Source organism: Novosphingobium sp. GW835-FHT14H07 (assembly GCF_058793515.1).
In genome coordinates this window covers 1-113,907 of the sequence record NZ_JBXAFX010000006.1, presented here as the reverse complement: position 1 = coordinate 113,907, position 113,907 = coordinate 1, and the positions used below count along the sequence as shown (strand labels likewise).

At 62.9% G+C, this 113,907-nt stretch carries 101 protein-coding genes (1 of these 101 only partly in view); 69 read left to right on the top strand and 32 right to left on the bottom strand.

Going from position 1 to position 113,907, the window contains the following annotated elements:
• The 8 genes in view from AC1Q5P_RS07870 to AC1Q5P_RS07835 are tightly spaced (at most 46 nt apart) and all read left to right on the top strand, a layout consistent with a single transcriptional unit that may run on beyond the window.
• Positions 1 to 225, top strand: the final stretch of a protein-coding gene (locus AC1Q5P_RS07870) for a hypothetical protein (RefSeq protein WP_492518647.1). It extends 297 nt beyond the left edge of the window; the window shows 225 of its 522 coding nt (coding positions 298-522); the start codon falls outside the window, past its left edge; the stop codon is at positions 223 to 225.
• Positions 226 to 264: 39 nt separating this feature from the next.
• A complete protein-coding gene (locus AC1Q5P_RS07865; protein WP_492518646.1) occupies positions 265 to 855 on the top strand; it encodes a hypothetical protein in 591 nt (196 codons plus the stop codon).
• A 6-nt stretch (positions 856 to 861) separates the two neighbouring features.
• Positions 862 to 1,416 (top strand): hypothetical protein, encoded by a 555-nt coding sequence (locus tag AC1Q5P_RS07860; RefSeq protein ID WP_492518645.1) that lies wholly within the window; start codon positions 862 to 864, stop codon positions 1,414 to 1,416.
• Positions 1,417 to 1,419: 3 nt separating this feature from the next.
• Positions 1,420 to 2,013 (top strand): hypothetical protein, encoded by a 594-nt coding sequence (locus AC1Q5P_RS07855; RefSeq protein WP_492518644.1) that lies wholly within the window; start codon positions 1,420 to 1,422, stop codon positions 2,011 to 2,013.
• Positions 2,013 to 2,570 (top strand): hypothetical protein, encoded by a 558-nt coding sequence (locus tag AC1Q5P_RS07850; RefSeq protein WP_492518643.1) that lies wholly within the window; start codon positions 2,013 to 2,015, stop codon positions 2,568 to 2,570. Before AC1Q5P_RS07855 ends, AC1Q5P_RS07850 begins: the two co-directional genes overlap by 1 nt.
• A gap of 31 nt (positions 2,571 to 2,601) precedes the next feature.
• On the top strand, positions 2,602 to 3,351 hold the full coding sequence (locus AC1Q5P_RS07845; RefSeq protein WP_231735619.1) for a fimbrial biogenesis chaperone: 750 nt from the start codon (positions 2,602 to 2,604) through the stop codon (positions 3,349 to 3,351).
• A 46-nt stretch (positions 3,352 to 3,397) separates the two neighbouring features.
• On the top strand, positions 3,398 to 5,908 hold the full coding sequence (locus AC1Q5P_RS07840) for a fimbria/pilus outer membrane usher protein (protein WP_492518642.1): 2,511 nt from the start codon (positions 3,398 to 3,400) through the stop codon (positions 5,906 to 5,908).
• Between the two features lie 41 nt (positions 5,909 to 5,949).
• Entirely contained in the window at positions 5,950 to 6,960 is a 1,011-nt protein-coding gene (locus AC1Q5P_RS07835; protein ID WP_492518641.1) for a hypothetical protein, read from the top strand.
• Between the two features lie 3 nt (positions 6,961 to 6,963).
• Here the strand turns inward: AC1Q5P_RS07835 and AC1Q5P_RS07830 are convergent, their stop codons facing one another.
• Positions 6,964 to 7,377, bottom strand: a complete 414-nt coding sequence (locus AC1Q5P_RS07830) for a hypothetical protein (protein WP_156135756.1) — start codon at positions 7,375 to 7,377, stop codon at positions 6,964 to 6,966.
• A gap of 271 nt (positions 7,378 to 7,648) precedes the next feature.
• On the opposite strand from AC1Q5P_RS07830, the gene ku reads away from it, so the two are divergent.
• Entirely contained in the window at positions 7,649 to 8,503 is an 855-nt protein-coding gene (gene ku / locus AC1Q5P_RS07825; protein WP_492518640.1) for a non-homologous end joining protein Ku, read from the top strand.
• 3 nt (positions 8,504 to 8,506) lie between these two features.
• Entirely contained in the window at positions 8,507 to 11,032 is a 2,526-nt protein-coding gene (gene ligD, locus AC1Q5P_RS07820; RefSeq protein WP_492518639.1) for a DNA ligase D, read from the top strand.
• Between the two features lie 27 nt (positions 11,033 to 11,059).
• Here the strand turns inward: ligD and fumC are convergent, their stop codons facing one another.
• From fumC to AC1Q5P_RS07805, 3 genes are read right to left on the bottom strand one after another with little or no spacing between them, the layout of a single operon-like run.
• The gene (gene fumC / locus AC1Q5P_RS07815; protein ID WP_492518638.1) at positions 11,060 to 12,442 is read right to left on the bottom strand and encodes a class II fumarate hydratase; all 1,383 of its coding nucleotides are present in this window, start codon (positions 12,440 to 12,442) and stop codon (positions 11,060 to 11,062) included.
• A gap of 6 nt (positions 12,443 to 12,448) precedes the next feature.
• The gene (locus AC1Q5P_RS07810; RefSeq protein WP_039333896.1) at positions 12,449 to 12,859 is read right to left on the bottom strand and encodes a low affinity iron permease family protein; all 411 of its coding nucleotides are present in this window, start codon (positions 12,857 to 12,859) and stop codon (positions 12,449 to 12,451) included.
• 3 nt (positions 12,860 to 12,862) lie between these two features.
• Positions 12,863 to 13,051, bottom strand: coding sequence for a DUF3008 family protein (locus AC1Q5P_RS07805; RefSeq protein ID WP_193826764.1), 189 nt, complete (start codon positions 13,049 to 13,051; stop codon positions 12,863 to 12,865).
• A 140-nt stretch (positions 13,052 to 13,191) separates the two neighbouring features.
• Between AC1Q5P_RS07805 and AC1Q5P_RS07800 the strand changes: the two genes are divergently transcribed.
• Entirely contained in the window at positions 13,192 to 14,736 is a 1,545-nt protein-coding gene (locus AC1Q5P_RS07800; protein WP_492518637.1) for a sulfotransferase family protein, read from the top strand.
• Between the two features lie 125 nt (positions 14,737 to 14,861).
• Here AC1Q5P_RS07800 and AC1Q5P_RS07795 read toward each other — a convergent pair whose 3' ends face one another.
• The gene (locus AC1Q5P_RS07795) at positions 14,862 to 17,318 is read right to left on the bottom strand and encodes a TonB-dependent receptor (RefSeq protein WP_492518636.1); all 2,457 of its coding nucleotides are present in this window, start codon (positions 17,316 to 17,318) and stop codon (positions 14,862 to 14,864) included.
• 266 nt (positions 17,319 to 17,584) lie between these two features.
• Between AC1Q5P_RS07795 and AC1Q5P_RS07790 the strand changes: the two genes are divergently transcribed.
• The 3 genes from AC1Q5P_RS07790 to AC1Q5P_RS07780 all read left to right on the top strand — a co-directional run bounded on the left by AC1Q5P_RS07790 (position 17,585) and on the right by AC1Q5P_RS07780 (position 24,122).
• A complete protein-coding gene (locus AC1Q5P_RS07790; protein ID WP_492518635.1) occupies positions 17,585 to 20,992 on the top strand; it encodes a hybrid sensor histidine kinase/response regulator in 3,408 nt (1,135 codons plus the stop codon).
• Positions 20,982 to 21,911 (top strand): response regulator transcription factor, encoded by a 930-nt coding sequence (locus AC1Q5P_RS07785; RefSeq protein WP_193826760.1) that lies wholly within the window; start codon positions 20,982 to 20,984, stop codon positions 21,909 to 21,911. Before AC1Q5P_RS07790 ends, AC1Q5P_RS07785 begins: the two co-directional genes overlap by 11 nt.
• A gap of 81 nt (positions 21,912 to 21,992) precedes the next feature.
• The gene (locus AC1Q5P_RS07780; protein WP_492518634.1) at positions 21,993 to 24,122 is read left to right on the top strand and encodes a penicillin acylase family protein; all 2,130 of its coding nucleotides are present in this window, start codon (positions 21,993 to 21,995) and stop codon (positions 24,120 to 24,122) included.
• Here the strand turns inward: AC1Q5P_RS07780 and AC1Q5P_RS07775 are convergent.
• Genes AC1Q5P_RS07775 through AC1Q5P_RS07760 form a run of 4 tightly spaced genes read right to left on the bottom strand, consistent with a single transcriptional unit; the run spans position 24,110 to position 28,287 of the window.
• Positions 24,110 to 24,670 (bottom strand): nucleotidyltransferase family protein, encoded by a 561-nt coding sequence (locus tag AC1Q5P_RS07775; protein ID WP_492518633.1) that lies wholly within the window; start codon positions 24,668 to 24,670, stop codon positions 24,110 to 24,112. The genes AC1Q5P_RS07780 and AC1Q5P_RS07775 overlap by 13 nt on opposite strands.
• The gene (locus AC1Q5P_RS07770; protein ID WP_492518632.1) at positions 24,667 to 25,605 is read right to left on the bottom strand and encodes an XdhC family protein; all 939 of its coding nucleotides are present in this window, start codon (positions 25,603 to 25,605) and stop codon (positions 24,667 to 24,669) included. Before AC1Q5P_RS07770 ends, AC1Q5P_RS07775 begins: the two co-directional genes overlap by 4 nt.
• Before the next feature lie 46 nt (positions 25,606 to 25,651).
• Complete coding sequence (locus AC1Q5P_RS07765) at positions 25,652 to 27,814, bottom strand: xanthine dehydrogenase family protein molybdopterin-binding subunit (RefSeq protein ID WP_492518631.1); 2,163 nt, start codon at positions 27,812 to 27,814, stop codon at positions 25,652 to 25,654.
• Complete coding sequence (locus AC1Q5P_RS07760) at positions 27,811 to 28,287, bottom strand: (2Fe-2S)-binding protein (RefSeq protein ID WP_492518630.1); 477 nt, start codon at positions 28,285 to 28,287, stop codon at positions 27,811 to 27,813. Before AC1Q5P_RS07760 ends, AC1Q5P_RS07765 begins: the two co-directional genes overlap by 4 nt.
• 188 nt (positions 28,288 to 28,475) lie before the next feature.
• On the opposite strand from AC1Q5P_RS07760, the gene AC1Q5P_RS07755 reads away from it, so the two are divergent.
• The 6 genes from AC1Q5P_RS07755 (at position 28,476) to AC1Q5P_RS07730 (ending at position 32,689) form a co-directional block, all read left to right on the top strand.
• Complete coding sequence (locus tag AC1Q5P_RS07755) at positions 28,476 to 29,156, top strand: TetR/AcrR family transcriptional regulator (protein WP_062346222.1); 681 nt, start codon at positions 28,476 to 28,478, stop codon at positions 29,154 to 29,156.
• A gap of 88 nt (positions 29,157 to 29,244) precedes the next feature.
• The gene (locus AC1Q5P_RS07750) at positions 29,245 to 30,420 is read left to right on the top strand and encodes an amine dehydrogenase large subunit (RefSeq protein WP_492518629.1); all 1,176 of its coding nucleotides are present in this window, start codon (positions 29,245 to 29,247) and stop codon (positions 30,418 to 30,420) included.
• The gene (locus tag AC1Q5P_RS07745) at positions 30,417 to 30,977 is read left to right on the top strand and encodes a MauE/DoxX family redox-associated membrane protein (RefSeq protein WP_492518628.1); all 561 of its coding nucleotides are present in this window, start codon (positions 30,417 to 30,419) and stop codon (positions 30,975 to 30,977) included. The genes AC1Q5P_RS07750 and AC1Q5P_RS07745 overlap by 4 nt, the downstream gene beginning before the upstream one ends.
• On the top strand, positions 30,977 to 31,579 hold the full coding sequence (locus AC1Q5P_RS07740) for a thioredoxin domain-containing protein (RefSeq protein WP_492518627.1): 603 nt from the start codon (positions 30,977 to 30,979) through the stop codon (positions 31,577 to 31,579). The genes AC1Q5P_RS07745 and AC1Q5P_RS07740 overlap by 1 nt, the downstream gene beginning before the upstream one ends.
• A 38-nt stretch (positions 31,580 to 31,617) precedes the next feature.
• Entirely contained in the window at positions 31,618 to 32,160 is a 543-nt protein-coding gene (locus tag AC1Q5P_RS07735; protein ID WP_062346216.1) for a methylamine dehydrogenase light chain, read from the top strand.
• Positions 32,161 to 32,170: 10 nt separating this feature from the next.
• On the top strand, positions 32,171 to 32,689 hold the full coding sequence (locus AC1Q5P_RS07730; RefSeq protein ID WP_427463330.1) for a cytochrome C: 519 nt from the start codon (positions 32,171 to 32,173) through the stop codon (positions 32,687 to 32,689).
• Here the strand turns inward: AC1Q5P_RS07730 and AC1Q5P_RS07725 are convergent, their stop codons facing one another.
• Positions 32,690 to 33,304, bottom strand: a complete 615-nt coding sequence (locus AC1Q5P_RS07725; protein WP_427463329.1) for a TetR/AcrR family transcriptional regulator — start codon at positions 33,302 to 33,304, stop codon at positions 32,690 to 32,692.
• Positions 33,305 to 33,486: 182 nt separating this feature from the next.
• Here AC1Q5P_RS07725 and AC1Q5P_RS07720 point away from each other — a divergent pair, with 182 nt between their 5' ends.
• The 6 genes from AC1Q5P_RS07720 to AC1Q5P_RS07695 all read left to right on the top strand — a co-directional run bounded on the left by AC1Q5P_RS07720 (position 33,487) and on the right by AC1Q5P_RS07695 (position 40,200).
• Positions 33,487 to 34,248 carry an SDR family NAD(P)-dependent oxidoreductase gene (locus AC1Q5P_RS07720; RefSeq protein WP_492518626.1) on the top strand — a complete coding sequence of 254 codons (762 nt, stop codon included), beginning with the start codon at positions 33,487 to 33,489 and terminating at the stop codon, positions 34,246 to 34,248.
• Positions 34,249 to 34,288: 40 nt separating this feature from the next.
• Positions 34,289 to 35,482 carry an acyl-CoA dehydrogenase family protein gene (locus AC1Q5P_RS07715; protein ID WP_062346212.1) on the top strand — a complete coding sequence of 398 codons (1,194 nt, stop codon included), beginning with the start codon at positions 34,289 to 34,291 and terminating at the stop codon, positions 35,480 to 35,482.
• Positions 35,482 to 36,549, top strand: a complete 1,068-nt coding sequence (locus AC1Q5P_RS07710; protein WP_492518625.1) for a phosphotransferase — start codon at positions 35,482 to 35,484, stop codon at positions 36,547 to 36,549. The genes AC1Q5P_RS07715 and AC1Q5P_RS07710 overlap by 1 nt, the downstream gene beginning before the upstream one ends.
• A 430-nt stretch (positions 36,550 to 36,979) precedes the next feature.
• Entirely contained in the window at positions 36,980 to 37,180 is a 201-nt protein-coding gene (locus tag AC1Q5P_RS07705; RefSeq protein WP_039333932.1) for a hypothetical protein, read from the top strand.
• Between the two features lie 321 nt (positions 37,181 to 37,501).
• A complete protein-coding gene (locus AC1Q5P_RS07700) occupies positions 37,502 to 37,687 on the top strand; it encodes a YezD family protein (RefSeq protein ID WP_039334070.1) in 186 nt (61 codons plus the stop codon).
• Between the two features lie 95 nt (positions 37,688 to 37,782).
• Positions 37,783 to 40,200, top strand: coding sequence for a TonB-dependent receptor (locus AC1Q5P_RS07695; protein WP_492518624.1), 2,418 nt, complete (start codon positions 37,783 to 37,785; stop codon positions 40,198 to 40,200).
• A 72-nt stretch (positions 40,201 to 40,272) separates the two neighbouring features.
• Here AC1Q5P_RS07695 and AC1Q5P_RS07690 read toward each other — a convergent pair whose 3' ends face one another.
• Positions 40,273 to 41,106 (bottom strand): TIGR00266 family protein, encoded by an 834-nt coding sequence (locus AC1Q5P_RS07690; protein ID WP_062341708.1) that lies wholly within the window; start codon positions 41,104 to 41,106, stop codon positions 40,273 to 40,275.
• Positions 41,107 to 41,226: 120 nt separating this feature from the next.
• On the opposite strand from AC1Q5P_RS07690, the gene AC1Q5P_RS07685 reads away from it, so the two are divergent.
• Complete coding sequence (locus tag AC1Q5P_RS07685) at positions 41,227 to 42,495, top strand: YceI family protein (RefSeq protein ID WP_492518623.1); 1,269 nt, start codon at positions 41,227 to 41,229, stop codon at positions 42,493 to 42,495.
• Here AC1Q5P_RS07685 and AC1Q5P_RS07680 read toward each other — a convergent pair.
• The 5 genes from AC1Q5P_RS07680 to AC1Q5P_RS07660 form a co-directional block, all read right to left on the bottom strand.
• On the bottom strand, positions 42,476 to 43,186 hold the full coding sequence (locus AC1Q5P_RS07680; RefSeq protein ID WP_492518622.1) for a TetR/AcrR family transcriptional regulator: 711 nt from the start codon (positions 43,184 to 43,186) through the stop codon (positions 42,476 to 42,478). The genes AC1Q5P_RS07685 and AC1Q5P_RS07680 overlap by 20 nt on opposite strands.
• A complete protein-coding gene (locus AC1Q5P_RS07675) occupies positions 43,134 to 43,325 on the bottom strand; it encodes a hypothetical protein (RefSeq protein WP_156451853.1) in 192 nt (63 codons plus the stop codon). Before AC1Q5P_RS07675 ends, AC1Q5P_RS07680 begins: the two co-directional genes overlap by 53 nt.
• Positions 43,326 to 43,409: 84 nt before the next feature.
• Positions 43,410 to 44,867 (bottom strand): efflux transporter outer membrane subunit, encoded by a 1,458-nt coding sequence (locus AC1Q5P_RS07670; RefSeq protein WP_492518621.1) that lies wholly within the window; start codon positions 44,865 to 44,867, stop codon positions 43,410 to 43,412.
• A complete protein-coding gene (locus AC1Q5P_RS07665) occupies positions 44,867 to 46,423 on the bottom strand; it encodes a DHA2 family efflux MFS transporter permease subunit (protein ID WP_492518686.1) in 1,557 nt (518 codons plus the stop codon). Before AC1Q5P_RS07665 ends, AC1Q5P_RS07670 begins: the two co-directional genes overlap by 1 nt.
• A 29-nt stretch (positions 46,424 to 46,452) precedes the next feature.
• The gene (locus tag AC1Q5P_RS07660; RefSeq protein ID WP_492477861.1) at positions 46,453 to 47,595 is read right to left on the bottom strand and encodes an HlyD family secretion protein; all 1,143 of its coding nucleotides are present in this window, start codon (positions 47,593 to 47,595) and stop codon (positions 46,453 to 46,455) included.
• Positions 47,596 to 47,616: 21 nt separating this feature from the next.
• Here AC1Q5P_RS07660 and AC1Q5P_RS07655 point away from each other — a divergent pair, with 21 nt between their 5' ends.
• From AC1Q5P_RS07655 to AC1Q5P_RS07635, 5 genes are all read left to right on the top strand, one after another.
• Positions 47,617 to 47,823, top strand: a complete 207-nt coding sequence (locus AC1Q5P_RS07655; RefSeq protein ID WP_156451852.1) for a hypothetical protein — start codon at positions 47,617 to 47,619, stop codon at positions 47,821 to 47,823.
• 114 nt (positions 47,824 to 47,937) lie between these two features.
• On the top strand, positions 47,938 to 48,501 hold the full coding sequence (gene ahpC, locus AC1Q5P_RS07650) for an alkyl hydroperoxide reductase subunit C (RefSeq protein ID WP_039333951.1): 564 nt from the start codon (positions 47,938 to 47,940) through the stop codon (positions 48,499 to 48,501).
• A 174-nt stretch (positions 48,502 to 48,675) separates the two neighbouring features.
• Positions 48,676 to 50,235 carry an alkyl hydroperoxide reductase subunit F gene (gene ahpF, locus AC1Q5P_RS07645; RefSeq protein ID WP_492518620.1) on the top strand — a complete coding sequence of 520 codons (1,560 nt, stop codon included), beginning with the start codon at positions 48,676 to 48,678 and terminating at the stop codon, positions 50,233 to 50,235.
• Positions 50,236 to 50,405: 170 nt separating this feature from the next.
• Positions 50,406 to 52,337 (top strand): glycoside hydrolase family 3 protein, encoded by a 1,932-nt coding sequence (locus tag AC1Q5P_RS07640; RefSeq protein ID WP_492518619.1) that lies wholly within the window; start codon positions 50,406 to 50,408, stop codon positions 52,335 to 52,337.
• Positions 52,338 to 52,411: 74 nt separating this feature from the next.
• Positions 52,412 to 53,878 (top strand): helicase HerA domain-containing protein, encoded by a 1,467-nt coding sequence (locus tag AC1Q5P_RS07635; RefSeq protein WP_492518618.1) that lies wholly within the window; start codon positions 52,412 to 52,414, stop codon positions 53,876 to 53,878.
• 17 nt (positions 53,879 to 53,895) lie between these two features.
• Here the strand turns inward: AC1Q5P_RS07635 and AC1Q5P_RS07630 are convergent, their stop codons facing one another.
• Positions 53,896 to 54,405 carry a DUF3237 domain-containing protein gene (locus AC1Q5P_RS07630; protein WP_156135757.1) on the bottom strand — a complete coding sequence of 170 codons (510 nt, stop codon included), beginning with the start codon at positions 54,403 to 54,405 and terminating at the stop codon, positions 53,896 to 53,898.
• Positions 54,406 to 54,652: 247 nt separating this feature from the next.
• Between AC1Q5P_RS07630 and AC1Q5P_RS07625 the strand changes: the two genes are divergently transcribed.
• The 5 genes from AC1Q5P_RS07625 to AC1Q5P_RS07605 all read left to right on the top strand — a co-directional run bounded on the left by AC1Q5P_RS07625 (position 54,653) and on the right by AC1Q5P_RS07605 (position 62,598).
• Positions 54,653 to 55,132, top strand: a complete 480-nt coding sequence (locus AC1Q5P_RS07625) for a MarR family winged helix-turn-helix transcriptional regulator (protein ID WP_492518617.1) — start codon at positions 54,653 to 54,655, stop codon at positions 55,130 to 55,132.
• A 63-nt stretch (positions 55,133 to 55,195) separates the two neighbouring features.
• Entirely contained in the window at positions 55,196 to 55,573 is a 378-nt protein-coding gene (locus AC1Q5P_RS07620; protein WP_039334083.1) for a c-type cytochrome, read from the top strand.
• 154 nt (positions 55,574 to 55,727) lie between these two features.
• A complete protein-coding gene (locus AC1Q5P_RS07615; RefSeq protein ID WP_492518616.1) occupies positions 55,728 to 57,836 on the top strand; it encodes a bifunctional rhamnulose-1-phosphate aldolase/short-chain dehydrogenase in 2,109 nt (702 codons plus the stop codon).
• A gap of 22 nt (positions 57,837 to 57,858) precedes the next feature.
• Positions 57,859 to 59,151, top strand: coding sequence for an L-rhamnose catabolism isomerase (gene rhaI, locus AC1Q5P_RS07610; protein ID WP_492518615.1), 1,293 nt, complete (start codon positions 57,859 to 57,861; stop codon positions 59,149 to 59,151).
• A 39-nt stretch (positions 59,152 to 59,190) separates the two neighbouring features.
• Positions 59,191 to 62,598 carry a glycosyl hydrolase gene (locus AC1Q5P_RS07605; protein ID WP_492518614.1) on the top strand — a complete coding sequence of 1,136 codons (3,408 nt, stop codon included), beginning with the start codon at positions 59,191 to 59,193 and terminating at the stop codon, positions 62,596 to 62,598.
• On the opposite strand, the gene AC1Q5P_RS07600 is transcribed toward AC1Q5P_RS07605, so the two are convergent.
• The gene (locus AC1Q5P_RS07600; protein WP_193826739.1) at positions 62,558 to 63,604 is read right to left on the bottom strand and encodes a LacI family DNA-binding transcriptional regulator; all 1,047 of its coding nucleotides are present in this window, start codon (positions 63,602 to 63,604) and stop codon (positions 62,558 to 62,560) included. The two genes, AC1Q5P_RS07605 and AC1Q5P_RS07600, sit on opposite strands and share 41 nt — an antisense overlap.
• A 202-nt stretch (positions 63,605 to 63,806) precedes the next feature.
• Between AC1Q5P_RS07600 and AC1Q5P_RS07595 the strand changes: the two genes are divergently transcribed.
• The 4 genes from AC1Q5P_RS07595 (at position 63,807) to AC1Q5P_RS07580 (ending at position 69,001) form a co-directional block, all read left to right on the top strand.
• Complete coding sequence (locus AC1Q5P_RS07595; RefSeq protein WP_492518613.1) at positions 63,807 to 66,020, top strand: beta-glucosidase family protein; 2,214 nt, start codon at positions 63,807 to 63,809, stop codon at positions 66,018 to 66,020.
• A gap of 2 nt (positions 66,021 to 66,022) precedes the next feature.
• Positions 66,023 to 67,561 carry a carboxylesterase/lipase family protein gene (locus AC1Q5P_RS07590; protein ID WP_492518612.1) on the top strand — a complete coding sequence of 513 codons (1,539 nt, stop codon included), beginning with the start codon at positions 66,023 to 66,025 and terminating at the stop codon, positions 67,559 to 67,561.
• 147 nt (positions 67,562 to 67,708) lie between these two features.
• Positions 67,709 to 68,143, top strand: a complete 435-nt coding sequence (locus AC1Q5P_RS07585) for an RrF2 family transcriptional regulator (RefSeq protein WP_039333968.1) — start codon at positions 67,709 to 67,711, stop codon at positions 68,141 to 68,143.
• 51 nt (positions 68,144 to 68,194) lie between these two features.
• Positions 68,195 to 69,001, top strand: coding sequence for an outer membrane protein assembly factor BamD (locus tag AC1Q5P_RS07580; RefSeq protein WP_039333970.1), 807 nt, complete (start codon positions 68,195 to 68,197; stop codon positions 68,999 to 69,001).
• Between the two features lie 7 nt (positions 69,002 to 69,008).
• Here the strand turns inward: AC1Q5P_RS07580 and AC1Q5P_RS07575 are convergent, their stop codons facing one another.
• The 3 genes from AC1Q5P_RS07575 to AC1Q5P_RS07565 form a co-directional block, all read right to left on the bottom strand.
• Entirely contained in the window at positions 69,009 to 69,863 is an 855-nt protein-coding gene (locus AC1Q5P_RS07575) for a DUF481 domain-containing protein (RefSeq protein WP_492518611.1), read from the bottom strand.
• A gap of 162 nt (positions 69,864 to 70,025) precedes the next feature.
• Positions 70,026 to 71,090 (bottom strand): glycosyltransferase family 4 protein, encoded by a 1,065-nt coding sequence (locus tag AC1Q5P_RS07570; RefSeq protein ID WP_492518610.1) that lies wholly within the window; start codon positions 71,088 to 71,090, stop codon positions 70,026 to 70,028.
• Positions 71,087 to 71,998: a UDP-2,3-diacylglucosamine diphosphatase gene (locus tag AC1Q5P_RS07565; protein ID WP_492518609.1), complete on the bottom strand. Its 912-nt coding sequence runs from the start codon at positions 71,996 to 71,998 to the stop codon at positions 71,087 to 71,089. Before AC1Q5P_RS07565 ends, AC1Q5P_RS07570 begins: the two co-directional genes overlap by 4 nt.
• Positions 71,999 to 72,144: 146 nt before the next feature.
• On the opposite strand from AC1Q5P_RS07565, the gene recN reads away from it, so the two are divergent.
• Genes recN through AC1Q5P_RS07545 form a run of 4 tightly spaced genes read left to right on the top strand, consistent with a single transcriptional unit; the run spans position 72,145 to position 77,067 of the window.
• A complete protein-coding gene (gene recN, locus AC1Q5P_RS07560; protein ID WP_193826735.1) occupies positions 72,145 to 73,809 on the top strand; it encodes a DNA repair protein RecN in 1,665 nt (554 codons plus the stop codon).
• Positions 73,806 to 74,498 (top strand): GNAT family N-acetyltransferase, encoded by a 693-nt coding sequence (locus tag AC1Q5P_RS07555; RefSeq protein ID WP_492477877.1) that lies wholly within the window; start codon positions 73,806 to 73,808, stop codon positions 74,496 to 74,498. The genes recN and AC1Q5P_RS07555 overlap by 4 nt, the downstream gene beginning before the upstream one ends.
• Positions 74,498 to 76,564, top strand: coding sequence for an NAD-dependent DNA ligase LigA (ligA, locus tag AC1Q5P_RS07550; protein ID WP_492518608.1), 2,067 nt, complete (start codon positions 74,498 to 74,500; stop codon positions 76,562 to 76,564). Before AC1Q5P_RS07555 ends, ligA begins: the two co-directional genes overlap by 1 nt.
• Positions 76,564 to 77,067 (top strand): CinA family protein, encoded by a 504-nt coding sequence (locus AC1Q5P_RS07545; RefSeq protein ID WP_062341796.1) that lies wholly within the window; start codon positions 76,564 to 76,566, stop codon positions 77,065 to 77,067. The genes ligA and AC1Q5P_RS07545 overlap by 1 nt, the downstream gene beginning before the upstream one ends.
• Here the strand turns inward: AC1Q5P_RS07545 and AC1Q5P_RS07540 are convergent.
• The 3 genes from AC1Q5P_RS07540 to bla all read right to left on the bottom strand — a co-directional run bounded on the left by AC1Q5P_RS07540 (position 77,052) and on the right by bla (position 79,728).
• Positions 77,052 to 77,849, bottom strand: coding sequence for an enoyl-CoA hydratase/isomerase family protein (locus AC1Q5P_RS07540; RefSeq protein WP_492477880.1), 798 nt, complete (start codon positions 77,847 to 77,849; stop codon positions 77,052 to 77,054). The two genes, AC1Q5P_RS07545 and AC1Q5P_RS07540, sit on opposite strands and share 16 nt — an antisense overlap.
• A 65-nt stretch (positions 77,850 to 77,914) precedes the next feature.
• Entirely contained in the window at positions 77,915 to 78,871 is a 957-nt protein-coding gene (locus AC1Q5P_RS07535) for a 50S ribosomal protein L11 methyltransferase (RefSeq protein WP_492477881.1), read from the bottom strand.
• Positions 78,868 to 79,728, bottom strand: a complete 861-nt coding sequence (gene bla, locus AC1Q5P_RS07530; protein ID WP_492518607.1) for a subclass B3 metallo-beta-lactamase — start codon at positions 79,726 to 79,728, stop codon at positions 78,868 to 78,870. The genes AC1Q5P_RS07535 and bla overlap by 4 nt, the downstream gene beginning before the upstream one ends.
• A 160-nt stretch (positions 79,729 to 79,888) precedes the next feature.
• Between bla and sdhC the strand changes: the two genes are divergently transcribed.
• From sdhC to AC1Q5P_RS07510, 4 genes are all read left to right on the top strand, one after another.
• Positions 79,889 to 80,314 (top strand): succinate dehydrogenase, cytochrome b556 subunit, encoded by a 426-nt coding sequence (gene sdhC, locus AC1Q5P_RS07525; RefSeq protein ID WP_039334091.1) that lies wholly within the window; start codon positions 79,889 to 79,891, stop codon positions 80,312 to 80,314.
• Between the two features lie 39 nt (positions 80,315 to 80,353).
• The gene (gene sdhD / locus AC1Q5P_RS07520) at positions 80,354 to 80,737 is read left to right on the top strand and encodes a succinate dehydrogenase, hydrophobic membrane anchor protein (protein WP_039333991.1); all 384 of its coding nucleotides are present in this window, start codon (positions 80,354 to 80,356) and stop codon (positions 80,735 to 80,737) included.
• 3 nt (positions 80,738 to 80,740) lie between these two features.
• Positions 80,741 to 82,555, top strand: a complete 1,815-nt coding sequence (gene sdhA, locus AC1Q5P_RS07515) for a succinate dehydrogenase flavoprotein subunit (protein ID WP_039333993.1) — start codon at positions 80,741 to 80,743, stop codon at positions 82,553 to 82,555.
• Positions 82,556 to 82,693: 138 nt separating this feature from the next.
• Positions 82,694 to 83,416 carry a hypothetical protein gene (locus AC1Q5P_RS07510; protein ID WP_492518606.1) on the top strand — a complete coding sequence of 241 codons (723 nt, stop codon included), beginning with the start codon at positions 82,694 to 82,696 and terminating at the stop codon, positions 83,414 to 83,416.
• Between the two features lie 24 nt (positions 83,417 to 83,440).
• Here the strand turns inward: AC1Q5P_RS07510 and AC1Q5P_RS07505 are convergent, their stop codons facing one another.
• Together AC1Q5P_RS07505 and ypfJ are read right to left on the bottom strand one after the other, a co-directional pair.
• Complete coding sequence (locus AC1Q5P_RS07505) at positions 83,441 to 84,115, bottom strand: hypothetical protein (protein ID WP_492518605.1); 675 nt, start codon at positions 84,113 to 84,115, stop codon at positions 83,441 to 83,443.
• A 74-nt stretch (positions 84,116 to 84,189) separates the two neighbouring features.
• Positions 84,190 to 85,047 carry a KPN_02809 family neutral zinc metallopeptidase gene (ypfJ, locus tag AC1Q5P_RS07500; protein ID WP_039333996.1) on the bottom strand — a complete coding sequence of 286 codons (858 nt, stop codon included), beginning with the start codon at positions 85,045 to 85,047 and terminating at the stop codon, positions 84,190 to 84,192.
• Positions 85,048 to 85,142: 95 nt separating this feature from the next.
• Between ypfJ and AC1Q5P_RS07495 the strand changes: the two genes are divergently transcribed.
• From AC1Q5P_RS07495 to AC1Q5P_RS07475, 5 genes are all read left to right on the top strand, one after another.
• A complete protein-coding gene (locus AC1Q5P_RS07495; protein WP_039333997.1) occupies positions 85,143 to 85,928 on the top strand; it encodes a 3-hydroxybutyrate dehydrogenase in 786 nt (261 codons plus the stop codon).
• A 119-nt stretch (positions 85,929 to 86,047) separates the two neighbouring features.
• Positions 86,048 to 87,580, top strand: coding sequence for a M28 family metallopeptidase (locus AC1Q5P_RS07490; RefSeq protein ID WP_492518604.1), 1,533 nt, complete (start codon positions 86,048 to 86,050; stop codon positions 87,578 to 87,580).
• Positions 87,581 to 87,671: 91 nt separating this feature from the next.
• A complete protein-coding gene (gene guaB / locus AC1Q5P_RS07485; protein ID WP_039334097.1) occupies positions 87,672 to 89,129 on the top strand; it encodes an IMP dehydrogenase in 1,458 nt (485 codons plus the stop codon).
• 10 nt (positions 89,130 to 89,139) lie between these two features.
• Positions 89,140 to 90,327, top strand: coding sequence for an RsmB/NOP family class I SAM-dependent RNA methyltransferase (locus tag AC1Q5P_RS07480; RefSeq protein WP_492518603.1), 1,188 nt, complete (start codon positions 89,140 to 89,142; stop codon positions 90,325 to 90,327).
• Positions 90,328 to 90,393: 66 nt separating this feature from the next.
• Entirely contained in the window at positions 90,394 to 90,900 is a 507-nt protein-coding gene (locus AC1Q5P_RS07475) for a tetratricopeptide repeat protein (RefSeq protein ID WP_230487634.1), read from the top strand.
• 12 nt (positions 90,901 to 90,912) lie between these two features.
• On the opposite strand, the gene AC1Q5P_RS07470 is transcribed toward AC1Q5P_RS07475, so the two are convergent.
• Positions 90,913 to 91,398: an RNA pyrophosphohydrolase gene (locus AC1Q5P_RS07470; RefSeq protein ID WP_492518602.1), complete on the bottom strand. Its 486-nt coding sequence runs from the start codon at positions 91,396 to 91,398 to the stop codon at positions 90,913 to 90,915.
• On the bottom strand, positions 91,395 to 92,348 hold the full coding sequence (locus tag AC1Q5P_RS07465) for an alpha/beta hydrolase (RefSeq protein ID WP_193826724.1): 954 nt from the start codon (positions 92,346 to 92,348) through the stop codon (positions 91,395 to 91,397). Before AC1Q5P_RS07465 ends, AC1Q5P_RS07470 begins: the two co-directional genes overlap by 4 nt.
• 203 nt (positions 92,349 to 92,551) lie before the next feature.
• On the opposite strand from AC1Q5P_RS07465, the gene AC1Q5P_RS07460 reads away from it, so the two are divergent.
• The 3 genes from AC1Q5P_RS07460 (at position 92,552) to AC1Q5P_RS07450 (ending at position 96,573) form a co-directional block, all read left to right on the top strand.
• On the top strand, positions 92,552 to 94,501 hold the full coding sequence (locus tag AC1Q5P_RS07460; protein ID WP_492477889.1) for a 2-oxoacid:acceptor oxidoreductase subunit alpha: 1,950 nt from the start codon (positions 92,552 to 92,554) through the stop codon (positions 94,499 to 94,501).
• Positions 94,498 to 95,550: a 2-oxoacid:ferredoxin oxidoreductase subunit beta gene (locus AC1Q5P_RS07455; protein ID WP_039334018.1), complete on the top strand. Its 1,053-nt coding sequence runs from the start codon at positions 94,498 to 94,500 to the stop codon at positions 95,548 to 95,550. The genes AC1Q5P_RS07460 and AC1Q5P_RS07455 overlap by 4 nt, the downstream gene beginning before the upstream one ends.
• Before the next feature lie 84 nt (positions 95,551 to 95,634).
• Positions 95,635 to 96,573 carry a metal-dependent hydrolase gene (locus AC1Q5P_RS07450; RefSeq protein ID WP_492518601.1) on the top strand — a complete coding sequence of 313 codons (939 nt, stop codon included), beginning with the start codon at positions 95,635 to 95,637 and terminating at the stop codon, positions 96,571 to 96,573.
• Here the strand turns inward: AC1Q5P_RS07450 and AC1Q5P_RS07445 are convergent.
• Complete coding sequence (locus AC1Q5P_RS07445; RefSeq protein ID WP_052242296.1) at positions 96,570 to 97,310, bottom strand: phosphatase PAP2 family protein; 741 nt, start codon at positions 97,308 to 97,310, stop codon at positions 96,570 to 96,572. The two genes, AC1Q5P_RS07450 and AC1Q5P_RS07445, sit on opposite strands and share 4 nt — an antisense overlap.
• Positions 97,311 to 97,363: 53 nt before the next feature.
• On the opposite strand from AC1Q5P_RS07445, the gene AC1Q5P_RS07440 reads away from it, so the two are divergent.
• Positions 97,364 to 98,785 carry a cryptochrome/photolyase family protein gene (locus AC1Q5P_RS07440; protein WP_492518600.1) on the top strand — a complete coding sequence of 474 codons (1,422 nt, stop codon included), beginning with the start codon at positions 97,364 to 97,366 and terminating at the stop codon, positions 98,783 to 98,785.
• Positions 98,786 to 98,822: 37 nt separating this feature from the next.
• Positions 98,823 to 100,091 carry a class I SAM-dependent methyltransferase gene (locus AC1Q5P_RS07435; RefSeq protein ID WP_492518599.1) on the top strand — a complete coding sequence of 423 codons (1,269 nt, stop codon included), beginning with the start codon at positions 98,823 to 98,825 and terminating at the stop codon, positions 100,089 to 100,091.
• 3 nt (positions 100,092 to 100,094) lie between these two features.
• Here the strand turns inward: AC1Q5P_RS07435 and AC1Q5P_RS07430 are convergent, their stop codons facing one another.
• The 3 genes from AC1Q5P_RS07430 to purF all read right to left on the bottom strand — a co-directional run bounded on the left by AC1Q5P_RS07430 (position 100,095) and on the right by purF (position 102,754).
• The gene (locus AC1Q5P_RS07430) at positions 100,095 to 100,448 is read right to left on the bottom strand and encodes a PilZ domain-containing protein (RefSeq protein WP_039334022.1); all 354 of its coding nucleotides are present in this window, start codon (positions 100,446 to 100,448) and stop codon (positions 100,095 to 100,097) included.
• A 91-nt stretch (positions 100,449 to 100,539) separates the two neighbouring features.
• Positions 100,540 to 101,247: an SDR family NAD(P)-dependent oxidoreductase gene (locus AC1Q5P_RS07425; protein ID WP_492518598.1), complete on the bottom strand. Its 708-nt coding sequence runs from the start codon at positions 101,245 to 101,247 to the stop codon at positions 100,540 to 100,542.
• Between the two features lies 1 nt (position 101,248).
• Entirely contained in the window at positions 101,249 to 102,754 is a 1,506-nt protein-coding gene (gene purF, locus AC1Q5P_RS07420; protein ID WP_492518597.1) for an amidophosphoribosyltransferase, read from the bottom strand.
• Between the two features lie 348 nt (positions 102,755 to 103,102).
• Here purF and AC1Q5P_RS07415 point away from each other — a divergent pair, with 348 nt between their 5' ends.
• From AC1Q5P_RS07415 to AC1Q5P_RS07370, 10 genes are all read left to right on the top strand, one after another.
• On the top strand, positions 103,103 to 104,038 hold the full coding sequence (locus tag AC1Q5P_RS07415; protein WP_492477895.1) for an MASE1 domain-containing protein: 936 nt from the start codon (positions 103,103 to 103,105) through the stop codon (positions 104,036 to 104,038).
• Positions 104,039 to 104,138: 100 nt separating this feature from the next.
• Positions 104,139 to 105,380, top strand: coding sequence for a lipoprotein-releasing ABC transporter permease subunit (locus AC1Q5P_RS07410; RefSeq protein ID WP_039334026.1), 1,242 nt, complete (start codon positions 104,139 to 104,141; stop codon positions 105,378 to 105,380).
• Positions 105,373 to 106,062: an ABC transporter ATP-binding protein gene (locus AC1Q5P_RS07405; protein WP_039334028.1), complete on the top strand. Its 690-nt coding sequence runs from the start codon at positions 105,373 to 105,375 to the stop codon at positions 106,060 to 106,062. Before AC1Q5P_RS07410 ends, AC1Q5P_RS07405 begins: the two co-directional genes overlap by 8 nt.
• A gap of 52 nt (positions 106,063 to 106,114) precedes the next feature.
• Positions 106,115 to 106,378: a hypothetical protein gene (locus tag AC1Q5P_RS07400; RefSeq protein ID WP_052242298.1), complete on the top strand. Its 264-nt coding sequence runs from the start codon at positions 106,115 to 106,117 to the stop codon at positions 106,376 to 106,378.
• A 64-nt stretch (positions 106,379 to 106,442) separates the two neighbouring features.
• A complete protein-coding gene (locus tag AC1Q5P_RS07395; protein ID WP_492518596.1) occupies positions 106,443 to 106,676 on the top strand; it encodes a hypothetical protein in 234 nt (77 codons plus the stop codon).
• Positions 106,673 to 107,161, top strand: a complete 489-nt coding sequence (locus AC1Q5P_RS07390) for a glutathione peroxidase (RefSeq protein ID WP_492518595.1) — start codon at positions 106,673 to 106,675, stop codon at positions 107,159 to 107,161. The genes AC1Q5P_RS07395 and AC1Q5P_RS07390 overlap by 4 nt, the downstream gene beginning before the upstream one ends.
• 17 nt (positions 107,162 to 107,178) lie before the next feature.
• Complete coding sequence (locus AC1Q5P_RS07385) at positions 107,179 to 107,787, top strand: hypothetical protein (protein ID WP_492518594.1); 609 nt, start codon at positions 107,179 to 107,181, stop codon at positions 107,785 to 107,787.
• A gap of 143 nt (positions 107,788 to 107,930) precedes the next feature.
• Entirely contained in the window at positions 107,931 to 111,521 is a 3,591-nt protein-coding gene (gene dnaE, locus AC1Q5P_RS07380; RefSeq protein WP_492518593.1) for a DNA polymerase III subunit alpha, read from the top strand.
• 19 nt (positions 111,522 to 111,540) lie between these two features.
• Complete coding sequence (locus AC1Q5P_RS07375; protein WP_039334036.1) at positions 111,541 to 113,160, top strand: long-chain fatty acid--CoA ligase; 1,620 nt, start codon at positions 111,541 to 111,543, stop codon at positions 113,158 to 113,160.
• Positions 113,157 to 113,576, top strand: coding sequence for a DUF1330 domain-containing protein (locus AC1Q5P_RS07370; RefSeq protein WP_492518592.1), 420 nt, complete (start codon positions 113,157 to 113,159; stop codon positions 113,574 to 113,576). The genes AC1Q5P_RS07375 and AC1Q5P_RS07370 overlap by 4 nt, the downstream gene beginning before the upstream one ends.
• Positions 113,577 to 113,907 lie beyond the last annotated feature (331 nt).

Sequence of the window (113,907 nt, the reverse complement as noted above, 5' to 3'; positions counted from 1 at the left end):
GAGGCGGCGTTCACCGACACCGTCAACTACACTGCATCGGTCTCTGCGAACGGCAAGAGCTTCTCGGACATCAGCACCGATGCTGTCGCCAGCACTGCCGCCAACGTCGACATGTTTTCCGGCAACATCGCCGTCACTTTGGGCTCGTCCACGGCCGCAAGCAAGAAGCTCGTCGCTGGTGCCTACACGGGCAAGGTCGAGGTCTTCCTCTCACCCACCGTCTGATCTGCATTGCGCGTGAAAAGTTCATCCAGGAGCACGACGATGAAATCCGCACTGTTCAAGTCCAGCCTGCTTTTGCTGCCTCTATATGGGATGGCTGCGCCTGCGTCTGCGCAGGAAACGGCTTCCGACACAGCGTCGGGTCAGGTCGCTGTGACGGGATCCGTCGCACGGTTGTGCATTCTGGGTGAACCTTCGCGCGCGGTAGTCGATCTCGGCCAGATGGTGCAGACTTCTGGTACATCCGTCGGACGGATTGCCGCGCTCGCCACGCAATCGGTCTCGCTACCCGGAAGCTTCTGCAACTTTGCCGGCTCGGTGCTCGGTGTAAGCGCGACCGCATTGCTTGGCGATTCAACAATTGCGCCGCCGGCCGGATTTTCCCGTGCCGTGAACTACACGGCCACCGCAACCGGATGGGGCAATAGCGGTACTGCTGCGACAACCAATGCTGCGGCCGACGGGGCCTCTCCCGATTCTGCCGCGACGGGAAGCACGCAGCCCAGCCCGAAACTTGGTGACATCGAAGTCGCGCTGTCTTCGTTCTCGGCGCCTCAGAACGCTCTGCTCGTTGCGGGAAACTACAGCGGCCTGGTCACTGTAACCCTCGGTCCCGTACCGGTAACGGAGTAAGCGGCCATGAACAGGCTTAAGCTTTTCACTGCCATATCTGCCGTTGTCGTTTCGGCTCCGGTCCAAGCCCAGAGTGCCAGTGACTCGGCAGACTTCGCGGTGGTCGGGAATGTTCCGGCAATCTGTGTCGGTGGCTCGGTGACGGAAGCCGGTGGCATTTTCGACCTGGGCATTCTCGTCGATACGACCACAGGTCTCCTCCGCTCCGATCTCAGTGCACCTTCCCAGGTGCTGGCGGGGAGCTTCTGTTCGTCACGCAGTTCGATCGCGGTTACTGCCACGCCCGTAGTTGCGCAGACATTCACGGCCACTGCGCCGACGGGATTCTCACGCAGCGTTGATTTTACGGCGACGGCGGCAGGCTGGACGACAGTTCCAGCCAGCTTCAGCACCGCTTCGGCAAGCAACCCTGCAGCGATCCAGCAACGGACGACGGCCTTCAGCGGACCGATCACCGTGGGAATAGCTGACTTCGCGACCACCGGTGGAAGCGGCCTGCGCCTCGTTGCCGACACCTCCTATCGCGGCACGGTTACCGTGACGCTGACGCCGGAAAGCTGAAGCATGGCGCGCTGTTCCATCATGTTCGCCATCGCGGTCTTGCCGTTGGGCACGATTCCGGCCGCCGCGCAGGAGACGGCGAGCGCTCGGGGGCTCCCGGTCACCGGTTCTGCGCCGCAGGTTTGCACGCTTGCTGGCGGCGAACTGCAGGCAGGTCAACTCGTCAACTTCAATGGCATTTCGGGTGACACTCTGCAGGTAACACAACTGCTGGATCAGCAGACGCTCGCTGCCCGCCCGGCGAGCGCCACCGTGTCATTCTCGGCCGTCTGCAACTATCCGCATCAGATCCGCATCCAGTCCGAAAATAATGGTTTGTGGCCCACCGATGGACGGCAAGCCACCGATGCACCGGGATTTGCGACGGCCTTGCCTTATGATGCCAACCTCACCTGGGGCAATTCTTCCGGTCAAATCCAGATGGATGCCCGCATTCGCAGCAATCGCGAGGAGCGTATCGACGTTGACCAGGCGACAGCGGGAATTGTCACTCTACGCCTTGCGATTCTCGCCGGGGCATCCAATGGCGGGGTGAATGCGCCCGTACTTGCCGGAGTTTATGGCGATACGCTGCGCATTACGCTGGAGCCGAAATAATGCGCTTCATGCTCATAACCGCGGCCCTCGCGCTTGGCGTCTCAGCCAATGCCCAAGAGGCGGATCGCGCAGATCGAGTGCTGGAACTCAGTGCGACTGCAGGTTCGGCCTGTGTAATCAGCACCCCCAGAGCAAAAGCCGTAACTAACGCCAACTTCCAGGCGACGGGTGACGGCAATGCCACGGTTGGGTTGACGCGCCTGGTTGATCCCAACACCGCCCTGCCGAGGGGAGCCAGTTTCGAGCTCGAAATTCCAGCCACGTGCAATGCCTCGCACCGGGTAACCGCCGCGTCGGGCAGGGGCGGGTTGGGCAGGATCGGAGCCGCCGGCACGCAGGCGCAGGGCTTCGCGGATCTGTTGCCCTACACGCTGCGCCTCGACTGGGCCGGGGCCAGTCAGGAGCGAAGCAGCAACGCAGGCATGCTGACCCTGGCGGTGGCGAAAGGTGCGACGGGCAATCTCGCTCTTCTGGTCAACACGCCCGATGGCGGCACGCCGCTGATTGCCGGCGACTATGACGACACGATCGTCATTCAGCTGCAGCCAACCGACTGAATTTTTTGCCTGCGGGCAGGGGGAACTTCACGTGAAATCCATTGTCTCGTTCATGTCTGCTGCTGCCGTTTCGCTGCTGCTGCCGGCTGCCTCGACCATGGCGATGACGGTGCAGCCAGTCGTGATCGATCTCAAAACCTCTGGACGTGACATGTCGCAGGTCATCACGGTCGAGAATACGTTCGCCAGCCCGTTGCCGGTCGAGCTGACTGTTCAGGAACTCCGCCTGACCGAGACCGGCGTTTCGCCGACCGGCAAGGACCCCGGAGACCTTCTCGTATTCCCCCCGCAAGCTCTTATCGAGCCGGGCCAGACGCAAACCTTCCGCGTCCAATACGTTGGCGATCCTGCTCTGGCTGGCAGCAGGCACTACTACGTCACGGTCGCACAGCTGCCGGTAAAGTTGCCTGAAGGCCAATCTGCGATCCAGATTCTCTACAATTTCCAGGTCCTCGCCAGCGTTGCGCCTGCCGGTGTTAAGCCGAAGCTGGAAGTCACAAGCGCCGAAGTTGGCAAGGATGGCGCTGGCAAGCCGGTGGCGGTCGTGACCGTTGGAAATGCTTCAGCCGTCCACGGTTACTTGAGCGGTAGCAAATTGCGCATTGTTGAAAAGGATGCCGCAGGAAAAGAGCAATTCAGGCGCACGCTTTCCGGTCCTGAAATCCAGCAGACAATCGGCTTCGGCCTCGTGGGCGGCAACCAGACCCGCAAGGTGACCATTCCTGTCGAATTGCCGCTCGCCGTTGGCACGGTTGAAGCGACGATCACACCGGAGGGCTAAGCTCATGCAGGGGCGGTCGCGGCAGATCTTCGCAATAGGAGCCAGCTTGCTTTTTGCGGGCAGGGCTCCTGCCGTCTGGGCGGACACGCTCGAACCAGGTCACGACGGCGCCGGGATGCGCGTTCCTCTGGCTCCAGCGACAAAGCTGACGGCGGCCAATCTGGCAGATCAACTGCCCGCTCCGGCATTTCGCTCGCAGAAACTCAATCCGACGGGACGCGCTGTGGTTCTGACGGTCCCTGCAAAGGACGGTGGGAGCTATCTCGGCGACGTTCCGGTGCAGATCGATGTCGACGACCGCCTGACATTTCCGGCCGCTCGCGTCGTACAGCTTCTTTCCGAGTTGCTCGCGCCAGACGTGCTGGAAAGTCTGCGGACGAGCTTTGGTGGCAAGACGCAAGTCAGTGCAGAAGATCTGGCGCCTGTTGGCATTGGCGTGGATTACGATCCACGCACGCTCGAACTGCGGTTCAGCATTCCCACTGAGAGGCGCGCGTCGCGGGCCGTTTCGGTCTCGGCGCTTGATCGATCGCGTGTTGGCGAACTTCTGAAGCCGGCAAACTTCAGTGCCTATGTCAATCTCCGGAGTTCGCTGGACCTGGTGGAGGATGGGTTTGACCAGGGACTGCGCCAACCGGTCATGCTTGTCGATGGCGCGCTACGCCTCGGCCCGATTGTGGCGGAAAGCGATGCGATCTGGCAGCCGGGAGCATTGGGTGGCGATTTCCAAAGGCTCGGCAGTCGTTTCGTGTTTGATGACACCCGGCACCTGGTGCGCATTTCTGCGGGCGACCTTGAAGCGCAGGCACGTGGTTTCCAGTCTGCACCGGACATCGCCGGGATCTCGTTCTTTCGGTCCTACAGCGTCCTCAATCCTCAACAAGTCGTGCGTCCGCGTGGTGACCGCGCTTTTCGCCTCGACCGCGCGTCTACGGTTGAGGTCATCGTCAATGGCCAGCAGGTCCGCCGGCTGCAACTGGCGCCAGGCAACTACAATCTGCGAGACTTCCCATTCACGCAGGGCGGCAATGATATTCGGCTGAATATTCTCGACGACACGGGGCGTACGGAAGTCGTCCAGTTCAACCTTTTTGTCGATCAGACCCAGCTGGCCAAGGGCCTGAGCGAGTTTGGCCTCTACGCTGGCGTGAAGGCTCCACTCGGATCGCGCGGGCCCAGATACAGCGATGATTGGATCGCCTCGGGCTACTACCGCCGAGGGCTGACCGATGCATTGACTGTTGGTGTCAACTTTCAGGCTGACGCTGATAGCCGGATGGGCGGGGTCGAGGCCGTGGTCGGCACGCCGTTCGGCACGCTTGGCACGAATGTATCTTTCAGCAAGGTTGACGGCGTCGGGTCGGGACATGCCTTCAACGCCACGTTCCAGCGCCTTATCCAGCGACCGAGCGGCCTTGGCGATACCTTCAACCTCTTTGTCGAAAGGCGGAGCCGCCGCTTCGCTCCAGTCTCGTTCTTCCTGCCTGACAATCCCTACAAGTACGAGCTGGGTGGCGGTTACACCCATGCCTTCACCACAAGCTTCTTCGGAGGCGCCGATGTTCGCTTCTCCAAAGGCCGCACTGGCAGGCCCAACGTTCAGAACTACCGCCTGAGTGCGGGTTGGCGGTTTTCAGACCGCGCAACGCTGAACGCAGAGGCGCGCTACCAGGAAGACACGCTCGGTCGGGAGTTCAGCGGATTTGTCTCGCTCATTGTCCGTCTGGGACGCTATTCCACTGTCCGCTCCGACTTTGACACCCGCGACAACCGCTTCCGCGCATCTTATCAGACTCTAAGCGGTAGCGGCGTTGGCAGCTACAACGTGACCGCCGATGTCGAACGCTCGGACAATGGGGCAGGCGTCTCGGTCAACGCCAATTATTTCGCCAATCGCGCAGAGCTTGGCTTTAGCCACTTCGGCACCTACACGCGCGGTTTCGGCGACAGTCAGAACCAGCGCAGCACTTTCCGCCTGGGCACCTCGCTGGCTCTTGCCGATGGTGCAGTTTCGCTTGGCCGCCCCATCTTTGACAGCTTTGCGATCGTGCGGCCGCACCGAAGCCTTGGCAAGGCTGACATCGTGGTAGACGCGTCAACCTTCGGCAACGCTGCAAATAGCGGTAGCTTGCGCTCGGCCACGATGCCAAGCCTGCCTTCCTATTCCGAGCGCACGGTGCCGCTTGATGTACGGAATGCGCCTCCTGGCACAGACATTGGCCAAGGTTCCTTCCGCGTATTCCCGTCCTACCGCAGCGGATACGTCGTCACCGTCGGCTCTGACTACAATGTCACAGCCCTCGGCATCATGCTCGATCTTGATGGCCAGCCGGTGTCACTGGTCAGCGGCACGGCCACGGAAGTGGCTCACCCCGAGCGGCCAGCGCAGACCGTGTTTACCAATCGCCAGGGCCGCTTCGGCGCGACCGGACTGGCGCCCGGAAAATGGCGTGTCGAAATGCTCGATGCTGCGCGCTCCACATTCGAAATCGAAATCCCCCAGAAGGCTACGGGAGTTGTCCAACTCGGGGAGATAAAGGCGGTAGAGAAGAAATGAACAGTTGGACGGTGATGTCACGCCTGCGCACTTTTCTGGCGATGGCTGCAGTTGTCTTGATAATCACTGCTGCCCAGAGTGCCCAGGCTCAGTCCAACTGCGGTGTTACCGGCAGCGGCGGAAGCACGTCCATCCAGTACGATCCGTTTGCGTCGTCCGGCCTGCAGTCGGTCGATATTCCGCTGACGCTTACGCGCGTTACGGCAGGCGGCGGGAAGAAGACGCAGGAAGCCTATTTCGTGTTGACGAAGCCGGCGGGAAGCCCTGCCTATGAAGTGCAGGCGACCGTGCCGGGTGGCGGTACCTACTTTGACGTGCTGTACGATTCCAACGCGGTGCCAAGCAATCTCCCGACCATTTCCAATATTCAGACCGGCCAGATTGCCGTGCAGTTCGGTGGGGCTGCGCAGCCGGATACGCTACAGATCAACCTGCGGGTAACCGTACCTGCCAACGTCGATCTGGCGGCTGGCGGCCTCATCCAGTTCGGAATTCGCTACGTCTGCAAGGGCACGGGCGGTTTGAACGATGTCCTGACGCCGATCGACAGTGCGGCCGCCATCTCGATCAACGTGAATGTGTTGAGCGCACTTCGCGCTAGCTTCGTTGGGACCGCTCTAGATTTCGGCGAGCTTGCCCAAGTTTCGAATGTTCAGGCGCCCACTGTAAAGACTTCTGCGTCAAACCACGTTCGCGTGCAAAGCTCGGGGCCCTACACCGTCACGCTCGGCGTCATGCCGGGCGATGCCCAGCCGTTTGTCCTGACCCCAAGTGGCGCCTCGACGACGGACAGCGGCCAGCAGATCCGCTATTCCGTCCGCTTCCTCGGGCAAAGCCGTTCTCCCACGAGTACGTCGCCCATCAGCCAGACATGCGCCCGCGCCGGGATTGGCGATGCGGTCGAAGACCGTCTGCCAGTGCAAGGAACCCTGATCGATGGCGGAGCGACCAAGGCGATCTCCCCGAACTATTCGGAGAACCTGGTCGTCACGATCACTCCGCTCGTTGCTGGATCAGTTGCACCAACGGACTGCGGCAGCATCCCGCTCTGAAAGTCAGCGTGGCTCGATGCGGAAGCGGATCGAGCCAGCAGCCTTGCCGTCAGCTTCAATCGCTATCGAGCGCGTCGTTGCGGCGGCGTGGCTCACGTCACTGATGACGACTTCGCCTGAACCGTCGAGGGCAATTGTGCGGCCATCAACGATCAGTCGGCCCGCAGCAAGCTGCTTGGAATAGGTCGCTACCACCCGGTAACCTGCACCGTTGTTGCAGAACTCGCGCAGTTCGCTCTTGTTGCCATTGGCGCTGAGCATTGCGCTGGCGCTGTTGTCCACCGCAACGCGGCAAACCAACGGCACTTGTCCGGTGATCGTGATCGAAGCGGACCCTTGCGATGCTTGCACCGCACTGCCTGCGGCAACCGTACCCAACGCGGCGAGCGCCAAGGCCGCCATCCTGCCAGAAATCATGATACAATCTCCATTAACACTCAGGCATCATGCATCGGTGCCCGCCAACGTCGGGTTCCGGTTTCTGGTTAACAATTTCCGGAAAAGCTTTAGGAATGGCGGGATTCCGGCGTTTTTTCTCCGCGACCTGCCTAAGTTTCATTACCTAAGCCGCTCGAAAAGTCTGAACGTCCCTTCCTTCTCTCCGGGAACCGCATCCGCCATTCGCGCATAGAGCCAGCGAAGCTGTCGCATCATCGCGCGTCAGTCAGGATCCGGAAGGAAGCCCGCCATGGCCGCTCGCGCATACTGGCAAGGGCAATTGCGCCTTGCCCTGGTTTCGATCCCGGTCGAAATCTATCCGGCCACGCGAAGCGGTGCGGCCATTTCATTTCACCAGATCCACGAACCCAGCGGCAAGCGCATCCGCTACGAGAAAGTGGCGCCCGGCGTCGGTCCAGTCGATCGCGAGGAGATCGTGAAGGGCTACGAGGTATCACGCGGCAATTACGTTCTGCTCGATGACGAGGAGATCGAATCCGTGCGCATCGAAAGCCGCAAGACGCTCGAACTCGTCCAGTTTGTCGGTTCGGACGAAATCGATGTGCTCTATTATGAAAGGCCCTATTTTGTCGTGCCGGCCGATGACCTTGCAGAGGATGCCTACATTGTCCTTCGTGAGGCGCTCAGAAAGACGAGAACTGTCGGGCTGGGACAACTCTCGGTCCGTGGGCGCGAGCAGTTCGTTTCGCTCAAACCGTGCGGGCGCGGACTTATCCTCGAGGTTCTGCGCTATGCTGACGAGGTACAGCGCGCGCACAACTGGTTCCGCGATATTCCCGCACGTGACGCCGACCCCGAGCTTCTCGATCTGGCAGCCAGCCTGATCGAGAAGAAGACGGCGAAGTTTGCGCCCGACAAGTTCCATGACCGCTATGTCGATGCACTCCACGCGCTGATCGAAAAAAAGATCAAGGCGAAGGGGGAGCGCATTATCGAGGATCCCGATGCTGACGAGGCTCCGCGTGGTGGCAACGTTATCGACCTGATGGCAGCGCTCAAGCAATCGCTGGGACACGACGACGAAGACGCCGACGAGGGCAGACCCCGCAAACGCGCATCTCCACCGCGCCGCAAGCGGGCCTGAGCGATGGCCGCCCGCGATCCCCTCGCAGCCTACAACGCCAAGCGCGATTTTACCCGCACGGGAGAACCTTCGGGCAAAAAGGCATCAAGCAAGACTGGCAACCTCTTCATCGTTCAGAAGCACGACGCCACGCGGCTTCACTGGGACTTCCGCATCGAAGTTGACGGGGTACTGAAGAGCTGGGCGGTAACGCGCGGCCCCAGTCCAGATCCGGAGGACAAGCGCCTTGCCGTGCAGACCGAGGATCACCCGCTGAGCTACGCCGAGTTCGAAGGGACCATACCCGAAGGCGAGTATGGCGGCGGAACCGTGATGTTGTGGGATCGCGGGACCTGGGCACCGATCGAGGGCAAAAGCGCGAAGGACCTTGAAGACGGACATCTGCATTTCCGTCTTGATGGCGAGCGGATGAAAGGCGAATGGCTTCTCATCCGCCTGAAGAAGCGGGGCAACGAGAAGCGCGAAAACTGGCTGCTGCGCAAGATCGATGACGCGTTTGCTGCAGAGGGAGATATTCTCGTGGAACGCGCGCTCACCAGCGTGCTTACCGGGCGGACCATGGCCGAAATCGCCGCCGACAAACGTTCGAGTCATTCGCTGAAGGGGAAGCGGGGAGCGGACTTCGCGGCCGAGATGCAAGCGGCAAGCAAGCACAATGCGCGGATGTCCAAGGCCAAGGCACCGCGCAAGAAGCGCGGCAACGCACCACTGTCAGCGTTTCAACCAGTCCAGCTTGCAACATTGGTCGACAGTGTGCCGGAAGGACGCCAGTGGCTTCATGAAATCAAGTTTGACGGCTATCGGGCCCTCATCGCTGCAAAAGGCAAGAATGTAAGGGTGTTTACCCGCAGTGGCCTCGATTGGTCCGAGAAGTTCTCTCCACTGATCTGCCACTTCGCAAGCCTTGATCTGCCTTCATGCCTGATCGATGGCGAGATCACGGCTTCGGACGCCGAAGGCAACCCGGATTTCTCGCGCCTGCAAGCGGTGCTGAAGCGTGGCCATGGCGAACAGGGCGAAGAAGATGCTCTTTCCTTCCATGCATTCGATCTCCTTGAACTTGATGGCGAGGACCTGAAACCGCTGTCCAATGTGGAGCGCAAGCAACGGCTTGCCGGCCTCTTGGCCGACGCTCCTCCGCCAATTCACATCGCCGATCACATCATTGGCGGGGGCGAGAAGCTGCTGGAGGCAATGTGCCGCGCCGGGCAAGAGGGCATCATCGCCAAGCGGGCTGACGCACCCTATCTGCCAAAGCGGACGCAAAACTGGCTTAAGGTCAAGTGCATCCTCCGCCAGGAATTCATCATCGTCGGCATGACGAAATCGAATGCCCGCCGTCGGCCCTTCGCGTCGCTCCTGCTGGCGCAGCGAGAAGCTGACGTATTGGTCTACAAGGGAAAGGTCGGCACGGGGTTCAATGAAGAACTGCTTGACGAATTGGCCGTCCGTTTTGAATCGCTGAGGCGAGAAGACCGCGCGCTCGAAGTGCCCAAGGCCGAAGCTCGCGGGGCGTCGTGGCTCGAACCGGTGCTCGTTGCCGAAATTGCCTTTGCCGAGTTCACCGGCGAAGGCAGGGTCCGCCATGCAAGCTTCGTCGGTTTGCGCGAAGACAAGAAGGCCGAGGACGTGACGCCAGAGAAACCTGTCCGGATCGAGAGCCCGACGGAGATCATCGCGATAAGCAACCGCTCGCGGGTGATCTTTCCCGAGAGCGGGCAGACCAAGGGCAATCTTGCAGATTACTACGCTCAGCTTGCTCCAGCGATGCTCCCGTTTCTCGCCAATCGTCCGGTCAGCCTCGTGCGTTGTCCGCAGGGGAGGGCAAAGCAGTGCTTCTTCCAGAAGCATGATAGCGGCTCGTTCGGCGAACATGTCCATCATGTCCCGATCCGCGAGAAGGATGGCGATAGCGAAGACTATCTTTATGTCGACGATGCTGCGGGCATTCTCACCTGCGTCCAGATGGGCACCATTGAATTCCACGGGTGGTGCGCACGAACCGATGATGTCGAAGCGCCGGACCGCATGGTCATCGATCTGGACCCTGACGAGGGACTTGATTTTGCGGACGTCAAACGTGCGGCAAAGGATATCCGGTCACGCCTGTCTGATCTCGGTCTGGTAAGCTTTGCGATGCTTTCGGGCGGGAAGGGCGTTCACGTCGTCGTTCCCCTGCGTCGCGATCATTCCTGGGAGGCACACGCCAGCTTTGCCGAGCGTTTTGCCAAGGCGCTCGGTATGGCCGACCCTGAGCACTACGTTGCCAACATGAGCAAGGCCAAGCGCAAGGGAAGAATTTTTGTCGACTGGTTGCGCAACCAGCGCGGCAGCACGGCAGTGATGCCCTATTCCGCCCGGGCACGCGCCAATGCTCCGGTTGCAGCGCCGATTGATTGGAACGAACTCGACGATTTCGACAAGGCCAGCGCTTTCACTATTTCGGACGCAGCCGCCCTGCTGAAGCGAAGCGAGGGCAAGCTGCTGCGAGGATGGGGGGTCGCAGAGCAATCACTTCCTGACGTGTGAGGCTTTCCCGCGCGCGGCAATATTCCGTTACACCATGTTCTCTGGACGTATCAGGCGATCGAACGTCGGTTCGTCGATCAGGTTTAGGGCCAGCGCAGCTTCTCTCAGGCTCAGATTCTCCTGGTGCGCGTGCTTGGCGATCTTCGCGGCATTGTCGTAGCCGATTTCGGGGGCAAGCGCGGTCACCAGCATGAGCGAGCGTTCGACCAGTTCCGCAATGCGCTGCCGGTTCGGTTCGATCCCCTCGACACAGCGTTTGGCAAAGCTTTCCATTCCGACCGCCAGAAGGTGCATCGAGCGCAGCACCGCAGCCCCGATCATGGGCTTGAAGACGTTGAGCTCCAGGTGCCCCTGCATTCCCCCAACGGTCACGGCTTGATGGTTCCCGATCACTTGCGCGCAAACCATTGTCAGCATCTCGGCCTGTGTCGGATTGACCTTGCCGGGCATGATGGAACTGCCCGGCTCGTTGGCCGGAAGCTCCAGTTCACCGAGGCCCGAGCGTGGACCGGAGGCAAGCAGACGGATGTCATTGGCAATCTTGGTCAGCGCCACCGCCAGCGTCGACAGGGTTCCTGAAAGCTGGACCAGCGCATCGTTCGAAGCCAGCGCCTCGAACTTGTTGGGCGCCGTGCTGAAGGGTTTTCCCGTAAGGTCGGCTATTTCCGCAGCGATCTCTTCGGCAAAGCTATCAGGTGCGTTCAGCCCGGTGCCAACCGCCGTTCCGCCTTGTGCCAGTCGAAGCAGGTGCAGCTCGATGTGTCGCAGATGATCGTGCGCATTGCGGAGTTGCTGTGCGTAGCCCGAAAACTCCTGTCCGAGAGTCAGTGGCGTGGCATCCTGCAGGTGGGTGCGTCCGATCTTGACCAGACCCTTCCACGCTATCGCACATCCGGAAAGTGCGCCGGAAAGCTTGTTCAGGGCCGGGACCAATTCGGCGTTCAGCGCCTGCACCGCCGCCACATGCAGCGCGGTGGGAAAGGTATCGTTCGAGGATTGCCCCATGTTCACGTGATCGTTGGGGTGCACCGGACTCTTGCCGCCGCGCTCACCGCAAAGCATCTCGTTGGCACGACCCGCGATGACCTCGTTCGCATTCATGTTGGTCTGTGTTCCGCTACCGGTTTGCCAGATCACCAGGGGGAAATGGTCATCAAGTTTTCCGGATGCGACTTCGGCCGCGGCCTGCTCGATGGCGCCGGCAAGATTGCTGGCAAGCCCATGCCGACGGTTCACCCGGGCCGCGGCTTGCTTGATGATACCCAGCGCATGCACCACCCCCAAGGGCATCCGCTCCATTGAACCGAACGGGAAATTGTCGATGCTGCGTTGCGTTTGTGCGCCCCAGTAGGCCTCGGCCGGCACGCGCACTTCGCCCAGGCTGTCGCTCTCGATACGCTGCATTCGCATCTCCGGTCAGGTTCGGTCGAGCAGTCGCTCCACTGTCTCGTCTGCTGTACCCTGCTTGTCGGTCGATGCACCAACTTCGCGTTCAAGCGCAGATCGCAGTCGGCAGATCTCGTCATCGGTGAGATGTTCGATGCCGACAAAGCCTTCGCGGGCCTTGTCTACCGCACGGATCAGCTCGTCCAGCTTCGCCTGCATGGCGGCAGCATCGCGGTTCTGGCTGTTCTGGATCAGAAAAACCATGAGGAAGGTGATGATCGTGGTGCCGGTGTTGACCACGAGCTGCCACGTATCACTCCACTGGAACAATGGGCCGCTCAAGCCCCAGCCGATGATGATGGCAAGCGCGATGACGAAGGTTGCGGGGCGTCCGGCCCATCCGGAAACCCGGTTGGCGACGGCGGTGAAAGCCTGATCCACCGATCAATCCTTGCGCACGTGCTCTGGCTTGCCTTTGCGACTTGTCGCGGCCAGCTCCTCCAACTCCTTCTCAGTCATCGATTTTTCCATCGATCGAGATGCACCTTTGAGGTCGTCCTTGTCGGTCTCGCCACGTTTGGCCGACAGTGCAGCGCCGGCGGCTTTCTGTTGGGCAGCTGATTTGGCTGGCATCGTCGTTCTCCGAATTGTTCCCGACGTGAACGTTCGGGCAGGTTTGCCGTTCCGAAATCCCGGCCCGCAACTGCGCCGATTTGCGTAGCGCCTGCCGTCGTGCGTGGAGCTAGGCTTCAACTATGGCGGCGGGTTCATCATTGCGACAACTGCTTGGCTCGGGGCGAATTTCCGAGGCTCTGGTCAAGGCGGGAGAGGCGCTTGCGGCCAATCCGCACGACGTCGAGGCCGGGTTCGTTGCCGCAGTTGCTCTGGCGGAGAGCGGGCGCGTTGCCGATGCGCTGAAGGCGATTGGGGCAGTGCTCAGAGCCGAACCCAGCAACGCCGAGTATCTTGCTCAACAGGCGAGATTTTTTCTTCTGGCCCGGCGGGAGGCCGATGCACTTGCCGCGGCGCGGCGGGCAGTAGATGCAGGGAGTTCGGAGCCGCTGGTGCTGGACACGATCGGCTGCGTGTTTGCCCGCCTTGGCGCGCATGACGAGGCGCTGCCCTTGTTCGAAAAGGCCGTGGCGTCTGCCCCGGAAGTGATTGAATTCCAGTTCAATCTTGGCAGCACACTGGGGTTCTTCGGCCGAGTTGACGAAGCTGCCCGCGCCTATGAGGCCATACTTGCGCGCGAGCCCGGTCATGGCCGGGCGCATCTTGCCCTTGCAGGACTGCGCCGAGCCTCCGCCGGGGCTGGAATCGCCCGGATTGCGGCTGCCTTGTCGCAAAATCCCGATCCCGAAGAGGAAGTCAGGCTGCGCTATGCCGCTTTCCAACTCTACGAGGCAGAAGGGCAACTCGACGAGGCAAACGCACAACTCTCCCTGGCCAACGCGAGGCACAGGGCCAACCTCGGCTACCAGTTCGAGACCGATCAGGCGCTGTTCGAGATCATCCGCCGCACCTTCGTCCGCGACCTGCCACTGGCCAACGAAAGCCGCCTCGGCGACGCACCGATCTTTGTCGTCGGACTGCCTCGCACCGGCACGACCCTGGTCGACAGGATCCTGTCCTCGCATGCCGACGTGACTTCTGCCGGGGAGCTTCAGGCCATGCCGCTGGCGGTGAAGCAATTGTCCGGGACATCATCGCGGCTGGTCCTCGACCCGGCGACAGTGGAGGCGAGCCGGGGCGTTTCGGCGCAGAAGATGGGGGAGCTCTATCTCGCTCGTGCGCGTCAGAATGCCGGGGCCTCCGGGCCCCGGTTTACCGACAAGTTTCCTCTGAATTTCCTGTACATAGGATACATCCTCCAGGCGCTGCCGCATGCGAGCATCGTCTGTCTGCGGCGCGGGGCGATGGACAGTGTGTGGAGCAACTACAAGCACCTGTTCGCCTTGGGTTCGCCCTACTATCGCTGGTCCTACGATCTGATCGACACGGCGCGCTATGTGCTTCTGTTCCAGCGCTTGATGGCGTTCTGGCGCCAGCGCTTTCCGGGCCGAATTCATGAGGTTACCTATGAATGGCTGGTTGCGGATCAGGAGACTGAGACCCGCAAGCTGCTGACTCACTGCGGGCTTGAATGGGATCCGGCCTGCCTCGACTTCCACCGGAACGAAGCAGCCGTGTCCACGCCAAGCGCGCAACAGGTGCGCCAGCCGATCAATACGGGATCGGTTGGCCGGTGGCGGGACCATGCAAGGCACCTTGGCGAGGTCATGGAATTCTTCGCCGCAAATGGCATACCGCTCGATTGACCAGACAGAATTGATGACGAAAAAAGGGCCGCCTGTCTTGCGACGGGAGGCCCAGTCTTCGCAGGAACTCTTGGCGTCCATGGCAGGACAAGCGGCCGGTCTGCTGAAACAGACCGGCCCGATATTCAGAACCTCAGGAAGTACTCGATGCCGACCTTGCGGGGGGCGATGACCGAGTTGCTGTAATAGCGCGAGACGATGCCATCGTTTATGATGCGGCGCGAACGGTCTTCGCCGACCGACGATATTGCGTAAGTGTTGAACAGATTGTCTGCGTAGATGCGGACCTCGTACTTGTCGCGGCGGTAGCCGATCGACGCTCGGGCCAAGAGGTAATCGGGAATGGTTTCGCCCCCGGCGCGGCCACCGATGCGCGAAAGGACTTCGCCCTGGTAGGTGGCGGTAAAGTTGGTCGAAAGAACCGCGTCGGAACCAACGTTCATGTCGTAAGTCATGCCGAGGCTTGCGGTATGCCGTGCCGTGCCCGGCAGGCGATCGCCATCGAAGACGGTGACGCGAATGTTCTTGGGCCGCCGATTGAGGTTCTGGTTGCGGATTGTCAGCAGGCCGACCACGTCCTCGGTCAACCGTGAGTCATTATAGGAGTAGCTGCCGGTGATGGTCACCCCGTCGTCCGGCTTTGCGTTGAAAGTGGCTTCGATGCCCTTCGATACCGCAGAGCCCCCGTTGGCAGTGATTCCGGCGATGCCGTATTGCGTTTGCGAGGCGAGCTGGATGCCTTCCCACTTGATGTGGTAGCCGGAAATCGTGGTCTGAAGCTTGCCGCCAAACAGCGTGGCGCGGATGCCGATTTCCTTGTTCTGGGTCTTGTCCGGACCGTAGAACTGTTCGTTCGGCAAGGCGCAGGCGTTCTGGACGTCTTCAAGGTCTTCAGGGCAAGGCGGGACGCTGTTTGGACCGCCGATGCGATACCCTTCGCTGTAGGTCCCGTAGACCATCAGGTCTGGCGTGATCTTGAATGACGTGTTGAACTTCCACACCACGCCGTCCTGGCCGGAGTCACCGCCGCCCGTATCAAAGCGCAGCACCGGTACCGGTTCGAGCAGAGGCAGTGAAATGCCACCGTCCGTCTTTGCATCATAATCAAAATAGCGGCCACCGGCGGTAACCTGCCACTGCGGCGTGATCTCGAAGGTGCCTTCGCCGAATATGGCCTTTTCGATGATCTTGCTGTTGTTGAAGCTCGCGTACTCGATCGGCTCGGGATAGGCGGGCGAATAGGTTACCGGGCCGAAGTAGAATTCGGGCAGGCCGGGGGTCACTTCTCGGTATGTGCCCCTGGTCTTGCGCTCGTTGTAGAAGCCGCCGACTACCCAGCTGAACGGTCCGCCGTGCGTCGAGACGAAGCGCACTTCCTGGTTGAACTGCTTGATGTCTGTTGCCGAGCGGGTGAAGCCCGAGAACTGCGGAAACAGTTCATAGCCATAATCGAGGTCGAGCAGAAGGTCGGTAACGTCTGCTGAACTGCGGATTTTCTGATGCGAATAGGCGGTTGCCGAGACCATCTGGGCAATGTCGCCCAACTCGATCTGGACTTCGCCGCTGACCAGGTGGACCTTGCGCCTTGACGGTTCCAGATAGCGCGAAACCGCTTCGTATCGACCGGTCCCGAAGACGCCGGCGCCATTGACCTGACGACCGTTGGTCGACGTGTCCTGGAAAGCATAGTTGATGTAGATGCCAATGGTTTCCGAGGGAAACAGCGCGAGCGTGTTGCGGGTGGTGAAGGTATGCTCGAAGTTGGCATCCTTGTAGGTATAGAGGTTGGCCGCAATCTGCTCCGGGGTTCCGAGCGGATCGGTGCGCGACGTGGTCGGGCCGCCAGGCTGGGGTAGTGAGACGCCCGGTTCGCGCAGCAGCGCGACATAATCGATGAAGCCGGGATCGTTGTAGTACCCGACCGTCGAGCGCAATGCGACCTTGTCGGTAATGATCGGAATGTTGATCGTGGCGTCAGCCTGGAAGCCGGGATCGTCTGCCTGCGCCACGTCATAGACACGGCCGTGGAAGCTGGCCGACCAGCGTGTCGGGTCCGGCCGGTTGGGGATGTAGCGGATGGCACCGGCAAGGGTTCCGACGCCGTACAGGGTGCCTTGCGGGCCAAGCAGCGTTTCAACGCGCGCAATGTCGAGGAGCTTGAAATCCTGGTAGAGCGGCACCTCGCCAAGATAGATGGCGACGGCGTTGTCGGAGTTGTTCCCGGTCACACCGACGTCCGCGGCAGAAAGGCCGCGCATCACGATCGAGCCGGTAGAACGCGGACCGGTGTCGAGGATCGTGAGGCCGGGAGTGAAGGCTGCGAGGCCACGGACATCGTCGATGCGCTTTTCCGTCAGTTCGGCACCACCGACTGCAGTGATGTTGATCGGAACATCCTGGAGAGAAACGGCCCGGCGCGTGGCAGTGACGACGATGGTGCCGCCCTCGCTTGCAGCGTCAGCTTCGGCTGAAACTTCGGCGCCGTCGGCGGCCGGGGCTTCCTGTGCGACAGCAGGAAGAGCCGCGATGCTGGCCAGCGCGCTGGCTGAAAGGAGCGCTGCGCGCTTCAGGGAAAACATCATGAAACCCTCACTTTGTTGTTTTGTCTCTTGTGGCTTCAGTCACCCTCGCCATCGGTGCAGCGCTGGCTCTGGCTTGAGCTCTGTTCGCGGCGCCGATGCATTTCTCCCCGGTATTCGATCCGGAATGGGGCGAAGCTAACCGCTGCATGCCGCGCGACTATGGGTCATTTGACGTACTGCAGCGGCCTTCGGGGCGGGTTCGCACCTTTGGGTGTACGTAGATCGGCCCATCCTCTGACGGCGCGGTCTTGGCCACTATCACCTGCATGGAACGAGCCAGGCTGGATTCTGCGGGACGGGCGGCTGCATCGGGCATGTCGCGCTCCACCACGATCGTTCCCGAGCGTCGCTCCTACAATCAGTGGGCGGCGGTCCAGACGCTCGATGACTTCGCACATCGCCATACCGGTGAGGAAGCGCGACAAGGCCCGGCTTCGCGCGTGGTGGCAGCAGCGCTGGGGACGAGTTCCTCGCTGGTCTACGAGGCAATCGGAGCGGCCATCACCGTGCTGTACGGCCTCAAGGTCGGCATTGCGGCGATTGTTACGGGTTGCCTGATCCTGCTCCTGATCGGTCTTCCGATAACCCTGAATGCTGCGCGGCGAGGGATCGATGTCGATCTGATCTCGCGCGGGAATGGCTTTGGCTACCTCGGTTCGACCATCAGCACGCTGATCTACGCCACCTTCACCTTCCTGTTGCTCGCGCTCGAAGCGAGCATCCTTGCTGACGCGCTGCGGCAGGCGACGGGCTTGCCGCTCGAGCTCGGTTACTTTGTCGCGACTTTCGTCGTGGTGCCGCTGGCGCTCCAGGGCATGCGTTTCATCGCACGTTTTCAGGCGTGGACGCAGCCCATTTGGATTGCGCTGCAACTGGTGCCGGTTGCCTACATTGCCTGGAACATTGGCGACGTCGGAGACGTGTGGAGCGGGTTCAACGGGGTATACGCGCCACGCTCTGCCCTCGTTTCGTTCGGTTTTGCGCTTTCGGTCATGCTCTCGCTGCTGCCGCGGATCGGTGAACAGGCCGGGCACCTGCGCTTCCTGCCTCCGCCAGAGCAGATCGGAGTGCAGCGATGGTGGAGCGCGGTGCTGCTCGGCGGTTCGGGCTGGGTCGTGATTGGCGGCCTGAAAATGGCCATCGGCGGGGTGCTGGCAGCCTGGACGATTGGCCGGGGAATTGCGCCCGATGCCGCGGCATCAGTCAGCCGCATCCACGTGCAGGCTTTCGCCGCCATCGGAGGTGGCCGCGAGGCGGGGGTGCTGCTGGTGCTGCTGTTCGCGGTGGTCTGCCAGACGCGTGCGAACCTGACCAACGCCTTTGCCGGGTCGGTTGCGTGGTCGAACCTGTTTGCGCGGCTGACGCAGGGGTACTCTTCCCGCCATGTCTGGCTGCTGTTCAATGTCGGTCTGGCAGCCATGCTGCTGTTCTTTGGCATCACCCGTTCGTTCGACGTGGTGATGATCCTCTATGCAAGCCTTGCAGCAAGCTGGATCGGACCACTCGCGGCGGACCTTGTGGTGTCACGGGCCTTGCGGCTCAACCCGGCTGGCCCCGAGTTTCAGCGGGCTTACCTCTATGATGTGAACCCTGTCGGCATCGGGGCGATGCTGTTGTCGCTGATCGCTTCGGCGGTATGCCAGCTCGGGTTTGCGGGGGAAGTGGCGCAGGCCTTTTCGCCAGTCATCGGGCTGGTCGTGGCATGCCTTGCCGCGCCGCTGCTCGCCGGGCTTACGCACGGGCGTTATTATCTTGCCCGCAGGAGAGAGGCCGGGGCTCCGGCGCGGGTCGCCTGCGTGATCTGCGAGAATAGGTTCGAGCGAGCCGATACTGCACATTGTCCGTTCTATTCCGGCGCGATCTGTTCGCTGTGCTGCACGCTGGAGACGCGGTGCCACGATGCCTGCAAGCAGGGTGCCCGCGCCACCGAGCAGTTCACCAACATCGCCGAGCGCCTGCTGCCGCGCGTCCTGGCGCGCCATGTCCACACCACCACCGGGCATTTCGTTGGCGTGGCCGGAGCGTTCACGCTGGCCAACATGCTGGTGCTGGGCCTGATCGGACGCGAGTATGCGCGCTACTATCCGGCGCTTTCGACCCACGTCTGGTCGATCCTGCTTGCGGTGTTCCTGGTGTTCTTCTTCATGTCGGGCGTGGGCTCCTGGTTCATCGTGCTGGCGCATGAAAGCCGGCGGGCCGCGCTGGACGAGACACGGCGGCATCTGGGGGAACTGGAGCAGGAGATCGTCGCGCATGAAGCGACCGACGCTGCGCTGCAGAAGGCTCGCGAGGTGGCCGAGAACGCCAATGCCGCCAAGAGCCGCTACCTCGTTTCGGTGAGCCATGAGATCCGCTCGCCGCTCAATTCGATCTACGGCTACGCGCAATTGCTGGAGCGCGGGAGCGACCTGAATCCGGGCGAGGTGGGCAAGGTCATCTGCCGGTCGAGCGAGCACCTTTCCAATCTGGTCGACGGGCTGCTGGATATTGCACAGGTCGAGGCGGGCGTGCTGCGGCTGTCGCGCGATACCATCCGGTTGCCGGCGTTTGTCGAGCAGATCGCCAACATGTTCCGGCCGCAGGCGCAGGCCAAGGGGCTGACGTTCCGGCTCGAGACGCCCAAGCAACTGCCCGAGTTCGTGCGGGGCGACCAGAAGCGGTTGCGGCAGGTGCTGATCAACCTGATCTCGAACGCGATCAAGTTCACGCCGGCCGGCTCGGTGACCTTCCGCATCGGCTGGCGCGGCGAGATCGCGACGTTCGAGGTGATCGACACCGGCATCGGCATTGCGCCCGAGGACATGGACCGCATCTTCGGCGCGTTCGAGCGGGGAAACAGCAATTCCGTGGCGGGCCAGCCGGGGATAGGTCTTGGCCTTGCGATCACCTCGACGCTGGTCCACGTGATGGGTGGAGACCTGACCGTCGACAGCACGCTGGGGGAGGGCACGCGGTTTGCGCTGCGGCTGATGCTTTCCCGCCCGGTGACCCAACCGGTGCAGAGCCATCGCGCGGATGTCATCACCGGGTATGAAGGCGAGCGGCGCCGGGTGCTGGTGGTGGACGACGATGCAGCGCAGGCCTCGGTTATCGAGAACCTGCTGCGGCCACTGGGCTTTGTGGTTACCGGTGCGCGCGACGGGGACACCGCGATCGCGCTGGCTGCGGCGACGCGGCCCGACATCGTCTTCATGGACATCTCGATGCCCGGCAAGACCGGGTGGGAGACGGCCGGCCTGCTACGAGCGGCGCACGGCGGTTCCTTGCGGATTGTCATGGTTTCGGCCGACGCGCACCAGTTCAGGCGGGGCGGAGACGGGCACGATCCGCACGACATGTTCCTGACCAAGCCGATTGAACTCGACAGCCTGCTCGATGCGCTTTCCTGGCAGTTGGACCTGACCTGGACCGTGCAGGATGGCAGTCCGCGAAAATCGCCCGCGGCCGCGACGGTGGAACTGCACTTGCCGGCTGCAGCACTGCCTTTTGTACCCGAGATCGAAAGCCTCGCGCGGATCGGCAATGTCCGCGCGATCCAGACCCGCCTCTCAGAGCTTGAGGATGCCGTCCCCGATGCAGCCCGCTTCGTCGCACACCTTCGTTCCAGTCTCGAATGCTTCGATTTCAAGGGCCTGCGCGAAGCCCTCCGACGAGGCGTCGTCAATGTTCAGTGATACCATTGCCGGGCAGGCCGGGCGCGACACAGTGCTTGTCGTCGACGACAATCCCGAATCCCTGCATTTCCTGATCGACACGATCGAACGGGCCGGGATGACCGTGCTGATCGCCACGAATGGTGAGAATGCCCTCGAGCTGCTGGAGCACGTTGCTCCGGATCTGATCCTGATCGATGCGATCATGCCGGGACTGGACGGGTTCGACACGACGCGAGCGATCAAGAAGCAGCCGCGGCTGGCGGACATCCCGGTGATCTTCATGACCGGTCTTACCGAGACCGAACATGCAGTCCGGGCGCTGGACGCGGGCGGAGTGGACTATGTCCGCAAACCCATTGCGATCGAGGAACTGCTGGCGCGGATGCGGGTGCATCTTGCGGGCGCGCGGGTCTCGCAGGCGGGAAGGTCCGCTCTCGACGCAACCGGCAGGCATCTTTTCGCGGTGGACCGTGCGGGGCAGCTGCTTTGGGCAACGCCGCAAGTGGAGCACCTGATGGCGTCGATGGGCGGCGGGGATCGGTTGCCACCGGACTTTGCCGGGCCGGTTGCCCGCTTGATGGCCCTGCGTGACAATCCGGACGCGACCTTGCGTTTCGAGGCCGGGGCGCAGGTCGTCGAACTGGTCCTCGTCGGACCCGTACGTCGCGACGAGGGCGAGGGGCGGGAGGTGCTGGTGCGGTTGAATCTCATCCGCGAAGGCGCCGACCTGGAGCGCCTGCGAGACCGTTATGGGCTGACCCAGCGGGAGGCCGAGGTTCTGCTGTGGATCAGCTATGGCAAGCCCAACCGGGTGATCAGCGAGATCCTGGGGATCAGCCCGCGCACGGTGAACAAGCATCTGGAGCAGGTTTTCGAGAAGCTGGGCGTCGAGACACGAGCGGCGGCGGCGGCTTTCGCGGTGCGGACAATTGCCTGAGGCCGTGCCCGGTTACCGAATTGGCGAAGGGTCCCGCTCTCTTCCTTCGCCATGCTGCGGGAAAGGCGCTAGGACAGGTCGATGACCTTCGGAGCCCTTTCCCGCAGCGCCTTGCTGACCCTTCTTATGGCTGCCCGACCTGCGCACGCAAGCAGCCATGACGTCAAGATAACCCGCGATGACTGGGGCATTGCCCATGTCGATGGCAGGACCGATGCCGATGCCGTATTCGGCGCAATCTATGCGCAGGCGGAGGATGATTTCCCGCGCATCGAGGCGAACCTGCTGACTGCGCTGGGGCGACGGGCGGAGACCGAGGGCGAGGACTTTCTGTGGCAGGACCTGCGACAGCGGTTGTGGATCGATCCGGACGCTCTCAAGCGCGACTATGCGGCTTCGCCGGCTTGGCTGCGCAAGCTCATGGATGCCTGGGCGGCCGGCCTGAACCATTACATCGCGACCCACCCGCAAGACACGCCGAAAGTCCTGACCCGCTTCGAGCCATGGATGGCGCTCTCATTTACCGAAGGATCGATCGGTGGGGACATCGAGAAGGCAGCGCTCAAGCCTCTCGCCGCGTTCTACGGTGGTGAAGCAAGCCCCCTGGCGCTGGCAAGGGAAATGCTGCGGGACGACGAGCCGCGCGGTTCGAATGGGATCGCGATAGCGCCCAAGCGAACGGCGAATGGCAATGCTTTGCTGCTTATAAACCCGCATACCTCGCTCTTCTTCCGATCCGAGCTGGAGATGAAGAGCGGGGAAGGGCTGCATGCCTATGGCGCCTCAACCTGGGGGCAGTTCTTCATCTATCAGGGCTTCAACGAGAAGCTTGGCTGGATGCACACCACCAGCGGTGCCGACAACGTCGACGAATTCGTCGAGACAATCGCGCGAAGGCGGGGCAAGTGGCTTTACAAGCGCGGATCTGCATTCAAGCCGTTCGCGGTGAAGCCGATCGTTCTGCGCTTCCGCAAACCGGATGGAAGCCTGGCCGAGCGAACCTTCCGGACTTACGCCAGCGACCATGGACCAATAGTGCGGCAGAGCGGTGAGGGAAAGAGCCGCAAGTGGATTGCCCTTTCCTTGATGCACCGGCCAATAGCTGCGCTCAGCCAGTCATGGTTGCGCACAAAGGCCCGCGATAAGGCGGAATTTCTCAGGATCGCCGAGTATCGCGCCAATTCGTCGAACAACACCCTGTACGCCGATCGTGCCGGCAATATCGCGCTGCTCATGCCGCAATTCGCGCCCCGTCGGAATGCGAGGTTCGACTATCGCGAACCGGTGGATGGGAGCGATCCTGGCGCCGATTGGAAGGGGCTATATGGGCCGGCAGAGCGGCCTGACGTGGTCAATCCGCAGTCAGGCTGGGTCTACAACTCCAACGATGCGCCGTGGCGCGCGGCAGGGGAAGGCACGCTGAATGCGGCGCGCTGGCCGGCGACGTTCGACCAGGTCGGGGCCAATCCACGCGGCGGCCATGCGCTTGAGCTGCTGGGCAAGGCGCAGGGGCTCGATCTGGAAAGCCTGCGGGCGCTCGCCTACGATCCGCACATGCCGCTGTTCGAAGACCTGATTACGGGGCTGGCGCAGGTGGCTGCAACAGATCCGCTGAGCGGGCCGGTTGCGCTACTCAAGGGCTGGGACCGGCGATGGTCGGCAGGTTCACAGGCCATGAGCCTTGCACACTATTGGGGCGACGAACTGGAGGCTGACGTGCGCAAGTCGCTGCCGCGCACCGGCAACGTCTTCGCCGCGATGCGGGCGACGACGGAGCAGCAGCGCAGGGCGGCGCTTGCACGCGCGGTTGCGCGCTTGCAGGCCGACTTTGGCGGGTGGCAAGTGCCTTGGAGCGAGGTCAACCGCTATCAGCGCACCACTTCGGACATCATCCAGCCGTTCGCTGACCACAAGCCCAGTTTGCCCGTGGCATTCTCTTCGGCCCGCTGGGGTTCGTTGGCATCGTTTGGGACGAAGCAATATCCGGGAACCAGGCGGTGGTACGGCACGAGCGGGAACAGCTTTGTGGCCGTGGTCGAGTTCGGCCCGAAAGTGAGGGCCATGGCGGTATCGTCGGGCGGGGCCAGTGGCCGCGAAGGGTCACCCCATTTCAACGATCAGGCCGAGCTATATGCGGCAGGAAAGATGAGGGCGGTCTACTTCTACCCCGAAGACATTAAGGGGCATGTCGAGAAGACCTATCGCCCCTGAATGATCGCTTCAGCGCGCGCCAGGTCTTCGGGCGTGTCGATATCAAGGGCAAGATGCTGATCCAGCGGGATTGCTGGTGCATCGCGCAGCAGGGCAGCGGCTCCGCGATCACCTTGCAGCGAGCGCAGAGCCGGAAAATGCCGCGCGCCGAAGATGGCAGGAACCATCGTGCGATCGGCCACGCTGGTGCCAATGTGATCGCCATCGAACGCCTGAATGAGATTCTCGAAATGGCTGGTCGGCACGAGCGGCATGTCTGCGAGGGCAATCAAGGCAGCGCAGGCATCGGGAATTTCGCCAATGCCAGTGGCAATCGAGCGGGACAGTGGAGCGCCGATTGGTTCGAGCGCGATCCTCTCGAAGCCTTCGACCTCGGGCGTAGCTTCGGAGCAGATGATCAGCTTTCGCTTGAACGGCAAGGCTGCCAGACGGTCACCGAGGTGCCGGGCCAGTGGCCGGCCTGCAAGCGTCGCGGCAAGCTTGCTGCCGCCGAAGCGACTTCCGCGCCCGGCAGCGAGGAGAACGACGACGATGTCGGCAACTGTCATTGCTCTGCGTCGGCCAGGGATTCGCCTGTCCAGTAGGTCCAATGCGCGAGAGTGTTGTATTCGGCAACGAGTTCGGCGAGCAGGGAAACGGCAAGCGTTGCCGGATCGCGGGTGGAAGGAATAAGCCCGATATGGCCGCGCAGACGCGCGATCTGTTCCAAGGGGACGCCGCTTGCCTGCAAGGCATCAAGCCTTGCGCGATGTGTGCGCCGACTGCCGATGGCGCCGTGGTAGAATGCCGGGAGCGCAAGCGCCTGCGGCAGCAGATGCTCTTCCCAATCGCGCCCGTGAAACAGGAACACGATAGCGGACCAGTGATCGGACGCGGTCAATGGTAAGGTTGAGCGCACCTGGATGCGGGTGGTCGCGATCTCGAGAGCGGCAAGGTCCATGCAAGTGCCGACGTCAGGGGATAGTGCATGAACTTGTGCGCCGAAGGCTTTGGCCAATCTGGCAAAAGCCGTAAGATCTTCGCCTTGGCCCAATGCATGAATGCGCAATGCCGGCTGGTAGCAGTGGGTCAGACATTCGCCATTCCATGGCGCTTCCTGCGCGTCTGCCACCACTGTGACCCGATCGCATTCCAACCGAAGTGCGGCTGGCTGGCGTTCTCCCAGCAAATCGAGAGCCTTGCGGATCGACGCAGTATCCGGGCGAGGCGTGAACAGGAGATCTATTCCCCCACCGCACGGCAGGCGAATGTCGATATAGGGGGAACCGATACCGTAACGGACCACATGCCCCCAGCCGTCGGCCAGCGTTTCCAGTGCCTCCGCCGCCACGGCGTCTTCAATGCAACCGCCTGAGAACGAACCAACCCGTCGACCGTCTGCCGCGACGGCCATTTGCGTGCCAATGCCGCGCGAGGATCCGCCGATCACCGCAACCAGAGTGACGAGCACGGTCTCCACGCCTTCATCCGCACGAGCGGACAAGAAGCGAAGAATGTCTAAGGGAGTCGTCGCGACCATGCGCCGCGGGCTATATCATCTCCAACGGAAGGCGGCGATGCCGTTTTCCTGTGAGCGAGTAGATTGCGTTCGCCAGAGCAGGAATGACCGGAGGAAGAGCCGGTTCGCCAAGACCGGTCGGCGGGAAGTCTGTCTTAACGAATTCGACCACGATTTCTCGAGGCGCCGCATCAATCCGCATGAGGGCGAAGTCCCCGAAATTCTCGGCGGTGATTGCGCCGTTCTCTTGCACGATCTTCTGTCCAACGAGCGCCTGGCCAATTCCATCGATCACGCAGCCTTGCGCCTGGTTCAGCGCGTTGATCGGATTGATGACGTGCGCGCCGATGTCGCCTGCCACCCAGACCTTATCGATCTGGATGTTGCCGTCCTTCATCGAAAGATCAACAATTTCAGCGAAATAGCCAAGGTGGCTGAAGTAGAAGCCGAAGCCGCGGCCCTTTTTGCGGCCTTGCCATCCAGCGGACTTGCACACCGCGTCGATCACGCCGCGCGCCCGGCCGGTGTGGAACTTCACGCGCTCGCCCGGGATCTCGCGCGGTGCCCCGAGGGTGCGGCGCATGAACTCGGGGAGATCGAGCCCTGCGACTTCGGCAACCTCGTCCATGAACGACTGCCACACGAACGACATGGCGTTCGAGGTCGGCGCGCGCAGCCAGCCGGTGGCGAGGTTGGTCGCCATGTAGCTGGCGCCGAGGTCGAGGTTGGGCACGACCGGCGCGGGGAACTCGCTCGGCGCCATCTGCGCGGCGCGGATCGGTTTGCCATCAGCGCCGAACGTCACGAAGTGGTCCTTGAGGGCAATGAGCGCCCCGTTGGCATCGAGACCGGCGGTGAAGCGGTGCCAGCCGGCGGGGCGGTAGAAATCGTGGCGGAAATCGTCCGTGCGGTCGTAGAGGACCTTGACCGGCTTTCCGGGCATGGCCTTCGCGACCTGGCCGGCGATCACCATGTAGTCATTCATCAGGCGACGTCCGAAGCCGCCACCGATCCGTGTCATGTGGATGGTAAGGTCATCGGCGTTCAGGCCGCATAGCTTGGCGGTTTCCTCGCGGCCGCCCGCGGGCGCCTGGCTGGGCGCCCAGATCTCGAGCTTGCCGTTCTGGAACATCGCCGTGCAGTTTTGTGGTTCGAGCGATGCGTGGGCGAGGAAGGGGTATTCGTAGTCCGCCTTGACCACCTTTGCCGCCTTGGCGAGCGTGGCGTCCGGATCGCCGACCTTGAACAGGCTGGCTTGCGGGGCGTTGCCGACGATCTTCGCGGCGTCGGCTTCGTATTTGGCGGTTGAGAAGCCTGTGACGGCAGCGTCGTCCCATTTCAGGCCAAGCTTTTCGCGTGCCTTGCTGGCTTTCCACCAGCTGTTGGCGATGACGACCACCGTGTCGGACTTGCCCTGTGGAACGAAGCCGCTGTTGACGGCGACGACGCCGAGCACGCCGGGGATGGCTTTTGCCGCCGCGTCATCGAACGAGGCGACCGTGCCGCCGTGGGCCGGGCACTTGACGATGGCGGCGTGAACCATGCCCGGGAGGCTGGTGTCGATGCCGTAAAGGGGCTCGCCCTTGACGATCTTCGGCACGTCGACACCGGGCTTGGACTTGCCGATGATCGTGAAGGTCTTCTCGTCCTTCAACTGGACCTTGGCGAGATCGGGCGGGGTTTCGGCAGCGGCGGCCCTGGCCAGAGAGGCGTAGGTCAGGCTCTTGCCGGAGGACGGCTGGACCACGGCACCCCTGGCCGTGGTGAGGCTGGCGGGATCGACACCCCACTTCTTTGCTGCAGCGGAAACAAGCATGGCGCGGGCTGCGGCGCCGACCTGGCGCATGGGTAGCCAATTGCGCGGTGTTGCCGTGCTGCCTCCTGCGGTCTGTACGCCATAGATCTTTTCGTTTGCATCGGTCTGCTCGATGCGAACCTGCTCCCAGGCGATGTCCATTTCCTCGGCGATCAGCATGGGCAGCATGACCTTTACGCCCTGTCCGATCTCCGGGTTCTTGGCACCGATGGTCACGGTATTGTCGGCATTGATGCGGACGAAGGCGTTGAGGACGTCGGCGGGTGCAGTGGCCGTTGCAGCGGCGAGGACGACCGAAGCGTCGAGAGTGAGTGCCGTGCCGCCAGCCAGCGAGGCGGCGATGAACGAGCGGCGGGAGAGGGTCAACTGGTCGCTCATGCTGCAGTCTCCTCAGCCGGAAGGCCTGCGGCGGTGCGGATGGCGGCGCGAATGCGCATATAGGTTGCGCAGCGGCAGATGTTGCCGCTCATCCAGCCGTCGATATCGGCCGGTGTAGGTTTCGGGTTCTGCTTGAGCAGTGCGGTGGCGGACATGATCTGCCCGGCCTGGCAATAGCCGCACTGCGGCACGTCGAGCGCGACCCATGCGTCCTGCACGCGCTTGCCGAGCGCATTGAGGCCGATGCCCTCGATCGTGGTGATCGACTTGCCGGCGGCATCGGCAATCGGCGTCTGGCACGAGCGAACGGCATCGCCATCGAGGTGAACGGTGCAGGCACCACACAGGCCAGCGCCGCAGCCGAACTTGGTCCCCGGCATGTCGAGATCTTCGCGTATTACCCAGAGCAAGGGCTTGTCTGCTTCGGCTTCGACAACGCGTTTGCGGCCGTTTACGGTGAGGGTAATGCTCATCGCCTGAAATCCCTGGATGATCCGGAAGGGCAAAGCGGGACGCCTGATGGCACCGGCTTGTGACTTCCGGAATCTGGACAGGCATCCGGTGTGGGTCAAGCGCCTTGTTGGGCAAGTAACCGTTGGGCGGCAATCGGTGCAAGCGCGACCTTGGTCTCTGGACGGCGCGGTGTTATGCGCGGTGCGTAATGGCTGCGCTTCCCGAGACCTTAGACACCGACTTGCCATCCGCCCGGCGGCCGGGAACCTACGCTCGTGGGACGGAGACGGTCGACGCGATCATCAAGGCGGCGCTGCGCGTCCTGATCGATGAGGGGGCAGGGGCCTTTACCATTCGGCGGATCGCTGCGGAATGCGGGATGAAAGTGGGGAATGTCAGCTACCACTTTCCCAAGAAGGAACTGCTGATCCAGACGCTGCTCGATGACATCATCGGGAACTATGACAAGCTTCTCGAGCGCACCGTCCGTCAGCCTGGTCTCGACGCCGAGGAGCGGCTGCGACTGATCGTCGTCATGTGCCTCGACGACATCGCGGGCAAGCGAACCACCAGGCTGTTCACGGAGCTGTGGGCTCTGGCCAACCACAACGAATTCGTGGCCGACCGTGTGCGCCTGTTCTATCAGCGCGTGCACGAATTCATCGCGGAGTATATCGCTGAACTGAACCCGTCACTGAGCGCGCAGGAGGTCCGCGATGTCGCGCTGTACATCAGTGCGTCCATGGAGGGGGCGACGCCTTTCCTCGGATACCAAAAGCCTTGGGCCTCGCGGATGAGCGCCTATACCGCAATTGCGACACATGCGCTGGTATCGCTTGCCAAGTCGATAACTTCGGCAGAAATTGCGGGCTTGACCAACCGCAGGTAGCGCATCGTTTCGCACACGCAAAAAAGGCGTTGACCGAATCTGGACATGCGTCAAGTCTCTGCCCTGCGGACTGGCAAAGGGGGCCGAGATGACGCTTCAACGCAAGGTGGCGCGAGTTGTTCTGGGTTCGATGCTGACCGGAGCGCTGGCAGGTCTTCATGCCATGCCGCCATTCGCCGAAACCGTGGTGCCGGAGGCCGAAGAGCCAGGCGTGATGACCTTGGAGCCGCCCAAGGCAAGCTGGTTCTACGTCCGTGGCGGCTGGGGATCGGCAGGTTCGAGCATCTTCGACGCTGGCACGGGCAAGATGGTCGGCATGGTCAACACCAGCCGCGATTCCGATATGGCGATCGACCCATCGGGCAAGTTCTACTACGTTGCCGAAACAATCTGGTCCAAGGTCAACCGTGGCACGCGCCAGGATCTGGTTTCGGTCTACGACAGCAAGACTCTGAAGCTGGTAAGCGAAATCCCCACGCCGGGGCGCCTGATCGTCGGCGGGTTTACGACCAACTTCGTGCTGACTGACGATGGCAAGACCGCCTACGACTACAACTTCGATCCGGCCTCGTCGGTGAACATCATCGACATGGTGAAGCGCAAGTTCGTGCGTGCGGTGGAACTGCCGGGGTGCGCGGGGATGATTCCCAATCCGGGCGTGGGGTTTTCCTCGCTCTGCGCAGACGGCACGATCGCGACCGTGGCCATCAAGGGCACAACGCAGGACATCACGCGGACCGAGCCGTTCTTCGACGCTGCGGCAGACCCGATCTTTTCGAACACCGTCTATGATCGCAAGAAGAAGCAGGCGGTGATGGTCAGCTATACCGGCCTGATCCGCACGGCTTCGATCGGTGCCAAGGTCGAGGTCAGCACGCCGTTTTCGATCCAGGAAGCGGGCGGGATGAAGTCCGCCGATGTCAAGCCGCTCGATATTGCCTGGTATCCCGGCGGGATGCAGCCAGTTGCGCTGCACAGGCCCAGCGGCACGCTGTGGGTACTGATGCACAAAGGCGAATACTGGAGCCACAAGGAAGGCGCCGAGGAAATCTGGGGCGTGGATCTGGCGGCCAGGAAGCTGGTCAAGCGCATTCCCGTGGAAGGCAAGCCGGGCAACATCCAGATCACGCAGGACGATGCGGCCATGATCATGGTCAACGGCTACAAGGGCGATGCGCAGGTCATTGATTCCAAGACAGGCGAGGTGAAGCACGAGATCGAAAACGCCGGTGGCGGCTTGATCACCGTCGTGGAGCCGATGTGATCACCGGCGACGCCTTGAGCATGCAGACAGCAATGGGGATCGCCGGCACGGCAGGCGCGATCGGTGTTGGCGCGGTGTTCGTTGGCGCTGGCATTGCAAAGTTGCGCAGCCGGCGGATATTTCCCGGCGTCGTCGCCAACTATCGCTTGCTGCCGGAGGCATTGGTTCCGGTGGTCGCGGCGACGCTGCCTTTTGCCGAAGTGGCGGTTGGGGTTGCGCTGATCGGTGGCGTTCGCCTTGCAGCAGTGCCGGCTGCTCTGTTGCTGCTGGTCTTTGCGGCGGCCATGGCGATCAACATCGGCCGGGGCCGTTCGCACATCGATTGCGGGTGCGGCCGGTCTGAACTTCGTCAGCCCCTCAGTCGTGCGCTCGTCACACGCAACATCGTGCTGGCTCTGCTGCTGGTTCCCGCGCTGCTGCCACAGCCGCAGTTCGCTTCGGCACAATGGCTGATCGGCCTAGCCGCTGGCACGGCACTTTATCTTCTAACCCTTCTGGCCAACGCATTGGCTGCGCTGGCGCAAGGGCCTCTCGCCATGGAAAGGAATTCGCGATGATGACGGCACTGATCGTTGGGCAGGTCCTGTCATGGCTGGTGATCATCGCCCTGGTGGTGGCGCTGCTGGCGCTGGCGCGGCAAGTGGGCGTGCTGCACATGCGGGTGGCTCCGGCGGGCGCCTTGCAGACCAGCGGCGGGCCTGCGGTCGGGGGCAAGGCTCCTGCGGTTCCGGCGCACACATTGGATGGCAAGCACGTGATCGTTGGTGGACCTGATAAAAACGTGCCGCTTCGGCTGTTGATGTTCGTCTCGGCAACGTGCCCGCTGTGCAAGGGCCTGATCCCGGCGGCGCGCTCCTTTGCCAAGGACGAGCGGGTTGAACTGACCTTCGTCGGCGACGACGACGCACAGGTGCAGCGGGGGCTGATCGCGGCGCAGGGGCTGGAAAGCTACCGCTTCATCAACGGACCGGAGGTGGGGCAGGCGTTTGAGGTGGGCAAGCTGCCTTACGCGGTGCTGCTCGATGCGGACGGCACGATCCTGTCAAAGGGCCTGGTAAACAGCCGCGAGCATCTCGAGAGCCTGGTGGTGGCGCATGAAATGGGGATCGCCACGGTGCAGGATTACATCGGCAAGCTGAAGACTGTCGCTGCGGCCTGATCGGTCACGCGCATCCAAAGGATCATAGGGGGCATTCGATGAAGCGTTTCAATCCCGATGCGATGGGCGAGAAGCTTTTGCGGCGCTTTGCTGGCGGAACATCGCGTCGTGGCATCCTTGCGCGGATGGGGGCGGCGCTGGTGGCGGCGCCGGTCTTCCCGCTGCTGCCGGTGAGCCGCGCCGAGGCGGCCAAGCCTGATCGTTCGCCCGAAGCCAAGACCGCGTTTGCGCGCAGCGCGCAGACGACCGACCAGACCAAGTGCAATTACTGGCGCTATTGCGCCATCGATGGCGCGCTGTGCACCTGCTGTGGCGGGGGCATCCATACTTGCCCGGCAGGCGCCGAACCATCGCCGGTTTCGTGGGTGGGTTCGTGCATCAATCCGGATGACGGCAAGGCCTACATGATCGCCTATCGCGATTGTTGCGGAAAGCCCGCCTGCGGCCAGTGCAATTGTGACAATATCGATCGCGAGACGCAGCTCTATCTGCCGCAGCTCAACAACAATATCATCTGGTGCTTCGGTACGAGCAGCATGGAGTATCACTGCTCCACCGCGATGATGATCGGCGCGGCCTGAGGATCGGGCGATGCGCGTGTTGGCCTTGGCCGGAGTTATCGCGGCGCTGGCAATTGCGATGCCTGCGGTATCTGCGGGCGATCCGCGCGCCGAGACGGTTGCGAATGGACTGGCGGCGATCGGCGATCCTGAGCTGGCCAAGGCCGATTATGTCGAACATTGCGCCGGGTGCCACGGGGTGCAGGGCCTTTCTGCGCCAGCCAGGCTGCCGGAATTGCGTGGGCGCGTAGGCTACATGATGTGCACGGCCGATACCCGCGCCTATCTGCTGCGGCTGCCAAACATCGCCAAGAGCCGGATCAGCGACAACCAGCAACTGGCTGACATGCTCAACTTCATGGTCTTCGGCCTTGGCGGCACGAGCGTCTTGCCCGGCACGAAGCCTTTCACGGCGGCGGAGGTCGGCTATGAGCGTCAGTTCGCGCTGACCTCGGCCTCGCTGGTGCGTGAGCGCAAGCGGCATGTGGAAACGGCGATCGGCAAGTGCGGCGCACCTGCCTCGTTTCGCAACTTCTACAACGGCAATTGATCAGCGCGGAGCAAGGCCCGCTGTGAGGAAGTCGACCAGCTTTACGGCAATCTCGCGCTCGGGCAGTTCGCCTTCGGGGCGATGCCAGCGGGAGGGGCCATTAAGTGCGCTCGCCAAGGTGAGCGCCGCGAGCTTGGGGTCGCACGGGGCGGCGGATCCATCGGCTATCGCCTCGGCGACAAGCTCGCGCAGTGTTGCGTCGATGCGGCGCTTGCGAAGGCGTATCGTCTCACGGGCGTCTGGCGACAGGGCTTCGTTGGCCGTCAGGATGTTGCAGCGGCCAAAGTCGTTCATGTTGATCTCGGCATAGTCGATCAGGAACGCGCGCAGACGCTCCAGGCCGAGGCCATGGATCAATCGCGCCTGTTCGGCTGCGGCGAGCAACTGGTTCATGCCAATGGTGAGGCATTCGATCAGCACCTGCTCCTTGTTGCCGAGGTAGTGGTAGATCGTCGGCTTCGAGATGCCGAGGCTGGCGGCCACGTCGTCCAGCGAAGTCTGGTGATAGCCGCGCGCGTTGAACATGCGCACTGCAGCGGTCAGCACGGCCATGCGCTTGGCTTCACGTTCTTCGCTGCGTTCTGCGGCGGTCTTGAAGGGCGATCGTGGGGCCAAGGACGGTACCTGCGTGTTCTGCCAGTTGGAAACTCGACGCGAGCGGCGCTTTTGTCGCGCGCAGGGTAGGGCAGTCTTGCGATTGACACCATACCCAAAAGAACAATACCTACTCGTGAGTATATATTGTTCCAGTAGGTCGGGAAAGCTTCTGGCTTGCTGCTGATAGGATTGGATTGGCTATGGAAATCAATGATCTGGCTGCGATCGTAACCGGTGGTGCTTCCGGTCTCGGCGGAGCGACTGCGGCGCGACTCGCTGAACTTGGCGCGAAAGTTTCGATCTTTGATTTGAACGAAGACCTGGGGCGGGCGCACGCGGCAACCATCGGAGGCAGCTTCTTCAAGGTTGACGTGACCGACGAAGACGCGGTCGAAAACGCCATTCTTGAAGCTGAGGCGATGAACGGCAAGGCACGCATTCTGGTGAATTGCGCCGGGATCGGCCCGCCGGCCAAGGTCATCGGCCGCGATGGCAGGGCCATCCCGCTCAAGGATTTCAGCAAGATCATCCAGATCAATCTGGTCGGCACGTTCAACGTGCTTTCGAAGTTCGCGGCCCGCATCTTCGATGCCGAACAGGTTGGCGAGGAGCGCGGCGTCATCATCAACACCGCCAGCGTCGCAGCGTTCGAAGGGCAGATCGGGCAGGCCGCCTATTCTGCGTCAAAGGGCGGCGTTGTCGGCATGGCGCTGCCGATTGCGCGGGAGTTTGCGCGCTACGGCATCCGCGTGAACACGATCGCGCCGGGTCTGTTCCTGACGCCCCTGCTGCAGTCTCTGCCGCAGGAAGCGCAGGATTCGCTGGGGAGCCAAGTCCCGTTCCCGAGCCGTCTGGGCAAGCCCGAAGAATACGCGCGCATGGTCGAAAGCATCGTGACCAATCCGATGCTCAACGCCGAGGTCATCCGCCTTGACGGCGCAATCCGCATGGCGCCGCGCTGATACGATCATCAACCGATCCTGCGATTGAGGAGTAGAGCAAATGGCAACTGGCATCGGCATGGACGCCGCATTGGAAATCGCGGATCGGGTAGAGCGGTTCGTTCGCGAGGAAGTGATCCCGTACGAGAGCGATCCACGTCGTGACGATCACGGCGCGCCGCTTGACGAGATGGTCATGGAAATGCGCGAGAAGGCCCGCGCGGCGGGCGTGCTGACGCCGCACATCCTGGCCGATGGTCGCCACCTCAGCCAGCGCGAGACGGCAGTCGTGCTGATCCGTTCGGGACTCTCGCCGCTCGGCATGCTGGCAGTGAACACGCAGGCGCCGGACGAGGGCAACATGTACCTGCTCGGCAAGGTTGGCAGTCCCGAACTGAAGGAACGGTTCCTCAAGCCGCTGGTGTCGGGCGAGGCGCGGTCGGCGTTCTTCATGACCGAGCCTGCGGAGACCGGCGGAGCGGGTTCCGACCCTTCGATGATGCAGACGACCTGCCGCCGCGACGGCAACCACTGGGTGATCAACGGGCGCAAGGCGTTCATTACCGGTGCCAAGGGTGCCAAGGTCGGCATCGTCATGGCGAAGGACGAGGAGGGCGGGGCGTGCATGTTCCTCGTCGACCTGCCCGATCCGGCGATCGAGATCGTGCGCGTGCCGAACACCATCGACAGCAATATGCCCGGCGGCCATGCGGTGATCGACATCAAGGATCTTCGCGTTTCGGCAGACCAGATGCTGGGCGAGCCGGGCGAGGGCTTCAAGTATGCCCAGGTTCGCCTGAGCCCGGCGCGCCTATCGCACTGCATGCGTTGGCTCGGCGGCTGCATCCGCGCGCAGGAGATCGCTTCCGATTATGCCAACAGGCGCATGGCGTTCGGCAAGCAGTTGATCGATCACGAAGGCGTGGGCTTCATGCTGGCCGAGAACATGATCGACCTGAAGCAGGCCGAACTGATGATCGACTGGTGCGCAGGCGTCCTTGATACCGGCTCGCTCGGCACGGTCGAAAGCTCGATGGCCAAGGTTGCTGTGTCCGAGGCGCTGATGCGCGTGGCCGACAAGTGCGTGCAGGTGATGGGCGGAACGGGCGTCACCTCCGACACGATCGTCGAGCAGATGTTCCGCGAAGTGCGCGCGTTCCGCATCTATGATGGCCCGACCGAGGTCCACAAGTGGAGCCTTGCCAAGAAGATCCGCCGCGACTGGCGCCACGCACAGGCGGGGACGGCACACTGATGGGCGGCACGGCGCAGGAGGCAAATGCCGGCACCACGCCGGTTCGCGAGGGCTACCGCTTCGATGAGGCCGCGCTTGCGAAGTGGATGGAGGCCAATGTCGAGGGCTTTTCGGGGCCGCTTGAGGTGGAGCAGTTCAAGGGCGGGCAATCGAACCCGACCTACAAGCTGATCACGCCAGGCCGCGCCTATGTCCTGCGCCGCAAGCCACCAGGGCCAGTGCTGAAGGGGGCACACGCGGTCGAGCGGGAGGCCAAGGTCCTCTTGGCTCTCGGGTCCGTTGGCTTTCCGGTGGCGCATGTCCATGGATTGTGCACCGATGAAAGTGTCATTGGCAGCTGGTTCTACGTGATGGAGATGGTCGAGGGCCGCATCTTTTGGGATGCGACCTTTCCTGACGTTTCCCGCGAAGAGCGGCCGGCCTATTTCGACGCGATGAACGCAACGATCGCGCAATTGCACTCGATCGACCATGAATCTGTGGGGTTGGGCGACTACGGCAAGCCTGGCAACTACTTCGTGCGCCAGGTCGGCCGCTGGTCGAAGCAGTACCTCGAGGACGAACTTGCCGGGCGGGATCCGAACATGGATGCCTTGGTCGATTGGCTGCCGACAGCCATTCCCGAAGGGGACGAGACCAGCATCGTTCACGGGGACTTCCGCTGTGACAACATGATCTTTCACCCCACCGAACCGCGTGTGATTGCCGTGCTCGACTGGGAGCTGTCGACGCTGGGGCATCCACTGGCCGATTTCGCTTATCACGCGATGATGTACCACATGCCGCCCAATATCGTGGCCGGGCTGGAAGGGGCGGACCTGGCAAAACTGAACATTCCCGGCGAGGCCGAGTACGTCGCTGCCTATTGCCGCCGGACAGGGCGAGACTCGATTGCGTCGTGGGATTTCTATGTCGCCTTCAACTATTTCCGGCTCGCCGCGATTTTCCACGGCATCAAGGGGCGCTACCTTCGGGGTACTGCCGCATCAGCGCATGCCAAGGACCGTGCGGAGGCATTTCGGGTACTCGCGCGGCTGGCGAGAGAAGCCATGGAGCGCTGCCGGTAGGTGATTGGTTCGAATCCGAACCTTAACAGTTCTTGGTGATTTGCGGTCTGCGCCGATCCTTTCGTCCGTCGAGCGCATGTTTGCTTTGTCGCTCTTGTGGGGAAAACCCGCTGCTGATTCGGCGGCTGAAGCATACTGGAAAGCAGGTGCAAAAGCGCGGAGGCACCGCGCCTGTCGATACTGCCAAAGCGGAGGCGATTGATTCTGGCGGCGGCAGGTCGCCGGCATGTTGCAGCGCAAAGGAGGGGGCTGACTAACTGTCAGAGAGGTAAGTAAATCTCCGTGGCTACGTCCTGCATCTGCCTCCAGCTCGGTTTCCGGTTGTTCATTTCCGGTGCAATCTTCCCTTTCTGCCTGCAAATTCGCGGTTAGGAGTTGGCATGCAACAGGGTCCGTCCGGTTGTGCGGGGCAACAGGAACAGTCTACGCCATGCAGGTAGCAGCCAAGCCACTAGTCGAAGTTTTCGAAGCCCTGTCGACTGCGCTCGACGAACTCGACACGCACGGTGAGGCTATGGCCGCTCTCCATCTCGCCATGGCAGTGGAATGCCTCGCTCACAGGCTGGAGGACGACGAACCGCACGCTCCGCGGAGGGCGCCGCCGATACTGCGTCTGATCAAGAACGACTGAGCCGCCGGGACGGGGTGTCGAAAGCTCCAGCAGGGCTGCCGCGCGAACTGTCGCGCGCTGACGCCCGTTCGTCGCATGAGCATTGTCTATCTCTTCGATAGAGTTAATCGAACTGGACGGCGCCAAGTGCGCGACAGCCTATCGCATCGGCAAAAGGAAAGCTTTGAGCCGTAACAGACGAAGTTTAATGTCTACTAAAACACTTGAGTATAGAAGCTGAGCAACGGCGACGATTCGCCGGAAACCGCGCAGGAAAGGGGCAAGGCAATCATGCGAACACAATCGACGGGCACCCTTCGCGCCAACAGGATCGAACGGGAGATGACCGAACCCACCAAACCAGGAGCTGGCAACCAGGGTGAGTCCGAACGCCATCTCGAAGAAAGCATTGCAAGCGTGCGCGAAGCCCTGACCGGGCTGCGCTACGGGGCCGTGCAACTGACCGTCCATGAAGGGCGTGTCGTCCAGATTGACGTGACCGAGAAGCGACGGCTCAAGCCGAACTGATCGTTCCACGCAGCCAATACCAATAAACAAGCAGAACTACCGCACCGCTGACCGGACCACCGGAAGCATCGTTCGGGAACACATGAGGTCCTACGATGAATTTCCGCGTCCTTCTTGCGGGTGGCGTTGCGCCGCTCGCCCTGGCTTCGCATGGCGTCTACGCTGCCGAAGCGCCTGCCACCACCACCAACGCCGCAGTGCCCGCACCCGAGGACGCCCAGACGACTTCCGTCGGAACGGGGGCCAGTTACAGCGGCGAGATTGTCGTTACCGCGCGTCGGCGCCAGGAAACAGCGCAGGATGTGCCGCTGGCAATTTCTGTCGTCGGGGGCGAGCATATCGACAATACCGGCGCCTTCAACGTCGGCCGTTTGCAGCAGTTGACGCCAACGCTGCAGTTCTACTCATCGAACCCGCGCAACACTGCGGTGAACATCCGTGGCCTTGGCGCGCCGTTCGGCTTGACCAACGACGGCATCGAGCAAGGCGTCGGCATCTATATCGACGACGTCTACAACGCGCGGGTCGCCTCGGCGACGTTCGACTTCCTGGACGTGAAGCAGATTGAGGTCCTGCGCGGGCCACAGGGCACGCTCTACGGCAAGAACACTACAGCCGGCGCGATCAACATCACCACCAACCAGCCGACCTTCGACTTTGAAGGCAAGGCGGAAGTAAGTTTCGGCAACCTGAATTTCGTGCAGGCGAAGGCTGCGGTGTCTGGGCCGATCACGGATACTCTGGCAGCGCGCTTGGCGGTGTCCTCAACCAACCGCAGAGGTACGATCTACAATGTGACGTCGAAGCAGTGGGTTCAGGGGCAGGACAACCTCGGCCTGCGGGGCCAGCTGCTGTTCAAGCCGAGCGACGCGCTGAGCATCACGCTCGCCGGTGACTATAGCGAACAGGACGCCGCCTGCTGCGGTTCGGTCTATGTCCGGACCGGAACCACGCAGCGCGCTGCCGATCGTCAGTTTGCAGCGCTTGCCGCGGCACAAGGCTATACCGTGCCGAGCACCAATCCGTATGACCGGCTGACCGACCTCGACGCCACCCTTCAGGCGGGCAACAAGATCGGTGGAGTCTCGCTCAAGGCCAAGTGGGACATCGGGCCGGGTACGCTGACCTCTGTCACTGCCTGGCGCTTCTGGGACTGGCAGCCTCAGAACGACCGTGACTTTACCGGTCTGCCGATCGTCACAAAGTCGCAGAACCCGTCGCAACAGGATCAATACACGCAGGAGCTGCGCTACAACTACAGCGGCGATCGCCTTGATTTTGTGCTGGGAGCCTTCGGGTTCTACCAGCGTATCGACACGCAGGGCACCGAGCAGCATGGCAGCGCGTCGACCAAATGGAACCTTGCGCCAAGCAATGCCCTCTATAACTCCAACGTGCTGAACGGGCTGACGGCGCTCAACACGCAGTATCTCAAGAATACCAGCGTGGCGGTTTACGGGCAGGCGAGCTGGAAAGTGACGCCGGAACTGACCCTGCAGCCGGGCGTGCGCGTGAACTATGACAAGAAGGACGGCTTCTACCAGCGGCGCGTCTTCACGGCCTCGGGCAGCGAAATCCTGATCGACGGAACGACCAGCCCGGTGAAGACGGCGCAACTCGGCATCTTCACGCCGCAGACCATCTCCCCCAAGTTCAGCGACTGGAACTTCAGCTACGATTTTACCGCCAGCTACAAGGTCGCACCCGGCATCCTGTTCTATGCTACGTACGCCAAGACCTTCAAGTCAGGCGGCATCAACCAGAACGGGGTGCCCACGGATGCCGCGAACAACCCGATCCTCGGGGCGGCTACTGTCAAGCCGGAATCGGTGCAGCACTACGAAGCAGGCCTCAAGACCGAGTTCTGGGACCGGCGGGCCATCCTCAATCTGTCGGCCTACCGCACGGACATCAAGGACTATCAGGCCAACGTGAACAACGGCCAGTTCGGCGTTCTGCGCGGCTATCTCGCCAACGCCGGAGCGGTTCGCTCACAGGGAGTCGAGGCCGATTTCTCGGTCCGGCCGAGCGAGCGCTTCAATGTCTATGTGAACGGAGCCTACAATGACGCCACTTACCGCAAGTTCGTCGACGCTCCGTGCCCGCCGGAGCTTTCGGGCGGAGCCAGTAGCCCCGCCAACTGCGACATTTCGGGCCAGCGCCTGCCTGGTGTATCGAAGTGGTCACTGTCCTTCGGGCTTGAAGCCAATGCTCCAGTCACGTTTCTCGAGCAGGAGGGGCAGGTCTACTTCGGCTATGACGGCAGCTATCGCTCGAACTTCTCGTCGAACCCGACGCCCTCGATCTACACTTGGGTTGATGGTTATTCGCTGTCGAACTTCCGCGTTGGCTTCCGCACTGACGACAGGTTCGACATTTATGGCTGGGTGCGCAATGCATTCGACCAGAATTACATCGACCAGCTCTTCGTCGGCCCAGGCAATACCGGCCTGATCGCGGGACTCCCGGGCGATCCGCGCACTTGGGGCGTAACCTTGCGCAAGAGCTTCTGAGGCCGAAACACCCCGCAGCGCATTCGGTACTCAAGGGCCGGTGGAGCATTCCACCGGCCTCTTTTCGGATCGTCAGTTGTTGCCGCCGATGAAATCGCCCAGTTCGCCCAGAATCGAACCTTCGCCCCGGTTCTGTCCACCACGCGAACCGGCTGCGGCGAGCATCCGGCCGGCCAGGCGGGAGAAGGGCAGGGACTGGATCCAGACCTTGCCGGGACCGCGAAGGCGGGCGAAGAACAGGCCTTCTCCGCCGAACAGGACAGATTTCACGCCGCCTGCGGTAACGAGGTCGAAATCGATGCCAGGCGTATAGGCGGCAAGGCAGCCGGTATCGACGTGGAGTTCCTCGCCGGGGCGCAGTTCCTTCTCCACCAGCGTGCCGCCCATCTGCACGAAGACCCAGCCATCCCCGTCGAGCTTCTGCATGATGAAGCCTTCGCCCCCGAACAGGCCGGTCATCACGCGGCGCTGGAAGGCAACGCCGATGGAGACGCCGCGCGCGGCGGCGAGGAAGCTGTCCTTCTGACAGATCAGCGTGCCGCCCACGTCCGACAGCTTGATCGGAAGGATCGCGCCAGGAGTGGGCGAGGCGAAGGCCACGCGCGCCTTGCCCGAACCATTGTGCGTAAAAACGGTGGTGAACAGGCTTTCGCCGGTCACGAGCCTCTTGCCCGCACCGAGCAGCTTGCCCATGAAGCCGCCCTGCTGATCGGCACTGCCATCGCCGAATACGGTGGTCATCCCGACTGAGCCGTCCTTCCAGACGAGGGCACCAGCTTCGGCGACCGCGCTTTCGCCGGGATCGAGCTCGATCTCGAGAAACTGGAGTTCCTGCCCCTTGATCTCGAAATCGATGTCGTCAGCAATGCTTGCGCTACGGTGATGGGCCCACGGACTGTTGGACATTGAGGTCTCCCAAGGATTGATGTGCGTAGATGTAGCAATCCACTACGCCGATACGACAGGGCATATCATGTCTTCGTCGGCGCTGTTATGACGCTTGTCGGATCGAGGGGTATTTTGACAATGACGACGCTGCGGCCCGAACGGTATTCTGCGCTTGCCATCATCCTGCACTGGGCGATCGCCTTGTTGCTGCTGTTCCAGATCGGGCTGGGCTGGGCGCTGGAAGACCTTCCCAAGGGCGCGGTGCAGTTTTCGGGCTACCAGTTCCACAAGTCGGTGGGCATCGCGATCCTGCTGCTGAGCCTCGCGCGGCTGGTGGTGCGACTGTTCAAGGCGCGTCCTGCACCCGTGCAGGATGGCAAGGCGCAGATGTTGCTCGCTTCTGCTGTGCACGTCCTGCTTTATGCGGTGATGATCCTCGGGCCACTGACCGGGTGGATCATCGTTTCGACAGCCAAGGTGCGGTTGCAGACGATGTTGTTCGGCAAGGTGCCATGGCCTGACCTGCCGGTTGGCCAGGCCTTCCATGAGCCTGCCGAAGTTCTGCACGGAGCTTTGGGAACCGTCGGCATGGCACTGATCGTGCTGCACGTCGCTGGCGCCTTGTATCACCACTTCAAGCGTGAGGACGTGATTGGCCGGATGCTGCCTGCGGCGATCCGCTCGCACGGCGCGATAGGTATTGCCGGATTTGCAGCAATTGCTCTTGGGGCCGGGGCGCTGATCTGCGGCCTGTTCCTTTCGTTTTCCGGGAACAAGAGTCCGGCTGCTAAGCCGCCAGGCGAAGTGGCTTCTGGAAGTGCTGCCGATGTGCCGATCGAAGAGCCCTCAGCACCCGCGAGTTCCGAACCCGCCGTTGCCGAGAGCGCGGCAGCGACAACTGCCAAGGCGAGCCCGTGGAAACTGGAGAAGGGCGGACGCTTGGGCTTTGCGGCAGAATACAGCGGAGAGGCCATCAACGGATCGTTCTCGCGCTGGGATGCGACGATCGTCTTCGATCCCGAAGACCTGCCGGGCTCATCCATCCGTGCGACAATCGATCTCGCCTCGGTCGACAGCGGCGACAGCCAGCGCGATGATATGCTGCGCAGTGACAGCTTCTTCGCTGTCGGCGCACATCCCAAGGCGCAGTTCGTCTCGACCAGCATTAAGGAGGCGGGCCAAGGCCGCTACGTCGCCAATGGAACGCTTTCGCTGCATGGACAGCGCAAGCCGATGGCGTTGCGGTTTGCCCTCAAGATCAGCGGCGACAAGGCAACCGCCACCGGCAATGCAACCCTGCAGCGGCTATCCTTCGGAGTCGGTGAAGCAGAATGGTCCGCGACCGATCAACTGAAGGATGCAGTCGGCGTCAACTTCAATATCAAGGCTACGCGGCAGGCCCCTTGATCGCGCCAGTGTGGCGCAGGCCGCCAAAGAAATATTCGGAATAGGCTCGAGCCCACTTCTCGTTGGCACTGTCGTCGATTTCCTTGATCGAGCCTGTGAAGCGCGCGTGGCCTAGCAGGCCTTCCAACCAGAAACCCGCAGCCAGTGCAGGATCGACCAGTTCGAGGTTCTGCACTCGTGCGGCTTCGCGGATTTCCTCCGAGATACTGACAAGGGCATCGGCGTACATCGCCTGGCGGTAGTTCACTTCGTCAGTCCCGAATTCCTGGTCGCACCAGTCGACCAGCCGCTCCATCATCCGGCCTTCGGCCGAATGAAGCACCCGTATCACGGCGGCGGCGCGGATGCAGAACGCTTCGACGATGGGCAGGCCGACGCCCAGCTTCATGATCTCGAGCCGACGCTCGATAGTCTTGTGAGCCAGGAGCGCTTCGAGAAATTCGCGTTTGCCGGCAAAGCGCGTGTAGATCGTTGCCTTGCCAATGTGCGCATGGCGCGCGACGCGATCAAAGGTGAAGGCTTCGAAGCCGTGGTCCCGCAGGACTTCCCAACCGGCTTCAAGGATTCGCGCGGGGAGACGTTGCGCTTCCTCCAGCGAAGGACGGCCGCGCTTGGTGGCCGTCTTTCTGCCTGAAAGATCAGTGGACGGTGATTTGCTGCTCGGCGATTGCGGCGAGGGCGGCAGTGTCATGCGGCTGATCCCGGTCGCACAGCCGGTCGGCCAGAGCTTCGGCGATCCGGTTGTGAACCGGGCAGGACATTTCGAGTCCTTCGCGATAGGCCTGCCAGAAGCGGAGGCCCGCATCGGTAATCCAGCGCATCTTTCCCACTTTCTCGCCTTTGCGGCGTTTCTGGTGGATAGAGTGCCTCAGGCATGGCTGGAGTCAATATACTATAAAATGGGCGAATTCGTTTCATTTATTGGCCCCTGACGCCGCTGCATCGGCGGTCCAGCCAAGGCCAAGTGCCTTTTCTACCGCAATAAACCCTGTCGTAAGCTCTGCTCGAGCGGCCGCGGTTGCCATCGCCAACTGCAGCGCTTGCCGCTCTGCATCAAGACGGTCGGGCTTGCCGATGGTCCCTGCCTGCAGGCGTTGCTGCTGCAGATCGACGTTCTTGCGAGCCCGCCCTTCCGCATCAAGCGCTTTGCCGAAAGCGACGCGCTGCGCGCCAAAGCGCGCGAGCGAGCCTTCGGCATCCTGTAGCGCGGTCAGCACTGTCCTACGGTAATTCGCTTCGGCTTCGGCATAGGCGCCCTTGGCGGCTTCGACCTGGCGGTTAGCGCGCCCGCCATCGAAAAGGTTCCACTTGATCTGCGGCAGGGCAATGCCGACGATGTTCGCAGGGTCGAAGATGTCGCCGATGTTTTGGCCGCCAAGACCCAGCAGCCCGAGGAATGATATTTTGGGGAACTTGTCGGCAATCTTCACACCGACATCGGCATTGGCCGCAGCGAGTTGGCGCTCTGCCATGCGAATGTCGGGGCGGCTGCGCAACAGGCTGGCCGGGTCGCCGATGGATACTTCGGCAGGCGGCAGGGGCACCGGTGCCGGAGTTTGCAGAAGAGCGTCGAGTGCTCCAGGCTCCTTGCCTGTCAGCACTGCAATCTGGTCCATCAGCACGGCGATTTCGGCGCGAGACTTGGCAACGTCCGCCTCGCTGGCGAACGCCTGAGCCTCGGCTGCGTTGACGGGTTGTTGCGGGATCGTCCCGGCGGCGTAGCGCTGTTGCGCCAGCGCGACCAGTTCCCGATCGATGCCCACCTGCCGATCTTGGAGCGCCAACATCGCCTGCCGCGCGCGCAGGCCGACATAGGCACGGGCGATTTCGGCGGATAGTGTCACCCGCGCGTCTGCCGAGGCTGCCTCTGCGGCCTCTGCGCGCGCCAGCGCGGCTTCCACCTTTCGGCGCGTGCCGCCGAAGAGATCAATTTCCCATGAGGCATCGAAGCCGAGGTTGTAGGCGTTGATCTCGTCCCTCCCGCCACCGTTTCCGGCAATGTTGCCCGGAACGTTGAGGTACGGGGCGGCAAACGATGTGTTCACCGTCGGCAGTGCGGCAGTTCGGTTGGCAGCAAGAGCCGCGCGTGATTGGGCGATGCGGGCATTGGCCACGGCGATTCCCGGACTGTCTTCAAGAGCGGAGACGACCAGCTGGTTCAGGACCGGATCGCCCAGGCTCTCCCACCACCTTGATGAAGGCGTTGTCTGTTGCATGGCCTCTCCGGCGCGGACGAACTTGCCGCGCGAAGCGGCGACGGGGGCGGCTTCGGGAGCGCCATTGTAGTTCGGGCCGACAGTCGTGCAGCCTGCCAGTAACGCGGCGAGGATCGTGGCGCTGCCGATGCGGCGAAGGGATAGCGAGGCAGTCATCAGTGCGCAGCCTTTGCGTGATAGCCCTTGGGAAGCGGGCGCAGAAGAAGAACGAGCGGGGACACGAGCAGAATACCCAGCGTCAGCGCCATGAAATCATCGTTGAAGGCCATGACGAGTGCATCGCGCAGGATCATCCCGTCGAGCGAACGGAGTGCGGCCGCCATTCCATCGGGGCCGCCGCCGTAGGTCATCGCCTGCTGGCCGACCCAGTCCTGAACGTTGAGGTCGTTCGCGCCGAGCGCACTGTGCAGGGTCCAGCGATGGAACTCCCAGCGCTGATCTTGCAGCGTGGCGAGAAGGGCAAGGCCGACCGAACCACCGAGGTTGCGCGCTGCATTGAACAGGCCCGCTGCGTCACCGGCGTCCTCGCGGGAAACGGAACTGATTGCCGCCTGGTTCAAAAACATCATGCAGAACACGGTGCCAAGGCCACGCATCAACTGCGTCTCGACGAAATCGCCGCCGCGCGATTGCGCAGTGAGCGTGACGTCGAGGTAGCAGGACATCGCCAGCAGAGCGATCCCGGTGCCGACGATCACGCGCAGATCGACGCGCGATATCAGGATCGGAAACAGCGGCATCATCATCATTGCGGGAATGCCGGATATGAAAACGATGCGCCCTGCCTGCATGGCGTTGTAGTCGGCAATCGCCGCCAGGAACTGCGGGATGACGTAAGCAGTGCCAAACATCACGGCGCCGAGCACGAAAGCCAGCACGAACACCGCCGCGAAGGATCTGTTGCGAAGCAGGGCTAGCTTGATTACCGGGCGCGTTGCCTTGAACTGGCCAATGGCTATGAAAATGAAGCCCAGCAGCGTGACTGCGCTGAGTTTCCAGATCAGGGCGGATTCGAACCACTGCTCGCGATGGCCTTCCTCGAGCACTACGGTGATGCCGCCCAGGCCAAGGATCAAGCCGATCACGCCGAACCAGTCAGCGTTCACCAGCTCGCCCAACTGCATCTTCCCCTTGGGCAGACCAACCAGCAACAGCGTGATCAGGATCAGGCTGATCGGCACGTTGACGAAGAAGGCATAGTGCCAGCTGAACGTCTCGGTCAGCCAGCCGCCTACCAAGGGGCCCAGGACCGGGCCCATGATAACGGTCAGGCCGAACAGGGCCGTTCCCACCGGCTGCTGGTTGGGCGGCAGGCGGGTGGCAATGATGGTCAAGGCGGTCGGGATCATCGCACCGGCGGTGAAGCCCTGGCCGACACGACCGAGGATCATCATTGTCAGCGAAGAGGACAGCCCGCACATCACCGAAAAGCCGGTGAACAGGATCGCCGCGATCAGCAGGAAACGGCGCAGGCCGAACACGCGTTCAAGCCAGCCCGTAAGGGGAATGATGATGATTTCGGCCACGAGATAGGCGGTGGCGATCCAGGTGCCTTCGCTCGACGAAGCACCGATCTCACCCTGGATCGTGGGCAACGATGCGTTGACGATGGAAATGTCGAGCGTCGCCATCAGCGAGCCGATGGCGCCTGCAGCCACCGCCAGCCAGGCGGTGATGTCGGCCTTTTCGCCGCTTGCGGCGGCCGGAGGCATCGCCGCCTCATCAATGGCTGCCGACTGGCTCACTTCGACGCAACCCGATCCTGCTCGTTACGGATCGTCTCGATTGCCGACTTTGCCGAACGCGTGTCGACTTCGACCGAGAGTGAAAGGCCGGGAACCAGCACCTTGCGTGATTCCGGCCCGGCATTAATGCGGATGCGGACTGGGACTCGCTGGACGATCTTGGTGAAGTTGCCGGTCGCATTCTGTGGCGGGATCAGCGAGAAATTGGCGCCGGTGCCCGGCGTGATGCTTTCCACCGTGCCGTGGAAGTCGACGTCGGGCAGCGCGTCGACGTGGACAGTTACCGGCTGCCCCGGACGCATGAGGCCAATCTGCGTTTCCTTGAAATTGGCTTCGACGTAGATCGCTTCGGTCGGCACGATCGTCATCAGTCGCTGGCCGGGCTGCACGAACTGGCCGACGCGCACGGTGGAGTTGCCGATCTTGCCCCCGATCGGGGCCGCAATGCGGGTCGTCTCCAGATCCGTGCTGGCAGCCTCGCGCTGGGCTTGTGCTGCCTTGATTTGCGCCGCGCTCTGGCCGGCCTGGGCACGCGCGCTTGTCACGCGATCGCTTGCGGCCGAAAGCCCGGCCTGTTTCGCAGCAACGTCTGCCGCAGCCTTGTCGCGGTTGGCGACGAGCTGGTCGAACGCCTGCTTCGGTTCGGCACCGCTAGCCACCAGGGGCCGCATCCGGGCAACTTCGCCGTTCAGGTAAGCGAGTTCGCGCTGGGACGCCTGCAGCGCTGCGCGGGCCTGACCCACTGCGGACTGTGCTTCCTGAATGGCTGCAACGGCGGTGGCCTCCGTGGCGCGGGCGACGTCGACCTGTGCGCTGCTCTGCGCGAGGCGGGTGTTGTAATCGGTCGGATCGATCTGGACCAGCAGAGTACCCTGATCGACCGCCTGATTGTCGCTCACTGCAACACGGCGCACGTAACCGCCAAGCTTGGAACTGATGGTGACGCCGTCTGCTTTCACATAGGCGTCTTCCGTATCCTGCATGAACTTGCCGACAGTCTCGTATTCATACAGCGCATAGGCACCGTATAAGGCACCGGCTGCCAGAGCGCCGAGCGCGATACGACCGATCAGCTTCTTGCGGCCCTCGCCGGTATGATGGGAATCAGCTGCAGGTGTCGTGTCGGTCGAGGCGGCCATTTTTGATCCATTCGGCAGTAATTGAACGAAATCGTTCCGTTGCGAAATGCCACTTGGTTCAGGCGCGAAAGGATTTCAAGTGCTGAAATTGCGGCAGGCAGTGCAAAAAGTGCACGCGCACGGCGCAACGCTCTCGCCATTGCGGCGTTCCTGGGATTCATCAGGACCTGCACTTTAGGTCACGGCTTCATAGACATCCGGAAAGTGCAATATAATTTCCGCTATTGATCGATCCAATCAATCAAACAAGGCGAATTTGCTCATTGGAAATTCGACTGCTCATGCCCTACCTCACCATTCGTATCCCGGTTCACCAATCCACAACGAGAAGGATTTGAGTCTATGTCGATCGTCGGAAGCAAGCTGAAGCCATTCCAGGCAACCGCTTTCCACCAGGGCAAGTTCGTCGACGTCAGCGATGCGGACGTACTCGGCAAGTGGGGCGTGTTCTTCTTCTACCCGGCCGACTTCACTTTCGTCTGCCCAACCGAACTGGAAGACCTTGCCGACATCTATGGCGAACTCCAGGGCCTCGGCGTCGAAGTCTACTCGGTTTCGACCGATACGCACTTCAGCCACAAGGCATGGCATGAAACCTCGCCGGCTGTCGGCAAGATCAACTACTACATGCTCGGCGACCAGAACCACACGATCTCGAACAACTTCGGCATCTTGCGCGAAGGCGTCGGCCTTGCTGACCGTGGCACTTTCGTGACCGATCCGGACGGCACCATCCAGCTGGTCGAGATCACCCCCGAGGGCGTGGGCCGCAACGCTGCGGAACTGCTGCGCAAGATCAAGGCTGCCAAGTACTGGCGCGAAAATCCCGGCCAGGTCTGCCCGGCCAAGTGGGAAGAAGGCGCCGAAACGCTGGCTCCGTCGATCGACCTCGTCGGCAAGATCTGATTGTTCTGGCAGGGCGCTCACCGCGTGGGGTTGAACGTCCTGCCATAGCCACCGGACGGGCCGTGCCGCTTGTGGGCGGCCCGCCGGCTCCACGATCCCGATCAAATTCGAACTGATCCCCCGTGCGCCGACCATTCGGTGACGCGCGGTCTGTAATGTCCAAAGGAAATGACCATGCCCGTTCTTGACGCCGCCACCACTGCCCAGCTCAAGTCCTATCTCGGCAACCTGCGCCGTCCGATCGAGCTGGTTGCAACTCTGGACGATAGCGCCAAGTCCGCCGAGATGCGGTCGCTTGTCGAGGAAATTGCTGCGCAGTCGGACAAGGTCAGCGCCCGCTTCGACGGAACGGACGAGCGGGCGCCCAGCTTCGCCATCCGGTCAGACGAGGGCAGGGCGGAAGCCGTGTTTGCCGGTCTGCCGATGGGGCATGAGTTCACCTCTCTGATCCTAGCGCTGCTCCACGTTGGCGGGCACCCGCCGAAGGAAGACGCCGAGCTTCTCGACCAGGTGCGCGACCTTGACGGTCCGCTACACTTCGAGACGTTCTTCTCGCTGACCTGCCAGAACTGCCCCGACGTGGTGCAGGCGCTCAACATCATGGCAGCGCTCAACCCCAACGTAACTCACGTCGCCATTGACGGCGCGCTGTTCAAGGAAGAGGTCGAGCGGCGCCAGATCATGGCCGTGCCGACCGTGTTCCTAAACGGCCAGCCCTTCGGCTCGGGCCGCATGGACCTGGCGCAGATCGTCGCCAAGCTGGATACCAATGCTTCTGCCCGCGCCGCCGAAAAGATTGCCGCCAAGGAGCCGTTCGACGTGCTCGTCGTCGGTGGTGGTCCGGCCGGTGCCGCTGCTGCGATCTATGCCGCAAGAAAGGGCATCCGGACCGGCGTGGTGGCAGAGCGCTTCGGCGGGCAGGTGCTCGACACCATGGGGATCGAGAACTTCATCTCGGTCCAGCACACCGAAGGGCCGAAGCTTGCCGCCCAGCTGGAAAGCCACGTCAAGGAGTACGACGTCGACGTGATGAACCTGCAGAAGGCGACGGCGCTGTTGCCAGGCAGCGAAGGTGCACTGCATGAGGTACAGCTCGAGAATGGCGCAAGCCTCAAGGCGAAGACGCTGATCCTCTCGACCGGCGCGCGTTGGCGGCAGATGGGTGTTCCCGGCGAGGACGAGTACCGCAACAAGGGTGTGGCCTATTGCCCGCACTGCGATGGTCCGCTGTTCAAGGGCAAGCGCACGGCAGTGATCGGCGGCGGCAATTCGGGCGTCGAAGCGGCGATCGACCTTGCCGGCATCGTTGCGCATGTGACGCTTATCGAGTTCGACAGCCAGCTTCGAGCTGACGCGGTGCTGCAGGCCAAGCTGCGTTCGCTGCCCAACGTCACGATTGTGACCTCGGCTCTGACCACCGAGGTACTGGGCGACGGTGCAAAGGTAACCGGACTGGTCTACCAGGACCGTACGAGCGAGGAACTGCATACGGTCGAGCTTGAAGGCATCTTCGTGCAGATCGGTCTTGTGCCCAATACGGAATGGATCAAGGGCGCGATCGATCTTTCGGCGCGAGGCGAAATCGAGGTCGATGCCCGTGGTGCGACCAGCGTTCCGGGCATCTTTGCGGCGGGTGACGCCACCACCGTGCCCTACAAGCAGATCATCATCGCCATGGGCGAAGGTTCCAAAGCTGCGCTTTCTGCCTTCGACTACCTGATCCGACAGAGCTAAGCATAACACTCGGTTTCCGAAGGGCTTTCCCCTTTTAGCCCGACGGGTCGCAGAGGCGGCGGCGCGAGCATTGCGTCGCCGCTTTTTCTGTCTTGAGGCGTTGCCCGATCCGCATACTTTGACTAACGTCCCCATGTCCTGCGCTGTCAATCCGCAGGCGGGAGAGATTCATGTCGCGTTCGTTGACGTCGCTTCTTGCGGGTCCCGTAATCTTGCCGGCCCTCGGGGCGGCCATGCTTGTCCACCAGCCAGCCAGCGCAGGCGGAACTTATCGCGATCTCAATCACAACGGTCGACAGGACGTCTACGAGAACCCGGCAGCCCCGACATCTCGTCGCGTAGAGGATCTGCTGCGGCAGATGACGCTTGAGGAGAAGGTCGCGCTCATGCTCCATGGCACGCTGGCGGCTGAGAAAGGGTCGGCCATCGGGGTTGGAGCGGCTTACGACAAATCGGCAGCGCAGGCGCAACTCACTCGGGGCGTGAACAGTGCGATCACCCGCCTCTCGCCCGATGCCAGGACTTTTGCGGAAGAGAACAATGCCATCCAGCGGTTGGCAGAAGCCACGCGCCTCGGCATCCCTGTCACGATCAGCACGGATCCGCGCAACCACTTCCAGGTGACAGTAGGCGTCAGTTCGGCATCCGGTGGCTTCTCGCAATGGCCCGAGACGCTGGGAATGGCGGCAATCGGGGACGAGAAGCTGATCGAGCGATTTGGCCGGCTCGTCGCCGCCGAATACCGGGCAGTCGGCATCCATATGGCTCTGAGCCCGCAGGCCGATCTTTACACCGAGCCACGCTGGCCTCGCGGCGTGGCGACCTTTGGTTCGGACGCTGCGACGGTGTCCCGGCTTGCAGGGGCTTATGTGCGCGGTTTTCAGGGCAGCCCTACGGGTCTCGTCCGTTCTGGCGTCGCCACCGTGGTCAAGCACTGGGTCGGTTATGGCGCCGAGCCGGAAGGCTTCGACGGGCACAACTACTACGGCCGCATCGCCCGCCTAGATAACGAGAGCTTTGCCCAGCACGTGGCAGCATTTGAAGGCGCGCTTTCCGCGAACTCCGCAGGCGTGATGCCGACCTACGTTGTCGCCAATGGCGTCAGTATAGAAGGCAAGCCCCTGCCACAGGTCGGCGCGGGTTTCAGCAAGCCGCTGATCGACGGCCTGCTGCGCAAGACCAAGAAGTTCGGTGGCATCGTGATTTCCGACTGGGCGATCACCAACACCTGCCTCGAACCGTGCAAGGCGCCCACGGCGGAAAAGCCGCAGGGCTATAACATCGCGATGCCTTGGGGCGTTGAGGATCTTTCCGAGGAAGACCGCTATGCGATGGGCGCCAATGCCGGGATCGACCAGTTCGGCGGCGTCGATGATCCAGCGCCGCTGCTTGCTGCAGTCAAGCACGGCAAGGTCAGCCTCGCCCGGGTCGACGAAGCGGCGCGGCGCGTGCTCAAGCTCAAGTTCGACCTCGGCCTGTTTGACAATCCCTATGTAGATGTGGCCCAAGCCGGGAAGGTGATTGGCGATCCGGCAACCCAGGCCGAAGCCGACAAGGCGCAGCGCGCCGCGCAGGTCCTGCTTGAGAACAGGAATGCACTGCTCCCCTTGGCGCCGGGCCGGAAGGTCTGGCTGTCAGGGGTGGGTACTGAAGCGGCGCGCGCCGGAGGGCTGACGGTTGTGGATACGCTGGATCAGGCCGATGTCGCTCTGGTGCGTGTCGCCACGCCGTTCGAGGTGCTTCACCCCCACCACTTCTTCGGCTCGCGTCAGCACGAGGGCAGGCTCGATTTCCGTGCTGACGACGAAGCAACGAAGGTGGTTGCGATCGCGTCTGCCAAAGTGCCCACGATCGTGGCGGTGGACCTTGATCGTCCTGCCGTTCTGACCGCATTCCAGGCCAAGGCCGCAGCACTCTACGGTCTGTTCGGAGCCAGCGATGCTGTGCTCGTCGATCTCGTGACCGGCAAGGCAAAGTCGCAGGGGCGTCTGCCGTTCGAACTGCCCTCATCGGCAACGGCGGTCGAAGAGCAGCATCCCGGGCGGCCCGATGATAGTACCGCGCCGCTGTACAAGCGCGGTGATGGCATCATCCTGCCGTAAAAGGCGTTGAAGGCGGGGGAAATCACAAGGCCACGGCCTTGCCGACTCTCCCCGCCTTCGCCAGAGCGACAGGCGTGAGCGCATCAATCGTCATCGGCGCCGACCGGTCCGGCGCGTCTGTCAGGATCGACGTCGAGGAACTTCTTGCAACCCGCCTGCTCGTGCAGGGCAACAGCGGGTCGGGCAAGTCGCATCTGCTGCGCCGCTTGCTGGAAGAGAGCGCGAGCATCGTGCAGCAGGTGGTAATCGACCCGGAGGGTGATTTCGTCACGCTGGCCGAACCGTTCGGCCACGTCGTCGTTGATGGTGCGGCCTACGATGGCCCGGAAATTGCCAAGCTTGCAGCGCGCATTCGCAAGCACCGGGCTTCGGTGATCCTCGCCCTCGATGGACTCGAGCTCGAAGCGCAGATGCGGTGCGCGGCGGTTTTCCTGAACACTCTGTTCGATGCTCCGCGCGACGAGTGGTACCCGGCACTGGTGGTGGTCGACGAGGCGCAGATGTTTGCACCGGCCGCTGCCGGGGATGTGACCGACGAAGTGCGCCGCCTCAGCCTTTCGGCAATGACCAACCTGATGTGTCGCGGGCGCAAGCGCGGACTCGCGGGGGTTATCGCCACCCAGCGCCTCGCTAAACTGGCCAAAAATGTCGCGGCCGAAGCATCGAACTTCCTGATGGGCCGCACTTTCCTGGATATCGACATGGCGCGTGCGGCCGACCTGCTCGGCATGGAGCGGCGCGAGGCCGAGAAGATCCGCGATCTGGAACGGGGACATTTCCTTGGTCTTGGGCCAGCCATTGCCCGCCGTCCGGTCAGCGTCCGCATTGCCGATGTTCAGACTCGCGCGCGCAACGTGGTGCAGGGCCTGATGCCGCTGCCCAATGCGGCCGGTGCTGAGATGGAATCGATCTTGCTGTCCGAACCTCTGGCGATGGAAGCGCCGCCCCGTACGCCCGAACCGGAAGCGCCAGCGCCTGAGAGCGGCGAACTGCTCGGGCAGATCGCAGGCTTTGTGCCCGCTTCAGAGCAAGTTGAGCCGCCCGCGGCGCCAAGCCTGTTCGAGGCGGAGGAAACTGCCGCGAGTATCGCCTCGATCCTTGCCGAGATGGCGGCCGAACCAGATTGCACGTTCCAGCCGGCGTCGCAGCTCTATCAGGACTTCACCGTCCGCTGCCGCATGTTGCGGATATTGCCAGGCATGGACCTCGGCGTGTTCCGGCGCCGGTTCGCGATGGCGGTTGCAGGGATCCATGACGACAAGGCGGCGCAGTGGCAGGATCTGCTCCGGATAGGCAAGGATGTGCCCGATGACTTGCTGGCCCCCTTCCTGACATTGGCCCGTGCAGCGATGGAGGGGGCGCCTTGCCCCGATGATGAAAGACTCGCTGAAATCTACGGAACACGCTCTTCCGGGCGCATACGGCGCCTGTTGGAGCATCTTGAAAAGGGCAATCTGATCGTCGTCCGGACCGATTACGGGGGCAGGCGCTCGGTCGGCATCCCCGCATTGGGAATGACCACGGCGCCGGTCGAAGCCTGAGGCGCTGCCGTCTTTCGCTATTCCACCGTGTAAAAGTCGATCACAACGCCATCAGGCTTGCGAATGCCGCGAGCGACGAACACCTTGCGTCGCATCCATTCGTGCGGACCTGAGCGCACGGAGAAGCGCGGCGTTGTGCGGAAATAGTAGGCGGAAGGATCGACCTTTTCTCCGTTGGCGAGCTTTTCGATAATCTCCGGCGCTGCCGTACGGACTCCCGGATTGGTCACTTCGATTACCGTTCCGTCCGTAGCCTTCAGAAAATAGCGCGCCTCTATCGAAGTGAGACCGCCAGGGAGGATTTCCTGCCAATCTCCACCGCCAGGCAGTACCTGCCCGGCAAGCGCCGGCCCACTCACCGTGCCGCCGGTTATCGGGATGAAGCGCTTGCGCCCGGTATCGATTTCACCTTGCTCAACCGGAGGAGCGAGGGAGGCCTGAACAGTGAACGCGTACGCGAGAGTCGGGGCAGGGGCGCTGGGCCCCGCATCGGCGTAAGCGGCCGGATTCGCAAAGAGTGCAGCCATGCTTGCGAGAAAGGTTTTTCGGGACACCACCATCGCTCCAGTCATGTGCAATCGCCGTAATTGTTGTTGGTCGCATTTTATGCGATTGTCATCCTCCAATTGGGCGCCATGCCGCAATGTGCATTGCACAAAAGGCATTGCAGAATTTGTTTGTGTTACTAATGGAAGGAGCCGGACGCAGCGCGATCTCTGCCTGCAATTCGGCCCTTTACAGGGGCTTTGTGCGCCAGCGTTGGAAGGAATATCCGTGGCTAGGGCAGTGATCAACCGACAATCCGTCGTACCTGAACTGGATCTCGACGATCTCGACTCCGTTCTCGGTCTGCACATCGGCACCGTCAACACGCTATTCGTCACGCGGCTGGAAAAGCGGCTGGACACGATGAGCGTGACGCCGAAGCAGGTGGCCATCCTTTGGCTGGTCAATGCCAATCCCGGTTTGAAGCAGACCGATCTTTCAAAGTTCTTCCAGATCGAACGCCCCACCGTGCATCAGTTCGTGCGCCAGTTGATCAAGAACGGCTTTGTGGTGAACGAGCCTTCGAAGCTGGACAGAAGAGCCGGAGGCCTGTGGTTGACCGATGAAGGTCGCGAGGTGCTTGCCCGTTCGCGTCTGGCCATTGCCGAGCACGAGATGGAACTGACCTCGAAGCTCACAGCGCGTGAAAAGTCCGAGCTTTTCCGGATATTGATGAAGCTGTATCTGACGGCGCCGGCCAAGGATTGATCGTTCAGCAGCGGGACATGCCTTGGCAGGCATGATGCCGTGATGACCAAAGGATTCCGCTTCATGAAGCCAATCGCACTAATCGCCGCCGCTTCGTTCGCCATTGCCGGCAGCGCGTTGGCACAGCAGGCATCTGGGGATCCGGCCAGGGGCAAGACCGTGTACGCCCGTTGCGCCGCATGTCATGACCTGAACACCGGTGCGACGCGTCTTGGCCCGTCGCTCAAGGGCGTGGTGGGTCGCACGTCTGGCACCATGCCGAACTTCAATTATTCGCAGGCCCTCAAGGACAAGGCCGTCGTCTGGAATGCGCAGTCGCTGGACGCGTTTCTGGCTGGTCCGGCGAAGTTCGCACCGGGCAACCGAATGGCCTTTCCTCCGCTGGCAAATGCGCAGGACCGCGCCGATCTCATCGAATTCCTGGAGCAGTCAGCGCGCTGATTGCAACTTAACCGCAAAGAGCCTCGCACTCATCGGTGCGGGGCTTTTTTGTGCCCAGCATTAAAACAATCATAAATGATCATTCTTGATCGTTTTTGCGCAAAGTGCTACTGAGTCGCCGACCGCGAGATCGCGCAACAGTCTGCAGGATGCCATGAACGCCCACACCCAGATTACCGCCGCCCTTCCATTCGCCGTGCCTGCCAGCCGTTGGGACGATGCGGTCGCTTCGAAGCTCAGCCCTGCCGAACTGCTGCTCTATCGCTCGAACCTGCTCGGCAGCGACCTGACGGTGACGAACTTCGGCGGCGGGAATACCTCGGCCAAGCTCGAGGAGGTCGATCCGCTTACGGGCGAGAAGGTTGAAGTTTTGTGGGTCAAGGGTTCGGGCGGCGACATCGGGTCGATGAAGCTCGATGGCTTTGCCACGCTCTATCAGGCCAAGCTGCTGGGCCTCGAGGCTCACTATTCAGGCCCCGACGATGACGACAAGATGGTCGGCTTCCTGCCGCACTGCACATTCAATCTGAATGGCCGCGCGGCTTCGATCGACACGCCGCTGCATTCGCTGCTGCCTTTTGCCCATGTCGATCATGTGCACCCCGATGCGATCATCGCCCTGGCAGCGTCCTCCAGCGGCGAAGCGGCTACACAGGAAATCTGGGGCGGCAAGATCGGCTGGCTGCCGTGGAAGCGCCCAGGATACACGCTGGGCGTGATGCTGCGCGATTACGTGAAGGCCAATCCGCAAGTCGAAGGCGTGATGCTGGCAGGTCACGGCATCATCTGCTGGGCCGATAGCGCGAAGGCCTGCTACGAGCACACCGTGCAACTGATCGCGGATGCTGCGACTTATTTGAACGGCAAGCTGTCCGGCACGCCGGCGTTTGGTGGGCAGGCAGTTCCGCCCAATCCGGATCGTGCCGCTATTGCCGCTGACCTCATGCCCCGTCTGCGCGGCTTCATGACCGGTGCGCGCCAGAAGCTCGGCCACTTTTCGGACGACGCCGAGGCGCTGGAGTTCACAGGCTCGGTCGACTTCGAGCGCCTCGCCGCGCTTGGCACGTCGTGCCCCGACCACTTCCTGCGCACCAAGATCGCACCGCTCACTCTCGATCCGGCGCGCCTGCAGGACGATGCCTATCTGGCGCAGAAGATCACCGACTATCGCGAGATGTATGCGGCGTATTATGAGCGCTGCAAGCGGTCCAACTCGCCTGCGATGCGTGATTCCAACCCGGTTGTCGTGCTCGTGCCCGGTGTCGGCCGCATCACCTTCGCCACCGACAAGACCACCGCGCGCCTTGCTGGCGAATTCTATGGCAACGCCATCAACGTGATGCGCGGCGCCGAGGCGATCGGCGACTACATCGCGCTCGATGAGCAGGAAGCCTTCGATATCGAGTACTGGCTTCTCGAGGAAGCCAAGCTGCAGCGCATGCCGGCGCCGAAGCCTCTGGTCGGCAAGATCGCGCTGGTCACAGGCGGGGCAGGGGGCATCGGCGCCGCCTCTGCCGCTCGCCTGCTGCGCGAAGGTGCCTGCGTGGTGCTGGCGGATCGCGCGGCCGATGCGGTGGAGGAAGTGCGCGCCGGTTTTGCCAGGCAGTTCGGCAAGGACGTCGTACGAGCGGCGGTATGTGACGTGACCGATGAAGCGCAGGTCAAAGCTGCAATCGATGTGGCGGCGCGCGAGTTCGGTGGTCTCGACATTCTCGTCGCCAACGCCGGCATCGCCTCGTCCGCACCGATCGAGGAAACCACTATCGAGTTGTGGAACCGCAACTACGATGTGCTGGCGCAGGGCTACTTCCTTACCGCCAAGGCGGCCTGGCCGCTGATGAAGCGGATGAAGGAGCAGGGCGGTACGTCGGTCGTCTTCATCGGTTCGAAGAACGGCGTTGCTGCGGCGACAAATGCCAGCGCCTATGCCTCGGCCAAGGCCGCCGCGAACCACCTCGCGCGCTGCCTTGCGCTGGAAGGTGCGCCCCACGGCATTCGCGTCAACACCGTGAACCCGGACGCCGTCATCAAGGGCAGCAAGATCTGGGACGGCGACTGGCGCAAGGAGCGCGCAGGGGCCCACGGCATCGACAGCGGCAAGGAACTGGAAGAACACTACCGCCAGCGCTCGATGCTAAAGCGCGACGTGCTGCCTGAAGACATTGCCGAAGCGGTCTATTTCCTCGGTTCGGACATGAGCGCAAAGTCCACCGGCAACATGATCAATGTCGACGCGGGCAACGCGCAGGCCTTCACGCGCTAAGTCTCCGGGAGAGGATGAAGAGATGACCGAACTGCCCATCTCGGCGGACCTGATCGCCGAACGCAATGCCCTTCACGCCGAGGCGCTGGAGGAGGATTACGCAGCACTTGGCCGGAAGCTTTCCCGTACCGGGATCGACATCGATGCAATCAAGGAACGCGTGGCGGGCTTCTCGGTCGCCGTGCCGTCATGGGGTGCTGGCCGAGGCGGCACGCGCTTTGCCAAGTTCCCAATCGCCGGTGAACCGACCAACATTCACGAAAAGCTGGAAGACTGCGCGGTCATCCAGCAGCTCAGCCGCGTCACCCCTCGCGTGTCCCCGCACTTTCCATGGGACAAGGTCAGCGATTACAAGGCGCTGCGGGAAGAGGCTGCCAGTCTCGGCCTTGGCTGGGATGCGGTCAACTCGAATACGTTTCAGGATCAGGTCGGGCAGGCCCACACTTACGCCAATGGCTCGCTTGCCGCGCAGGATGCTGCCACGCGCCAGCAGGCGGTGGATCACAATATCGAGTGCATCGAGATCGGGCGCCAGCTCGGCTCTACCGACCTGACGGTGTGGGTAGGTGACGGCACCAACTTCCCCGGTCAGCAGGATCTGGGGCGCAGCCTCGACCGCTATCTGGAAGCCGCCTCGAAGATCTATGCGGCGCTGCCCGATGACTGGCGGATGCTGCTCGAGCACAAGATGTTCGAGCCGGCATTCTATTCGACCGTGATCAGCGACTGGGGTTCCTCGATCCTTGCCGCACAGGAACTGGGCCCGAAGGCAAAGTGCCTTGTCGACCTCGGCCATCATGCGCCGAACGTGAACATCGAACAGATCGTTGCCCGTCTGCACCGCTTCGGCAAACTCGGCGGATTTCACTTCAATGACAGCAAGTATGGCGACGACGACCTCGACAGCGGCTCGATCAACCCGCACCAGCTGTTCCTGGTGTTCAACGAACTGGTCGAGGCTGAGCTGAATCCACGTGATGGCTTTAACCCCAGCTACATGATCGACCAGTCGCACAATGTGACTGACCCGATCGAGTCCATGCTCTCGAGCGCCGAGACGATCACCCAGTGCTTCGCCAAGGCGCAACTGGTGGACCGCGAGGCGCTCCATGCGGCGCAGGAAGCCAACGACACGATGATGGCCTTCCAGGCCCTTCGCCGCGCCTACAATGTCGACGTTGCGCCGATCCTGGCAAAAGCGCGGATGGAAGCCGGTGGCGCCATCGATGTGCTCGAAGCCTATCGCCTCAGCCAGTACCGTGGCCGCAAGGCGCAGGAGCGCAAGGCCGTGGGGCTGGGCGCCGGCATCGTCTGATTTGCTATTCCATAAAAGAACAGGTCTGGAGAGAAGATGATGAACATTCGCCGGCGCATTTCAGTCGCAGCGATCCTTGCCTGCAGCACGCTGCTCTCTCCGGTTGCCTTTGCCGAGGCGCCTACGGCCGAGCAGGGGGCAACGAATCCTGATCCGCTTGCCCAGCAATTCCAGGATCCGCCAATGGAAGCGCGCCCGCGCGTATGGTGGCACTGGATGAACGGCAATGTCACCAAGGACGGGATCGCCAAGGATCTCGATTGGATGAAGCGCGTCGGCATTGGCGGCCTGCAGAACTTCGATGCAGGACTCCAGACCCCACAGGTCGTGGGCAAGCGTCTCGTATACATGACGCCGGAATGGAAGGACGCCTTCCGCTTCGCCGCCAGCGAGGCCGACCGATTGGGCCTTGAACTTGCTATCGCAGCCTCGCCGGGCTGGTCGGAAACGGGTGGTCCTTGGGTAAAGCCGGAAGACGGTCTGAAAAAGGTCGTTTGGGCTGAAACGCGGCTCAAGGGTGGAAAGCGTTTCACGGGCAAGTTGCCTATGCCCCCGGTCACGACCGGCCCTTTCCTCGACATGCCCGATTCAGACCCGCTGGCTTCGATCACCGGCGAACATGGCTTCGAGGCCCCCGAGCTATATAGCGATATTGCAGTGCTCGCGCTGCCGGATACGGCAGCGGAAGATGTGCTTCCCTCCTTCAGTTCAGATGGCAGGCCGATCTCCGCCGCGGCACTGGCGGATGCCAGCCTGCAGACTGGCGTGAGCTTGCCGCGCGGTCCGGCAGAGGCGCCAACCACTCTGGTGGCGAGCTACGCCAAGCCACAGGCGATACGCTCTGCGACGATCGCAATTCCCGGTGCGAAAAGCATGTTCGCCGGGCCGACTCTCGACATTCGCCTCGAGGCCAGCAATGACGGCACCACATGGCAGCCTGTTGCAAGCATGCCGGTCACCGGCGCCCCGTCCACCGTCAGTTTCGAGCCGGTAACCGCGCGGCATTTCCGTCTGGTTTTCGTACCCCTGCCATTCAATGGCTCCAATTTGGGCGATCCCACACCCGGTGTCGTCGTTGGCGGTTTTGTCGACATGATCGCGGCTAGCGCGAAGGCGCCGCTCGAGATCAAGCAATTCCGCCTGACCTCCGAAACCATAATCGATCAGTTTGAAGCCAAGGCAGGCTATGCGATCGCACGGGATTACGACGCGCTCGGCGAACCAGATAGGGCGGCCGTTGGCGTTGACCCTTCGAGGATCGTCGACCTGACAGGCAAGATGCGTCCTGACGGCTCACTCGATTGGACACCGCCCAAGGGGAAATGGCGCGTGATCCGTCTTGGATCTAGCCTGCTTGGCACAACCAATCATCCCGCGCCGCCCGAGGCGACGGGCCTCGAAGTCGACAAGTTCGACGGTGCTGCCGTTCGTCGCTATCTCGAGCACTACATCGGCACGTATAAGGATGCGGCGGGCGAGGATCTCGTCGGCAAGCGCGGTGTTCGCGCTCTGCTGACGGATTCCATCGAAGTGGGGGCGGCCAATTGGACGCCGCGCATGATCGAGCAGTTCAAGCGCCTGCGCGGCTATGACCCGATGCCTTACCTGCCGACGCTTGCCGGCGTATTGGTCGGCACGCGCGAGCAGTCGGACAAGTTCCTGCGCGATTACCGCCAGACTCTCGCCGATCTCATGGCATCGGAACACTACGGAACAGTTGCGCAAGTGGCGCACGAGAATGGCCTGAAGGTCTATGGGGAGGCTCTCGAGGACAACCGTCCTTCGCTTGGCGACGACATGGCAATGCGCAGTCATGCAGATGTGCCGATGTCCGCCTTGTGGACCTTCGGCCGCAAGGCCGGGCCCAACCCCAGCTACCTTGCCGACATGAAAGGCGCTGCCTCGGTGGCGCATGTCTATGGCCAGAACATCGTCGCGGCAGAATCGATGACGTCAGCCTTGGCGCCTTGGGCCTACGCTCCCAACGAATTGCGCCGCATCATCGATCTGGAATTCGCCAGCGGCGTCAACCGCCCGGTCGTGCACACCTCGGTGCATCAACCGGTTGACGACAAGGTGCCGGGCCTTTCGTTGGCCTTCTTCGGCCAGTTCTTCAACCGCCATGAGGCGTGGGCTGAACTTGCCCGGCCTTGGGTTGATTACATGGCGCGGTCCTCTCTGCTGTTGCAGGCAGGCCGCAACGTTGCAGACGTCGCCTATTTCTACGGCGAGGAAGGACCGCTCACTGCGCTTTATGGGCGCAAGCCGATCGGTGACGCACCATTGGCACATGCCTATGATTTCATCAACCGCGATGCGCTTTTCGATGCGATCGAAGTGCAGGATGGAGAAATCGTCGCCAAGGGCGGGGCGCGTTACAAGGCGATCCAGCTTGGCGGATCGACCCGGCGCATGACCGTCGCAACCTTGCGGCGCCTCGCCACGCTTGTCGAAGCGGGCGCAACCGTCGTCGGCCACGCACCCGAAAGCTCGCCTGCACTGGCTGACGGCAAGGCGGACTTCGCCGCGCTGGTCGCGAAACTGTGGTCCGGGGCGCCTGTGACGAGGCTTGGGGCAGGGCAGGTCATCGCCTCTGCCGATATCGACGCTGCGCTGGCGAAGGCAGGTGTGTCGCCCGATTTCAGAATGTCCGGAGCAAGTGCGGATGCCGAGGTACTGTTCGTTCACCGCAATCTGGGCGACGGGGATCTGTGGTTCCTGAACAACCGCAAGACGGTGGATGAGCGCGTAGAGGCGCGTTTCCGCGTCACTGGAAAGCAGCCAGAGTTGTGGTACGCCGATAGCGGGCGTTCCGAGCCTGTATCCTACCGCATCGAGAACGGTGAGACGATCGTCCCGCTGACGCTCGGCGCAGAGAGTTCCGTCTTCGTCGTGTTCCGTAAGCCCGCCAAGGCCAACTCGCTGATGATCAAGAAGGCGGTGCCTACGGCTGTGGCGACGCTGGACAGGCCCTGGCAGGTCGCTTTCCAGGCAGGCCGTGGCGCACCGGCAGGCATCACCTTGCCGAGACTGGCATCGCTGAGCGATCAGGCTGAACCGGGCGTCAGGTACTTCTCGGGCATGGCGACCTACACCAGCAGCTTCACCTTGCCCAAGAGCGTGAACGCTGGCGCGCCACTTTGGCTTAATCTCGGCGAAGTGGGCGAGATCGCTGAGGTGTCAGTCAATGGCAAGCACGTTGGCTATGCCTGGCACAAGCCCTATCGCGTCGACCTGTCAGGTGTGGTGAGGAAGGGCGTGAATTCGGTGGAGGTGAAGGTCGCAAACCTCTGGGTCAATCGACTGATCGGCGATGCGCAACCCGGTGCGGAAAAGGTGACGTGGACGTCGTTCCCAACCTATCGTGCCGACACCGCGCTCCGCCCTTCGGGCCTGATCGGCCCGGTTACCCTTGAGTCTGCCGGGGAGGCGCAGTCGAATCCCTGATCACCAGCTGGAACCCAAGCTGGGAAATCTTGCCTTCCTGCTCATCTCTCCTGAGCAGGAGGGCGGCGGCAGCCTGGCCCATTTCCTCGATCGGCTGATACACGGTCGTCAGATAGGGCCAGACTGACCGCGCAATCCAGCTGTCGTCGAAACCGCAGACAGAGATGTCGTCCGGCACCTTCAATCCTGCCTTCGAACATGCGGCCATCACGCCAGCAGCGCTGTCGTCATTGCAGGCGAAGACGGCGGTTGGCCTGGGGCTCTGAGCGATCAAGGTTTCGCCTGCAGCAATACCGCCTTCAAAAGAAAACCCGCCATCGGCGTCGATGATCGGGGTGGCGCTGCCCAGCCGTTCCAGTTCCGCGATGAAACCGTCGCGTCTCCGGGCAGCGGCCATGTGCGATGCGGGGCCCCGCATGACTGCGAAGCGGCGGTGGCCAAGATCCCACAGATGCTGGGCCATTGCCGCCGCCGCCGCAGCGTCGTCGATGGCAATTCCAGGGCCACGAGCATTGTCGAGCGCGGGGGCGATCCGGACATAGCGGATCTTGCGCGCCTCAAGAAAGTCCAGGAGAAGCAGATTGTCCGACAGCGGGGGCGTCAATACGAACCCATCGCAGCGATTGTTACGAATAAGGGCTTCCAACTGCGCGGAAAATTGTTCGTCCGGTACGGTGGAATCGACATTGTCGATGCGCAGGTGATACTGGTGGGAACGTACGACGTCGTAGACGCCCTTCTGGATTTTCATGGTGTAGTGCGGGCTGGGATTGTCCAGCAGCAGGCCAATGATGAAGGTGCGTGATCCGGCCAGCGAACGAGCAGCGGCATCAGGGACATAGTTCAGTTCTGCAATTGCAGCCTCGACCTTGGCGCGCAGGTTTGCCGACACGTGAGGCTCGCCATTGATGACGCGAGACACGCTTTTCAACGACACGCCTGAAAGACGTGCCACATCGTCCATGGTGGCCCGCGCGGAATTCGCCGGAAAGGTCAGGGGGGTCATGCTTCTCTTTGTGACAATAGAGGGATGGAAACCGCTCTGCGAACATTCTCAATTTGAAACCTAGTCTGTGCGTGTGCGCATCACAAGGACCCTATTTTACGCATCGAGGTTTCTACGTGAGCCGCTTGACAGCGCTGCCAATACTCTGGCACGTCCACGGCTATCGAGTGGTCAATCCGCTGTGAAATTCAGGAGACAATGGATGTCGAAGGTGTGGCGCCTCTTGGTGGCGGCGAGCACGATGGTGGTTGCTGGCACAACGGACACCCGGGCCCAGCAGGCGCCAGCCGTGGACATGAAGGCGGCCGACGCGCGCGCTGCGGCGACGGTGAAGCAGATGACGGCGGACGAGAAGGTGGTGCTGACGCATGGCATCATGCCGCTGCCCTTGGGTGGGCCGACCCCTCCGATCCCTGCCGATGCGATTGCCGGTGCCGGCTATATTCCGGGGATCGAACGCCTTGGCGTGCCGGCGCTGAAGGAAACCGATGCCAGCCTTGGCGTGTCCTACGTCATGGGCATCCGCAAGGACGGGGCGACGGCGCTGCCCTCTGGCGTCGCGCAGGCGGCTTCGTGGAACCCGGACCTGATGTATCGCGGCGGCGCGATGATCGGATCGGAGGCGCGGGCCAAGGGCTTCAACGTGCTGCTGGCCGGCGGTGTCAACCTGATGCGCGATCCGCGCAATGGCCGGACTTTCGAATATCTTGCCGAAGATCCGCTGCTTTCGGGGATTCTGGTAGGCGCAGCGATCCGGGGCATCCAGTCGAACAACATCATCTCGACGATCAAGCACTTCGCGCTGAACGGGCAGGAGACCGGGCGCAAGTATGTTGACGTCAAGATCAGCGAAGGCGCCGCGCGCGAGAGCGACTTGCTCGCCTTCCAGATCGGTATCGAACAGGGCCAGCCCGGCTCCGTGATGTGCGCCTACAACCGCGTGTGGGGCGAACAGGCCTGCGCCAACGACTGGCTGCTCAACAAGGTGCTGAAAGGGTCGTGGGGCTACAAGGGCTTCGTGATGTCCGACTGGGGCGCGGTGCCGAACATCGACGCGGCGCTGAAGGGGCTTGACCAGCAGTCGGGCGAGCAGCTCGATCCGGCCGTGTTCTTCGGTGACAAGCTCAAGGACAAGGCGGCGGCAGACCCCGCGTGGAAAGCGCGGCTCGATGACATGAACCGCCGCGTGCTTACCGCGATTTACGCCTCGGGCCTCGACAGAAGCCCGGTCAAGCCCGGCGACAAGATCGATTTCGCAGCAAATGGCGCGGTGGCGGAGGAAGTTGCCAAACAGGGTATCGTGCTGCTCAAAAACAACGGCGCACTCCCGCTGGCCAAGTCGGCAAAGTCGATCGCGATCATCGGTGGCTATGCCGATGGCGGCGTGCTTTCGGGCGCAGGTTCGAGCCAGGTGCATGGCGAAGGCGGCCCTGCCGTGACCCGTCCTATTGGCGGCAAGGGTGTGTGGGCCGGTTTCATTGCCCAGCAGTACCACCGCTCCAGCCCGATGGACGCGATCCAGGCCCTGGCCAAGGACGCCAAGGTGACCTTCCGTGACGGGCGCTACATTGCCGATGCAGTGGAGAAGGCCAAGCAGTCGGAAGTTGCCATCGTCTTTGCGACGCAGTGGACCACGGAAGGCCTCGACGTCCCCGATCTGTCGCTGCCTGACGGTCAGGATGAACTCATCGCAGCGGTCGCCGCCGCCAATCCCAACACCATCGTTGTCCTGGAAACAGGCGGCCCTGTGAAGATGCCTTGGCTGGACAAGGTCGCGGGCGTCATCGAGGCCTGGTATCCCGGCGCACGCGGCGGGCCGGCGATCGCATCGGTGCTGTTCGGTGACACCAACCCTTCGGGCCGCCTGCCTCTGACCTTCCCGGCCAGCGAAGCGCAATTGCCACGGCCCAAGCTAGATGGCAGCGATTGGGTCGAGCCCGACTTTTCCGGCGGGCCATCCTCGGGCAGCGACAAGCTGGTATCCGACTACGACATTGAGGGTTCGGACGTCGGCTACCGCTGGTTCGCGAGGCAAGGAGCGAAGCCGCTGTTCCCGTTTGGCCACGGCCTTTCGTACACGACCTTCGAGAGTGCTAGTCTGAAGGTGAAGGGCCTGACCGCCAGCTTCACAGTGAAGAACACCGGCAAGCGCGAGGGCGCCGACGTGGCGCAGCTTTACCTTGTCGACCGTGCAGGACAGGCCAAGCGCCGCCTTGCCGGGTTCCAGCGGGTGAACCTCGCCGCAGGCGCATCGCAAAACGTCAGCCTGACCATCGATCCGCGCATCCTCGCTGACTGGAAGAACGGCGGCTGGACAATGCCGGCTGGCGAATACACCTTTGCCCTTGGCAAGGACGCCGAAACGCTGGGAACGCCGGTGAAGGTCAGAATGCCGGCCAAGACGTGGAAGGATTGAGGATGCGTGTCATTGCAACGCTCGCCTTGGGCGCCGGAATGTTGGCCCTGTCATCAGGTGTCGGCCATGCTGCCAAGCCGCGAGCCGGGTCTTCAGACATGACGACTGAAGTGATCGTTGAAACCGCCTCAGGGCCGGTTCGCGGCGTTCAGGCGGCAAACGGCGTCTCGGCCTTTCTTGGCATTCCCTATGCCGCGTCTCCAGTCGGGGAAAACCGCTGGCGCGAGCCACAGCCGGTGGCGACATGGACCTCGGTGCGCGATGCCACCAAGTATGGAGCCGATTGCCTTCAAGCCCCATTCCCGCCCGATGCAGCGCCGATCCGCACCACGCCATCGGAAGACTGCCTCTTCGTCAACGTCTGGAAACCCTCATCGGCCAAGCCGGGGGCCAAATTGCCAGTGATGGTGTGGGTCCACGGTGGAGGGTTCGTCAACGGTGGCTCGTCCCCTGCGGTCTATTCGGGCGAAAACTTTGCGCGCGATGGCGTCGTGCTGATCAGCCTCAACTATCGGCTGGGTCGCTTTGGCTTCTTTGCCCATCCGGCCTTGGCGGCAGAGGGGTACGGCGGCAACTTCGGCTATCTCGACCAGATCGCGGCGCTCCGCTGGGTAAAGGCCAATGCCGAGAGATTTGGCGGTGACCCGGCGAACGTCACTGTCTTCGGGGAAAGCGCGGGCGGCATGTCGATGCACATGCTGTTGCAGGCTCCAGAGGCGCGTGGGCTGTTCCAGAAGGTGATCATCGAAAGTGGTGCCGGGCGCGAACGCTCCTTGCCGACGCCAACCATAGCCGGTGCAGCAAAGGCCGGGGAAACTTTCGCAGCCGGTCTCGACGCAGCAGGGCTGCGCGCCTTGCCGGCGGAGAAGGTGACCGGCGATCTCTCCATGATGACGATGGCGCAGCCGTCCTATTCCGGACCGATGGTCGATGCCCGTACGATTTTCGGCAGCCCGGTCGAGGCAATCGCCGCCGGACTTTATGCCAAGGTTCCGATCATGGTCGGCGCAAACTCTGCCGACGGACTTCCGTTTGGGACCGACAAGGCCAAGATCTTTGCCAGCTATGGCGAACGGGAAGCAGAAGCGCGAAAGCTATATGATCCGACTGGCGATGGTGCACCTTTGCAGGTTGCGGTCATGACCAGCGCCGATCGCACGTTCATCGAACCGGCACGTGCCGTGGCAAGGGCCCTGGCAAAGCGGGGACAGGCGGCTTTTCTGTATCGATTCGACTATGCCCATCCGGATTTCCGCAAGGCAATGGGGGGCGCGCCGCACGCCAGCGAACTGCCCTATGTCTTCGACACCGTTGCAGCCCGCACGCAGTGGAAGATGGTCCCTGGGGAGCAAGCGGTCGCAACCACCACGCACAAGCTGTGGATCGATTTCGCAACGCACGGAACTCCGGGGCCGGCGTGGCCGGTCGCCACCTCTGACGACACCCGGGTCATGCTTATTGCTGAAGGGGGCGCGAAGCATGGCGAGGACCCCTACCGCGCCCGGCTCGATTTCGTGGAAAGGACTGCCGAAGCAAAGTGAACTTCGCGCTGACGTATTGGCGGGCTTGAGTCAGGTGGCCGGGTTCCCGCGGGGAACCGGGCCGGACTATCGGCAAAGTGCAAGAGACCCCACCAGTAATTCTACCAAGCGCGTTGACATTCGCGTTCGAGTGTTCATGTCTTTCTCATGCTCTCGCAAAAGACGCGATATACAATCCGGGCGCTTCAGCATCTCTCCGACCTATTCGGACAAGGCCCCGTGCGCCTGGATGCGATTGCCGAGGCGCAGAACATCCCGCGCAAGTTTCTCACCGTCATCCTTTCGGAAATGGCGAGGGAAGGGATTGTCATCTCGCACCGGGGGCGGGACGGCGGATACGAACTGGCGCTTCCGCCTGTCGATATTCGCTATGGTGACATCATCCGGTTGACACGCGGAAGCCTTGCGCTGGTGCCTTGCGCAGCGCGCAATGCTCATGAAACCTGCAACAACTGCCTGCCCGAGGCGGAGTGCCGCTTGCGCGGATTGATGCTGCAATTGCGTGATGAAACGGCCGCCATTCTCGATCGCATGACCCTGGCCGATCCGATTGCGGTCGAGCCTCCTTTCACCGAGGCGTAAAACACCGCAACTTCACTTGGCGTTCAGGAACCGGCTGGCTATAGGGTCGGCATGACCGTCCTCGATATGCGCCGCCCGCTGCGCTTCGCCGTCCTCGCCGCCGCTACCGTCGCCATGGGCGTGACTGCCGGTTGTGCGGGCGGAGGAAACAAGAAGAAGGACGTGGCCTACGTCGCGCGCGACGTCGATACGCTCTATACGGCGGCCAAGGACCGGCTTGATCGCGGCGATTCGAAGCAGGCCGCCGCACTGTTCGACGAGGTCGAGCGTCAGCATCCCTATTCGCCCTGGGCCCGCCGCGCTCAGCTGATGAGCGCATTCAGCTATTATGTCGCCCGCGACTATTCGAAGTCGGTCCAGTCGGCCCAGCGCTTCCTGTCGATCCACCCCGGCAACAAGGATGCGCCATACGCTTATTACCTCGTCGCGCTCTGCTATTACGAGCAGATCTCTGACGTCACGCGCGACCAGAAGATCACGCAGCAGGCGCTGACCGCGATGAACGAGCTGGTTCGCCGCTATCCCAATACCGATTATGCTGCCGACGCACGGCTCAAGATCGACCTGATCAACGATCACCTTGCCGGCAAGGAAATGGAGATCGGCCGCATGTACCAGCGTAGCGGCAAGTGGCTGGCCGGTACGCTCCGCTTCCGCACCGTGGTCGAAAAGTATCAGAGCACCAGCCACACGCCCGAGGCGCTATATCGCCTGGTCGAGAGCTACCTCTCGCTTGGCTTGCCGCAGGAGGCACAGAAGGCTGCGTCAGTGCTGGGCACCAATTACCCGGGCAGCAAATGGTACGAGCGCTCCTACGATCTGATGAACAAGTACGCGCCGGGCACAACTGCCGCCTGAACGCGCTTCAGAACCCGTAGACCAGCGTCAGCCGACTCGTCGTATCCGTGCCGAGTCGGCCGAGTTCAGGTGCAGTTTCGTGCTGCACCATGTACGAAAGCCGGGCCTTCAGCTTGCCGATCAGTCGTGAATCGAGAGCCGCAAGGGTATAGAACGTGCTGCCCTGCGCATCGAAATAGGCGCTGGCATCCTGACTGTATTCCAGGCTCGGCGTCAGCTTGATCTTGGCTTCCAGCGATGCCAGCCCTGCCACGACGGATTCGCGATCGCCATCCACCGGGTTCGTCACGCGCCATGCTGGTCCGGCCTTGACGCTCAGCTTGGCATCATCGGCTTTCAGCAGACTGTAGCCCAACCCGCCCGAGATGCTGTAGCGCGACGCAAAGCCCTGAAAGCGGTCCTGCTCGAACTGCCCGAGACCGTAGAGATAGCCTCGGCTGTCGAACTTGTAGTTCGGCTCTGCAGAGAAGCGATATTGTTCGCGGGTGACCACGTCAGCCGTTTCCTGGTAATCTGCACGGGCAGTCGTGGCGATGCGCCAGTTTGCGCCTTCCGCCAGCAGCTTGAAGCCGCCCACCAGACCAATGCCCGGGGCATTGCCGGTGTTGGCAAATGCTCCTGCTTCCCCTTCGCCGGTAACTTTCGCTTCTTTCGCGGGTGTGCCTGCGGCTTCTGGCCTTTTGGGTTCGCTAGCGTTCCTCGCTTGTGCCGGAACCAGGGCGAAGCCGGACGATTTGCGTGTGGCGACCCTCTTGTCGATCGCTTCTGCGGCATTTGGGAACGCAAGCTTGGCAGAACGAATAACAGCTTCGGCATCGGCGCGATTGCCTGATGCCAGTGTTGCGTCAATCAGATCTGCCACACCGGCCGGCAACTCCCGCGAGGCTGCGGCTTCGTTCGTTTCCGATGCGATTACAACAGGTTGGGGCGGGGCATCTGCAAGCATTGAGGCGGGTCTCCGTGGCCGCGCCCATAGCATGGCACTCCGGATAGATGCCACCGCCTTTTGTCTGATTACATGACTTCAGGCGAACTCGCGTGCAGTGGGCTCGCGTATGGCGTCGCCCACGGCCTCGAGGAACTGATCGGTCGCGCGATCCCAGTTGTATCGCGCACCTTGAACGGCGGCGCCCATCCGATCACAGCGCAAGGCCTTCTGGATCGCCAGGCCAAGGTCTTCGTCCAGAGCGCCGATTTGCATGGGCAGGTCACCGGACGGGCCGCGCCCCTCACGCCCGATGATGTCGAGTGGACCCGGCACGGGATAGGCTGCAACCGGAACTCCGCAGGCAAGAGCTTCGATCATGACAAGACCGAATGTGTCGGTCCTGCTCGGAAAGACGAAGACATCGGCCGAAACATAGGCTCGCGCCAATTGCTCGCCATGGCACGCGCCCAGGAAGACCGCCGCGGGATACTGGGTCTGCAGTCTTGCCAGAGCGGGGCCGTCTCCCACGACCACTTTCGTGCCGGGCACATTTGCATCGAGGAAGGCGATCAAGTTCTTCTCGATCGCCACGCGACCGACATTGAGCATGATCGGGCGTGGCAGATCTGCCAGTTCAGGCAACGGATCATGATCAGGATGGAACAGGTCCCGGTCGATGCCGCGCGTCCAGAGCCGCGTCTGCGTCACGCCGTGGCTCGCCAGTTCACCCGCCAGCGTTGGCGTCGACACCAATACCGCTCGGCTCGCACCATGAAAGCGGCGCATGACTGGCCAGAAGCGCTCGGGTTTCAAGCCGGTACGGACAGCCGCATACTCGGGGAAACGGGTATGAAAAGCGCTGGTGAACGGCACGTTATTGGCTTTGCACCAGCTCCTTGCGCTCCATCCGATCGGGCCTTCCGTGGCAATGTGCACAACGTCGGGAGCGAAGTCTGCCAGGGTGCGCCGCGTGCCGAACCGGGGCAGCATGGCGAGGCGTATCTCGCTGTAGCCAGGCAGCGGCATCGTCAGGAACTGGCTCGGCGTGACCAGTTCGATTTCGTGACCTCGCCTGATCAGGCGGTCGACAGTTGCCGCAAGGGTTCGGACGACACCGTTCACCTGCGGATGCCAGGCATCCGTGCAGATCGCGATCCTCATGCCGGTTGCTCCTCCAGCTGCGGAATGGGCTTGAGCGCTGCCTTGACTGCAGCCGCGCGCCGCGTGTCCTCGGCCCAGTCGATGATCGACATGCTGCCGTCGAACTCTTCGGCAAGCGCCGTGCAACTCTCCACCCAGTCACCATCGTTGTAATAGGTCACGTCGCCGATCTGGCGGATCTCGGCGCAGTGGATATGGCCGCAAACCACACCATCCACGCCTATGTCGCGCGCGGTATGGGCAACCGCCTCCTCGAAGTCGCAGACGAACTGGACTGCGTTCTTGACCTTCTTCTTCAGGTAGGCCGACAGGGACCAGTAAGGCATCTTGAGGTGCCGACGCGCGATGTTGAACAGCACGTTGGCGCGCAGCAGCAGCGAATAGGCCTTGTCGCCCAGAAACGCCAGCCAGCGCGCATAGAGCACCACGCCATCGAACCCGTCACCATGGGTCACCAGCAGGCGGCGTCCATCGGCGGTTTCATGAATGGTCTCGAGCGCCAGTTCCACCCCGCCAAAGCTCATGCCGGCATAGGGGCGCAGCATCTCGTCGTGATTGCCGGCTATCAGGATCACGCGCGTGCCCCGGTGCGCCATCTTGAGGATGCGCCGGATCACTTCGTTGTGCGCATCGGGCCAGTACCAGCCCTTGCTCAACCGCCAGCCGTCGACAATGTCACCGACAAGGTACAGCGTCTCGCATTCGATGGCTGCGAGGAAATCGAGGAGCATCGGTGCGTTGCAGCCGCGCGTGCCGAGGTGGACATCGGAAATCCACACGGTGCGCAGGCGGCGCTTGGGTCGAAAGCCGCGCGGTTCGGGCAGGTCGAGCCACGCTGGAGCAGACGAAATCAGATCTGCGGCGGATTTGAACGGCCTCGATCCCTCGAGTTTCGCATGCGATGCCATGAGCGAACCTTTCTCCATCTGGAGCCGCCAATGGCGGATTCGCATTGCGGGCGTGTGGCATGCTGTCACTCGAATGAAACAAGTGGAGAACGAAAGGCTTCTCCGTGCGTGGACGAGCGCGCCACAACCGGCTAGAGAATCGCGCGATGCTCACCAGCCTGTCGATCCGCAATGTCGTGCTCATCGAGGCGCTCGATCTCAGCTTTGCCAGCGGGCTTGGCGTGCTGACGGGCGAAACCGGCGCCGGCAAGTCGATCCTGCTCGATGCGCTGGGTCTAGTTCTGGGCGATCGGGCGGACAGCGGGCTCGTCCGGGCCGGCGAAGATCAGGCCAGCGTCACCGCCACGTTCGAGTTTGACCGGATGCCCGTAGCCATTCGCTCGGCTCTGAATGACGCAGAAGTCGACATTGAACCGGGTGAGCCGTTGATCATCAAGCGCCGCGTCCGTGCCGATGGTGGGTCGAAGGCGTTTGTCAACGATCAGCCCGTCGGCGTTGCTCTGCTTCGCGAACTGGCCCGCAGCCTTGTCGAACTTCACGGCCAACACGATGATCGCGGCCTCGTAAACGCGCGCGGCCATCGTGCCCTGCTTGACCGTTATGCCGGGGCCGATGTCGCAGGCGTGGACAGCGCATGGATCAAGTGGCGCAAGGCAGAGGATGCGCTTCAGTCGGCCCGTGCCGCAGTCTCGCGCGCTGCCGAAGAACAGGACCTTCTGCTCGCCCACTTGGCCGAACTCAATGCCCTCGCTCCGATCATCGGCGAGGAGGACGAACTCGCCGGTCAGCGCGCCGATATGCAGAAGGGTGAGCGGCTTTCTGGCGACCTCGTCGAACTGCAGCGCCTGTGGGAGGGCTCCGACTCCGCCCTTGCCACGCTGCGCAGCGCCGCCCGCCGGCTTGACCGCATCGCCACCGAGCACCCGCTGTTGGCCGAAGCGCTCGAAGCGCTTGACCGGGCGGTCATCGAGGCGAGCGAGGCCGAGGACAAGCTGGCACGCGCCGCCGAGGTCCTGGCCCACGATCCCGCTCTGCTCGACCGCATCGAGACGCGGCTGTTCGACCTGCGCGCGGCTGCCCGCAAGCACGGCTGCACCGTCGATGAACTCCCCCACAAGATGACCGAGATGCGCGCTGCGCTTGACGCCATCGAAGGGGGAGAGGCCCAGATCGCAGGTCTCGAACGGACCGCGCGCGATGCGGCGCTGGACTATCAGGCGAAGGCCGAGACGCTCTCGGTCCAGCGCGCCGAAGCTGCCCGCAGGCTCGACAAGGCAGTGGCGGCTGAACTGGCCCCGCTTAAGCTTGATGCTGCCAAGTTCCACACAGCGGTCCTACGACTGCCCGATGATCGCTGGGGCGCTGGCGGAATCGATGCTGTCGAGTTCCTGATCTCGACCAACCCCGGCGCGGATTTCGCCCCACTCGGCAAGATCGCCTCGGGCGGCGAACTTTCGCGTTTCATCCTCGCGCTTAAGGTCGCGCTTGCTGAAGAGGGCGGCGCGGCAACGATCATCTTCGACGAGATTGACCGTGGCGTCGGCGGTGCGGTGGCGAGCGCGATCGGCGATCGGCTGGCGCGTCTCGCCAGTGGCGGGCAGTTACTTGCCGTCACGCACAGCCCGCAGGTCGCCGCGCGCGGCGACCGCCACTACATGATCGCCAAAAGCTCGGATGGCACCGTCACCCGCACGTCGGTCGCGTTGCTCGATGCAGCGGCGCGCAAGGAGGAAATCGCGCGCATGCTTTCGGGCGCTGAGGTTACTGCCGAAGCTCGGGCGCAAGCCGACCGTCTGCTGGAGCGGGCGTGATCGAAATTTCGCAAATGGTGCAACTCAATTTGCTCGACCGCCCAGTCTGGCACTCGCTTGGCGGGCCACAGAACGCACTCGACGTGGGGACGGGCTCGGTGCGTCGTCTTGATCCTGCTTATGGACCGTTTGCCGCGGCAAATCCCGGCAATGAGGGAGACCTGGCGCAGCATCTGCACGGGGGTGAGATCTGGCTTGTCGAGCCCGAAGCCTTGCCTGCGCCCGTGGGCCTGCAGGTCTTGCGCGAGGCACCGCTTTTGCAGATGATCGCAGATCGCCCAATCGTTCCGATCGAGGATACCGAAATTGTGGCACTGGGCAAAGCCGATGCGGCCGAAATGGCAGACCTGGCTCGCGCCACCGAGCCCGGACCGTGGGCGCCGCAGACTTGGCGCTATGGGCAGTTCCACGGCATCCGCATCGATGGCCGCCTAGCCGCGATGGCAGGCGAACGCATGCGCCCCGCAGCTCACCTTGCCGAACTCAGCGGTGTCTGTACCTGGCCGGAATTCCGGGGCAGGGGCCTTGCCGCGCGTCTGATCCGCAAGGTCATGGCCGGCATGGCAGCGCGGGGCGAAGTGCCGTATCTGCACAGCTACGCCAGCAACGTCTCGGCGATCCGCCTTTATGAAAGCCTGGGCTTCCGCGCCCGTCGCCCGATGGTTGCCACGCTCCTTGGACCAGCATGATGATCGAGATAACCGAAGCCGAAGCCGCCAACGAACTCATGCGGCTGGCGCGGCAGATTGCAAAGCATAACCGCCTTTACCATGGGGAGGATTCGCCCGAGATTTCCGACGCCGAGTACGACGCGCTGGTGCGCCGCAATGCCGAGCTTGAAGCCGCATTCCCGCATCTGATCCGGCCCGATAGTCCCAGCGCGCAAGTCGGGCACGAAGTTGCAGCCTCGCCGCTGGGCAAGGTCACCCACGAGGTTCGCATGATGAGCCTCGACAACGCCTTCACCGATGAGGAAGTCGAGGAATTCGTCGCCCGCGTCCGCCGCTTCCTCGCGCTGCCGGAAAGCGCCGAAGTTGTGATGACTGCCGAGGACAAGATCGACGGCCTGTCCTGCTCGCTGCGCTACGAGAACGGCAGGTTGGTCCGAGCAGCGACGCGCGGTGACGGGCAGGTCGGCGAGGACGTGACCGCGAACGTGGCGCATATCACCGATATCCCGCAGGAGCTGAAGGGTGCAGGTCTTTTCGACGTGCCCGCAGTCTTCGAGATTCGCGGCGAGGTCTACATGGCCAAGGCCGACTTCCTCGCGCTCAATGCCCGGCAGGCCGAAGCAGGCGACAAGGTCTTCGCCAACCCGCGCAATGCCGCTGCGGGTTCGCTGCGTCAGAAGGACGCCAGTGTCACCGCCGCCAGACCATTGCGCTTTCTCGCCCACGGTTGGGGCGCGGCAAGCGAGGTGCCCGCGCCCACGCAATTCGAGATGATGCGCAAGATTGCACAGTGGGGCGTGCCGGTTTCGCCACTGCTGGTGCGCTGCTCGTCCGCTGCCGAGATGGTCGCGCATTACCGCACGATCGGCCAACAGCGCGCCGATCTGCCCTATGACATCGACGGCGTCGTCTACAAGGTTGACCGGCTCGACTGGCAGGAGCGTCTCGGCTTCGTCGCCAAGGCCCCGCGCTGGGGCATCGCCCACAAGTTCCCCGCCGAAAAGGCCGAGACGACTCTCGAGGCTATCGACATCCAGGTCGGCCGCACGGGCAAGCTGACGCCGGTGGGCCGTCTCAAGCCGGTACTTGTCGGCGGCGTCACCGTTACCAACGTCACCCTGCACAACCGCGACGAGATCGGGAGGTTGGGGCTTCGCGTCGGCGATCGCATCGTGCTCCAGCGCGCGGGCGACGTGATTCCGCAGGTGGTCGAGAACCTCACGCGCGACGAGCCGCGCGAATCATACCACTTCCCGGACCATTGCCCCGAGTGCCAGTCCGAAGCGGTGGCGGAGGAGGGGGAGGTCGACGTTCGCTGCACCGGTGGCCTCATCTGCCCCGCCCAGCGAGTCGAACGCCTCAAGCACTTCGTCAGCCGCGCCGCGCTCGACATCGAAGGGTTGGGGGAAAAGACGATCATCGAGTTCTTTCAGCTCGGCTGGCTTGAAAGCCCGGCCGACATTTTCCGCCTGAGAAAGCGCCGCAGCGACATCGTCGGGCGCGAAGGCTGGAAGGACAAGTCTGTGGACAACCTGTTGGCAGCCATCGAGGCCAAGCGCGAGCCCGACGCTGCGCGCCTGCTCTTCGGCTTGGGGATTCGCCACGTCGGTGCTGTCACGGCACGCGATCTGATGAAGCGCTTCGTTACGCTTCCCAACTTGCGCGACGCCGCCATTGCTGCGCGGGAAGGCGGCGATGCGACTGCAGACCTCCTCTCCATCGAGGGCGTCGGCCCAGTGGTAGTCGAAGCGTTGGGCGACTTCTTCCACGAACCGCATAACATCGCGGTGTGGGAGGACCTGCTCTCGGAAGTCACCCCGCCACCCTACGTGGTCGAGACAAAGGACAGCGCGGTGGCCGGCAAGACCATCGTCTTTACCGGCAAGCTCGAAACGATGAGCCGTGACGAGGCCAAGGCCCAGGCTGAAGCCCTGGGCGCGCGCGCGGCCGGTTCCGTCTCTGCCAAGACTGATCTCGTAGTGGCGGGACCCGGCGCAGGTTCCAAACTGAAGCAAGCAGCCGCGCTTGGCATCGACGTGATAGATGAAGCGGCTTGGGCCGAGATCGTCCGAAGCGCTGGTTGATGCTCCAGGACTTGGCCGCCATCGCCGCTGAGGCAGGAACCCTGCTCAAGGCGCACAACCAGACCATTGCCGTCGTCGATGGCTCGACCGGAGGCCTCATCTCTGCGAGCTTGCTCGCCATGCCCGGCGCATCGGCGTTTTACCTTGGCGGCGGGGTGATCTACACGCTCAAGGGGCGGCGCATGGTGCTCGGCCACCCGCCAGGCTCGCTACGCGGTTACACTTCGGCGCAGGAGGACTATGCTCTGGCGCAAGCGCGGCTGATGCGCGAACGCTACAGTTCCGATTGGGCCATCGCCGAAACCGGCGCTTCCGGCGGTAGCTCACATCCCTTGGGCGTCGCTTCCGGCACCAGCGCGATTGGCGTCGTCGGGCCGGACGGGATCGAGGCGTCGGTGCGGGTTATGACCGACAGTGACGACCGTCTTGCCAACATGCAGGCTTTCACCCGCGCCGCGCTGATCCTGTTGCGTGATACCTTGGCCGCTCACTCCGGCACGTAGTTCGGCTTTCGCTTCTCCAGAAACGCCTGCATTCCCTCGCGGAAATTGGGGCTGGCCGCCGTCATCAACTGATTGCGGTTCTCGATCGCCATTGCCGCCTCCAGGCTCGGCGCGTCGATAGAAAGGTTGAGGCCCTCCTTGGTCATCCGCAGACCCATAGGCGAGGCGGCAAGCAGGTCATCGACATACCTCTGGCCGACCGCTTCAAGTTGCTCGTCGGGTACGACTTCCGAAACGAGCCCGGTCGCCAGGGCGCGATGGGCGTGGATGAAACGCCCCGTCAGCATCAGTTCGCTCGCTACCGAAGTGCCGACCAGACGTGGCAGGAAATAGCTGCAGCCCATGTCGCAGGCCGAGAGTCCGAGCTTGATGTAGGCGGCGTTCATCCTCGCGCTTGTCCCCGCAATGCGAATGTCCGAGGCCAGCACGAACGAGAAGCCACCGCCACAGGCCGCACCTTGGACTAGGCTGACAATCGGCTGGGGGCAGCGCCGCATCTTTATATAGACGTCGGCCAGATAGCCCTGAAAGCTGAACCCGCCCGCAAACGGGATTTCCTCGCGGTTCTCGGCGCGTTCCTTGATATCCAGCCCAGCGCAGAAGGCCTTGCCCGCGCCGCGCATCACAACGACGCGGGTATCACGATCGTGGAACAGCCTGCCGAAATAGTCGGATAGCTCGCGCACCATCTGCAGCGAGATCGCGTTGAGCATCTCCGGCCGGTTCAGCGTTACCCAGTCCGCTGCGTCCCGCTTTTCGATGGTGAAGGTCTCGTAGGTCATCGCGCATCTCCCGCCTTAACCGAATGATTAATCGAGTGCGGGCGATGCACAAGCCCCCTACCGCGCTACCAGCGCTTCGACCACTCCGGCAGAGCGCCAACCCGGCTGGCGCGCACACCGCCTGCCGCGCGCCGTCGCAACCACAGGATCGACCAGTCGCCGCGCACCATCCGCGCCGCCAGCCTCAGGCCCGCCTTGCGATAGGCTGCCCGGACAGTGGCTTCCTGCGTTTCAAGCAGTCCGGCCAGCAGCACGCTGCCACCCGGCACAACGGCGCGGGCGAATTCCGGTGCCAGTTCGACCAGCGGCCCGGCAAGGATGTTGGCGATCAGCAGGTCATAGGGCCCGGCCGCCTGGAGCAGGGGATGGTCCACTCCGGCGGCGATGACCATGGCCATGCGCCCAACGCCATCGCCCAGCGGAATGCCGTTGTTGGCCGCGTTCTCTGTCACGACCGGGCCGCAAACAGCATCGATGTCACTGGCGATGGCCCGGGCGGTCGGCCACAGATGCAGCCCGGCGAAGCCGAGCAGACCGGTGCCGGTGCCGATGTCAGCCAGGTTGCGCACGGTCACGCCTTGCCGCTTCATGTGGCTCAGCATGGCGAGGCAGCCTGCGGTCGTTGCGTGCTGGCCGGTGCCGAACGCCTGGCTTGCCGGGATCACGAAGTCCCGAACACCACGCTGGAGGAGCGGCGGGTATTCGGGCGTATGTACGTGGAACACGCCCTCGCGGATCGGCTCGACGCCTTGCTGGCTGAGCGTCACCCAGTCGGTATCGGGCAGCTTCTCGATCTGCAGCGTGGGCGGTGCCCCTTCGAACAGATCGGCGATGGCGTTCTGGTCGGCCTTGGTCGGCTTGCGGTCAAGCCAGGCTTCGAGTTGCCAGTCCTCGGGCTTGTCCTCGGCGATCTCGCTGCCGGCAATGACGATGTCGTGGTCCCAGTCCCAGGCATCCTCATGCGCGATCAGCGCGGCCTGAATCACATCGCGCGGGGCAAAGACGGTGACTTTCCAGCTCATTTACGCAGTGCCTTTTCCAGACGATCCCGTGCCCCCGCTGCCAGCGCCTTGCAGGCATCGCGATTGGCAAGCGGTTCGGATCCACTCATCCGCTCAAACATGGCGCTGGCCGAAGGATGCGGCGTCAGCAGGACGCCGCATTCCAGCGCCTCCACTTGCGCGAAGGTCTTGCGGAACATCTCCACGCGCTCGGGATGATCGGCAAAACGATAGGTGCCGAGCGGGAGAGCGGTCAGGCTGTCGACGTATGTGATCGTGCGGCAGTCAGTCCCCTCGCACGATTTCCAATGCCAGCTGGTCGAACCCTCGGTGTGGCCGGGAGTCTGGAAAGCCGTGATCTTGAGCGGCCCGACGCTGAATACGTCCCCGGTCTTCAAAGCGAAGTCTACTCTTGCAGGGCGACTGCCATGAACTTCCTGCGCTTGCGGGTCAGCGGGGCTGACTTTGCCGCTGCGTATTACCTTGGCCGCTTCTGCCGTGGCGACGAAGCGCGCACCGGTTGCCTTCTCCAACGCTGCGAGACCGCCAACGTGGTCGAAATGCTCATGGCTTGAGACGATCAGGTCGATGTCCTTCGGGTTGAATCCCAGCTTGCGGATATTGGCAAGGATTTGCGGCACTGCCTCTTCCACCGCTGCATCGACCAGGATGTGCCCCTGCGGGCCGGTGATCAGCAGGACCGAGACGTTGCAGGTGCCGACGTACCAGACATTGCCGAAGATCCGGGCAGGCGGGGCGGGATCGGAGAAGTTCTCCTTGCCCTCGCACTGGCGAATGATTGCACGGGCTGCGGCAGTATCGGCCGGGGCGGGCGTCACCGCAGTCGCTGCGGCCAGGACGGCGAGTGTCATGCTCATGAGGGTCGTCTAGGGACCGCGCTGGACAAGCGCAACCGGCTGTCCTTTTTTACATCCTGCATACGCTTGCGCAGGCGGTCTTTTCGACTAATAGGACTCGCAATCCGTCGCGGGGGCTGTCCTTTCCGCGATCCTTGTACCTAGTCGAGGGGGTATGTTCATGGCGCAGGCGCGCAAGGCACGGCCGATTTCTCCGCATCTCCAGATCTGGCGCTGGGGCCCGGCCATGCTGGTTTCGATCCTGCACCGCATCACCGGCAACGGCCTTGCGTTTGCAGGTCTGGGGCTTCTGCTGTGGTGGATCGGTGCGCTGGCAAGCGGGGCAGGGGCCTATCAGACGTTCCTGGACTACGTGTGGCTCGGCACTGGCGGTGGCCTGCAGACGGTTACCGCGATCCTTGGCAAGATCGTGCTTGTCGGCCTGACCTGGGCCTTCTTCCAGCACGCCGCTTCGGGCATCCGCCACCTGATCCTCGATATCGGCGCGGGATACGAACTGGAAACCAATGCCCGCTGGTCGAGCCTGACAATCGTCATCTCGGTCCTCCTCACCATCGCATTCTGGGCTTTCGTGCTGCTGCGCTGAGCGCCGGCACGAACCGTCAAGCAAGGAAGGCTTACTCCCATGGGTAACGGCACCTCCATCGGTCGCGTGCGCGGGCTGGGCTCCAGCCACGAAGGCACCCATCACTGGCTCACGCAGCGCCTCACGGCGGTGGGCAACCTCGTCCTGATCACGTTCCTGATCGTCAGTCTCGCGCTGCTGCCGGACTACAGCTATGCCACTGTGCGCGGCTGGGTCGCGCGGCCGCTGCCGTCGATCGCGCTCATCCTGATCATGATCAACACCTTCACCCATGCCCGTATGGGCGTGCAGGTCATGCTCGAAGATTATGTCCATGAAGAAGGCGGCAAGGTTGTCGCCTGGCTTCTGGTCAATGCAGTGCCCTTCGCGGCCGCTGCCTTCGGCATCCTTTCGGTTCTGCGCATTGCGCTCGGGGGCGCATAAGACATGACTTCGACTCAGCCTGCCTACAAGATCATCGACCACACCTACGACACCGTCGTCGTCGGTGCCGGCGGTTCCGGCCTGCGCGCCACCATGGGTTCTGCCCAGGCCGGCCTGCGCACCGCCTGCATCACCAAGGTCTTCCCGACGCGCTCGCACACCGTGGCAGCGCAGGGCGGTATCGCCGCCTCGCTCGGCAACAATTCGCCCGATCACTGGACCTGGCACATGTACGACACCGTCAAGGGGTCGGACTGGCTGGGTGACCAGGACGCCATCGAATACATGGTGCGCGAAGCTCCGGCTGCGGTCTATGAACTCGAGCACGCCGGCGTGCCGTTCAGCCGCAATCCCGAAGGCACGATCTACCAGCGTCCGTTCGGCGGCCACATGCAGAACATGGGCGAAGGCCCGCCGGTGCAGCGCACCTGCGCCGCGGCTGATCGTACCGGCCACGCCATGCTTCACGCGCTGTACCAGCAGTCGCTGAAGTACGACGCGGACTTCTTCATCGAATACTTCGCGATCGACCTGATCATGGAAAACGGCGAATGCCGGGGCGTGATCGCGCTGTGCATGGACGATGGCTCGATCCACCGCTTCCGCAGCCATGCGGTCGTGCTGGCCACTGGCGGCTATGGCCGTTCGTACTTCACGGCCACCTCGGCCCACACCTGCACCGGTGACGGCGGCGGCATGGTCCTGCGTGCGGGCCTTCCTCTGCAGGACATGGAATTCGTCCAGTTCCACCCGACCGGCATCTACGGCGCCGGCGTGCTCATCACCGAAGGTGCACGTGGTGAGGGCGGCTACCTCACCAACTCCGAGGGCGAGCGCTTCATGGAGCGCTATGCCCCGTCGGCCAAGGACCTCGCCTCGCGTGACGTCGTCTCGCGTTCGATGGCAATGGAAATCCGCGAAGGGCGCGGCGTCGGCCCGCACAAGGACCACATCTACCTGCACCTCGATCACATCGATGCAGGCGTCCTGGCTGAACGTCTGCCGGGCATCACCGAAAGCGGCAAGATCTTCGCAGGCGTCGACCTTACGCGCCAGCCGCTGCCGGTCGTGCCGACCGTCCACTACAACATGGGCGGCATCCCCTGTAACTACCACGGCGAAGTCGTCACCATCGGTGCCGACGGCAACCCCGAGACGGTCGTCCCCGGCCTGTTCGCAGTGGGTGAAGCCGCCTGCGTTTCGGTCCACGGCGCCAACCGCCTCGGCTCGAACTCGCTGATCGACCTTGTCGTGTTCGGTCGTGCCACGGGCCTGCGCCTCAAGGAACTGATCAAGCCGGGCACCTCGCACAACTCGCTGCCCAAGGACAGCGCCGACCTTGCGCTGACCCGCCTCGATCACTTCCGCCACGCCAAGGGCGGCTCGCCCACGGCCGAGGTTCGCGTCGAAATGCAGCGCACGATGTCGGCCCACGCCGCAGTGTTCCGCACCGACGAACTGATGGCCGAAGGCAAGGTCAAGCTCGCCAACACCTACAAGCGCATGGAGGACATCCACGTGTCCGACCGTTCGCTGATCTGGAACTCGGATCTCGTCGAGACGCTCGAACTCGACAACCTGATCAGCCAGGCCTCGGTCACCATGCATTCGGCCTACAACCGCAAGGAAAGCCGCGGCGCCCACGCGCACGAGGATTTCCCCGAGCGCAACGATGCCGAATGGATGAAGCACACCGCAGCCTGGTTCAACGGCTGGGGCGGCAAGGGCGGCGAAGTCCGTCTCGACTATCGCCCGGTCCACGAATACACGCTGACCGACGACGTCGAGTACATCAAGCCGAAGAAGCGCGTGTACTGATCCGACGCCAAGCCGTCGACACTGGTCCATGCGGACCGGCGGTTCGTCGAACCTGAGATGATCTGGTGCCGGGGTATGAATACTCCGGCATCAGTCATTTTCGGCCCGGTGAGACGGGCAGCCTGGGGAGGCAGTTCGATGAAAAGCGGTTGGAAGCATTCGAAGCTGACGCTTATTGCAGGAGCCGCGCTGGTCATCAGCGCTGCGGGGGCCATGGCACAAGGCATTAAGGACATGCCGCCGCCACCTGCTCCGCCCGCGCCGCCCGCACCTCCGGCTCCCCCGTCACCTCCCGCACCGCCAGCGCCGCCTGCGCCAGGCATGGAGCAGCAAACCGTCATCATCGAAAAGCATGGCAGCGAGGATGGGCAAGAGCACGTCCGCACCGTCACCCGCGATGGCAAGACCTTCGTGTTCAAGAGCGACAAGCCATTGTCTGACGCGGACGTCGAGGCGAAGATCGCCCGTGCGGAGGCTGGCATTCCGCCCGTCCCGCCCATGCCTCCGGCTCCCCCGCTGCCTGGCAAGGGCGAGCGCCGCATGCAGCGCGTGATCGTGATCAACGGCGAGAACGAAGGCGTGACCGACATCGTTTCCGAGGACGGTCCGCATTGCCGGGGCAAGAATGCCTACGCCAACGTCGATGCCTCCGAGGAGAACGACGGCAAGGTCACTCGCGTGCGAATCCGCACATGCGGCAGCGAGGCAGACATCGAGAAGCATGCCATGGCCGAAGCGCTCGCCGGCATTCGTCAGGCGCGAGAGGAAATCGCCCGCGACAAATCGTTGTCAGACAGCATCCGCAAGCAGGTCCTCAAGGAACTCGACGCTGAAATGGCCAAGCTCAAGGCGAAGGGATAAGCGGTATCTGGCCGAGAAGGTCTTTCAGTCAGCCTTCTGGACGACCGGTTTGCTTTCGAAGCGGATCGGATCGGCGTTGCCCGGCTTCGATTTTGCGGACTTCTTGTCGTCGTCCTTCTTGCTGTCGTCCTTCTTTTCGCGTTCCGCCTTGGCCTCTGCTGCTTCGCGTGCGGACCACAAGGCTGAAACATCCTTTGGCGTTGCCGCGCTCGCCGGGTATTTGCAGCCGCGCTGTTCGCCGACGCCCTTAAGATAGGCGCGGCGCACCGACCCTGCGTAGATCGCCTCGTTCCACTTGCGCTGCTGGGCATTTGCGCCACTGATTTCGCGGATTACGCCGCCGAACGGAATCAGCGAGCCGACGAGTGACTTGGCAATATTGCCCATCTTGAGCGTCGAATTGCCATCGTCCCGTGCCACGTCGATGTCGTCGCCCAGAACAGCGTCGAGTTTGGTGACCTCTGCGGCGATGGCAGGACACTTGCGCATGCCGGCAAGATCATAAGGCTTCTGCCGCGCAGCGACGAGAATTTCCGGCACTTCGTCCTTCTTGATGTTCAAGTCGGACAAAGGCTTCGTAACCACATCACTCGCCGTCACCTTTTCCTCCGAAACCGCAGTCTGTGCGGCGAGAGGGAAGGCAACGGCAAGCGTGCAAGGCAGTATCGTTGCGAACCGAAGGGCCTTGGTAAACTTCATTGTCTGCTCCCCGTTTAACGGATGAAGTCTTCAGGCCCTTCGCGGTTCCGTGAATTAATGTTAACAAACACTCATCACAGCGCGGCGAACGTGTCGCACTGGTCCTCGTCCGCTGTCTCGATTCCCTTGCGCAGCCACTGCATCCGCTGCGCGGCGCTGCCGTGTGTGAACGCATCCTCCACCGGACGGCGGCCTGCCGCCTTCATCAAAGTATCGTCGCCGATCTGGTGTGCTGCACGCATGCCTTCCTCGATGTCGCCCGCTTCGATGCGATCCCGATTGCGGCCTGCCCAGACGCCGGCATAACAGTCGGCCTGAAGTTCGAGAGCGACCGAGTAGCGGTTGGCCTGGCTCGGACTGCTCTGCTGCAACTGCCGCACCTTGGCTGACGTGCCGAGCAGGCTCTGGATATGGTGGCCGTATTCGTGCGCCATCACATAGACACGGGCAAAGTCGCCGCCGGCACCCATCTGACGGTCCATTTCCGTGTAGAAATCGGTGTCGATATAGATGCCGCTGTCGCTCGGGCAGTAGAACGGCCCCATCGCGCTCTGTGCCGCGCCGCAGCCCGACCGGCCATTCTGCGAGTAAAACACGAGAGTCGGGGCTTCGAACGGGATATTGGCCTGCTGGAACAGTGGGCCCCACGTCTTGTTGAGCGAGGACAGCGCGTTGCAGCTTTCCTTGCTGAATTCGTTGACGGAGCAGCTTTCTGCCAAGGAGGCGCCACCCTGCTGTTCAACTGGTGCCGAAACCTGGCCCTGCTGCATCGAACCCAGCATCTGCATCGGGTCGACGCCGAACACCACTGCCGCAATCAATGCGATCACGATCGAGCCGCAACCCACCTTGCCGCCGCCGCCGAACGGGAAGCCGCCGCCGCCGCGTTGATCCTGGACATTGATGGAACTGTCGAAATCGTCGAGCCGCATGGGCAATCCCCTTTTTTGCGTTTGCGACTGGACAAGCGGCGAGCCGCCCGCGATGCCAGCGCGATCAATCCATCCAGAAACCCCGGAGTAATCGAATGTTCCTGAAGGGCAAGTGCGCGCTCATCACCGGCTCCACCTCTGGCATCGGCCTCGCCTATGCGCGGGCGCTGGCCGCAGAAGGAGCGGACATTGTTCTCAATGGCTTTGGTGATGCCGAACAGATCAAGGCGCTGTGCGAAGAACTTGCCTCTGTCAGCGGCGGCCGGGCGATCTTTGCCGCAGGGGACTTGACGAAGCGCGAAGGCACCGAAGCGATGGTGGCGACGGCGTTGGCGGAGTTTGGCGCGGTCGACATCCTGATCAACAACGCCGGAATGCAGCACGTCGCCCCGGTCGAGGAATTCCCGGTCGACAAGTGGGACACGATCATCGCGCTCAACCTCACGGCCGCGTTCGACGCCTGCCGCCTGTGCATTCCGGGCATGAAGGCCAAGGGATGGGGTCGCATCCTGTTCACGGCCTCGGCCCATTCGCTCACGGCTTCGCCTTACAAGGCCGCCTATGTGGCGGCCAAGCATGGCATTGCCGGGCTGACCAAGACGCTTGCCCTAGAGCTGGCAACCGACGGCGTGACTGCGAACTGCATCAGCCCCGGCTACGTCTGGACGCCGCTGGTCGAGAACCAGATTCCCGATACGATGAAGGCAAGGGGCCTGACGCGCGATCAGGTCATCAACGATGTCCTGCTGGAGCGGCAACCCACCAAGCAATTCGTCCAGCCGGAAGATTGCGCGGCGCTCGCGTTGTTCCTGTGCCGTCATGAAGCGCGCAACATTACCGGGGCGAATTACAACGTCGACGGTGGCTGGGTGGCGCAATAAAGGGCAACCACCAACCTCCTATGTAAAGTTCTGTTCATCATCCACGCCCCAATTGGGAACTTGCGCCTCGCTCCCGCTTTTGAGAGCAAGGGTCTGCGACGAGGCGTTTGGGGTCGGCGATGAAGCGTTACGGGGGCTGGACAGTAGCGATAAGGGGGGGCTTGGTCCTCAGCGCGCTGCTCCTCGTCTCCGCGCGGCCGGCACCGAAGAAGCCTGGCCCGGCGGAGATCGCGCTCAAGGCCCACGTCGAGACCCTGGCGAGCGACGCCTTCGATGGACGCGAACCGGGCACCGAGGGTGAAACCAAGACGCTGCGCTATCTCGCGCGTCAGTGGTTCGACATCGGGCTGTCTGCCGGGACCAATATGCCTGGCAATGGCTGGTTCGCCCCAGTGGAACTTGTCGAGCGTGAGCCGGTGCTGTCACGTGCCAGCTTCATGCGCGGTCGCAAGCGGGTGAACTTGCCGATCGACAGCGTGTTCGTGGTAACGTCTGGCCTGCGCAGCCTTGTGCAGGATGCGCCACTGGTGTTCGTCGGGCAGGCCACGTCACCCGTCACGTCGCGCGCGGAACTTGCCGGCCGGGTTGCCGTGATGCTCGACAGCCTGCCGGAGGGCCTTGCGCGAGATCGGGCAGGTGATCGCGCGGGGCGGTTGCTGGATGCCGGCGCGCTGGCGGTTGTCACCGTACTTGATGATGAGCGGGGCCTGGAAGATGTGATCGCACGCCGGCGTCGCGCCGGCTATGCGGTCGCAGGCGAAAGAATCGGCAATGAGATCGAGGCATTCCTGTCGCCGGCAACGGCCGAGACGCTGCTCGCCGGAACGGCACGGCCGACCGTGGCCCGGCTTCAGGCAGATGCCCGGGCAGCAGACTTTTCGCCTTATCTTCTCGGGATTTCCGGCACTTTCGAGGCAACTAGCCGCGAAACGCGGATCAAGACCCACAACCTGATCGGCAAGCTGGAAGGGCGCAATCCTTCGGCAGGGGCCGTCCTGATGATGGCGCACTGGGACCATTTCGGCGAGTGCGGCAGCGCGCCGGCCGAGGACCTGATCTGCAACGGCGCGATCGATAATGCATCGGGCCTTGCGGTCATGACCGAAACCGCGCGCATTCTCTCGCGCGGCAAGCCTCTGGAGCGCGACGTCTATTTCCTTGCGACTACGGGGGAGGAACTCGGCCTGCTCGGCGCGATGGCCTTTGCCGAAAACCCGCCGATCCCGCTCGATCGGTTCGTCGCCGCGTTCAATGTCGACAGCACCGGGCTGGTCCCGCCGGGCGGGCCGATAGGAGTCGTCGGCAAGGGGCTGACGCCGCTCGATCCGCTGATTGCCGATGTCGTCAAGCGCATGAAGCGCAAGCTCGCGCCGGGTGATGCGCCCAACGCCTATATCCGGCGGCAGGACAGCTTCATCCTGATGCAGCACGATGTCCCGGCGGTGATGGTCAGCAACTCCTACGGCGACATGGAGCGGACCGAGCGGTTCATGGAGGATACCTATCATCGTCCCAGCGACCAGCCGGGGCCGTGGATCGACTACGCCGGGATGGCCGACGACGTGAACCTGCAGGTCGAACTGATCCGCGCCTTTGCCGATCCGAAACGCTACCCGGCGCGCGCTTCGGCCCCGTCTGCAAAGCGCCCATGATTTCGGGAACCAAACCCTCTAGCGGAACTGCCCCTTCCTGTTTACATGGGCCGCCACGAATCTCCCCGGACCTTTAGAAGTGGCGCGCATCATGGACATCCCTCTCGGCCTTACCTTCGACGACGTGCTGTTGCGTCCTGCCGAGTCGGATATCGTGCCTTCAATGGCCGACACGCGCACGCGGCTGACCCGGGGTATCAATCTCAACATTCCGGTCCTGTCGTCGGCGATGGACACCGTGACCGAGGCCGACATGGCAATCGTCATGGCGCAGCTGGGCGGGATCGGCGTGCTCCACCGCAACCTTTCGATCGAAGAGCAGTGCGCCGCGGTGCGGGCCGTCAAGCGCTTTGAAAGTGGCATGGTCGTCAATCCGATTACCATTTCGCCCGATGCGCCGCTGGGCGAGGCACAGGCCCTGATGCGCCAGCACAAGATCAGCGGCATCCCGGTGGTCGAGGCTTCGGGCAAGCTTGTCGGTATCCTCACCAACCGCGACGTCCGCTTTGCCGACAACCCGCAGCAGCCCGTGCGCGAACTGATGACGCACGAAAATCTCGCCACGGTAAAGCTCGGCGCCAGCGGCGATGATGCGCGCCGCCTGCTGCACCAGCGCCGGATCGAGAAGCTGCTGGTGGTTGATGATGCATTCCACTGCATCGGCCTGATCACGGTCAAGGACATCGAGAAGGCCGTGACCTTCCCGGACGCCACCAAGGATGCTGCCGGTCGCCTGCGCGTTGCTGCCGCCACCACCGTGGGCGAGAAAGGCCTGCTGCGCACGCAGGCGCTGGTCGAGGCCGAATGCGACGTCGTCATCATCGACACCGCTCACGGCCACAACCGTGACGTCGCCCGCGCTGTCGAAGCGGCGAAGAAGCTGTCGAATTCGGTCCAGGTGATCGCCGGCAACGTCGCCACGGCCGAAGCCACCCGCTCGCTGATCGATGCCGGCGCCGATGGCGTGAAGGTCGGCATCGGTCCCGGCTCGATCTGCACCACGCGCATCGTCGCGGGTGTTGGCGTGCCGCAGCTGACGGCCGTTATGGAGTGCGCCGAGGAAGCCGAGAAGTCGGGCGTTCCGGTGATTGCCGACGGCGGCCTGCGCACCTCGGGCGACGCTGCCAAGGCGCTTGCCGCCGGTGCCAGCTCGGTGATGATCGGCTCGATGCTGGCCGGCACCGAGGAAGCGCCGGGCGAGACGTTCCTGTACCAAGGCCGCGCCTACAAGTCGTATCGCGGCATGGGTTCGGTCGGCGCAATGGCGCGCGGCTCGGCCGACCGTTACTTCCAGCAGGACATCAAGGACCAGATGAAGCTGGTGCCTGAAGGCATCGAAGGCCAGGTGCCCTACAAGGGACCGGCCAAGGACGTGGTCCACCAGCTCGTCGGCGGCGTGAAGGCCGCGATGGGCTACACTGGCAGCCGCACGATCGAAGACCTGCGCAAGCGAGCGCAGTTCGTGCGCATTACCAATGCGGGCCTTCGCGAGAGCCACGTCCACGACGTGACGATCACGCGCGAGGCGCCGAACTACAAGGTTGGCTGAGGGCGGCTGAATGACGCCTCCGGCGCGGGTTCAGGCCGCGATCGATCTGCTTGATGCAGTGATTGCGGCGGCCAACGGGCAGGGCGCGTCGGCAGACCGGATTGCGGCGGATTGGTTCCGGGCGCGGCGCTATGTCGGCTCGAAGGACCGTCGCGCCATTCGCGAACTGGTATGGAGTGCGATCAGGGCATGCGGCGAAGTGCCGGTGTCGGGGCGCGCCGCGATGCTGCGTCTGGCGCAAGCGGACGCAGCTGTGGCCGGGTCGTTCGTTGGATCGAACTATGGGCCAGCGCCGATTGAGGCAGGTGAGCCGGTGGCGTCCGGTGGCGTTGCGCCTATGTGGCTGGCAGAACGACTTGCGGCTTCGGGTCTCGATGATCAGGAACAGGCCGCGCTGCTGGGAAGGGCGCCGCTCGATATCCGGGCCAATACGCTCAAGACCACGCGAGACGAATTGCGTTCGCGCCTGCCTGTCGAGGCCGACCTAGCTATCGCCCCACAGGGCTTGCGGCTGCCATCGGGTACGGCAGTCGAATCGTGGCCGGAATTCGCCGAGGGGCTGTTCGAAGTGCAGGACGCCGGCAGCCAGATCGCCTGCATGGCGCTTGGCGTGCAGCCCGGCGAAGCGGTGGTCGATCTGTGCGCAGGGGCGGGCGGCAAGACGCTTTCGCTGGGGGCAGCAATGGGCAATCGCGGCAAGCTCCTCGCCTGCGACATTGACCGGCCCCGCCTGTCCCGCCTTCCGGAGCGCGCCAGCAGGGCAGGGGTCCTGGTTGAAGCGCGCCTGCTCAACCCTGGGCGGGAGGGTGAGATGCTGGCCGACTGGCAAGGCAGGGCCGACGCGGTGATGATCGATGCGCCGTGTTCGGGCACAGGTACCTGGCGCCGCAATCCCGAGGCGCGCTGGCGGCTCGATGCCAGGGCTATCGAGCGCTACTGCGCGATGCAGGCCAATGTGCTCGATATCGGGGCTTCGCTGGTAAGGCCGGGCGGTCGGCTGACTTATGTGGTCTGCTCCCTGCTCGATGCTGAAGGTGCAGACCGGATAGAGGCATTCCTTTCGGCCAATCCCGGCTGGGATGTCGCGCTGCCCCCGCTGCCTGCGGGCCAAGCGCGGGGCAGCGGCTGGCGGCTTACACCCTTTAGGGATGGCACCGACGGGTTTTTCTTCGCAACGCTCGTACGCCGTGTTAACTGAAGCGTCATGGACGCGGGTTCATTCAATGATGGTCCTTCAAAAGGTAATCGGACCAAGGAGCTGTTGATGCGTTACGCCCCCATTGCCCTCGCTCTGTCACTTGTCGTTGGCGTGACCGGCAGCATGGGCGTGGCGAAGAACACGGCGGCGTCCGACCCGCGCGTCGAAGCCTTGCTCAAGGACGGTCGTGCATCACTCGCCAAGGGCGACGTTTCGGCGGCGACTGACAGTTTCGAAGCGGCGCTCGCCCTTGATCCGGCCAGCAATCCTGCGCTGCTGGCGCTGGCTGATGCCGCCCGGCGCGATGGGCTGCAGGGCAAGGCGATCCACTATTACCGCCAAGTACTCGAACGCGATCCCAATAATGTCGTCGCCATTTCCGGCGAAGGCGGCGCGATGGTTGAGAAGGGCGCACTTGAAAAGGCCCGCCGGAACCTGACACGGCTCGAAGGCCTGTGTGGCAAAGCTTGCGCGGAAACCGCCGAACTCTCGGCGGCCATCGCGCGCGGACCTGCCAAGAAGGTCGTGTCGGCCGAAGCTGTCATCCCAGCCGAGAAGGTGGAGACGAACTGACGCCAGCGGACGTCAGATCAGTTCGCGGAATTCCTCGACCACCTGCCGGTAGACGCGCTTCTTGAACGGCACGATCAGTTCCGGAACCTGCTCCGGTTCAACCCAGCGCCATGCCTCGAACTCGGCATGTTCATGGGCGTTGAGGTCGATGTCACTATCCTCGCCTGAAAAGCGCATCAGCAGCCACTTCTGGCGCTGGCCTCGAAACTTGCCGCCCCACATCTTGCCCATCAGGAAATCGGGCAGGTCATAAAGCAGTTCGTCGCGCGTTTCCGCGATGATCTGCACGAGGTGGGAGGAGACGCCGGTCTCCTCCTGCAGCTCGCGCAGGGCGGCGGCGTGGAGATCCTCGCCGTCGTCGATCCCGCCCTGCGGCATCTGCCAGGCGTCCATCTCCTTGTTGTCGATCCGCTTGCCCACGAACACGCGCCCGGCGCTGTTCACGAGCATGACCCCGACACAGGGACGGTACGGAAGCCCGGCAAATTCGTCTGTCATTTCAACCTTTCCAGTAGCAGCCGGACCGCCTTGAAGATCGACTGCATGTCGGCCTGCGCGCTCGGGATTGCCTTGCGCACCTGCGTAAACCCGTGGATCGTCCCTTTCATTTCAAGAAAGACGACTTCTGCTCCAGACCGGATGAGTTCCGCCCCATAGACCCGCCCGCTGTCGCGAATCGGATCGAGCCCTGCCGTCACTAGCACCGTCGGAGGCGTGGTCGAGTGGTCGCCATAGATCGGATAGGCGCGCTTGTGGCCGGTAACCGCCTGATAGGCATTGGCGAACCAGTTCATCGAATCCGAGGTGAGGAGGAAACCCTCGGCGAAATCGAGGAAAGACTGGTGATCGGGCTTGTCGTCGGAAAGCGGGTAGATCGGCACCTGCATGACCACCGGCACCGCCGCGGGGCTTTCGACCAGCGCCTGGGTCACGACGATCGTCAGATTGCCGCCGGCGCTGTCGCCCATGGGGATCAGGCCGGTGATTTCGCGCCCCAGCGTGGCCGAGTTCGCAGCGATCCAGCGTGCCGCGGCCTCGCAGTCGTCCGGCGCGGCGGGGAAGGGGTGTTCGGGCGCCAGGCGATAGTCCACCGCGATGACCGGCAGATCGAGTTCCGCGGCGATTTCGGTGCACAGGCTGTGATGGCTTTCGAGATCGCCGATCACGAAGCCGCCGCCGTGGAAGAACACCACCGCCGGACCTGCCTCGCGCGTTTCGCGCAGGTCATAGAGACGAAGCGGGATGTCGCCGGCGGGGCCGGGGCAGGTCAGGTTTCGGACCACTGCCAGTTCGCGCGGGTCTGCTTCGGCAAGTTGACCCATCGCAATGTAACTGGCGCGCGCAGCCTCCAGACCCATCTGGCTCATCGGCGGGGCATCGGTGCTGTTGAGGAAAGCCAGGAAGGCTTGAACGTCGGGGCGTACGTAGTGGGTCTTCTGATCGGTCATGACAGTTCCTCGTCCCGCAAACAGGATTCGTTATAAACACCGTGGTAAGTTGGCTTTTGCAACTTGACTGGCAAGCGCATCGGGAATCAAGAGCGCAGGAGGATTTTTCGCCCTGCGCAGATTTTCTTCTTTGCGAACGGAACACGAGGGGCATAGGCGCGTGTCAGCACTGGGTGAAACTCCCGGGCGCAGCAGAGGACGATATGGCTACACTAGTTGAAGGACCGGACGCGCTGACGGGCGGCAAGGAATCACCGACCCCCGAGGCGGTGGTTGTGCGCTTTGCTGGTGACTCGGGCGACGGCATGCAGCTGACCGGCGGTCAGTTCACCCTTTCCACGGCGCTGGCGGGCAACGACCTTGCCACTTTCCCGGACTTCCCGGCGGAAATCCGCGCGCCGCAAGGCACGCTGTTCGGCGTCTCTGCCTTCCAGATCAACTTCGGCTCGACCGAGATCGACACCGCGGGCGACCAGCCCGACGTGCTCGTGGCAATGAACCCGGCAGCGCTCAAGACTAACGTCGGCGCGCTCAAGGCCGGGGGCCTGATCATTGCCGACACCGGCGAGTTCAACAAGCGCAACCTCGAGAAGGCCAAGTACGAGGTCAACCCGCTTGAGGACGGCAGCCTCGAGAAGTGGCAGCTGCTCGCGTTCGACATCTCGGCGCTGACGCTCGAAGCGGTAAAGCCCTTCGGCCTTGGCAACAAGGAAGCGCTGCGCTGCAAGAACATGTGGACGCTGGGCCTTGCCCTGTGGATGTTCGATCGTGACCGCCAACCGCTGGTCGACTGGTTGAACGCCAAGTTCGCCAAGAACCCGGTTCTGGCCCAGGCCAATATCGCTGCGCTGAACGCTGGCCATGCCTATGGCGAAACCGCCGAACTGGCAGGGCCGCTCAAGCAGTACCACATCGCTCCGGTCGAGAGCGAGCCGGGCCTCTACCGCACGGTCACCGGCGCCGAAGCGATCAGCCTCGGCCTCGTAGCGGGCGCGCAGCTGGCCGATCTGCACATGTTCTTCGGCGGCTATCCGATCACGCCTGCCTCGGCGATCCTGCACAACCTTGCCCGGCTCAAGGAATACGGCGTTACCACCTTCCAGGCGGAAGACGAGATTGCCGCAATCGCCTCGGCCATCGGCGCGAGCTATGCGGGCCAGCTGGGCGTGACCTCGTCGTCTGGCCCCGGCATTGCGCTCAAGGGCGAGGCGATGGGCCTTGCCATCATGACCGAGCTGCCGCTGGTCATCGTCAACTCGCAGCGTGGCGGCCCGTCGACGGGTCTGCCGACCAAGACCGAACAGTCGGACCTCTACCAGGCGGTCTATGGCCGAAACGGTGATGCGCCGATGCCGGTGATCGCGGCACGCAGCGCTTCGGACTGCTTTGAAGTCGCCATCGAGGCCTGCCGCATCGCGGTGGAATACATGACCCCGGTCATGCTCCTGACCGACGGCTACATCGCCAACGCGGCGGAGCCGTGGAAGGTGCCCGATCCCGAAAGCTTCAAGCCGTTCCCGGTGACGTTCCTCGAAGAGAAGAACGGCCCCAACGGCGAACTGTTGCCCTTCGCGCGCGACGAAAAGGGCGCGCGTCCGTGGATCAAGCCCGGCACTCCGGGCCTGATGCACCGCATCGGCGGCATCGAGAAGAACCCCGGCACCGGCAACATCGACTACAGCCCGGCGAGCCACCAGATCATGACCGACGCACGCAAGGCCAAGGTCGAAGGCGTGGCGAACTCGATCCCCTTGCAGGAAGTCAGCCATGGCGAGGCTTCGGGCAAGCTCGTGGTCGTCGGCTGGGGCAGCACTTATGGCCCGATCTATCAGGCCGTGCGCCGCGCCCGTCGCAAGGGCCTCGACGTCAGCCACGTCCACGTCCGCCACATCTGGCCGATGCCGTCGAACCTGGGCGACCTGCTCAAGTCCTACGACAAGGTGCTGGTGCCCGAGATGAACACCGGCCAGTTCAAGACCGTGCTGCGCGACCAGTTCCTGATCGACGCCCAGCCGCTCAACAAGACCAGCGGCCAGCCCTTCACCATCGCGGAAATCGAAGCCGCGATCGTGGATGCGCTTGGCGGCCACGCCGGAGGCGAGGTCGATGCCGACAAGACGCAGCTGCCCAGCATCAAGAGTGACAATCCATGAACGAGATGACCAAGATCGCGGTCCAGACCACGCTCAAGGACTGGGAAACCGACCAGGAAGTGCGCTGGTGCCCAGGTTGCGGCGACTACGCGATCCTCAAGGCGGTGCAGCGCACCCTGCCGGAGATCGGCGCCGATCCTTCGAACACCGTGTTCGTTTCGGGCATCGGCTGCTCCAGCCGCTTCCCGTACTATGTGGAAAGCTATGGCTTCCACACGATCCACGGCCGTGCGCCCGCCTTTGCCACCGGCATCAAGCTCGCCAATCCGGAACTCGACGTCTGGCTGGTGACGGGCGATGGCGATGGCATGTCGATCGGCGGCAATCACACGATGCACATCCTGCGTCGTAACGTGAACGTGCAGATCCTGCTGTTCAACAACGAGATCTACGGCCTGACCAAGGGCCAGTTCTCGCCGACGAGCCGCGAAGGCACCAATTCGCCGACGTCGCCGCTCGGCTCGGTTGACCGTCCTGCGCTCCCCTGCGCCTTCGCGCTGGGTTCGGGCGCGCGCTTCATCGCGCGGGCCTATGACGTCTCGAAGAACCTGCCCGGCGTGCTCAAGGCGGCTCATGCCCACAAGGGCGCGGCCTTCGTGGAAATCTTCCAGAACTGCATCGTCTACAACAAGGACCGCTTCGACGACTTCGTCGCCAAGGGCGTGGCCGACCAGAACCAGCTGTGGCTGACCGATGGCGAGCCGATGCTGTTCGGTTCGGAGAAGTCGGGCGGCGTGAAGGGCATTGCGCTCGACATGGACACGCTGACGCTCAAGGTCGTCGACGTGACCGATGGCGACTGGCAGGCGGCGGGAGTGCTCGTCCACAATGTCAAGAACCGCGCGCTCGCCCATATGCTGGTGGAGATGCCGTTCGGCCCGTTCCCGATGGCGCTGGGCGTGATCTACGACGATCCGCGGCCTTCCTATGAGGACGTGCTGCTCGGCCAGGACGAACAGGCCCGCAAGGGCAAGGACGCCAACCTCGCCAAGCTGCTTGGCAAGGGCCAGACCTGGACCGTCAGCGGAACAGCTGCCGATCCGGTCTGATTTCCGGGTTTCCCAAAGGCTTCCAAGGCCGCAAGGATGCGACGTGGGTCGTGCCCTTGCGGCCTTTCTGTTTGAGATCACCGATTGGACAACCTGACGCACAGCCTTGTCGGTTGGGCACTGGCGGAAACGGGTCTGAAGCACCGGTCGCGCAAGGGCCTTGCCGCGCTGGTGCTGGCGGCGAACATGCCGGATATCGACGTGTTCTTCGGCTGGGCGCCGTGGGCGCCGCTCGCCATGCATCGCGGGTTCACGCATGGGCTGGTGGGTGGCGTGGTGTTGATGCCGCCGTTGCTGGTAAGCCTTCTGTGGCTTTTCGATCGCTGGCAGGCTTCGCGCGGGAAGATCGCGCGGGAGGCGCCGCCGCTGCGCCTGGGCTGGCTGGTGTTGCTTAGCTACCTCGGTGCGATCACGCATCCACTGCTCGATCTGCAGACTGTCTATGCCGTCCAGCTGCTGTCGCCGTGGAGCGAACGGTGGTTCCACTCTGATGGCCTGTTTATCGTCTCGCCCTGGGTTCTCGCGATGTTGGGTGGTGGCATATGGGCAACGCGGCGTTTTGCCTCCGGCGCGATCGCGGTGGCTTGCCTGGGACTGGTGGCAGCGTTCATCCTGCTCAATGTCGGCATATCCGCGCTGGCTTGGCAGGCACCGCGCAGCGACGCCCCTTATGCCATTCCCGACCGCGTGTTTGCCGCGCCCGAGGCGATGATGTTCTGGCGGCGCGATGTGGTCTGCCGTGAGCGCGGCAGGATCACATTCGGCCAATACGATCCACTCCGGCGGCTTGACGGTCTTTTTAGCTTCGGCGCTCCGATCGCTGACAACATGAGCGATCCGCTCGTCCGCAAGGCAGCGAACGCAACGCCCGAGGCGGTCAAGTTCCTCGCTTGGTCGCAGATGCCGGTTGCGGAAGTGCAGCGCTCCGGCTGCATGGCGAGGGTGACTTTCGCGGATGCGCGGTTCACTGGCCCGACGATGGCGCGAAACTTCAACACGGTGGTTGAACTTCCGACCTGCTAGGCGCCGGGCGTCAGTGTCTCGAGCATGTCGTCGGCCTGCTCGGCGACGGCTTTCGCTGGCTTGTGCAGCAGCGCCGAGGCGAGGAACGCCCAGCCTGCGCCGCCAAGCCATCCCGCTGCAACGTCAGTCGGAAAATGGACGCCGAGCCAGACCCGGCTGATCGCAATGGCAATGCTCAGGGCGATGGCGCTGATGATCAGGGTCCAGCGAATCGAGCGGCGCGGGCTCATGGCCGCGAAGGCCAGCGCGATGGCAATGTAGATCACCGCGGAATTGAAACTGTGCCCACTGGGAAAGCTCTGCCCGCCCGCCTCGGTCAGGTGCGGCACGATCATCGGGCGGGGGCGGCCGACAGCAATCTTGACCAGCGAGTTGACCAGCCATCCGCCCATAACTGTCGCAGTCAGCAGCACTGCCTCGCGCTTCAGGCGCAGAAAGAGCAGCGCGGCCAGCACGCCGATCAGGATGAGGTTGCGCAGCAGGACCCCGCCAAGCGCCGTCAGATCCCGCACCGCCTCGAGCAGCCATTGCGGACCGGCGGGAACAAGGTCTGCCCCGCGTCGCCAGAACAGCAGGCCGGAACTGTCGATCTCGCTGCCGTGCCCTGACAGCACGAGCGAGGCGACCAGGACAAAGCCGATCCAGCACAGCGCCGACGCGATCAGGGCATGGCGCGGAGATATTCTCCAGCTGCGCGCCCTTTGGGGCAGGTGGCGTTCGGGGGCGGCTTGGACCATCGGTTGCTTGGAACGAGATTGCCGCAAACCTTGTTCCCGAACAACGGTTTGTGATGCCGGCTTGCAAGGGCCGCATAACAGGAGAAAGGGAACTGGTGTCTGCATCGACGCAGGCCGAACCGACGATTGTCTGGTTCCGCCGCGATCTTCGTCTGGCCGATCAGGCGGCGCTTCTGGCAGCCGCCGAGGCCGGGCCCGTTATCCCGGTCTACGTGCTTGATGACGAGACGCCCCGGCACTGCCGCATGGGCGGTGCCTCGCGCTGGTGGCTGCATCACAGCCTGGCCAGCCTGGATGCCGCGCTTCGCAAGCTGGGATCGCGACTGATCCTGCGCCGAGGCAAGGTGCACGAGGAACTGGCGGCTGTGCGCCGCGAAACCGGGGCGCGGGTCGTCCATGCGTTGCACCATTACGAGCCGTGGTGGCGCAACGCGGAGAAGGCCGTCGCCAAGGGTATGCAGCTTGTCCTTCACGACGGCAACTACCTGGCGCCGGCTGGTGCGGTGAAGACCGGAAGCGGCGCGCCCTACAAGATATTCACGCCATTCTGGCAGGCCCTTAAAGAGCGGATGCCGCCCGCGCACCCAGCGCAAGCACCAGAGCAGCTGGTCGCGCCGGAGCACTGGCCGACGAGCGACACGCTCGACGACTGGAAACTGCTGCCCACTGCGCCCGACTGGGCGGGCGGGTTCCGCAAAGAATGGATCCCCGGCGAAGCGGGTGCGCACAAGCGGCTGGAAGCCTTTGCGGCGCGGGCGGCGCGGTACGAGCAATGCCGCAATCTGCCGTCGATTGAAGGAACTTCGCGCCTGTCGCCGCATCTCCACTTCGGCGAGATTTCGCCGGCGACGGTGTGGCAGAAGGTGGCCGATGCCGGCGGATCGGTGGACGTATTCCTCAGCGAGCTGGGCTGGCGCGACTATGCCCAGAACGTGATCGTGCAATTCCCAGACTATGGCTCGAAGAATGCGCGGGAGGCCTACGACCGGCTGCAATGGCGTGACGATCCCGAGGGGCTGCGGGCATGGCAGCAGGGGCGCACTGGCTACCCGATCGTCGATGCCGGGATGCGCGAGCTTTGGCACACAGGGTGGATGCACAACCGCGTGAGGATGATTGCGGCAAGCTTCCTGGTGAAGCATCTCCTGATCGACTGGCGTGAAGGCGAGCGTTGGTTCTGGGATACTCTGGTTGATGCGGATTACGGTTCCAACGCGGTCAACTGGCAGTGGACGGCAGGGACGGGCATAGATTCCAACATGTTCGTGCGAATCATGGCACCACTCACCCAGTCGGCGAAGTTTGACGCAGCAGGCTATATCCGCAAATGGGTGCCGGAACTGCGCCATCTGTCCGACGCCGAGGTCCACGATCCCACGTTCCCGCCACCGGGCTATGTCCGCAAGATCGTGCCCCATGCGCAAAGCCGGGCGCGGGCTTTGGCGGCGCATGAAGCAATGAAGGCGCATGGCTGACCTTGCGCGTTACGCTGCGGAGCCGCATATCCCGCCCATGACTGCACAGACGCCATCGAGGGGACGGCATCTGGTGGCCGGGGGCTGGAACATGTCTGCCGTCGGCCGCTGGCTCGCACACCTGTTTGCCGGACCGTTCGAGCGCGTTGTCGAAAGGATCGACCGCGGTCTCGTTCTTGGCACGATCCACGCTATCTTGCCGGACGGCAGCCAGCGCACTGTCGGCGGGCGGGGCGAGGGGCCTGTCGCGCGAATTCACCTGCATAGCTGGAATGCGCTTGTGCGGCTGGCTACGGCTGGCTCGATCGGCTGGTATGAGGCTTGGGTCGAAGGCGAATGGGATAGCCCCGATCCCGTGCCGATCTTCGATCTGTTCATGCGCAACGCCGCCACCTTGGGCGACGTCGGCCGGGCTAAAGGTCCGTGGCGTCTGGCTGGCCGGGCGCTCAACTTCCTGCGCAAGAATTCGCGAGCGCAGGCGCGGCGCAACATCGCGGCGCACTATGACCTTGGCAACGACTTCTACCGCCAGTGGCTGGACTCGACCATGAGTTACTCGAGCGCGTTGTGGGACGGCATTTCGGCAGATGCACCCTTGGCCGAGGCTCAAGCCAACAAGGTTGACCGGTTGGGGGCGCGTCTGGCGCTCACACCTCGCAGCGAAGTGCTCGAGATCGGTTGCGGCTGGGGCTTTCTGGCGCGGCGCCTCGCCGAGACGACCGGGGCGCGGGTGACCGGCATCAGCCTATCGGACGAGCAGCTGGAGTGGGCGCGCGAAGCCCTCACTTCATCAGGGCTGGGCGGGATCGAGTACCGTCATCAGGATTACCGCGATGTCGAAGGAACATTCGACGCTATCGCCAGCGTCGAGATGGTCGAGGCCGTGGGTCGCGAATATTGGCCGTCCTACTTCGACTGCCTTGCCCGCTGTCTGAAGCCCGGAGGGCGTGCGGCGCTGCAATACATCACCATCCGCGATGACCTGTTCGATGCCTATGCCGCCAGCGCCGACTTCATCCAGGCCTATGTCTTCCCCGGCGGCCTGCTGATCAGCGAGCGGGAGTTTGCACGACTGGCGCACGAGCGCGGGCTCACATGGCAGGATCGCCAGGACTTCGGCCTCGACTATGCCCGCACGCTCAAGCTGTGGCGCGAGGCGCTTGATCTTGCCGTAGTCGAAGGGAGGCTGCCTGCCGGGTTTGACGAGCGGTTCGTCAACCTGTGGCGCTATTACCTGATGTATTGCGAAGGCGGGTTCCGCGGTGGCGGCATCAACGTCAGCCAGGTGACGCTGGTAAAGCAGTAAGCTTCAGGGACGCCTGAAAACTCCGTCCCCGCGATATCGCGCGAGGATGTTGTCGTGGACGATGGGGCTGAGCAGGTTGGCGAAGGCGCAGCCGACGCGACCGGAATCCCACCACACCACCTCGGCCTGAAGGGATTCCATGCCGGGCAGGGTCAGCCAGCAGCGGTTGCCGGCGTGCATGCGTTGCAGCGCATTTGCGCAGAAGCCGCCTAGCGAAAGGTCAAGCACGACGGTCTGAAAGCCCTTGCCGCCGGATGGCCTGAGCGTTGCCGGAATGTTGACACGTTGGCGTGGCGCACTGCGGTCCTCGAGCGCGGCCTGCCCATAGATGTTGGTATTCCAATCCGTCGTCGTCATGCCGGGCGACCTCGACCCATTGCGTTTCCGGTCTGCCGACGGATCGGCAAACCTTTGCAAAGAATCGCGCGGCTACGTTAATTAGGCGCTATCAGTCCTGGTTAACGCGAATGCGGTGCGGACTGGCAAACTGTTCACCAAGAAGCGTAACGATCCGGTCAGCAACGACTTCCGGAGCCTTGACCGTCTGCGGGTCTTCTCCGGGGTAGGCGCGGGCGCGCATCTTGGTGCGGGTTGCGCCCGGATCGACCACGGCAACTCGGATGGCCGCGGTGTTGCGCACTTCCTGCCCATAGCTGCCCAGCAGGTTGTCAAACGCCGCCTTCGAAGCGCCGTAGGCACCCCAGTAGGCGCGGGGGGTGGCGCCGACGCTGCTCGTCACGCCGATGACGCGGGCGTCCTGGCTCTTGCGCAGCATGCCGTCGAAGCCGGCAAGAAGTGCCTGCGTTGCCAGCACGTTGAGAGTCAGCGCCTGGTTGAACTCGCGCGCGTCGATCTGCCAGACCGGGGTGAGGGTGGGCAGGACGGCGGCGTTGATCACCAGAATGTCGAGTGCCTTCCAGCGGCCCGAGATGGCGGTGGCGAGACGGGCGATGCCGTCAGCCTCGGAGAGATCGACCGGCGCAATCGTGGCGCTGCCACCGGCCTCGAAGATCTCTTCCTCGATCTTCTCGAGGTCCTTGGCGTTGCGCGCCACAAGAATGACGTGCGCTCCGGCAGCGGCCAGTGCCTTGGCCGTGGCCGCGCCAATGCCGCGGCTTGCGCCGGTAACCAGCGCGACCTGACCCGCAAGGCTCATCTTACGCGACCTTTCCGACCGGCAGCGAAAGCTGATCGGGGCTCTCGCGATCGGCAAGATCGGTCAGGCGTGTGGGGTATTCGCCAGTGAAGCAGGCGTCGCAATACTGCGGGCAAGACTTCTTGCGTTCGGCCTCACCCACGGCGCGGTAGAGGCCGTCGATGGAGACGAAAGCGAGGCTGTCGGCGTGGATGAACTCCGCCATCGCGGCGACATCCATGCGTGCAGCGAGCAGCTTCGAGCGTTCGGGCGTGTCGACGCCGTAGAAACACGAATGCTCGGTCGGCGGGCTGGCGATTCGCATGTGCACTTCGGCGGCGCCTGCATCGCGCATCATCTGCACGATCTTGAGGCTGGTAGTGCCGCGCACGATCGAATCGTCGATCAGGACAATGCGCTTGCCGGCGACCAGCGCACGGTTGGCATTGTGCTTGCGCTTCACGTCGGCGTTGCGGGCACCGTCCGAGGGCTGGATGAAGGTGCGGCCGACATAGTGCGAGCGGATGATGCCGAGTTCGAACGGGATGCCGGACTGCTGGGCGTAACCTAGCGCAGCAGGCACGCCGCTGTCAGGCACGGGGATGACGAGATCGGCGTCTGCCGGGCTTTCCATCGCCAGTTGCGCGCCGATGGCCTTGCGTACCTGGTAGACCGAGCTGCCACCCATGACCGAGTCCGGGCGGCTGAAATAGACGTGTTCGAAGATGCAGGGGCGCGCGTTGGGCTTGCCGAACGGCCGGTGCGTGCTGAGGCTGCCGTCGAGATCGACCTGGATCAACTCACCGGGCTCCACTTCGCGCACGAAGTCTGCGCCGACGACGTCAAGCGCAACGGTTTCGCTGGCGAAGACCACCGCATCACCGAGCTTGCCCATGACGAGCGGGCGGATACCGAGCGGATCGCGGCAGGCGATCATGCCCTCGGGCGTCATGCAGATCAGCGAATAGGCGCCCTCGATCAGGCGCAGGGCATCGACGAAGCGGTCGAGCAGGGTGGGGTAACGGCTCGTCGCAACGAGGTGAATGATCACCTCGGTGTCCGACGTCGACTGGAAGATCGCGCCCTTGCGGACGAGATCGCGCTTGAGGAACATCGCGTTGGAGATGTTGCCGTTGTGGGCGATCGAGAACCCGCCCGAGGCAAGGTCTGCGAAGAGCGGCTGGACGTTGCGCAGACCTGCACCGCCCGTCGTCGAATAGCGGACGTGGCCAGAGGCCATCATGCCCGGCAGTTCGGCAATGGCCGATCCGGTCGAGAAATTCGCCGCCACATGGCCAATGCCCTTGCGCGAGTAGAATTCCTGTCCGTCGAAGCTGGTGATGCCCACGGCTTCCTGCCCGCGGTGCTGCAGGGCATGGAGACCTAGCGCCACTGTCGCCGCAGCGTCACGTACGCCGAGTACGCCGAAGATGCCGCACTCCTCGCGCAGCTTGTCGTCATCGGCGCCGATATCGCCCCGCCCGATATCCCAGGGCGTTGCATCGAGAAGTTCGTGATCTGTGGTCATGGGTCCCGTGGACTCGCGTGGGCGCGTGCGCGCCGGCCGGTTTCTGGCGCCCAAATGGCGACGTTTGCGCACAATGGCAAGGGCAAGGTTCGCAATGCATCGCTTGAGGCCGTTCCCGGCCCGGGGAACCGCGAGTCTTCTGGGGCGTAGTTGGGGCCACGGACAGGCGGAGCATGGAGTGGCTGGTGAGGATAATCGGTATCGGGCTGTTGGCTCTTGGGGCGCTTTTCGTGATTGGGGGGACGATTTCCTACCTGCTCAACGTGGTTTTTCACTGATCTGCGCAGTCGATGATTGTGCGTGATTTGCGCTGGGAAAAATTAACCAGGGCAGTGTTAGGGCAGGGCAATGCGCGTTGCCCGTACTCTTGCCGATCCGGTCTGTACCGCCGTCGCATACTTTGCGTTGGCCTATGGCGCAGTGGCGTTCGGTCGGTTCACCGGCGGCGTTGCCATGGTCTGGATCGCCACAGCGCTCCTGGCGGGGCGGCTGGTGCATCTTCCGTTCCGCCTCTGGTTGAAGTGGGTGGTCCCGTGCTGGTTCGCGAGTACCATCGCAACCGGGTACTTCGGGTTTGGCTGGGTCCTGGCGGTGCCACTGGCTTTCATAAATATGGCCGAAGCTATCGCCGTCGCGTTCGTCTGGCGGCGGATCACCGATGCGTTCTGGCCGCACGACATCCTCGAATGGGTGACGTCCTTCTACCTCGGCATCGGTCTGACCATCCCATTGGTGACCGGTTGCATCGCATCGTTCCTGGCCTGGTTCTCCTTTGGTCAGCCGCTGGTCGAGAATTTTACCCGATGGATCATCGGCCACGCTCTCGGGCTGGTCGCGTGCCTGCCCGTGTTCCACTATGTCTACCATCGCCTGGCACGCGGACGAAGCTTCCTGCCGCCAGCGCGCCAACTGCCCTTGGCAACGCTCGTGTTCGGGTCGTTCACGGGCCTGACCGCGCTGGTATTCCTGCTCGACATGCGCGCGCTGCTGGTGTTCCCGCTGGTATTCCTGATGGTTTCCTCGGCCCTGGTGCCAGCTGCGATCACCACCTTGATGCCTCTGCTGCTGATCGCCATCGGCGGCACGATGACTATCCTGGGGTTCGGGCCGATTGCCGGCATGGACATCGAGTTCGGCGATCGCATCCAGTTCTTCCAGCTCTATGTCGGAGTGACGGTGCTGGCAGCCCTGCCGCTTTCGTGCGAGCGTCATCGGCGCATCATAGAGATGCAGCAGATGCAGCACCGGATTGCGGAACTCGAACGGACAAGCGCGGCACTCTGAACGTCCGGTTCTTGCAGCCATTGCCGTTTGCTGCGCTCCAGCCTACATCCGCAGCCGTCTCCGGGAACCCGGAGGCGCATTCCTGCCAGGGGACTTCTGCTTGATCCTGTCGCCATTCGAATGGACCATCGCCAAGCGCTACATGCTGCCCGGGCGAGGCGAGGCATTCATCGCGCTCGTCGCGGGCATCAGCCTTGTCGCGGTAATGCTCGGTGTGGCCGCGCTGGTCATCGTGATGAGCGTGATGAACGGTTTCCGCGCCGAACTGCTCGACAAGATCGTGGGCCTGAACGGCCATGCGATCATCCAGGCCTACGGCGGGCGGCTGGACAACTGGCAGGACATCCTCAAGAAGGTTGAGGCGACGCCCGGCGTTACCCATGCCTCGCCGCTGATAGAGCAGCCGCTGCTCGCCAGCTTCAATGGCAGGGTCGAGGCGATTCTTGTGCGCGGCAATACTGCGGGCGATATCAAGCGGCTGGAGGACAAGCGCGTCGATGGCGTGATCGCCTCGCTGCGGCCAGAGTCAGGCAATGTTGCCATCGGTTCGCGCCTTGCCCAGAACCTTGGTGCGCGGGTGGGCGACAGCATCACGATCATCAACCCGCAAGGTCGAGCTACGCCGTTCGGCACTGTCCCGCGCGAGATTGCCTATACCGTATCGGCAATCTTCGAAGTCGGCATCTACGATTATGACAACGCCTATGTGGTCATGCCCATCGCGGATGCGCAGACATTGCTGCTGACCGGTGACTCAATCGGCATGATCGAGGTCACTACGACCAATGCCGATACCGTGTCCGAGACCCTTGCTCCCATTGCCAAGCAACTCGAAGGCACGGCGGTCGTCACCGACTGGAAGACCATCAACGCCAGCCTGTTCGAGGCACTGGCGGTGGAGCGCGTGGCGATGTTCATCGTGCTTTCCATCATCGTGCTGGTCGCGGTGTTCAACATCCTTTCGTCGCTGATCATGCTCGTGCGCGCCAAGACGCGGGACATCGCGATCCTGCGCACGATGGGGGCAACGCGGAAAAGCCTGCTCAAGATCTTCGTCACGATCGGCTTCGTGATCGGTGCTCTTGGCACCGTTTCCGGACTTCTGCTGGGCTTCGTCTTCCTGTTCTTCCGCCAGCCCATCGTGAACGCGATCCAGTGGGTGACGGGGCAGAACCTGTGGGACCCGTCGATCCGCTTCCTTACCGAGCTGCCGAGCCGTTCGGACCCGGTCGAGATCACGACCATCTGCCTGATGGCCTTGCTGTTCTCGTTCCTTGCCACGCTTTATCCGGCGCTGAAGGCTGCCAGCACGGACCCGGTTCAGGTGCTGCGTTATGAGTGATCCCGTCGCCAAAAATCCTGTGGTTCGATTGCGCGACCTGCGCCGCTCGTTCAGCCAGGGCGGGGTGACCATCGACGTGCTGCGCGGCGTGAACCTCGAGATCCGCCCCGGCGAGATCGTTGCGCTGCTGGGGCCTTCGGGTTCGGGCAAGTCGACCATGCTGCAGGCGATCGGACTGCTGGAAGGCGGTTTCTCGGGGCTGATCGAGATCGCCGGGACGAATGCCTCGCAGCTTTCGGGCGATGACCGGACGGCGCTGCGCCGCGATCACCTGGGCTTCGTCTACCAGTTCCATCATCTCTTGCCCGATTTCAACGCGATCGAGAACGTGGTGCTGCCGCAGATGGTGGCAGGCAAGACGCGGGGCGAGGCAGAAACCCGGGCGGCCGAGTTGCTTACTGCGCTGGGGCTTGCCAAGCGTCTCGATCACCGGCCCAGCCAGCTTTCGGGCGGCGAGCAACAGCGTGTCGCCGTGGCGCGTGCGCTGGCCAACCGGCCGGAAATGGTGCTGGCCGACGAGCCGACCGGCAACCTTGATGAGGCCACTGCCGACCGCGTGCTCGAGGAGTTCCTCAAGCTGGTGCGTGGCGAGGGCAGCGCGGCGCTGATCGCCACGCACAACGAGCGCCTCGCCCTGCGCATGGACCGCGTTGTGCGGCTGCATGAGGGTGTGCTCGAATAGGGATACATCGTTCTCCTGAAGCGTTTTCGTGTGCAAAAGGAGATCGTACCTCATGAACACCACGATCCGCGCCGAAGCTGCCGATGCGGCTGCATTCTGGAACGACCACGCCGTTGTCCTGCGCCGTGAGGCTGCAGACGGCGTGTTCCACGGCTTTGCCTCGCTGCATTCCGGAACCTTCGCCGACATGGTGCGAATGGTTGCGCGCATGTCGGAAAGCGAGCGGGCGAACCTGGTCATCGAGAAGTCGGGCGACCGGCAGTATTCCCCGGCCGAAATTGCGGCACTGGCCCACCGCATCGATTTTCCCGCCTAAGCCCATTTGCCGTTGATCAGCTTCCCTTGTCGTGCGAACCATTTGCATGACAAGGGGAGAAGTCATGTCCGGTCTTGATTGGAATGCGGAAGCCACGTTGCATGAGCGCGACGATGCCGGCTCTGAGATGCAGTACAATTTTAGCGTCCTCAAGAAGGCTCCCTTGCGGGACCTGGTGGCGGAAGTGGCTGCCATGGATGCCGCCCAGCGTGCCCGCCTGGTGATCGACGTGGCGGGAGGCAAGTCGCTCAACGTCGGCGAAATCCTCGAACTTGCGGATCGGGAGGGCCTGACATGAGCGAACCGACAACGATAGCCGATTTCAAGGCGAAGAAGCCCAATGGCGAGGTGATCGATCTTGCCGAGAAGAAGGGCAAGGTCCTGCTGGTGGTCAACACCGCGTCGAAGTGCGGATTTACCCCGCAGTACGACGGGCTCGAGAAGCTGTGGAAGGACTATGGCGACCGGGGCTTCGAGGTGCTGGCCTTTCCCTGCAACCAGTTCGGCGGGCAGGAGCCGGGCTCGGCCGACGAGATCGAGAGCTTCTGCAAGGTCAACTTCGGCCTGAGCTTCCCGCTCATGGCCAAGATCGAGGTCAACGGCGACAACGCCGACCCGCTCTACGACTGGCTGAAGAAGGAAGCGCCGGGTGTGCTGGGCACGAAGGCGATCAAGTGGAACTTCACCAAGTTCCTGATCGGCCGCGATGGCAAGGTGGTGCGCCGCTATGCGCCGACCGATAAGCCGGAGAGCATCGCGAAGGATATCGAGGCGTTGCTGTAGGTTGGATGGATGCCGACATGAGCATGACTCGTTGGCCTAAAAAAGCGAAAATGAAATTCAGCCGTCTGGCGTGTCTAGCCATACCTAGTGCGACGCTGATGTGGTCATTTGCCGCATGTCCTGCAATTGCCTGCATCACATTCGAGCCACCCAACCTCGAAGACGTTAAGTTCGCGGATGTCGTCTTGATCGCACGGTTCGACAAATACCGGATCGTCCGCGACGAGGCATTTCGGAAAGAGATGCTGGCGTCACCGTATTTGACATCAGATGAGCGCGAGATTTACAAGGATCCGAAAGAGCAGCTCATTTCTGATTATGCGTTGCTCGATCTTCAGGTTGAGCGCGTTCTTAAGGGAGATGTGCCTGCAAGGCTTTCGGTTACTTGGGATAATTCGACCTTCGGTGAACCTGATGAAATGCCAATAGGCTCGTTCTTGATTGCATTGCGTCGGGAGGACTCACCCTCACCGCCACTTCGCGGTCCGAGTGCAACGATCTTGCCAACACCTGCTGGAAGCGAATTTACGGTTCTTCAGGCGCCTTGTTCCGGCGCTTTCATCTTCGATGCAGCGGGTCGCGAGGCAGCAACGATTCAAAGAATGCTGAGCAAGAAGCACAAGTAAGCCATCGTCATGAGCAAATTGATAACGCCGCGCGTGATGTCAGAACTTCGTTCGACGTGAGAGGAAAAGGCGGAGCGGATTCCCCGTTGATAATGCTCTTCCTAACCCTCGCAGAATCGTTCCCCACGCCTTAGCTTCACCTGATGCCCCACGCCCCATTCGTCCCGCTTCGCATCTTCTCGTCCTACACGATGCTCGACGGAGCGATCGATCCCAAGGCGATTGCCAAGACGGCGGCGGAGCGGGGTTTTCCGGCGGCGGCGATTACCGATCGCAACGGGCTCTATGGCAGCGTCGCCTATGCCAAGGCATGCAAGGACATGGGCGTGCAGCCCGTCATCGGCACGATGCTGGCGGTGGCGCGGCCCGAGCGTGATGGCGCGGCGACGGGGTTCGGGCCTGCTGCACCGACCGTCGACTGGCTGGCGCTCTATGCGCAGGATGCACGCGGCTATGACAACTTGTGCCACCTCGTCAGCCGCGCGCATCTTGAGCGGCCTCTGGAGTTCGAGGCGCATGTCGTGCTGGCGGACCTCGTTGGCCACACCGATGGGCTGATCTGCCTGACCGCGGCGGGCGAGGGCGCGCTGGCGCGGCTGCTTGCGGGGCAGCAGCAGTCTGCGGCCGAGGCCTATCTCGATCGCTTGCAAGAGCTGTTTCCCGAGCGGCTCTACATCGAGATCGCGCGGCGGAACGAGCCGGTGGAGGAGGCATCGGAAGAGGCGCTGATCGACCTTGCCTATGCCCGCAATCTTCCGCTTGTGGCGACCAATCCCGCCTGTTTTGCCGAGCGCGGGTTCTACGACGCGCACGATGCCATGCTGTGCATCGCCAGTTCCACCCACGTTGACAGCACCGACCGTCCGCGTTCCAGCAAGGAGTGGTGGATCAAGCCTGCGCCGGTAATGGAGGAAATCTTCAAGGACCTCCCCGAAGCGCTCGCCAACACGCTGGTCGTAGCACAGCGCTGCGCGGTCATGCCACCCAAGCGCAAGCCGATCCTGCCGAGCCTTGCCGGCGATCAGGAAGGCGAAGCCCGGATGTGTGCCGAGGACAGCCGCAAGGGCCTCGTCCTGCGGTTGAAGCCCTATTACCCGGAAGCCGCCCACGCCGAGCTGGAGCGCGTGCTGTGCCTTGGCCCGGATGCCGAGCCGGACGCTGCCGATTATCCGCAGCTCAACGTCGCGGGCGTGTGGGAGGAAGTGCTCGACTACCGCAAGCGGCTCGAGTTCGAGATCGCGATCATCAACCGCATGGGCTTCGGCGGCTACTTCCTGATCGTGGCCGACTTCATCAAGTGGGCCAAGGAAAACGACATTCCCGTGGGGCCGGGGCGCGGTTCGGGCGCGGGCAGCCTTGTGGCATGGGCGCTGACCATCACCGACCTTGATCCGATCAAGCTGGGCCTGCTGTTCGAGCGCTTCCTCAACCCGGAACGCGTCTCGATGCCGGACTTCGATATCGATTTCTGCGAAACCCGGCGCGGCGAGGTGATCCGCTATGTCCAGCGCAAATACGGGCTGGATCACGTGGCGCAGATCATCACCTTCGGCAAGCTCAAGGCTCGCGCCGTGCTGCGCGATACCGGGCGCATCCTGCAGATGAGCTATGGGCAGACCGACCGCCTGTGCAAGATGGTGCCCAACCATCCGACCGACCCGTGGCCGCTGCCGCGCGCGCTGAACGGGGTGGTGGAACTCAAGCGCGAGTATGACCGCGATCCCGAGGTCAAGCGCCTGATCGACCTTGCGATGCAGCTGGAAGGCCTGCCGCGCAACAGCTCGACCCATGCGGCCGGCGTGGTGATCGGCGACCGCCCGCTGGCGCAGCTGGTGCCGCTTTACCGCGATCCGCGCTCGGACATGCCGGTGACGCAGTTCGACATGAAGCATGTCGAGGATGCGGGCCTCGTGAAGTTCGACTTCCTCGGCCTCAAGACGCTGTCGGTGCTGCGCAAGGCGGTGGACCTGATGGCCAAGCGCGGGATCAGCATCGACCTCTCGGCGCTCGCCTGGGATGACGAGCAGACCTACAAGCTGCTGCAGTCGGGCGATACGGTGGGCGTGTTCCAGCTGGAATCCGAAGGCATGCGGCGCACGCTGGCGGCAGTGAAGCCAACCAACTTCGGCGACATCATCGCGCTCGTCTCGCTTTACCGTCCGGGCCCGATGGACAACATCCCGCTGTTCGGGCGGCGCAAGAACGGCCTCGAAAGCATCGAGTATCCGCACGAGAAGCTGGCGGGAATTCTCGCCGAGACCTACGGGATCTTCGTCTACCAGGAACAGGTCATGCAGGCCGCGCAGATCCTGGCGGGCTATTCGCTCGGCGATGCAGACCTTCTGCGCCGCGCGATGGGCAAGAAGGTGCAGGCCGAGATGGACGCGCAGCGCCAGCGCTTCGTCGATGGCTGCAAGACGGTGTCCGACATTCCGGCGGCCAAGGCCAACGAACTGTTCGACTTGATCGACAAGTTTGCAGGCTATGGCTTCAACAAGTCGCACGCTGCCGCTTACGCGCTGCTTGCCTACCAGACGGCGTGGCTGAAGACGCACTATCCGCACGAGTTCTATGCGGCATCGATGTGCTTCGACATGCACCAGTCGGAAAAGCTCTCGGTCTTCGTCGACGACATGCGGCGCAATGGCGTGGCGCTGGCCGGGCCGGACATCAACCATTCCGAGGCCGAGTTCACCGTCGAGCGGACGCAGGACGGCTTTGCCGTGCGCTATGCGCTGGCGGGCCTGAGGAACGTTGGTGAAAAGGCGATGGAGCAGATCGTCGAGGAGCGTGAGGCGAATGGCCCTTATGCTTCGCTCGACGACCTGTTCCGGCGCATTCCGGCAGGATCGATGAACCGGCGGCAGCTGGAAGCGCTGGCTGCGGGCGGTGCGCTCGATTGCCTTGAACCCAACCGCGCGCAGGTGATTGCCAATGCCGAACTGCTGATGGCGGTGGCGGACGAAGCGGCGCGCTCTCGCACGTCGGGGCAGGGTGGCCTGTTCGGCGGGGACGATCATGCCACGCCCGCCACGCGCCTTGCCGAGACGAAGCCGTGGAGCCGGGCCGACCAGATGGCGGCGGAGCGCGAGAACTTCGGGTTCTATTTCGCGGCGCATCCGGTGGAAGAATATCGCGCCGTGGCTTCGGCCAACGGGGCGAGATCGTATGGCAGCCTGATGACCAGCAGTGGCGAGCCGGGCGGGCGTTCCGGCGCGGTCATGGCCGCGCTGGTGGAGAACGTGCAGAAGCGCAAGACGAAGAAGGGCAAGGACTTCGTCATGGCCGACTTCTCCGACAGTTCGGGGCTGTTCTCGGCCTCGTGCTTCGAGGAATCGCTGGTCGAGCCGTTCCAGCAATGGGCGAAGGACGGGACCTGCGTGCTTCTCAATGTCGAACTTGACCGGCCCAATCCCGACGAGCCGCCGCGCGTGACGGTGCGGGGGGCAAGGCCGCTGGCCTCGGTGACGAGCTCGTCGCGGATGATGCTCAAGCTCGAGGTGAGCAAGCCCGAGGCGATCTCGGAGCTGGCGATGCTCCTGCCGCGTGGGTCTGGCGGGACGGGCGAAGTGCTGGCGCGCCTTCGGACTGGCGGACCCAAGGAGCCGCTCGTGCGGCTCGGCAATGATTTTAAACTGGACAGCGACTTAATCGAGCGATTGATTCCGATAGAAGGACTCGCCAATGTTGCGCTGACCGCAAGACCGGAAAGGCATCTGCGGCTGGTCGAATAAGAACCGGATGGAGAGAGAGATGACTCAGCAGCTTGGCGCAATGCAGGACTGGAAGCTGCGGGTCACACATCTGATAGACCACGCCGCGCGCGAACACGGTGCGCGCGAGATCGTCAGCCGGTGGGCCGATGGCAGCGAGACGCGGACCAACTGGGCCGGCATACGCCACGATGCGCTGCGCATGACGCAGGCCTTGCGCAAGCTTGGCGTGCAGCCCGGGGATCGGATCGCAACGCTGGCGATGAACCATCATCGGCATCTGGTTTCCTGGTACGGCGCGGTGGGCGTTGGCGGCATTCTCCACACGCTCAACCCCCGGCTGTTCGACGACCAGCTCGAATACATCGTCAATCATGCCGAAGACCGGGTGATGCTGTTCGACAAGGTCTGGGCGCCGATCGTCGAGCGGATGAAGCCGCGCTGGCCGACGGTCGAACACTACATCTGCTTTGACAGCAGCGAACCGGCGCTTCACTTCGAGGAATGGATCTCGGGCGAGGACGGCGTGGCCGAGTGGCACGACGGTGACGAGCGCGATCCCTGCATGCTGTGCTATACCAGCGGCACCACCGGTAATCCCAAGGGCGTGCTCTATGAGCATCGCTCGACCATGCTCCATGCGCTGAGCGCGATCAGCCCGCCCGTGTTCGGGATGGACTGTCGCTCGGTCATGCTGCCGATCGTGCCGATGTTCCATGCCGCCAGCTGGGGCCTGCCCTGGGCCGGCGCGGCGGCAGGGGCCAAGTTCGTCTATTCGGCGGTGAACGACGGCGCAGTGCTGTGCGAGCTGATGAACCGCGAGAAGGTGACCTGTTCGGCCGGGGTGCCCACCGTGTGGCTGGCCCTGCTGCAGCATGTCGACACCCACAACGGTGGCGAAATCCCGCCGAGCTTGCAGACCATCGTCTGCGGCGGTTCGGCGATGCCGCGCGCGATGATCGAGCGCTTCATGCGCGCCGGGCGCCGGGTGGCCCATGCCTGGGGCATGACCGAGACATCACCGATCGGCACGACGGGGGCCGAAACCTGGAACTGGGACGAGCTTTCGTTCGACGAGCAGGTGACGGTCAAGGCGATGCAGGGGCGGCCGCCGTTCGGCGTGGAAATTCGCTGTGTTGATCTGGGCGATCCGGAGAAGGTCCTGCCGCGCGATGGCGTAACGGCGGGAGCCTTGCAGGTGCGCGGGCCGTGGATCGTCAAGCGCTACTTCAAGGCCGAGGCCGATGCGGTGGTGGCAGGGCAATGGTTCGATACCGGAGACGTAGGCCTGATCCATCCGGACGGAACCCTGCAACTGACCGATCGCACCAAGGACGTGATCAAGTCCGGCGGCGAATGGATCAGCTCGGTCGAACTGGAGAATGCTGCGATCGGTCATCCCGCTGTGGCGGAGGCGGCAGCGATCGGCGTGTATCACCCTAAGTGGGATGAGCGGCCGTTGCTGGTGGTGGTGAAAAAGCCGGGCGCCGAGTGCAATGAGGAAGAAATCCGCAGCTTCCTTGCGCAACATGTCGCCAAGTGGTGGGTGCCCGATGCGGTAGCCTTCGTGGAACAAATCCCGCACACGGGCACCGGCAAGATCAGCAAGAAGGACCTGCGCGAACAGTTCCGCGACTTCGTGTGGGACAAGGTGGCGTGAGCGAGCGCCCGGTCTACATCGATCCGAGCCGCGATAACTTCGAGGTCTTCAAGTCGCTGCCGCGGGACCGGCCGATCCACATGCTCAACCTGATCAAGTTCCGCGATCTTGCCGAATACCCGGAAGGGCACCCCAACCATGGCAAGGGCCTGACCGGGCGCGAGGCCTATGCGATCTACAAGGACGCGTTTCAGGCGCTGGTAAGGGATTCCGGGGCGGCGATGGTGTGGCACGCGCCGATGGAATGCGTTGTCACCGGGCCGCAGGGCGAGTGGGACGAGGCTTTCGTGATGGGCTACCCCGACGCCGGGGCATTCTTTGCGATGGTGAAGGACGAGGCTTATGTCCGCGATGCGCTTCCGCATCGCACAGCGGCGGTGGCGGACAGCCGGTTGATCCGGTTCAACGGGGCTTAGCGTTTCCTTGGCGTGGAGCCGGGTGCCCACCCCGCTGCGACCAGCTTCACTGCGTTCAGCAAGTCTCACGGCCCTCCCGCCTGCGGGAGGGCATCGCATCGCGGAACCCCGGTGCGCCCCCGCGAAGGCGGGGGCCTCAGTCGGTTTAATGTGAGGTTCCGTAAGAACACCGAGGTCCGCCTTCGCGGGGACGCAATAGGTGGGGTGTGAAGGTTCATCCGCTGGCGAATGCGGACGGTAACGCCGGGGGGAAATCACAGATCGCGCGACCGGTGCGGTGCCGTTGTGGCACGCAAGGGATGGGGCGCGGGACCGGTTGCGAGTGGCCGGG

Bases quoted from the DNA above. Each gene is read 5' to 3' on its own strand.
- ypfJ (WP_039333996.1), bottom strand. From the start codon at position 85,047: ATGCGGCTCGACGATTTCGACAGTTCCATCAATGTCCAGGATCAACGC.
- AC1Q5P_RS07460 (WP_492477889.1), top strand. From the start codon at position 92,552: ATGGCTACACTAGTTGAAGGACCGGACGCGCTGACGGGCGGCAAGGAA.
- AC1Q5P_RS07795 (WP_492518636.1), bottom strand. From the start codon at position 17,318: ATGATGTTTTCCCTGAAGCGCGCAGCGCTCCTTTCAGCCAGCGCGCTG.
- AC1Q5P_RS07680 (WP_492518622.1), bottom strand. From the start codon at position 43,186: ATGACACTGCCGCCCTCGCCGCAATCGCCGAGCAGCAAATCACCGTCC.
- AC1Q5P_RS07470 (WP_492518602.1), bottom strand. From the start codon at position 91,398: ATGACAGACGAATTTGCCGGGCTTCCGTACCGTCCCTGTGTCGGGGTC.
- fumC (WP_492518638.1), bottom strand. From the start codon at position 12,442: ATGCGAATGCAGCGTATCGAGAGCGACAGCCTGGGCGAAGTGCGCGTG.
- AC1Q5P_RS07765 (WP_492518631.1), bottom strand. From the start codon at position 27,814: ATGAGCGACCAGTTGACCCTCTCCCGCCGCTCGTTCATCGCCGCCTCG.
- AC1Q5P_RS07720 (WP_492518626.1), top strand. From the start codon at position 33,487: ATGGAAATCAATGATCTGGCTGCGATCGTAACCGGTGGTGCTTCCGGT.
- AC1Q5P_RS07385 (WP_492518594.1), top strand. From the start codon at position 107,179: ATGAGCATGACTCGTTGGCCTAAAAAAGCGAAAATGAAATTCAGCCGT.
- AC1Q5P_RS07535 (WP_492477881.1), bottom strand. From the start codon at position 78,871: ATGAGCTGGAAAGTCACCGTCTTTGCCCCGCGCGATGTGATTCAGGCC.
- AC1Q5P_RS07590 (WP_492518612.1), top strand. From the start codon at position 66,023: ATGCGTGTCATTGCAACGCTCGCCTTGGGCGCCGGAATGTTGGCCCTG.
- AC1Q5P_RS07755 (WP_062346222.1), top strand. From the start codon at position 28,476: ATGGCTGCGCTTCCCGAGACCTTAGACACCGACTTGCCATCCGCCCGG.
- AC1Q5P_RS07505 (WP_492518605.1), bottom strand. From the start codon at position 84,115: ATGAAGTTTACCAAGGCCCTTCGGTTCGCAACGATACTGCCTTGCACG.
- AC1Q5P_RS07390 (WP_492518595.1), top strand. From the start codon at position 106,673: ATGAGCGAACCGACAACGATAGCCGATTTCAAGGCGAAGAAGCCCAAT.
- ligA (WP_492518608.1), top strand. From the start codon at position 74,498: ATGATCGAGATAACCGAAGCCGAAGCCGCCAACGAACTCATGCGGCTG.
- AC1Q5P_RS07425 (WP_492518598.1), bottom strand. From the start codon at position 101,247: ATGAGCCTTGCGGGTCAGGTCGCGCTGGTTACCGGCGCAAGCCGCGGC.
- AC1Q5P_RS07715 (WP_062346212.1), top strand. From the start codon at position 34,289: ATGGCAACTGGCATCGGCATGGACGCCGCATTGGAAATCGCGGATCGG.
- bla (WP_492518607.1), bottom strand. From the start codon at position 79,728: ATGAGCATGACACTCGCCGTCCTGGCCGCAGCGACTGCGGTGACGCCC.
- AC1Q5P_RS07830 (WP_156135756.1), bottom strand. From the start codon at position 7,377: ATGATTTCTGGCAGGATGGCGGCCTTGGCGCTCGCCGCGTTGGGTACG.
- AC1Q5P_RS07375 (WP_039334036.1), top strand. From the start codon at position 111,541: ATGACTCAGCAGCTTGGCGCAATGCAGGACTGGAAGCTGCGGGTCACA.
- sdhD (WP_039333991.1), top strand. From the start codon at position 80,354: ATGGGTAACGGCACCTCCATCGGTCGCGTGCGCGGGCTGGGCTCCAGC.
- AC1Q5P_RS07605 (WP_492518614.1), top strand. From the start codon at position 59,191: ATGAACATTCGCCGGCGCATTTCAGTCGCAGCGATCCTTGCCTGCAGC.
- AC1Q5P_RS07860 (WP_492518645.1), top strand. From the start codon at position 862: ATGAACAGGCTTAAGCTTTTCACTGCCATATCTGCCGTTGTCGTTTCG.
- AC1Q5P_RS07455 (WP_039334018.1), top strand. From the start codon at position 94,498: ATGAACGAGATGACCAAGATCGCGGTCCAGACCACGCTCAAGGACTGG.
- AC1Q5P_RS07595 (WP_492518613.1), top strand. From the start codon at position 63,807: ATGTCGAAGGTGTGGCGCCTCTTGGTGGCGGCGAGCACGATGGTGGTT.
- AC1Q5P_RS07695 (WP_492518624.1), top strand. From the start codon at position 37,783: ATGAATTTCCGCGTCCTTCTTGCGGGTGGCGTTGCGCCGCTCGCCCTG.
- AC1Q5P_RS07775 (WP_492518633.1), bottom strand. From the start codon at position 24,670: ATGACAGTTGCCGACATCGTCGTCGTTCTCCTCGCTGCCGGGCGCGGA.
- AC1Q5P_RS07735 (WP_062346216.1), top strand. From the start codon at position 31,618: ATGAAGCGTTTCAATCCCGATGCGATGGGCGAGAAGCTTTTGCGGCGC.
- AC1Q5P_RS07415 (WP_492477895.1), top strand. From the start codon at position 103,103: ATGCGCGTTGCCCGTACTCTTGCCGATCCGGTCTGTACCGCCGTCGCA.
- AC1Q5P_RS07705 (WP_039333932.1), top strand. From the start codon at position 36,980: ATGCAGGTAGCAGCCAAGCCACTAGTCGAAGTTTTCGAAGCCCTGTCG.
- AC1Q5P_RS07730 (WP_427463330.1), top strand. From the start codon at position 32,171: ATGCGCGTGTTGGCCTTGGCCGGAGTTATCGCGGCGCTGGCAATTGCG.
- AC1Q5P_RS07600 (WP_193826739.1), bottom strand. From the start codon at position 63,604: ATGACCCCCCTGACCTTTCCGGCGAATTCCGCGCGGGCCACCATGGAC.
- AC1Q5P_RS07780 (WP_492518634.1), top strand. From the start codon at position 21,993: ATGACCTTCGGAGCCCTTTCCCGCAGCGCCTTGCTGACCCTTCTTATG.
- AC1Q5P_RS07660 (WP_492477861.1), bottom strand. From the start codon at position 47,595: ATGGCCGCCTCGACCGACACGACACCTGCAGCTGATTCCCATCATACC.
- guaB (WP_039334097.1), top strand. From the start codon at position 87,672: ATGGACATCCCTCTCGGCCTTACCTTCGACGACGTGCTGTTGCGTCCT.
- AC1Q5P_RS07565 (WP_492518609.1), bottom strand. From the start codon at position 71,998: ATGGCATCGCATGCGAAACTCGAGGGATCGAGGCCGTTCAAATCCGCC.
- AC1Q5P_RS07760 (WP_492518630.1), bottom strand. From the start codon at position 28,287: ATGAGCATTACCCTCACCGTAAACGGCCGCAAACGCGTTGTCGAAGCC.
- AC1Q5P_RS07805 (WP_193826764.1), bottom strand. From the start codon at position 13,051: ATGCCAGCCAAATCAGCTGCCCAACAGAAAGCCGCCGGCGCTGCACTG.
- AC1Q5P_RS07740 (WP_492518627.1), top strand. From the start codon at position 30,977: ATGACGGCACTGATCGTTGGGCAGGTCCTGTCATGGCTGGTGATCATC.
- AC1Q5P_RS07570 (WP_492518610.1), bottom strand. From the start codon at position 71,090: ATGAGGATCGCGATCTGCACGGATGCCTGGCATCCGCAGGTGAACGGT.
- AC1Q5P_RS07465 (WP_193826724.1), bottom strand. From the start codon at position 92,348: ATGACCGATCAGAAGACCCACTACGTACGCCCCGACGTTCAAGCCTTC.
- AC1Q5P_RS07435 (WP_492518599.1), top strand. From the start codon at position 98,823: ATGACTGCACAGACGCCATCGAGGGGACGGCATCTGGTGGCCGGGGGC.
- AC1Q5P_RS07615 (WP_492518616.1), top strand. From the start codon at position 55,728: ATGAACGCCCACACCCAGATTACCGCCGCCCTTCCATTCGCCGTGCCT.
- AC1Q5P_RS07700 (WP_039334070.1), top strand. From the start codon at position 37,502: ATGACCGAACCCACCAAACCAGGAGCTGGCAACCAGGGTGAGTCCGAA.
- ku (WP_492518640.1), top strand. From the start codon at position 7,649: ATGGCCGCTCGCGCATACTGGCAAGGGCAATTGCGCCTTGCCCTGGTT.
- AC1Q5P_RS07405 (WP_039334028.1), top strand. From the start codon at position 105,373: ATGAGTGATCCCGTCGCCAAAAATCCTGTGGTTCGATTGCGCGACCTG.
- AC1Q5P_RS07855 (WP_492518644.1), top strand. From the start codon at position 1,420: ATGGCGCGCTGTTCCATCATGTTCGCCATCGCGGTCTTGCCGTTGGGC.
- AC1Q5P_RS07710 (WP_492518625.1), top strand. From the start codon at position 35,482: ATGGGCGGCACGGCGCAGGAGGCAAATGCCGGCACCACGCCGGTTCGC.
- AC1Q5P_RS07395 (WP_492518596.1), top strand. From the start codon at position 106,443: ATGTCCGGTCTTGATTGGAATGCGGAAGCCACGTTGCATGAGCGCGAC.
- AC1Q5P_RS07865 (WP_492518646.1), top strand. From the start codon at position 265: ATGAAATCCGCACTGTTCAAGTCCAGCCTGCTTTTGCTGCCTCTATAT.
- AC1Q5P_RS07665 (WP_492518686.1), bottom strand. From the start codon at position 46,423: ATGCCTCCGGCCGCCGCAAGCGGCGAAAAGGCCGACATCACCGCCTGG.
- AC1Q5P_RS07430 (WP_039334022.1), bottom strand. From the start codon at position 100,448: ATGACGACGACGGATTGGAATACCAACATCTATGGGCAGGCCGCGCTC.
- dnaE (WP_492518593.1), top strand. From the start codon at position 107,931: ATGCCCCACGCCCCATTCGTCCCGCTTCGCATCTTCTCGTCCTACACG.
- sdhC (WP_039334091.1), top strand. From the start codon at position 79,889: ATGGCGCAGGCGCGCAAGGCACGGCCGATTTCTCCGCATCTCCAGATC.
- AC1Q5P_RS07445 (WP_052242296.1), bottom strand. From the start codon at position 97,310: ATGGTCCAAGCCGCCCCCGAACGCCACCTGCCCCAAAGGGCGCGCAGC.
- AC1Q5P_RS07490 (WP_492518604.1), top strand. From the start codon at position 86,048: ATGAAGCGTTACGGGGGCTGGACAGTAGCGATAAGGGGGGGCTTGGTC.
- AC1Q5P_RS07690 (WP_062341708.1), bottom strand. From the start codon at position 41,106: ATGTCCAACAGTCCGTGGGCCCATCACCGTAGCGCAAGCATTGCTGAC.
- AC1Q5P_RS07685 (WP_492518623.1), top strand. From the start codon at position 41,227: ATGACGACGCTGCGGCCCGAACGGTATTCTGCGCTTGCCATCATCCTG.
- rhaI (WP_492518615.1), top strand. From the start codon at position 57,859: ATGACCGAACTGCCCATCTCGGCGGACCTGATCGCCGAACGCAATGCC.
- AC1Q5P_RS07670 (WP_492518621.1), bottom strand. From the start codon at position 44,867: ATGACTGCCTCGCTATCCCTTCGCCGCATCGGCAGCGCCACGATCCTC.
- AC1Q5P_RS07585 (WP_039333968.1), top strand. From the start codon at position 67,709: ATGCTCTCGCAAAAGACGCGATATACAATCCGGGCGCTTCAGCATCTC.
- AC1Q5P_RS07540 (WP_492477880.1), bottom strand. From the start codon at position 77,849: ATGACCTACGAGACCTTCACCATCGAAAAGCGGGACGCAGCGGACTGG.
- recN (WP_193826735.1), top strand. From the start codon at position 72,145: ATGCTCACCAGCCTGTCGATCCGCAATGTCGTGCTCATCGAGGCGCTC.
- AC1Q5P_RS07475 (WP_230487634.1), top strand. From the start codon at position 90,394: ATGCGTTACGCCCCCATTGCCCTCGCTCTGTCACTTGTCGTTGGCGTG.
- AC1Q5P_RS07545 (WP_062341796.1), top strand. From the start codon at position 76,564: ATGCTCCAGGACTTGGCCGCCATCGCCGCTGAGGCAGGAACCCTGCTC.
- AC1Q5P_RS07750 (WP_492518629.1), top strand. From the start codon at position 29,245: ATGACGCTTCAACGCAAGGTGGCGCGAGTTGTTCTGGGTTCGATGCTG.
- AC1Q5P_RS07440 (WP_492518600.1), top strand. From the start codon at position 97,364: ATGCCGGCTTGCAAGGGCCGCATAACAGGAGAAAGGGAACTGGTGTCT.
- AC1Q5P_RS07495 (WP_039333997.1), top strand. From the start codon at position 85,143: ATGTTCCTGAAGGGCAAGTGCGCGCTCATCACCGGCTCCACCTCTGGC.
- purF (WP_492518597.1), bottom strand. From the start codon at position 102,754: ATGACCACAGATCACGAACTTCTCGATGCAACGCCCTGGGATATCGGG.
- ahpC (WP_039333951.1), top strand. From the start codon at position 47,938: ATGTCGATCGTCGGAAGCAAGCTGAAGCCATTCCAGGCAACCGCTTTC.
- AC1Q5P_RS07630 (WP_156135757.1), bottom strand. From the start codon at position 54,405: ATGGCTGCACTCTTTGCGAATCCGGCCGCTTACGCCGATGCGGGGCCC.
- AC1Q5P_RS07785 (WP_193826760.1), top strand. From the start codon at position 20,982: ATGTTCAGTGATACCATTGCCGGGCAGGCCGGGCGCGACACAGTGCTT.
- ahpF (WP_492518620.1), top strand. From the start codon at position 48,676: ATGCCCGTTCTTGACGCCGCCACCACTGCCCAGCTCAAGTCCTATCTC.
- AC1Q5P_RS07510 (WP_492518606.1), top strand. From the start codon at position 82,694: ATGAAAAGCGGTTGGAAGCATTCGAAGCTGACGCTTATTGCAGGAGCC.
- AC1Q5P_RS07790 (WP_492518635.1), top strand. From the start codon at position 17,585: ATGGAACGAGCCAGGCTGGATTCTGCGGGACGGGCGGCTGCATCGGGC.
- AC1Q5P_RS07640 (WP_492518619.1), top strand. From the start codon at position 50,406: ATGTCGCGTTCGTTGACGTCGCTTCTTGCGGGTCCCGTAATCTTGCCG.
- AC1Q5P_RS07835 (WP_492518641.1), top strand. From the start codon at position 5,950: ATGGCTGCAGTTGTCTTGATAATCACTGCTGCCCAGAGTGCCCAGGCT.
- AC1Q5P_RS07480 (WP_492518603.1), top strand. From the start codon at position 89,140: ATGACGCCTCCGGCGCGGGTTCAGGCCGCGATCGATCTGCTTGATGCA.
- AC1Q5P_RS07850 (WP_492518643.1), top strand. From the start codon at position 2,013: ATGCGCTTCATGCTCATAACCGCGGCCCTCGCGCTTGGCGTCTCAGCC.
- sdhA (WP_039333993.1), top strand. From the start codon at position 80,741: ATGACTTCGACTCAGCCTGCCTACAAGATCATCGACCACACCTACGAC.
- AC1Q5P_RS07620 (WP_039334083.1), top strand. From the start codon at position 55,196: ATGAAGCCAATCGCACTAATCGCCGCCGCTTCGTTCGCCATTGCCGGC.
- ligD (WP_492518639.1), top strand. From the start codon at position 8,507: ATGGCCGCCCGCGATCCCCTCGCAGCCTACAACGCCAAGCGCGATTTT.
- AC1Q5P_RS07580 (WP_039333970.1), top strand. From the start codon at position 68,195: ATGACCGTCCTCGATATGCGCCGCCCGCTGCGCTTCGCCGTCCTCGCC.
- AC1Q5P_RS07400 (WP_052242298.1), top strand. From the start codon at position 106,115: ATGAACACCACGATCCGCGCCGAAGCTGCCGATGCGGCTGCATTCTGG.